The following is a 114,109-nucleotide window of genomic DNA, read 5'->3' as shown; positions in this document are numbered from 1 at the left end:
GCAATGACCGACGAGCCCGCCGCGTCCCTTGACCCGCTCCGCTTGCCCTTAACGGGCGAGCGGCTGATAGAAGCCTCTGCCGGCACCGGGAAAACCTATACCATCGCAGCGCTGTATCTGCGTCTGCTGTTAGGGCTCGGTGGTGAGGCCGCTTACCCGCGTTCGCTAACGGTGGAGGAACTGCTGGTCGTGACCTTCACCGAGGCCGCGACGGAGGAGCTGCGCGGGCGTATTCGCAGCAACATCCATGAGCTGCGCGTGGCCTGCCTGCGCGAGCGTACCGACGATCCGCTCTATCAGCGGCTGCTGGACGATATTGCGGATAAACCGCTTGCTGCCCGCACGCTGTTGCTCGCGGAGCGGCAGATAGACGAAGCGGCAATTTTTACCATTCACGGCTTCTGCCAGCGGATGTTGAGCCTTAACGCGTTCGAATCCGGCATGCCGTTTGAACAGCAGTTGATTGAAGATGAGTCGCTGCTGCGCTATCAGGCCTGCGCCGATTTCTGGCGTCGTCATTGTTACCCGCTCGCTAAACCGCTGGCGCGCGTCGTTTGCGAGCAGTGGGACGGGCCTGAATCGCTACTGCGTGATGTGAACAGCTTCCTGCATGGCGAAGCGCCAAAGATAAAAGCGCCGCCGCCGGATGATGAAACGATTGAAAAGCGCTACGAAAAGGCGATTGCGCGTATTGATGAGGTAAAAGCGCTCTGGCGCGAAAACGCCGCAGAGCTGGCCGCGCTGATACAGAATTCAGGCGTGGATAAACGCAGCTACAGCAGCCGCTATCTGCCCGCCTGGCTCGATCAGGTTTCCGCCTGGGCCCAGGAAGAAACGACCAGTTGGCAATTACCAGGCGCGCTTGAAAAATTCGCCCAGCAAATGCTGCTTGAAAAGACCAAAAAGGGCGAGGCGCCGCGCCATGCGGTGTTTGAGGCGATCGACGCGCTGCTGGCCGAGCCGTTTACTATCCGCGATTTGCTGATTGCCAGAGCGATGGCGGAGATCCGCTACACCGTCGCGCAGGAAAAACGCCGCCGCGGCGAGTTAGGGTTTGACGATATGCTAAGCCGCCTTGACGAGGCGCTGCATAAGCCGGGCGGCGAGGCGCTGGCGGCGGCTATCCGCGCGCGTTACCCGGCCGCGATGATTGATGAATTTCAGGATACCGACCCGCAGCAGTATCGTATTTTCCGTCGCATCTGGCTTGGCCAGGCTGACACCACGTTGCTCCTGATTGGCGACCCCAAACAGGCGATTTACGCGTTTCGCGGCGCGGATATTTTTACTTACATGCGGGCTCGCGGCGAAGTAAACGCTCACTATACGCTTGATACCAACTGGCGTTCGGCACCGGGTATGGTGGAGAGCGTAAACCGCATTTTCAGCCAGATGGATAACGCGTTTATGTTTCGCGATATTCCGTTCCTGGCGGTGAAGCCCGCGCCGCGTAACCAGTCGCTGCGCTTTACTTTTGCGGGAAAAGCGCAGCCTGCCATGAAGCTCTGGCTCATGGAGGGCGATGGCGCAGGAGTAAGTGATTACCAACAAACTATGGCACGCGTCTGCGCCCAGCAGATCCGCGACTGGCTAAGCGCGGGGATGAAGGGCGAGGCGCTGCTGTGGCGCGACGATCGGGCTCGCCCTGTCCAGGCGTCAGATATCACGGTGCTGGTGCGTAACCGCATTGAGGCGAATCTGGTGCGTGAGGCCCTGAACGCGCTCAATATCCCTTCCGTCTATCTCTCTAATCGCGACAGCGTGTTTGCCACCCAGGAGGCGCTGGAGATGCTCTGGCTGCTACAGGCGGTACTGGCGCCGGAGGTCGAAACGCGGCTGCGCAGCGCGCTGGCGGCAAGCATGCTGGGGCTGGATGCGCCTGCGATTGAGGCGCTGAATGAAGATGAAAGCGCCTGGGATGCGCTGGTAGAGGAGTTTGACGGCTACCGGCAGATCTGGCTGCGGCGCGGCGTGATGCCGATGCTGCGCGCGCTGATGACGCACCGCCATGTCGCGGAAAACCTGCTGGCCACGCCGGGCGGCGAACGCCGCCTGACGGATATTCTCCACCTGAGCGAATTACTGCAGGAGGCTTCCGCGCAGGCAGACAGTGAATACGCGCTGGTGCGGTGGCTGGCGCAGCATATCGCCGAGCCGGACGCCAACGCCTCCAGCCAGCAACTGCGGCTGGAAAGCGACAAACACCTGGTGCAGGTGGTGACTATCCATAAATCCAAAGGCCTGGAATATCCACTGGTGTGGCTGCCGTTTATCGCTGACTTTCGCGAACAGCGCCAAGCGTTTTACCACGATCGCGACACGTTCGCGCCCATGCTCGATCTCAGCAATGCCGAAGAGAGCCTGGAGCTCGCCGAGATGGAGCGTCTGGCGGAGGATTTACGCCTGCTCTACGTGGCGCTGACGCGCTCCATTTGGCATTGCAGCCTTGGCGTAGCGCCGCTGTTTCGTCGGCGCGGCGCGAAAGAGGGCGAAACCGACCTTCATCGCAGCGCCCTTGGCAGGCTGATACAACAGGGCGAGGCGCTGGATGCGAATGGCCTGCGCCGCTGTCTGGATGCGCTGTGCGATACCAATATTGTGCTGGAGATCCCCGGCGCGCCTGACAATACGCCCTGGATGCCGCCGGAATCGTCGCCGCCGACGCTTGCCGCGCGCGCGTTGCAGCGGCGTATCGCCGATGAGTGGCGCGTCACCAGTTACTCGGGGCTGCAACAGCATGGCGCGGCGCGCGCGCTGGACTTGCTGCCAAAACTGGATCTCGACGGCGCGGGCGCACGCGAGGTGCCTGACGAACCGGTGATGTCGCCGCATACGTTTCCGCGCGGTGCGTCGCCGGGGACTTTCCTGCACAGCCTCTTTGAGGAAATCGATTTTACCCAGCCGGTGGCACCGGAATGGGTGGCGCAACAGCTACAGCTCGGCGGTTTCGATGAAACCTGGCAGCCGGTGCTGTGCCGCTGGATAGACGATGTGTTGCGCGCGCCGCTGAATGACACCGGCGTGTCGCTCAATCAGCTGGACGCGAAAGATAAGCAGGTGGAGCTGGAGTTTTACGTGCCGATTGATGCCGCGTTGCGCCCGGAGGCGCTGGATGCGCTTATCCGCAAGCACGACTCGCTCTCAGCGCAGTGTCCGCCGCTCGATTTCCGTCAGGTGCGCGGCATGCTTAAAGGCTTTATCGACCTTGTTTTCCGCTGGCAGGGGCGGTATTACCTGCTGGATTATAAATCCAACTGGCTGGGCGACAGCCCGCAAGCCTATACCCGCGAGGCGATGGCGCAGGTGATGCAGACGCACCGCTACGATCTGCAATACCAGCTTTATACGCTGGCGCTGCACCGCTATTTACGCCATCGCCTGCCGGATTACGATTATCAGCGCCACTTCGGTGGCGTGATTTATCTGTTTTTGCGCGGCGTCACGGGAGAGGACGCCAGCCAGGGCATCTTTACCGCACGCCCTGCGCAGGCGCTGGTGACGGCAATGGACGCCCTGTTCGCCGGCGTGGAGGAGAACGCGACATGAAAATGCATCAACTGATCCAGCAGGCCGTTGTGCTGAAACTGCTGCGTCCGCTGGATGCGCAGTTCGCGATGATGGTGGCAAGCGACGACGAACCCGCGGTGATGCTGGCTGCCGCGCTGGTTAGCCGCGACGCAGGGGAAGGGCACGTCTGCCTGCCCGTCTCGCGGTTATGCGCGCACTGCTTTGCCGGACGTCATGATGAGATGGCGCAGCAGCTGTTTGCGGCGGCGGGCAATCCGACGTCGTGGCGCGCTTTGCTGCTCGCCTCGCCCGCGGTGAGCGAGGGCGACGAGCCGACCCCGCTGAAACTCATCGGCGAGCGTTTGTACCTTAACCGTATGTGGCGGCACGAGATGGCGGTCGCGGCGTTTTTCCGCGAGCGCAACCACAGTATTGCGCAGGATGAAGCGCGCCTGAGCGCGGTGCTGGAGGCGCTTTTTGGCGCGTCTGGCGATGAAGTGGACTGGCAGAAAGTGGCGGCTGCCGTAGCGCTGACCCGGCGCATCTCCGTGATTTCCGGCGGGCCGGGCACCGGCAAAACCACGACGGTCGCCAAACTGCTGGCGGCGATGGTACAGCTGTCTGGCGACAAGCTGCCGCGTATTCGTCTCGCAGCGCCGACCGGCAAAGCGGCGGCGCGCCTGACGGAGTCGCTCGGCGCAGCGCTGCGTCGTTTGCCGTTGAGCGACGAGCAAAAGAGCGCGCTGCCGGAAGAGGCCAGCACGCTGCATCGCCTGTTAGGTGCGCAGCCGGGCAGCCAGCGGTTGCGTTACCATGAAGGCAATCCGCTGCATCTGGACGTGCTGGTGGTAGATGAAGCCTCAATGATCGACCTGCCGATGATGGCGCGGCTTATCGCGGCCCTGCCGGAACACGCGCGGGTCATTTTTTTAGGCGATCGCGACCAGCTCGCCTCCGTGGAAGCGGGCGCGGTGCTTGGCGATATCTGTCACTACGTTAATCATGGCTTTACCGCAGAACGCGCAGCCGAGCTTGCCCGCATTACTGGCTGCGACATCCGCGGCGGCGAACCGCATCCGGCGGGCGCGCTACGCGACTGTCTGTGCCTGCTGCAAAAGAGCTATCGCTTCGGCAGCGACTCCGGGATCGGGCAGCTCGCGTTTGCGGTCAACCGCAGCGATCATCGCGCCGCGAGAGAAACGTTTGGCCGCGGCTTTGACGATATCGCCTGCAAAACGCTTGCAGGAAATGACGACTACGCACAGATGATTGACGAGACGCTGGCAGGGTATGCGCGTTTTTTAACGTTGCTGCGTGAGCAGGCCGAGCCGCACGCGATCCTCGCTGCCTTCAGCGAATTCCAGATGTTGTGCGCGTTACGCGAAGGGCCGTTCGGCGTCGCGGGGCTAAATGAGCGCATCGAACACGCGCTGGCGCAGCGGCGCATTATTCGCCGCACGCCGCTGTCACGCTGGTATGAGGGGCGGCCGGTGATGATTTCGCGCAACGACAGCGCGCTGGGGCTGTTTAATGGCGATATTGGTGTGGCGCTGGATCGTGGCGAGGGGTTACGCGTCTGGTTTCCGATGCCGGGCGGCAAACTGAAGCCCGTGGTGCCGAGCCGCCTGCCGGATAACGACACCGCCTGGGCGATGACGGTACATAAATCGCAGGGATCGGAGTTCGACCATGCAGCGCTGATCCTGCCAGGGCAGTTCGCGCCTGTGGTGACGCGGGAGCTGGTCTACACGGCGATAACCCGCGCGCGGCGGCGCTTGTCGCTATATGCCGATGACCGGGTGCTGGAAATGGCTATCGCCACACGAACCGAGCGGCGCAGCGGGCTGATGGCCTGTTTTGCATAGAAAACGCGGCCCGGCAATGGCCCGGCCGCGGGAGCGGCGTCGTCAGGTTAAGTCGGCCATGAGTACTTTCGAGCGGCGCTGGTAGTTGTACATCTGCTTTTTGCTTTCAGGCAGCAGATCGATATCGACCGGCGCGAAACCGCGCTCCTGGAACCAGTGGATGCTGCGGGTCGTCAGCACAAACAGTTTCGATAAACCCATCTGTTTCGCCTGGCTTGCGATGCGTTGCAGGAGCACTTCGCCGCGCGCCGAACTGCGATAGTCGGGATGTACCGCCACGCAGGCCATTTCGCCGATTTTCTCTTCCGGGAACGGATAGAGCGCGGCGCAGGCGATGGTCAGGTTGTCACGCTGGATGATGGTGAACTTATCGATCTCCATCTCCAGTTGCTCGCGCGAGCGGCGCACCAGAATGCCCTGCTGCTCCAGCGGGCGGATAAGCTCCAGAATGCCGCCGATGTCATTAATGGTGGCGCGGCGGATCTGCTCGGCGCTCTCCATGACAATCTGGGTGCCGATGCCGTCGCGGGAAAAGAGCTCCTGCAGCAGCGCGCCATCTTCCTGGTAACTTATCAAGTGGCAGCGGCGCACGCCGCTACGGCAGGCTTTCACCGCGCCGCGCAGGAAGCGCACGGTGCCGGAATGATAGTCACCGCCAGCTTCGAGCGTGTCGAGACGCGTCTGCGCCTCGTTTGGAAAGAGCTCAGAAATAATATCGCCGTCCTCGTTCATCACGCCCTGCGATGAACAGAAGCCGATCATTTTCTCGGCCTTCAGCTTGATGGCGAGCTGGGTCGCGACTTCTTCAGAGGTCAGGTTGAAACTCTCGCCGGTCACCGATACCGCCACCGGGCCCAGCAGCACAATAGCTCCGCTGTCGAGCTGGCGATGGATAGCATCTTCATCAATACGGCGAATGCGCCCGCTGTGGCAGTAATCGACGCCGTCATCCACGCCGAGCGGCTGCGCGATAATAAAGTTGCCGCTCACCACATTTATATGCGCGCCCTGAAGCGGCGTGTTGCCGAGGCTCATCGACAGGCGAGCGGTAATGTCCAGCTGCAACAGCCCGGCGGCCTGTTTGACCAGTTCCAGCGTTTTCGCGTCGGTGACGCGCGTATGCTTGTGGTAGACCGGCTCGTGGTGGTGCTCGGCGAGATTGGCGTCTATTTGCGGACGCGCGCCATAGACCACCACCAGACGGATGCCGAGGCTGTGGAGCAGCCCGATGTCGTTGACGATACTGGAAAAATTTTCGTGCTCAATGGCTTCGCCGCCAAGCATAATGACAAACGTTTTACCCCGATGGGCATTAATATAGGGAACAGAATGGCGGAATCCCTGGACCAGTTCGGTTCGACGTTCCTTCACCACGGCAAAACCTCTCAGTGAATGTTTATTCGTAATTTGTGTATTTTTATTCTTTTATTATCCCATGCGCAAGTGGCAATTTTATGGCGGCATCGCGTCATTAACGCGAAGACCTTTGCCGAAAGGCAATTGTTTACCCTTTTATAGATGACAGTTCCGACACCATTCGCTAAAGTTTTTGGCCATTTTGGTCGTAATTTGATTTATTCGCATTAATGCTCGGGAGTGGCATGTCAGGTTCCAGTCATCTTTTTAGTCGTCGCCAGCTGTTGCAGGGCGCAGGGGCGATGTGGTTATTAAGCGTCAGTCAGGCAGGCCTGGCCGCGTCGGGCCAGGTCATCGCGGTGCGCGTCTGGCCTGCTTCCGCCTATACCCGCGTGACGCTGGAATCTAACCGTGTGCTGAAGTATCGCCAGTTTGCGCTGAGCAACCCGGAGCGCATCGTCGTGGACCTGGAAGGCGTCAACCTGAACGCGGTGCTGAAAGGCATGGGCAATCAGATCCGCGTCGACGATCCTTTTATTAAGTCCGCCCGTGTCGGCCAGTTCGATCCGAAAACCGTGCGCATGGTGTTTGAACTGAAAAAGAACGTCACGCCGCACCTGTTCGCGCTGGCGCCGGTGGCGGAGTTTCGCGAGCGTCTGGTTATCGATCTCTACCCAGCTAACGGCGACAACGAGCAGGATCCACTACTGGCGCTTCTTGAGGATTACAACAAGGGCGAACTGGATAAACAGGTGCCGCCTGCCGCCAGCGGGCCGCAGCCGGGGAAAGCCGGGCGCGATCGCCCGATTGTCATCATGATTGATCCCGGCCACGGCGGGGAAGATCCAGGCGCGATTGGTAAACATAAAACCCGCGAAAAAGACGTGGTGCTGCAAATCGCACGTCGCCTGCGCGCGCTGATTGAAAAAGAAGCCAACATGAAAGCGTTTATGACGCGCAATGAAGATATTTTCATTCCGCTGAAAGTGCGCGTGGCAAAGGCGCAGAAGCAGCGCGCCGACCTGTTTGTCTCCATTCACGCGGACGCCTTTACGAGCCGGGCGGCGCGAGGCTCCTCGGTGTTTGCGCTTTCCACCAAAGGCGCGACCAGTACCGCGGCGAAATACCTGGCGCAAACCCAGAATGCCGCGGACCTGGTGGGCGGCGTGAGTAAAAGCGGCGACGTCTATCTCGATCACACGATGTTCGACATGGTGCAGTCACTGACCATCGCCGACAGCCTCAAGTTCGGTAAGGAAGTGTTGGGTCGCCTCGGGCGGGTCAACTCGCTGCATAAGAATAAAGTGGATCAGGCGGGATTTGCGGTGCTGAAGGCGCCTGATATTCCGTCCATTCTGGTGGAAACGGCGTTTATCAGTAACGAAGAGGAAGAGCGCAAGCTGCGCACAGCAACGTTCCAGCAGGAAGTGGCTGAGTCTATTCTCGCGGGGATTAAAGCCTATTTCGCCGATGGCGGTACGCTGGCAAGGCGCGGATAACGCGCCTTCTGGCTTGACGGGATACGTCAGGGAAGGGGAACGGGCTGAATAGCGGACATAAAAAAACACCCGTCAGGGTGTTCATTTTATTGGTTGCGGGGGCCGGATTTGAACCGACGACCTTCGGGTTATGAGCCCGACGAGCTACCAGGCTGCTCCACCCCGCGTCCGTCTTACTTCTTCACATTGTCGCGCCGTGCGCGTTAATTGGTTGCGGGGGCCGGATTTGAACCGACGACCTTCGGGTTATGAGCCCGACGAGCTACCAGGCTGCTCCACCCCGCGTCCGTGGAAGCGCACTATACTCCGCTGAGCTTTCGTTGCAACCTTTTTTTAAAACAATAAGCTGAATCGGCGTCAGCTTGCTGAAATATCATTCTGATTGATGAATATTTCATCCCGTCCCAGGCCGGGAGCGGCTTATGCGTTTCCTTGCGCTCCCCGGTTTGCTATCTTCGCCTGCGGACAGCGCAATAGCGGAGAGAGTCATGAAAGGACGTTGGGCAAAATATCTGGCGGCAGGGGCGATGATAACGTTGCTGGCTGCCTGTTCTTCCAAACCGACCGATCGCGGTCAGCAATATAAAGACGGCAAGTTTACGCAGCCGTTCTCGCTGGTAAACCAGCCGGACGCCATTGGCGCGCCGATTAACGCTGGCGATTTTTCCGAGCAGGTAGCGGCTATCCGCAGCGCCTCGCCACGTCTTTTCGGCTCTCAGAGCAACGTCTATAACGCGGTGCAGGAGTGGCTGCGCGCGGGCGGCGATACCCGCTCGCTGCGCCAGTTCGGCATCGACGCCTGGCAGATGGAAGGCGCGGATAACTACGGCAACGTTCAGTTTACCGGCTACTATACGCCGGTCGTGCAGGCGCGCTACACCCGCCAGGGCGAATTCCAGTACCCGATTTACCGCATGCCGCCCAAACGCGGACGTCTGCCGTCGCGCGCCCAGATATACGCTGGCGGCCTGAGCGACAGCTATGTGCTGGCGTACAGCAATTCGCTGATGGATAACTTCATTATGGATGTGCAAGGCAGCGGTTATATCGACTTCGGCGATGGCCGCCCGCTGAACTTCTTCGCGTATGCCGGTAAAAACGGCCATCCCTATCGCAGCATCGGCAAAGTGCTTATCGATCGCGGCGAAGTGAAGCGTGAAGAGATGTCGATGCAGGCGATCCGCCACTGGGGCGAAACCCACAGCGAGCAGGAGGTACGCGCGCTGCTGGAAGAAAACCCGTCTTTCGTCTTCTTTAAGCCGCAGAACTACGCGCCGGTAAAAGGCGCAAGCGGCGTACCGCTGATTGGCCGCGCGTCGGTCGCCTCTGATCGCTCGATTATTCCGGCGGGCACCACGCTCCTCGCGGAAGTGCCGCTGCTGGACAATAACGGCAAGTTCAACGGACAATATGAGCTGCGCCTGATGGTGGCGCTGGATGTCGGTGGCGCTATCAAAGGCCAGCACTTCGACATTTATCAGGGTATCGGACCGGACGCCGGTCACCGGGCCGGCTGGTATAATCACTATGGTCGCGTCTGGGTGCTGAAAACCGCGCCGGGCGCGGGCAACGTGTTCAGCGGGTGAATATGATATTCTGAACGTCCTGACGCCGGGCGGCGCTGCGCTGTCCGGGTCTGCGGATTACTGAGCAAGGGTGAGGGAGAACTCTCACCCTTTTTACATCTGAGGTTTTATGGCTGTTGTGATTACAGACGCCTGGCGCAGCCGCTTTGGCGGTACCGCGCGTTTATATGGCGAAGCGGCGTTGCAGCTTTTTGCTGATGCGCATGTATGCGTGGTCGGCATCGGCGGCGTCGGCTCATGGGCGGCGGAAGCGCTGGCGCGTACTGGCATCGGCGCGATAACGCTTATCGATATGGATGACGTTTGCGTCACTAATACCAACCGTCAGATCCATGCGTTGCGCGACACGGTCGGGCAGGCGAAATCAGACGTGATGGCCGGGCGTATTCGCCAGATTAACCCGGAGTGCCGCGTTACCGTTATCGATGATTTCGTCACCGCCGATAACGTGGCGCAATACCTGAGCGCCGGGTTCAGCTATGTCATTGACGCTATCGACAGCGTGCGGCCCAAAGCGGCGCTGATCGCATACTGCCGTCGCAATAAAATCCCGCTGGTGACCACAGGCGGCGCGGGCGGACAAATCGATCCGACGCAGATCCAGGTCAGCGATCTGGCTAAAACCATTCAGGACCCGCTGGCGGCGAAACTGCGCGAGCGCCTGAAAAGCGACTTCGGCGTAGTGAAAAACAGCAAAGGCAAGCTCGGCGTGGACTGCGTGTTCTCCACCGAAGCGCTGGTTTACCCACAGGCGGATGGCTCGGTGTGCGCGATGAAAAGCACGGCGGAAGGGCCGAAACGCATGGACTGCGCCTCCGGCTTTGGCGCGGCGACGATGGTAACCGCCACGTTCGGGTTCGTGGCGGTGTCGCATGCGCTTAAGAAAATGATGGCGAAAGCGGCCCGCAGCGCCGGGTAATCAGACGCTGCGGGCAATGTCCTGAACGGCCTGCGCCAGCGCGGCCAGCCCCTGGCTGCGCGAGGCGCTGAGCTGGGCGCGCAGCCCTAACTCGTCAAACAGCGCCAGCGGATCGTGCGCCTGCAATTGCTGCGCTGTATTGCCTTCCACGGCGGTGAGCAGGACCGCCAGCAGCCCGCGCACGATGCGTCCCTCGCTGTCGCCAAAGAAGTGCAGGCTGCCGTCGGGGCGCTTTTCATAACCGAGCCAGACCCGGTTTTCGCAGCCGGGGATCTCCATCGCCTGCTGCTTTAACGTCTCTGGCAGCGCCGGAAGCTGTTTGCCCAGCAGAATAAGCTGGCGATATTTATCTTCCCACTGCGTTAACGGGCCAAACGTCTGGCGCAGCGTGTCGGGCGTTACTGTGATGCCGAACGGATGTCCGGCAAGAGATGCAGTCGTCATTTAATCCACCAGTATATCCAGCGCGCGGTCGATAGCGGCGATGAGCGCCTCGACGTCGCGTTGCGTGTTGTAAGGCGCGAACGAGGCGCGCAGCGTGCCGCTGACGCCAAGCGCCGCCAGCAGCGGCTGCGCGCAGTGTTGCCCGGCGCGCAGCGCGATACCCGACCCGGCAAGCAGCGTCACCAGATCGCTGTGGTGCACGCCTGCGAAATCAAACGCCAGCACGCTTGAATCCTGACAGCGGAATGAGCGAAAGCCGGGCCGCATTGACAGTTGCGCTTCGGCAAGCGTCGCGAGCCCACGGCTATAGCGCTCGGCTTGTTCCAGATCGATCTCCTCAAGCCAGGCGAGCGCGGCGCTCAGCCCAATCACGCCTGCGACGTTCGGCGTGCCGGCCTCGAAGCGATAAGGCACCGGCTGGGTTTTAAAACCGTCAAACGAGACCTCGGTGACCATTTTCCCGCCGCCGAGCCAGGGAGACATCTGCTCAAGCAGCGCGGTTTTGCCATACAGCACGCCGATGCCGGTCGGGCCATAAAGTTTGTGGCCGGAGAAGGCGTAGAAATCGATGTCCAGCGCCTGCACATCCGGCGGGCAGTGAACCACGCCCTGCGCGCCATCGACCACTACCACCGCATCCGCGGCATGGGCGAGCGCGATGGCGCGGGCGAGATCCGGACAGCCGCCGGTGACGTTGGACATCTGGCCCAGCGCCAGCAGACGCGTGCGCGGGGTAATCAGCGAGGGCAGCGCCGCGATATCGGGCAGGTAATCGGCGCCAAGCGGGAGTTTAACGACCGTCGCGCCGGTCTGCTCGGCCACCATCAGCCACGGCACCAGATTGGCGTGGTGCTCCGCTTCGCTGACGATGATTTCATCGCCGGGCGCAAGGCGAGGGCGAGCGTAGCACTGGGCGATCATGTTGATGGATTCGGTCGTGCCGCGCGTCCAGACGATATCGCGGCTGTCCGGCGCGTTAATGAAACGCGCGACGCTTTCACGGGCGGCTTCATAGCGCGCGGTGAGGCGCTGCGCTTCGGCAAACTGGCTGCGGTGGACATTCCCCGCGCTCAGCGAATAAAACTGCTGGCTGGCTTCAATCACGGCCAGCGGTTTAAGCGCCGTGGCGGCGCTGTCGAGATACACGGCGTCGGTCAGCGAAGGGAACTGCGCACGAAACACGACAGGACTAAATGCTTTCATGATACTCCTCTTTCCAGTCTTGCGATCGTCGCCCATTTAACGCCCGTAAACAAGGTCATTGATAACCATCGGATAAGTCTGTTTATTCTGGCAAACGGATGAAAGCAGGTTATGCTGAATAGTGTTAGGTGAATATTTCAGCCTGTTAGCAGACAAAGTTTACATAGCATTAAACTCTAAAGGAGAAGAACCATGAATAAACTTGCCGCTGTAGTATCAGCATGTATGATGACTTTTGCTCTGAGCGCCTGTTCCGGTCCTAACTATGTGATGCACACCAATGACGGTCGTTCGATTGTGACCGACGGGAAACCGAAAACTGACGATGATACCGGCATGATCAAATATAAAGATGCCAACGGTAACCAGCAGCAGATCAACCGTACTGACGTGAAAGAGATGGTTGCGCTGGAGAAATAATCGCGCAGGCAAAAAAAAGCACCGCAAAGTGCGGTGCTACATTAATCACTATGGACAGACAGGGTAAATGTACAGGAAGTGAAAAGAGTAGCGTAGCTACGATGGTCTGAATCGCAGACCAAATGCAAACACAACAACACAACATCACAACCGTAAGCCAAAAGCCCTCCAGAACTCTCATTCCTAAAGACTTTTCGTTCCGGCTCAGGAAGTGCCGCCACTATAGGTATTTGCTGGTAGTTCCTCAACGGACAAATTATAATGGCTCAGATAAAAAAAACTAATGGGTGACGACTTGTTTCTCGTTTGTTAATACGCATTTACACATAAGCCAAACATCATGTCCAAGCGATTACCGCCGTTAAACGCATTACGTGTTTTTGATGCTGCCGCGCGCCATTTAAGCTTCACGAAAGCTGCCGAAGAGCTCTTTGTCACCCAAGCTGCCGTCAGCCATCAGATAAAATCATTAGAAGATTTTCTTGGGCTGAAACTATTCCGTCGACGCAACCGTTCTCTTCTGTTAACCGAAGAGGGGCAGAGCTATTTTCAGGACATCAAAGAGATATTCTCCCAGCTGACGGAAGCGACGCGCAAGCTGCAGGCCCGCAGCGCGAAAGGCGCGCTCACCGTCAGCCTGTTGCCAAGCTTTGCTATCCACTGGCTGGTGCCGCGGCTGTCGAGCTTTAACAGCAGCTGGCCGGGCATCGACGTGCGTATTCAGGCGGTAGACCGGCAGGAAGATAAGCTTGCCGACGATGTGGACGTGGCGATTTTCTATGGTCGCGGCAACTGGCCGGGGCTGCGGGTGGAGAAACTCTACGCCGAATATCTGCTGCCGGTCTGTTCGCCGCTGCTGCTCACGGGCGATAAGCCATTAAAAGCGCCGGAAGATTTAGCCCGCCACACGCTTCTGCATGACGCGTCACGTCGCGACTGGCAAACTTATACGCGCCAGCTTGGTCTTAATCATATTAATGTCCAGCAGGGGCCGATTTTCAGCCACAGCGCGATGGTGCTGCAGGCGGCCATTCACGGCCAGGGCGTGGCGCTCGCCAACAATGTCATGGCCCAGACGGAAATCGAAGCAGGCCGCCTGGTCTGCCCGTTCAATGATGTGCTGGTGAGTAAAAACGCCTTTTATCTGGTTTGTCATGACAGCCAGGCAGAACTGGGTAAAATAGCGGCCTTTCGGCAATGGATACTGGCGAAAGCGGCGAGCGAGCAAGAAAAATTCCGTTTTCGCTATGAACAATAACGATGATTCGCGCGCGTCTGGCGCGCCTTACTGTAGGGTTACATCATGACCAGCCGTTTTATGCTGATTTTTGCCTCAATCAGTGGCTTTGTTTTCGTTGCGCTGGGCGCTTTTGGCGCGCATGTATTACGCCAGACCCTCGGCGCGGCTGAGATGGGCTGGATACAAACCGGCCTTGAATATCAGGCGTTTCATACGCTCGCGATTTTTGGACTGGCGGTCGCGATGCAGCGGCGCATCAGCATTTGGTTTTACTGGAGCAGCGTGTTCCTGGCGCTCGGCACGGTGCTTTTTAGCGGCAGCCTCTACTGTCTGGCGCTTTCACATCTGCATTTATGGGCCTTCGTTACGCCGGTCGGCGGCGTAAGTTTTCTGGCCGGTTGGGTATTAATGTTAATTGGCGCGGTGCGTCTGAAGCGTAAAGGTTCGGTTCATGAATAAGGTCATTTTGTACTGCCGTCAGGGTTTTGAGAAAGAATGTGCGGCAGAGATAACCGACAAAGCAGCGCAGCAAGGCTTTTTTGGTTTCGCCCGCGTGAAAGAAAACAGCGGCTATGTGATTTTCGAATGCTATCAGGCTGAAGAGGCCGATAAGCTGGCCCGCGAACTGCCGTTCAGCTCGCTGATTTTTGCCCGCCAGATGTTTGTGGCAGGCGAGCTTTTACAGAATCTGCCGCCTGAAGATCGCGTTACGCCGATTGTCGGCATGTTGCAGGGCGTCGTGGAGAAGGGCGGCGAACTGCGGGTTGAAGTGGCGGACACCAACGAAAGCAAAGAGCTGATGAAGTTCTGCCGCAAATTCACCGTTCCGCTGCGCGCCGCGCTTCGCGAAGCATCCATTCTGGCGAATTTCGAAACCCCTAAACGCCCGGTGGTGCATGTGTTTTTCATCGCGCCGGGCTGCTGCTACACGGGCTATTCCTACACTAATAACAATTCACCGTTTTACATGGGCATTCCGCGCCTGAAGTTCCCGGCGGATGCGCCAAGCCGCTCGACGCTAAAGCTTGAAGAGGCGTTTCATGTGTTTATCCCGGCGGATGAGTGGGATGAGCGCCTGGCTAACGGGATGTACGCTGTGGATCTGGGCGCATGCCCTGGCGGCTGGACGTATCAGCTGGTGAAACGCAACATGTGGGTGTCATCTGTCGATAACGGCCCGATGGCGCAGAGCCTGATGGATACCGGCCAGGTGACGTGGCTTCGCGAAGACGGCTTTAAATACCGCCCGACCCGCAGCAATATCACCTGGATGGTGTGCGACATGGTGGAGAAGCCTGCCAAAGTGGCGGCGCTGATGGCGCAGTGGCTGGTGAACGGCTGGTGTCGCGAAACCATTTTCAACCTCAAGCTGCCAATGAAAAAGCGCTATGAAGAGGTGTCGCAGAATATCGCCTCGATTCAGGAGCAGCTCGACGCGCACGGCATTAACGCGCAGATCCAGGCGCGCCAGCTCTATCACGACCGTGAAGAAGTGACCGTTCACGTGCGCCGCTGGTGGGCCGCCGTCGGCGGGCGTCGCGACGAGCGATAAAGGCGCGCGTGGCGGGAGCGCAGCGTTTATCCGGCCTACATTTTTAAATGGCGGGTGCGCTGCGCTTACCCGCCCGAGGATAGTTATCCTGGTTTGTGTAGGGCGGGTAAGCGTGAGCGCACCCGCCTTTTTAATGCCCCTGAACTACCCCTTCAGGCGCAGCTGCTGCAAATTCCCGTCGAGCTGTAAATCGGTCTTCAGCGTCGCCACCTGGCGGCAGATAAACGCGCTTTCGCGATGCGCCTCAAGCTTTTTACGCCACTTCTCCGGCACTTCATCGAGCCGCTGGTAGAGCGATTCCAGTGTACCGAAATCATTAATCAACTGCGTGGCGCTTTTCGGTCCGATCCCCGCGACGCCCGGAATTTTCGAGCTGCTTATCCCGGCAAGCCCCCAGAAATCCGCCAGTCTCTCTGGCGCGACGCCATATTCACTGGCGATAAACGGCGCATCCAGCCAGCGTTTCTGAAAGTAGTCGCGAATGCGAATTTCCGGGCGCAGCAGCTGGCAATAGCCCTTGTCGGTGGACACGATGGTCGCTTCATGGCCTGCGGCGGCCACCTTCACGGCGAGCGTAGCGGCGAGATCGTCGGCCTCGTTGCCTTCGACATGCCAGCAGGGAACGCCGCGGAGGGTAAACGCCTCGCGCAGCGCGGGCATTTCCTGATGGAGATCGTCAGGCATCGGCGGGCGTCCGGCTTTGTAATCGGGCAGGAGCTGATGACGCCAACCCTGCGCGCGGGCTTCATCATCAAACACCGCGACGGCATGCGTCGGCTGGCTGTTGCCCAGCAGTTGCTCCAGCGCATGCAGGCAGGTATCGACACACGGTGTTCCCTGCACCGCGTGTATGCGGCGGATGAGGTTGAGCGCATCGACAATCAGCAAATGAACAGGCATGGCGGCTTACCTTGCGAACGTAAGAAGCCGTTACCGTAACATTTTCGGTTAATGCTCACCAGAAAGGGGAGCGGATTCAGGAAGATAACGCGCAAAAAAACGCCCTGCGAACAGGGCGGAGAGAGTAAGTTAATCGCAGGCGACCACTTTGACCGCAAGCCCCCCGCGAGACGTTTCGCGGTAGCGGGCGTTCATGTCTTTGCCGGTTTCGAACATGGTTTCGATGACTTTATCGAGGCAGACGCGCGGTTCGCTGGTGCGGCGCAGCGCCATACGCGCGGCATTGACGGCTTTCACCGAGGCAATCGCGTTGCGCTCGATGCACGGTACCTGTACCTGGCCCGCGACCGGGTCGCAGGTGAGGCCGAGGTTATGCTCCATGCCGATTTCCGCCGCGATGCAAACCTGCGCCGGGCTGCCGCCAAGCAGCTCCGCGAGACCTGCCGCCGCCATCGAACAGGCGACGCCCACCTCACCCTGGCAGCCTACTTCGGCGCCAGAGATGGACGCGTTCATCTTATAGAGTGAGCCAATCGCGCTCGCCACCAGCAGGTAGCGCGCCAGCGAGTTAGCATTCACTTCGCGGATAAACTTGTCGTAGTACGCGAGCACGGCCGGAACAATCCCGCAGGCCCCGTTGGTGGGTGCGGTAACGACGCGACCGCCTGCGGCGTTCTCTTCGTTAACCGCCAGCGCGAACATGTTAATCCAGTCGACAACGTTCATCGGGTCGGCGTCGGTTTTGTCGTGGCTGACCAGCATACGGCGCAGCGCGGCGGCGCGACGCGGAACGCGCAGCTTACCGGGCAGGACGCCTTCGGTCGTGGTGCCGCGCTCAATGCCGCCGCGCATGACGTCCCACACCTGCGTGAAATGCGCTTCCAGCGCTTCTTTGCTGTGCAGCGCCAGCTCGTTTTTCATCATCAGGCCGGAGAGCGAGAGCCCGGTTTCACGGCAGTGACGCTGAAGATCCGCCGCCGTTTTGTACGGGTACGGGACCGGCGTGGTAGAGGTTTGCGTCTGGCCGAAGTGCGCTTCGTCGACGATAAAACCGCCGCCGATGGAGTAATACGTCTGGCTGTAGATCACCTCGTCGTTCGCGAGCGCCGTGATACGCATACCGTTTTCGTGCAGCGGCAGGTTATCAGCATGGAAATTCATGCATTGATCAACCGGGAACGCGACTTCATGCGCGCCACCGGCAAGCATCAGGCGGCTGTGCGTATTGACGTCCTGAATAAAACCCGGGATAGAGTCGATGTCGACAGTGTCCGGCAGGTTGCCGGCGAGACCCATAATAATGGCGATATCGGTGTGGTGGCCTTTGCCGGTCAGCGACAGGGAGCCGTAAACATCCACCACCACTTTGGTGACCTTCTCCAGCAGGCGCTGCGCGATAAGGTCATCGGTAAACTGTTTGCCCGCTTTCATCGGCCCTACGGTATGGGAACTGGATGGACCAATACCGATTTTGAAAATATCAAAAACGCTGATCATGATGCATTCCGTCGAATAAATAACTGGGAAGGGCTCGCGCCGCCGGGCGGCGGCGCGGATAGAGGATTAGCTGAAGAGCGAGTAGAAGATAGCGGAGATAGCGATAAGACCCATCAACGTTACGAAAACGTTGCTGACGTGGCCGCTGTATTTACGCATGGCCGGGACTCGCGCAATCGCGTACATCGGCATCAGGAACAGGATCATCGCGATAATCGGGCCGCCCAGCGTTTCGATCATGCCGAGGATGCTCGGGTTCAGCGTGGCAACAATCCAGGTGGTGATCAGCATGAACAGCGCGGTGATGCGGTTCAGTTTGTTCACTTCGATGGTTTTGCCACGGCCGCGCAGCGATTTAATCACCATGCCGTTAAAGCCTTCACGCGCGCCCAGGTAGTGGCCGAGGAAGGATTTGGTGATGGCGATGATAGCGATAATCGGGCCCACCCAGGCGATAACCGGCACGTTGAAGTGGTTAGCCAGGTAAGAAAGAATCGTGATGTTCTGTGCTTTCGCTTCCGCCAGGTTTTCCGGGGTCAGGCTCAGTACGCAGCTGAACACGAAGAACATGACGGTCACGACCATCATGATGTGCGCGTAAGCCAGGATGCGGGAGCATTTTTTCTCAGCTTCAACACCGTACTCTTCACGTTTCGCCACGGCGAAAGCGGAGATGATCGGCGAGTGGTTGAAGGAGAACACCATGACCGGGATCGCGAGCCACAGGGTCATCAGCAGACCGTTACCCGTAGAGGCGTGGCTGAAAGAGAGGGTTTCCAGCGCAGCACCGCTCCAGTTCGGGATCAGGAAGCAGGCCATCAGCATCAGCACGGCCACGAACGGGAACACCAGTACGCTCATCGCTTTCACGATCATATGCTCGCCGAAGCGAACGATGGTCATCATGCCGATGATGAGGATCAGCGACAGGATAGCGCGCGGCGGAGACGCCAGACCCAACTGGTGGGTAATAAAGCTGTCAACGGTGTTGGTGATAGCCACGCTGTACATCAGCAGGATCGGATAGATCGCGAAGAAGTAGAGCAGGGTGATGACTTTACCTGCGCCGACGCCGAAGTGTTCTTCCACGACTTCGGTGATATCCTCGCCCGGATTTTTACCGGAGAGAACAAAACGGGTAAGGGCGCGGTGCGCGAAGAAGGTCATCGGGAAGGCGAGGATCGCCATGATAATGAGGGGGATAAGGCCGCCTACGCCTGCGTTGATTGGCAGGAAAAGCACGCCTGCGCCAATCGCCGTGCCATACAGGCCAAGCATCCACATGGTATCGGTTTTGCGCCACGCGCCGCTCTTCGCCGCGGTAGCCATGTTGCCGGTTTGAGTCGTTTCCATCTGTGTATCTCCTGGAGGAAGCAAAAAATCGAACTTAATAGTTACATTCGATAAAATATCGACGAACTGTAAAACTAAATTCTGTTTAGGGCGCTTTTTTTATAATTTTTTCCCGAAACTATGGCGGGGCGAAAGATACATTCATGCACTGAATCCTTCAGTGATCCCGATCTCAAATGCAATAATCCACTTTTTTATCAGGCGATTTTTAGATCATAACACTGGCTTTCAGTGCGAGGTCGGCATTAATGCGCGCAGAGCCTGCCATTGACGGCAGATGAGGTAAATAGACGCGGATCAAATCATTAATAACTTTCTGGAAAAAGAGAGGAAAACAGCACACTGAAATTCTTTTGGAGAAATTTCCAGGATTATGCGCGGTGAAATTTAGAGCGCAAACGATTCGCGCAGGCAGAAGAAGATAAAAAAAGCGGCCCGCAGGCCGCCTGATATCAGGTGCAGATTTCGTAACAGGGAATGTAAGCGGAGCCCGGCAGCTTCATGCGATGCTGGGCGACGAAGCCTTGCAGCAGGTCGTCCATGCGCTTCATCATCTGCGCATCACCATGAATTTTATAACGTCCGTACTGTTCAATCGCTCTGATGCCTACTTCTTTCACGTTACCCGCCACGATGCCCGAGAAGGCGCGACGCAGATCGGCGGCCAGAATTTCCGTCGGTTGATCGGGGTAAAGTTTCAGGTTCGCCATGTTTTCGTGGGTCGGCTCAAAGGGCACCTGGAGATCCGGCGAAATGCGGATAGACCAGTTGAAACTGTAGGCATCGCCGGTTTCACGACGGCACTCTTTCACGAGCGGCATCGCTTTTTTCATTTCGCGCGCCACTTCCGCCGGATCGTCGATGATGACCCGGTAATGGCGGCGGGCCTTCTCACCGAGGGTGTTGACGATAAAATCGTCCAGCACGCGGAAATAGTCGGCGCTCTCTTTCGGACCGGTCAGGATGAGCGGCAGCACCTGTTCCGCGTTGTGCGGGTTCATCAGAATGCCGAGCAAATAGAGCAGCTCTTCCGCCGTGCCGACGCCGCCCGGGAAGATAATGATGCCGTGAGCGATACGCACGAACGCCTCAAGACGTTTTTCGATATCGGGCATGATGACAAGCTCGTTCACCAGCGGGTTCGGCGGCTCGGCGGCGATAATTGACGGCTCGGTCATGCCGATAAAACGCCCTTCTTTATAGCGCTGTTGGGCGTGACCGACAGCCGCGCCTTTCATCGGCGCTTCCATCGCGCCCGGTCCGCAGCCGGTACAGATATTCAGCTCTCGCAGCCCAAGCTGGGTGCCGACGCGACGGGCGTAGAGATATTCAGTTTCGTTAATGGAGTGACCGCCCCAGCAGACCACCATATTCGGCGCTTCGCCCACGTGCAGCGCTTTCGCGTTGCGCAGGATAGAAAAGACCAGATTGGTGATGTGGATGGAATCGGTAAGATTGAGGTGCTGAAAACGCCCGGCGTTATGGATTTGCCCGTTGACGAACAGAATGTCGCGCAGCACCGCGAACAGGTTGGCCTGCAGCGAGCGGATAATTTGCCCGTCCACAAACGCCTCTTCCGGCGGGTTGATAAGCTCAAGCTTTACGCCGCGCTCGCGGCGCAGCACGTTGATATCGAAATTCTCAAAGCGCGACAGCAGCGTTTTGCTGTTGTCGGTCTGGCTGCCGGAATTGAGAACCGCAAGCGAACAGTTGCGAAACAGTTGATACAGGTCGCTGCTGGCCGTGCGCTTGAGCATGTCCACTTCCAGCTGCGACAGCAAGTCCATCGAGCCCAGCGGGCTAATATGTGTAATCAAGTAAGCTCCTTACGGGGCGATAAACGCCGCTCCCTCTGATTACAATAGCCCTGCCATGTGACATTTAACAACCCACCCCGCACCGCTCTTGTGACGGATTTGCGGGATGTTTAGCAATTACTGACGCGCCAGGCGCCCGGTTGCCGGTTGAAAGCTGCCGTTGCTGCGCCACGGATTGATATCCAGCCCGCCGCGACGGGTATAACGCGCATAGACGCTGAGCGCTTCCGGCTGACAGAAACGCTGGATGTCGTTAAAGATGCGCTCCACGCACTGCTCGTGGAATTCGTTGTGATGACGGAAAGAGACCAGATAGCGCAGCAGCTTTTCGCGGCAAATTTTCGGCCCGCGATAGTGGATCTGTACTGAGCCCCAGTCCGGCTGGTGCGTGATGAGGCAGTTGGATTTCAACAGATGGCTGACCAGCGTCTCTTCAACGTGTTCATCGCCTGCGGCACCAGAAAGCAGCGCGGCGTCAAAGTCGTAACTGGAGATAACGAGATCCTGGTTATCGATGCATTCGCCGTCAAAGCGCGCCACCGGCTCGCCTTCGACCTCATCAAGACGACGCAGCGTAACGGACACTTCGCCCTGGGCGCAGGCGCGTAAGTCGCGCTCAAGCGTCTCGCGCACGGCCTCAAGGCTTGCGAAGCGCGTCTGGTTAAAGCTGTTGAGGTAGAGCTTAAAGCTTTTCGATTCCACCAGATTGACGCTGGCGGCATTGATCTCCACCTGGCCTATGGCGACCTGCGGCAGACCATTCTGGTTAAGCCAGGAGAGCTCGTACATCGTCCAGATATCCGCGCCGTGAAAGGGCAGGGCGTCGGCGCGCAGGCCCAGCGGATCGCGGTTTAAGCTGCGCGGAACGGGCTGCAGCAAAGAGGCGTCGTAAATGTCGCGGTAATCCGTGGATTTGCCGAGCGTCAGGCCATCAAGCGCCTGATGATTTTCATAAGAATTCATGTGTCACCGTGATAATACAGGTACAATACAACGTTCAGTGTATCTTACCTGACCTGAAGAGAGAATCTGGTGGAAAACGACGTACAACAGGCGCTGGCAGCATTCAGCGCGCGTTATTGCGAAGCGTGGCGGCAACAGCGGGGCTGTCTGCCCGTCAGTGAAGAATATATCGGTATTTCGTCCCCGTGCATTGTATCTACCCACCCTGACGCGGTAGAGTGGCAACCTCGACCGTTTACGCCTGAGGATTCTCTGGGCGCGGTTGAGAAAGCGCTGGATATTGTGCTCCAGCCGGACGCTCACGCGTTCTACGCCAGTCAGTACGCGGGCGATATGGCCGCCCGCCACGGTGAGCTGACGTTGACGCTGCTACAGGCCTGGAGCCAGGACGATTTCCGCCGCGTGCAGGAAAACCTGATTGGCCACCTTGTCACGCAGAAGCGCCTTAAGCTGTCGCCCACGGTGTTTATCGCTACGCTTGACAGTGAACTGGATGTGGTCTCGCTGTGTAATCTTACCGGCGAAGTGGTGCGCGAAACCCTCGGCACCCGCCAGCGACGCGTGCTGGCGCCAGCGCTTAGCGCCTTTCTGAATCAACTCGACCCGCTGGTGTAATCCTTTTTCGCCTGCCCCCTTGTAAGAGATCTCTCACAAACCCTGTGAGAGATCGCCGTCAGTGTAAGGGGTTTCTTACCACGCCCCAAAATTAATCTTCTTATTATTCAATGTGCTGTGCGTAAAAGCTGCGCTTTTATTTGAAACTTATCTTAAATTGAACCTGTAAGCCGCCTTGTAAGTGCTCGCGTAATGCGAGATTCTATTCCTGCCGACACGGAGTGGCGCTGAAGTGAACATCAGGAAGATGGCGCTTCAAACAGGACACGCCGGAGGGCGATTCAGGGAAGGCTTCAGGATGAAGCGAAAGGACGGCGCAGGAGCGCTAAGGGACACCTCCAGGAAGGAGAACGTGAGCCGGTCAGGATTACCGGTGGGTCAGGATGATCAGGGACACGCATCGGGACGATGCACTATTAACATCAGGATGATGTGAGCAGGATGCGTAAAAGGATGTAAGGTCGCAAGACCACAGGAAAAGTTGTCACGGACGAGCAGGGAGCACCGAAAAGTAGCCGGACTGCTGCGAAACGAACCGGGAGCACTGTGTTATCACAGTGCTCCTTTTTTTATGCTTTTTTTTCTGACGCCCGGAAATGCTATGCTGCGCGCCCGGTTTTTTTGATTCACAGAGGTTGTTATGGAACGCCATCAACGGGTTCGCCAGCAGCTGCAGCGCGTCGAGCAAGTGTTGCGCCATCATCAGCAGTGGCAAAGCGCTGCGCCCCATTCCTCCGCGTTTGAAAGCACGCAGCCTTTTTGCATGGATACGCTTGCGCCATGCGAGTGGCTGCAATGGGTGCTGATCCCGCGCCTGCATGCGTTGCTGGACGCCGGTTCGCCGCTGCCGCAGGCCTTTGCTGTGGCGCCCTATTATGAGGTCGCGCTGGAGGCCAGCCATCCGGCCCGGGACGCCGTGCTCACTGTGCTGGTTGAACTGGATGCGCTGTTCGCAGGTGAAAGCCAGTGAGTCTTGAGATCCTCTGGCAAGATGAATGGCTGGTGGCGGTCAACAAGCCGTCCGGCTGGCTGGTACACCGCAGCTGGCTCGATCGCGACGAAAAAGTGGTCGTTATGCAGACCGTGCGCGATCAGATAGGCCAGCACGTTTTTACCGCTCACCGTCTCGACAGACCCACGTCCGGCGTCCTGCTGATGGGCCTGTCGAGCGAGGTCGGGCGGCTGCTATCGCAGCAGTTTGAACATCATCAGATCCAGAAGCGCTACCACGCTATCGTGCGCGGCTGGCTAACGGATAGCGCGGTGCTCGATTACCCGCTTGTAGAAGAGCTCGATAAAATCGCCGATAAGTTTGCGCGTCAGGATAAAGAAGCGCAGCCAGCGGTAACGCACTATCGGGGGCTTGCGACCACCACGCAGCCGGTGGCGGTCGGACGTTACGATTCGGTGCGCTACTCGTTAGTCGAGATGCTCCCGCAGACCGGGCGCAAGCACCAGCTGCGTCGTCATATGGCGCATCTGCGCCACCCGATTATCGGCGATTCGAAACATGGCGATCTGCGCCAGAACCGCGCTGCGGCGGAGCATTTCGGCTGCAACCGGCTGATGCTCCACGCCAGCGAGCTGGCGCTCACGCACCCTGTGACCGGCGAGCCGCTCGTTATTCGCGCTGGCCTTGACGATGTCTGGCGCCAGGCGCTCGCGCATTTTGACTGGCAGGCGCATCTCCCCGATTCCGTTGGGGTTGAGTTTCCCGGACCGAACCTTCAGGATGAAGGCAGTCTGCATTCACAAGGAGATTAAGCGATGGCGAACGTAGGGATTTTTGTCGGCACCATGTACGGTAATTCACTGCTGGTCGCGGAAGAGGCGCAAACGATCCTGAAAAAACAGGGCCACGAGGCTACGGTGTATGAAGACCCCGTTCTGGCCGACTGGGAGCGCTACAGCGACGGTTATGCGCTTATCGTCACGTCCACGACCGGCCAGGGCGACCTGCCGGACAGCATCGTTCCGCTCTATGAGGCTATCAAAGATAAGCACGGTCATCAGCCGACGCGGCGCTACGGCCTGATTGCGCTCGGCGACAGCAGCTACAGCCATTTTTGCGGCGGTGGCAAGAAATTCGACGCGCTGCTGCAGGAACATGTGGCGCAGCGTGTTGGCGAGGTGTTATACATCGATGCCGCAGACTATCCGGAGCCGGAAACGCTCTCCAGCCCGTGGGTCGAACAGTGGGGCGCGCTCCTCAACTAACCGGCGCGTCGGCGTACTGCATCGCGTTACGCCGACGCGTGGTTATTTGCCTGTAATGCGATGCGCTTCACGCGCCACATTATCCATCTCATCCAGTAATTCCAGCAGCTCCGGCTCCAGCTCGCTCGCATCAACGCCGCTTCGCAACTGATGCTCAATCAGCTGGCAGAGATTTTTAAGGCGCGGTACCCCGCTGTAGCCGCAACTGCCGTGCAGTTTATGGATAAGCTCAGTGAGCCCTTCCGGGTTTTCGCCCACCAGCTGTTCTTCTACGCGGTTGCGCACTTCCGGTAAAAACGCCAGCAGCATCTGGAGCATATCGCGCGCCAGGTCGGGCTTGTTCGCCGCCTGCCGCAGCGCCAGGCTCCAGTCGAGCGTGGCGCTGGTATCTACCACAGGCGGCGTAAGCGCTGGCGTGCTGGTGACCAGCGGCACCGCGTAGCCCGGCTGGTAGCGCAGCAGCAGCGCGCGCAGCTTCTCTTCTTCGATAGGCTTCGCCAGGTAATCGTTCATCCCCGCGCTCAGCAGCTTCTCTTTCTGCCCTGACATCGCATGGGCCGTCACCGCGATAATCGGCGTGTGCTGCTGTTGCGGCAGCTTGCGGATAAGCTCGCAGGCGTGGATGCCGTCCATGTCCGGCATCTGGATATCCATCAGAATTATATCGAACGGCTGCAGCGTGGCGCGCTCCACCGCCTGATGACCGCTGTCGCACAGCACTACATGTTGAACGATATCCTCCAGCAGCGCGCCGATAAGCTTGAGGTTGGCCGGGTTATCATCTACCGCCATGACCGTCATCGCCAGTTTACCCTGACTGCCTTCCGGCAGTTCGCGGGCGTGGATCTGGCGGCAATGCTCCAGCAGCAGCGGCAGCAGGCGAGTGGCGGTCACCGGTTTCAGCAGGCAGGCGCTGGCCCCCTCTTTTTTCAGCATTTCGGCGTTGATCTGGGCATGGCACGGCAGCGCCAGGATCAGGCAGTCGGTGAGCGTCGCCGCGCGTGCCAGCTGGTCGTGGCGCATCGTCAGCGGTTCGCGATCCGTCACCGGGGCGGCGTAGAGCAGAATGTCGTAATGCGCCTGCGGCAGCGTCGCCAGTTCCGGGCTGTAGACCACCGTCAGCGGTGTGTTGTCGAGCAGATCCCGCGTGCTTTTCGCCGCGGCTTCGTTCTTCTCGACATACGCCAGACGCATTCCCGCCAGCATGTCAGTGGCGTGGCGATCCACCAGCGCGTTGGGATTCAGGTCAAGGCTGATATGGAACCAGAACGTCGAACCGCGGTGCGGCTGGCTGTGGAACGAGATATCGCCGCCCATTTCGTTAACCAGTTTCTGGGTAATGACCAGCCCGAGCCCGGTGCCGCCGTGGCGGCGCGAAATGCTGGCGTCGGCCTGGCGAAACGCCTGAAACAGCCGCGACTGATCGCGCTCGGGAATGCCGATGCCGGTATCGCGGATTTGCACTTCAATTTGCACTTTGTTGTTACTGATGGCGCGCTTTTCGACCACGATGTCGATATTGCCGTGGTCGGTAAATTTAATCGCGTTGCCGACCAGATTGGTAATGACCTGCTGAAGACGCAGCGGATCGCCGATGACGTTATCCGGCACGTCGTGACGCACGCTTACCGTCAGTTCCAGCCCTTTATCGTGCGCGGAGTGCGCCAGCAGCGTCACCACCTCATCCAGCGTGTTGCGCAGCGGGAAAGGAATGCTTTCCAGCAGCAGCTTCCCGGCTTCCAGCTTCGAGAAATCAAGCACGTCGTTAATGATGCTGAGCAGATTATTCGCCGAGCGCTCAATGGTGTTGAGGTGATCGCGCTGAGTTGGCGTGAGATCGGTTTTCAGCGTCAGGCGGGTAAAGCCGATCACGCCGTTCAGCGGGGTGCGCAGCTCATGGGACATATTGGCGAGGAACTCAGACTTAATGCGCGCCGCTTCCTGGGCGCGCTTTTTCGCCAGATCCAGCTCGACGTTCTGGATCTCCATCTGCTCCAGCGTTTCGCGCAGATCCGACGTTGCCTGGTCGATATTGTGTTGCATCTCTTCGTGATACGCGGCAAGCGACATCGCCATTGAGTTAATGCCGTTTTTCAGCATATCCAGCTCGCCCAGCATAAAGCCCTCGACGCGGCTGTCGAGCTGGCCGCGGCGGATGCGGTCGACCGTATTGACCATGTTGCGGATAGGCGCTGTGACGTCGCGCATCAGACGCCAGGCGAACAGCACCGCGCAGGCCATACAAATCAGCATCATCAGCAGCGAAATCGCGATCTCCTGATACTGCTGAAGCCGCACCGATTTCAGATCCAGCTCCAGCGCCACATAGCCCAGCGTATTAGCGTTAAGCTTGGCGTCAGAGATTTCAGATTCATCAGGGGAATAGTGCTCGGACACCACCGGCGTGCGCAGGATCAGAATGTCGTCACGGCGCGTTACGCTAAGGCCAGTGGGCATCGCCGCGCCGTCTGCGAGCTGAAGCGCCGAAGGCTTAAGCTGATAATTAGACGTTACAAACAGTTTATTGTGGCGATCGTAAACCGAAATGGCGCGTACAATTTCCGAATGCCGACGATGCAGCACGCTGACTAACTGGCGCACCGACTCTTTATTTTGCAGGCTCATGCCATATTCGCTGGCGACAGCCAGCGGCTCGATAATGCTGGCGCCGGCGTCTTCCAGCTGACGCTGCAAATCATGATAGCGGTGCACAACGAAGAAAACGCTGAGCAGCAGGCCAATGATAAACGTGGGCGCCAGGATAAGAATCATCATCCGTGCCCGCAGGCTGTAGTTGGTCATGGGGTTCCGTTATGGGACAATCAGCGACATTCAGTTTATGTGAGAAATTTCCTGGCAATGGCGCAATTCTACTCTGCAAAGCGGCGCGTGACGACGCGTGAAATCATAACCGTGACGGCTGACGGCCTCGACGCCTTCGGGCAGGGGGTGGCGCGCCACCACGGTAAGGCGTTGTTTATCGCCGGTTTATTGCCGGGCGAGCAGGCGGAAGTCGTGGTGAGCGAAGAGAAAAAACAGTTCTCGCGCGGCGACGTCAAAAAGCGCCTTTCGCAAAGCCCGGAGCGCGTCACGCCGCGGTGCCCGCATTTTGGCGTATGCGGCGGCTGCCAGCAACAGCATGCGAGCGTCGACCTGCAACAGCGCAGCAAAGCCCAGGCGCTGGCGCGCATGATGAAGCATGAGGTCGACGAGATAATCAGCGGACCGGCGTGGGGCTATCGCCGTCGCGCGCGTCTGAGCTTGAATTTCCCGCCGCGCAAACCAGGCTTACAGATGGGGTTTCGCAAGGCCGGGTCGAATGACCTGGTGGATGTGCACCACTGCCCTATACTTGTGCCCCGTCTCGAGGCGTTGCTGCCCGCGCTTCGCGACTGCCTGAGCCGCCTCGACGGCGCGCGCCATCTCGGCCATGTTGAACTGGTCGATGCCGCCAGCGGTCCACTGATGGTGCTGCGGCATATGAAGCCGCTCAGCGCGGACGATCGCGAAAAACTGGAATGCTTTTCGCATTCCGAAGGCGTGGCGCTGTACCTTGCGCCTGAGAGCGATACCCTTGAGCAACTGAACGGCGACACGCCGTGGTATGAATCCAACGGCCTGCGTCTCACCTTCAGTCCGCGTGATTTCATTCAGGTTAACGACGCCGTAAATCAGCAGATGGTGGCCCGTGCGCTGGCGTGGCTCGATATTCAGCCCGGCGATCGCGTGCTGGATCTTTTCTGCGGCATGGGCAACTTTACTTTGCCGCTGGCGCGCCTGGCGGAAAGCGTCGTGGGCGTTGAGGGCGTTGCTGCGCTGGTGGCGAAAGGTGACTATAATGCCGGGATTAACGCCTTGAAAAATGTCACATTTTTTCAGCATAACCTGGAAGAAGACGTCACAAAGCAGCCGTGGGCGCGTCAGGGCTTCGACAAAGTGCTGCTCGACCCGGCGCGCGCGGGCGCTGCGGGCGTTATGCCACATATTGTGAAATTAAAACCGCGTCGGGTGGTCTATGTCTCCTGTAACCCTTCCACGCTTGCGCGTGACAGTGAGGCGCTGCTCGCGGCGGGTTATCGCACCGGAAGGCTGGCGATGCTGGATATGTTTCCACACTCGGGCCATCTGGAATCAATGGCGCTGTTTGAAAGAGATTAAGTAGTCAGGCCACCGCGCGGTGCGGGCAGGCTGGTCCCGAAAGGAGAGGACGATGGTTGCGGTAAGAAGTGCACATCTTAATAAAGCTGGCGAATTTGACCATGAAAAATGGGTGGCGAGCCTTGGTATCGCCAGTCAGCAGTCGTGTGAACGCTTAACCGAAACCTGGCGCTATTGCGAACAGCAGACTCAGGGCCATCCGCAGGCGGAACTCTTGCTCTGGCGCGGTGTGGAGATGGTGGAAATCCTCACCATGCTCAGCATGGATATCGATACGCTGCGCGCCGCGCTGCTCTTCCCGCTGGTGGACAGCGGCGTGGTGAGCGAAGACGTGCTGAAAGAGAGCGTCGGAAAATCAGTTGTCGGCCTTATCCACGGCGTGCGCGATATGGCCGCCATTCGCCAGCTCAAAGCCACGCATCACGACTCCGTCTCCTCCGAGCAGGTGGATAACGTGCGCCGCATGCTGCTGGCGATGGTCGATGATTTCCGCTGTGTAGTCATTAAGCTTGCCGAGCGCATCGCGCATCTGCGCGAGGTGAAAGACGCGCCGGAAGATGAACGCGTCCTGGCGGCGAAAGAGTGCACCAATATCTATGCGCCGCTGGCGAACCGCCTCGGCATCGGCCAACTCAAATGGGAGCTGGAGGATTTCTGCTTTCGCTATTTGCATCCGGACGAATACAAACGCATTGCCAAACTGCTGCACGAGCGGCGCATCGATCGCGAACACTACATCGACGAGTTCGTTACGCATCTGCGCACCGCCATGAAAGAAGAGGGCGTGAAGGCTGAAGTTTACGGGCGTCCTAAGCATATCTACAGCATCTGGCGCAAGATGCAGAAAAAGCATCTGGCCTTTGACGAGCTGTTCGACGTGCGCGCGGTGCGTATCGTCGCCGAGCGTTTGCAGGACTGCTACGCCGCGCTTGGGATCGTTCATACGCACTACCGCCACCTGCCGGATGAATTCGACGATTACGTCGCGAACCCCAAACCGAATGGCTACCAGTCTATTCATACCGTGGTGCTGGGCCCCGGCGGCAAAACGGTCGAGATCCAAATTCGCACCAAACAGATGCATGAAGAGTCTGAGCTCGGGGTTGCGGCGCACTGGAAATACAAAGAAGGCGCGGCAAGCGGCGTACGCAATGGCCACGAAGACCGCATCGCCTGGCTGCGTAAGCTTATCGCCTGGCAGGAAGAGATGGCCGATTCCGGCGAAATGCTCGATGAACTGCGAAGCCAGGTCTTTGATGACCGCGTGTACGTGTTTACCCCGAAAGGCGACGTGGTCGACCTGCCGGCGGGCTCCACGCCGCTCGATTTCGCCTACCACATCCACAGCGATGTCGGGCACCGGTGCATCGGCGCGAAAATCGGCGGCAGAATTGTGCCGTTTACTTATCAGCTGCAGATGGGCGATCAGATTGAAATCATCACCCAGAAGCAGCCGAACCCGAGCCGCGACTGGCTGAACCCGAACCTCGGCTATGTCGGCACGGGGCGCGCGCGCGCGAAAATTCACGCCTGGTTCCGTAAACAGGATCGCGACAAAAACATCATCGCCGGACGTCAGATCCTCGACGACGAACTGGCGCATCTTGGCATCAGCCTGAAAGAGGCAGAAAAGCATCTGCTGCCGCGTTACAACTTTAATGAAGTCGATGAACTGCTGGCGGCGATTGGCGGCGGGGATATTCGCCTCAACCAGATGGTAAATTTCCTTCAGGCGCAGTTCAACAAGCCCAGCGCGGAAGAACAGGACGCCGCCGCGCTGCGTCAGCTGCAGCAAAAAACCTATACGCCGCAGGGGCGCAACAGCCGCGATAACGGGCGTGTCGTGGTGGAGGGCGTTGGTAATTTGATGCACCACATCGCCCGCTGCTGCCAGCCGATCCCCGGCGACGATATCGTCGGCTTTATCACCCAGGGGCGCGGCATCTCCATTCACCGCGCCGACTGCGACCAGCTGACGGAGCTACAGTCGCACGCGCCGGAGCGTATCGTCGATGCGGTGTGGGGCGAAAGTTACTCCGCCGGGTATTCGCTGATAGTGCGAGTGACGGCGAATGACCGCAGCGGCTTGCTGCGCGATATCACCACGATCCTCGCCAATGAAAAGGTTAACGTGCTGGGCGTGACGAGCCGCAGCGATACCCGCCAGCAGCTGGCGACCATCGATATGGAAATCGAAATCTATAACCTCCAGGTGCTCGGCCGCGTGCTCGGTAAGCTTAACCAGGTCTCAGACGTTATCGACGCGCGCCGTCTGCACGGCGGCTGATGCGTCCGGCGGCGCGCGTGACATGCGCTGCGCTGCTTTTTTATTTTGCCTCCAGCGTGAGGCGCGCGGCGAACGCGTTTGTCGTCGCCACGCCTGTTTTTATAAGGATTTTCAATGACTCAGATCGACCGCCTGCTTGGCATCATGCAGCGCCTTCGCGACCCGCAAACCGGCTGTCCGTGGGATAAAGAACAAACCTACGCCACCATCGCCCCTTATACCCTTGAAGAAACCTACGAAGTGCTTGATGCGATTGCCCGTGAGGATTTCGACGATCTGCGCGGTGAGCTGGGCGATCTGCTCTTTCAGGTCGTGTTTTACGCCCAGATGGCGCAGGAAGAGGGGCGCTTTAACTTCGACGACATCTGCGCCGCTATCAGCGATAAGCTGGAGCGTCGCCATCCGCATATCTTCGGTGACGCCGCGTTCAGCGACAGCGCCGAAGTGCTGGCCAACTGGGAGAAAACCAAAAGCGCCGAGCGCGCGGAAAAGGCGCAGCATTCGGCGCTGGACGACATTCCCGAAAGCCTGCCGGCGCTGATGCGCGCCCACAAAATCCAGAAGCGCTGTTCTGCCGTCGGCTTTGACTGGACCTCGCTCGGCCCGGTTGTCGACAAAGTGCATGAAGAGATAGACGAAGTGATGCATGAGGCGCAGCAGGCCGTTATCGACGAGGCGAAGCTCGAAGAGGAAATCGGCGATTTACTGTTTGCGACCGTTAATCTTTCCCGCCATCTGGGCGCGAAAGCCGAAACCGCGCTGCAAAAAGCTAACCGTAAATTTGAACGGCGTTTCCGCCAGGTCGAGGCGATTATTCGCGCGCAGGGCCTGGAAATGACGCAGGCGAGCCTCGATCAGATGGAAGCTGCGTGGCAGATGGTTAAACGCCAGGAAATTGATAGTTAACGCTTTTTCACGGCAAGCGCTTGTTGTGGACAATTATTTCCAACAAGCGCTTGATTTGTGTCAAAAACATTTCTGAGAAAAGGGCTATTTTCTTGCGGCTTGGGTCTGGCGAGGCCAGCGGGAGTTCGTGCAGAATGAAAGTTTGTGACCCCCGACCTGTTCGGGTATACTACTTTCCCGTCCTGGTTATTCCATCGTCTTTAAACCTAACTTCTCAGGTTCAGCATGACAACGAACTATATTTTTGTGACCGGCGGGGTCGTTTCCTCTCTGGGTAAAGGCATTGCCGCAGCCTCCCTCGCAGCCATTCTTGAAGCCCGTGGCCTCAACGTGACCATCATGAAACTGGATCCGTATATCAACGTCGATCCGGGCACCATGAGTCCAATCCAACACGGGGAAGTGTTCGTTACTGAAGACGGCGCCGAAACCGATCTGGACCTGGGCCATTACGAGCGTTTTATCCGCACCCGCATGACGCGCCGCAACAACTTCACGACAGGTCGTATCTACTCTGAAGTTCTGCGCAAAGAGCGTCGCGGCGACTACCTGGGCGCCACCGTTCAGGTTATTCCCCACATCACTAACGCTATCAAAGAACGCATCCTTGCGGGCGGCGAAGGCCATGACGTCGTTCTGGTCGAAATCGGCGGCACCGTGGGCGATATCGAATCCCTGCCGTTCCTTGAAGCGATTCGCCAGATGGCGGTTGAAGTGGGCCGCGAGCACACCATGTTTATGCACCTGACGCTGGTGCCGTACATGGCGGCGGCAGGCGAGGTTAAAACCAAACCGACCCAGCACTCCGTTAAAGAACTGCTTTCTATCGGTATTCAGCCGGACGTGCTGATTTGCCGCTCCGACCGCGCTGTACCGGCCAACGAACGCGCCAAGATTGCGTTGTTCTGTAACGTTCCGGAAAAAGCGGTTATTTCTCTGAAAGATGTCGATTCCATCTATAAAATTCCGGGCCTGTTGAAATCGCAGGGGCTGGACGATTATATTTGTAAACGATTCAGCCTGAACTGTCCGGAAGCTAACCTGTCTGAATGGGAACAGGTTATTTATGAAGAAGCGAATCCGGCGGGTGAAGTCACTATCGGTATGGTCGGCAAGTACATCGAACTGCCGGACGCCTATAAGTCGGTTATCGAGGCGCTGAAACACGGCGGACTGAAGAACCGCGTGACCGTTAACATCAAGCTTATCGATTCGCAGGATGTAGAAACGCGTGGCGAAGAACTGCTGAAAGGGTTGGATGCCATCCTTATCCCTGGCGGCTTCGGTTATCGCGGCGTGGAAGGCAAAATCGCCACCGCGCGCTACGCCCGTGAAAACAATATTCCTTACCTCGGCATCTGCCTCGGTATGCAGGTGGCGATGATTGAATTTGCTCGTCATGTCGCCGGGATGGAGAACGCCAACTCCACGGAATTTGTGCCAGACTGTAAGTACCCGGTCGTGGCGTTAATCACCGAATGGCGTGATGAAAACGGTAATATTGAGACGCGCACTGAAAAGAGCGATCTCGGCGGAACGATGCGTCTGGGCGCGCAGCAGTGCCAGCTGTCAGACGACAGCCTGGTGCGCAAGCTTTATGGCGAACCTACGATTGTTGAACGTCACCGCCACCGTTATGAAGTCAACAATATGTTGTTGAAGCAGATTGAAGCAGCTGGCCTGCGCGTTGCGGGCCGTTCCGGCGACGATCAGTTGGTCGAGATCGTCGAAGTGCCGAATCATCCGTGGTTCGTCGCCTGTCAGTTCCACCCGGAATTTACTTCCACGCCGCGTGACGGGCACCCGCTGTTTGCAGGCTTCGTAAAAGCCGCCAGCGAGTATCAGAAACGCCAGGCGAAGTAAGCAGAGTTAGAACGGCAACGCGCGACTTTTTCGCGCGTTGTTTGTCTGGAGTTTTAGTTTAACTTGTACTGAGGAAAATCTAATGTCCAAAATCGTTAAAGTCATCGGTCGTGAAATCATCGACTCCCGTGGTAACCCGACTGTTGAAGCCGAAGTTCACCTGGAAGGCGGTTTCGTAGGTATGGCTGCTGCCCCGTCAGGTGCTTCCACTGGTTCCCGCGAAGCGCTGGAACTGCGCGATGGCGACAAATCCCGTTTCCTGGGCAAAGGCGTAACCAAAGCGGTTGGCGCGGTTAACGGCCCGATCGCTCAGGCTATCGTTGGCAAAGATGCTAAAGATCAGGCTGGTATCGACAAGATCATGATCGATCTGGACGGTACTGAAAACAAATCTAACTTCGGTGCAAACGCCATTCTGGCCGTTTCTCTGGCTGCTGCCAAAGCTGCTGCTGCTTCCAAAGGCATGCCGCTGTATGAGCACATCGCTGAACTGAACGGCACCCCGGGCAAATTCTCTATGCCGGTTCCGATGATGAACATCATCAACGGCGGCGAGCACGCTGACAACAACGTCGATATCCAGGAATTCATGATCCAGCCGGTTGGCGCTTCCAGCGTTAAAGAAGCTATCCGCATGGGTTCTGAAGTATTCCATCACCTGGCGAAAGTGCTGAAAGGTAAAGGCATGAACACCGCTGTTGGTGACGAAGGCGGCTACGCGCCGAACCTGGGCTCCAACGCCGAAGCCCTGGCTGTTATCGCTGAAGCGGTAAAAGCTGCAGGCTACGAGCTGGGCAAAGACATCACCCTGGCGATGGACTGCGCAGCATCTGAATTCTACAAAGACGGCAAATACGTTCTGGCAGGCGAAGGCAACAAAGCGTTCACCTCTGAAGAATTCACTCACTTCCTGGAAGACCTGACCAAACAGTACCCGATCGTGTCTATCGAAGACGGTCTGGACGAGTCTGACTGGGACGGTTTTGCATACCAGACCAAAGTTCTGGGCGACAAAATCCAGCTGGTGGGCGACGACCTGTTCGTGACCAACACCAAAATCCTGAAAGAAGGCATCGAGAAAGGCATCGCTAACTCCATCCTGATCAAATTCAACCAGATCGGTTCTTTGACCGAAACTCTGGCTGCAATCAAGATGGCGAAAGACGCTGGCTACACCGCGGTCATCTCTCACCGTTCTGGCGAAACTGAAGACGCGACCATTGCCGACCTGGCAGTAGGTACCGCTGCAGGCCAGATCAAAACCGGTTCCATGAGCCGTTCTGACCGCGTTGCTAAATACAACCAGCTGATTCGTATCGAAGAAGCGCTGGGCGAAAAAGCACCGTTCAACGGTCGTAAAGAGATCAAAGGCCAGGCATAATCGCCCGTCTTTGTCGCTGAAAAATGCCAGTCGAAAGACTGGCATTTTTTTTTACTTGAAATCGACTTCCATCTGCTGAGGAATAGTTAAACCCTTCGTGGTCTGTACACAGCGGGCAATATAGTCGGTAAAGCGTGGGGGTTTCGGCATGCCGAGCCTGAGCAGTTTATCGTTACTGAAGCGCACATTCAGCGTGGCGAACGAGCCGTATAACCGCATTGCTTTCAGCATCAGACGCTCGTTACAAGGCCCGAAAATCGTTTTCAGTTCGCGGCGCATTTTGACCAGCGTTTCATAGCTTACCTGCGCGTAATTATCGGCAACAGGCGCTTTTTTCTGTGCCTGCGCCATGGCGATATCAATGTCAGCAAAGCGGACGCTATTCTCTTCGCCGGCGGAAATATGTACGACTTCGCCAGGCGCAATCTCTTTTTCCAGCAGCAGGAGTAACGCCTGCGCGCAATAATCCACCGGGATCACATCCACGCGATCTTCCAGCGAACACATAAATTTCTGCAGCATCAACCCCATGCTGAAGACCCAGAAAATACTGGTGGAGGGCAGGCAGCCGTGATGAGTATGTCCGACAACGATAGATGGGCGGGCGATAATCAGCGGCAGCTGTGGGCAGTGCTGGCGCATCAGCTGTTCAATGGTCGATTTAGAATGGGTGTAAGTCACCAGATGCTCAGCGTTTTCGCGAAACTCCGCGCTTTCCGGCACCAGGGAATTCGGCGCAGGCGTACACGACATCGCCGTGCCCACGTGCAAAAACCGCTGTAAACCTGCCACGTTATTCATACGGCGGGCAAACGCCAGCGTGCCTTCGACATTCACTTTCCAGATAAGCGGATTGTTACCGAATGAAGCCACGGCCGCGCAGTTAATCACATGCGTCACGCTATCAAGACGCGGATCAGCCAGAAAACATTCGGGCTCGCCTAAATCGCCGCACAGAATTTGTGAGGTTGTCAGCCGCGAAAGCTGGTCTTCGTTAAGGTTAAACTTACGCATATTGCTAAGTATGCGTTCCAGCCCGGCTTCGCTATCACCAGCGCGAACCAACAGTAATAAATTCATCTTTTCTGTGCGCTGCAGGATCTTTTCGACTACCGCCCCGCCCAGAAAGCCCGTCGCGCCCGTTATTAATAAAGTTGTCATTCATGTTATTCCACGTGGGTTGATGAGGCGGATTGTAGGAGCAGAAAAGTAAACGACATTTAAATAAAGGCGAGGCGTAAAGAGGGGGAAATTAAGATTGTTTTAAGGAAAGTCGTAAAGGGGATTAAGATAGGACAGTATGGCGAGTAGGAAATTCTGTTACGGTAAATAAATTTTTTATCTATTTGAATGTGTTGGCTTTTTGTTTTTATGGCGGCGTGGTTTATTTCCTGATAAAAAGCACAGAAGGGCCAGTAAAATTACGTTTTGTTACATTATTCCAGGCTTAAGCAGGCGTTGCAGAAAATATCTGTTCTGCAACGCCTGCTTATTACAGTAATAAAGGCAGCGTCGCGCTGGCGGTTTGCTGGCTGATTTCACTGTAGTGGCTGTCTGCGGCTATCAGCGACGCCGTTAACAGCTCGACCAGCAGCATTGCCCCAACTTTCGCATTGAGCGCGCCGGCATTAAGCGGGCCTTCCGGTTTGGCGGCCACCAGTTGCATATCGCTGAGCGACGCCAGCGGGCTGCGCGGCGTGTTACTGAGCGTCAGCACAGGCGCGCCGGCTTTTCGGGCGAGCTTCACGGCATGCAGCAGATCGCGGGTCGAGCCGGAGCTGGAAATGGCAACCACCAGATCGGTCTCGCAAAGCGTCGCCGCATTCATCGACGCCCGGTGCATATCGCTAAAGAGCTGCGCCGGTTTACCGAGCCGCAGGAGCTTGTAATGTAAATACTCACCGATAATAGCGCTCGCCGCGACGCCGTAAATCTGCACCGAGCGGGCCTGATGCAGCGCACGGGCGGCATCTTCAAGCCTTGCGCGATCCAGCAGTTGCGCGGTATCTCGCAGCGCCTGTACCGACTCCTCCACCAGCGTGTCCAGCGCATCGCCGCTTTGCGCGCGGGGCGCCTGACCCCGTTGCACATCCAGTGCCAGCGCCATTTTAAACTCGTTATACCCCTTGCAGCCGAGTGTCCGGCACAGGCGGGTCACGCTAGCCTCGCTGGTATCGCTCTCGCGGGCCAGCTCCGTAATGGTGAGGTAAAGCACGCGAGCCGGGTCGCTCAGCACATAATCCCCGAGTTTGCGCTGCGTGGGGCTAAAGCCTGAAAGCTCCTGGCGCAGCTTAAGCAGTAAATTTTCATTGTCAGACATAAAGGATCCTGAAGCACCGTCGACCAGCGATGAGTGTGCGTGAAAGCCCACTCGCAACGCCAGCCATTTTAAAAAAGTATGATCGCCTCCGCTATTGTTGATGATAATTTTCATTATAAATATTTATTGTGATAAATATTTTCATCATGACAATGACGGGGGTTTACGATGGCATTTTTCAGCGGAACATCTTCAGGGCGCTGGTTTGAGAAAGCGCAGCGTTTTGGCAAATCGTTTATGTTGCCGATTGCCGTCTTACCCGCGGCGGGCCTGTTGCTCGGCGTTGGCGGCGCGCTCTCCAACCCCAACACGCTGACGGCCTATCCGTTTCTCGATGTTGGCTGGCTACAGGCCGTCTTCACCATCATGAGCAGCGCTGGCGCGATCGTTTTCGCGAACCTGTCGGTGCTGTTTGCCGTCGGCGTGGCGGTGGGCCTCGCGCGCACCGATAAAGGCACGGCCGGGCTCGCCGCGTTACTCGCTTTTCTGGTGATGAATGCCACCATCAACGCGCTGCTGACCCTTACCGGAAACCTGGCGCAGAGCAATCCGGGCGCGGTCGGGCAGGGAATGGTCCTCGGAATCCAGACGCTGGAAACCGGCGTATTTGGCGGCGTGGTCATAGGTCTTGTGACGTGTGCGCTGCATCAGCGATTCAATAAAATCGCGCTGCCGCAGTTTCTTGGGTTTTTCGGCGGCTCCCGTTTTGTGCCGATTGTCAGCGCGCTGGCGGCGATCGTTATCGGCGCGCTGATGACCGTCGTCTGGCCGCCTTTTCAGAAAGTGATTTTCGGGCTGGGCGGGCTGGTAGAGGCGACCGGTTATCCCGGTACGCTGTTATATGGTTTTATTCTGCGAATGCTTGGCCCGTTCGGGTTGCATCACATCTTCTATTTACCTTTCTGGACCACAGCGCTCGGCGGCAGCGAGATAGTCAACGGCCAGCTGGTGGAAGGCACGCAGCGTATTTTCTTCGCACAGCTCGCAGACCCTGCCACGCAGCAGTTTTATATTGGCACGTCGCGCTTTATGTCCGGGCGCTTTATCACCATGATGTTTGGCCTGACGGGCGCCTGTCTTGCCATGTACCACACCGCGAAACCGGAGAATAAAAAACGCGTCGCGGGGCTGCTGTTATCCGCCGCGCTGACCTCATTTCTGACCGGCATTACCGAGCCGATTGAGTTCTCCTTCCTGTTTGTCGCCCCCGTGCTGTATGTCATCCATGCGTTTTTCGACGGCCTGGCTTTTATGCTGGCGCATCTGTTGCACATCACCATCGGTCAAACGTTCTCGGGCGGTTTTATCGATTTCATCCTCTTTGGCGTTTTGCAGGGCGAAGCGAAAACCCACTGGCTGCGGGTGCCGCTCGTCGGCGTGCCCTGGTTTTTCCTCTATTACTTCACGTTCCGCTACCTGATAACCCGTTTCGATTTCGCGACGCCGGGGCGCGAGAAAGAGACGCAGGCGGCGGTGCAGATGGACGCCAGCGAGCGGGCGCAGGCCATCGTCGACGGGCTAGGCGGACGGGATAACCTGCAGGATGTGGACTGCTGCGCCACGCGGCTGCGCGTGACGGTCTATGACGGGCGCAAAGTGAATGAAGCGGCGCTCACGGCCACCGGAGCGCGCGGGGTGATCCTGCGCGGTAACGGCGTGCAGGTTATCTACGGCCCCCACGTCACGATTATCAAAAATGAAGTCGAAGAGTTATTAAGCTGAGGTCAACGATGTTAGAGCAAATCAAAGGAAAGCTGGTGGTCTCCTGCCAGGCGCTGGAAAACGAACCGCTGCACAGCTCGTTTATTATGGGGAGAATGGCGCTGGCGGCGGCGCAGGGCGGGGCGGCGGGGATCCGCGCCAACAGCGTGGCGGATATCGCGGCTATTAAACAGCAGGTTACGCTACCGGTGATTGGCATCATCAAGCGGGATTACCCCGGCAGTGAAGTCTTCATTACCGCGACGATGCGTGAAGTCACGGAGCTGATGCGCGCCGCGCCTGAAATGATAGCCCTTGATGCTACCGCGCGAGCGCGTCCTGACGGCGAGACGCTGGAACAGCTCGTCAGGCGCATCCGGCGCAACTTCCCTGAGGTTTTACTGATGGCGGATATTTCAGACGTCGACGAAGCCGTTGCGGCCGAAGCGCTGGGCTTCGACTGCGTCGGCACCACGCTCTACGGCTACACCGCGCCAACACGCGGCCATCGCCTGCCGGAGAACGATTTCGCGTTGTTAAAAGACGTGCTGGCGGCGGTTGCGCTTCCGGTTATCGCCGAAGGCAATGTCGATACGCCCGAGCGCGCGGCGCGCTGCCTGTCGCTCGGCGCGCATGCCGTGGTCGTGGGCGGCGCTATCACGCGCCCGCAGCAGATTACGCGCCGCTTTACCGACGCGCTGGACTCACCAGTTATCTGACGAGCCGCCGCCGTCGCTTGAGCCGCCATCGCCGGAGCTCACGCTGTCGTGGCTGCTGTGATGGCTGCCACTGTCGCCGCCGGATAAGTGATGAAGGTTCTGATTGGCTATCCAGGCTGACGAGTTATCGCCTGATGACGTCCCGTTGCCTGCGCTAAACAGGCGCTGGGGAAACGCGAACGCCATGATAACCACCATGACTAACAACATGAGCGGCGCCGTAAAACTGAGCCACAAAAAAGGCACAACCCACGGGACATAATCGCTGGTGATGGCAAGCGCAGGCGTCAGCAGGCAGGACATGCCGAAAAAGAGCGTTATCAGCGTTTTCTTTTTACGCTTCATCAGCAGGACGGCCAGCGTGATGGCGAGAAACGGCAGCCCTTCCCAGTAAGAAAATCCTAAAAGGAACGGCTTAAGCCATGACCATAACCACGATGGCGAGTCCGCCGGCGGCAGCGGTTTGCCGCTGAGCACCGCGTCGATACCGGTAAGCCCCTGTCGGATGCCTTCGGCCAGTTCGCCCGCCCTGAACCAGGGGAGCATCCGCTCTTTAATGATTTGGCTCGCCAGCGCGTTGGTCAGCGTGGTTTCCAGACCGCGGCCCACCTCGATGCGCACTTTGCGATCCTCCCAGGCCACCAGTATCAGCACGCCATCGTTGCGCTGCGGGCTGCCCAGATGCCAGGTATTGAACACGCGCGTCGCGACGCTTTCCAGGTTATCGCCCTTTAAGGTCGGCACGATCAGTACCGCCGTCTGCGCGTGGGTGCGGGTATAGATTGAGGACACGTCAGTGATTAACGCGGCGTGCTCCTGGCCCGCCAGGAGGTCAGCCGGATCGTTAACAAAGCTTTCCATCGTCGGCACGGGGAAGGTTTGCGCCTGAGCGGCAACACCCGCGAGCGCCAGCGATATCGTCAGAAGAAATAATGTCAGTGTGCGTACCATTGCTTCACTTTTCCTTGTCTTCGCAGGGTCGTCAGCCGCCATAGTAACCGCCGCCCGGCGGGGCTGCCAATGACCTGGAATTAAGGGGCTATGGTCTGTGAAGGCGCGGCGCGCGGCCAGGAAGGCGCAAATGGCACATGATAGTGCGGCGGTTATCTGTAATAATTACTTTTTGGTCATAATCTGAGTGAATCATGCAGTACCCGATTAATGAGATGTTCCAGACCCTGCAGGGCGAGGGTTACTTTACCGGCGTGCCCGCCATTTTTATTCGTTTGCAGGGATGCCCGGTAGGCTGTGCCTGGTGCGATACCAAACACACCTGGGAGACGCTCGCCGATCGGGAAGTGTCGCTTTTCAGCATTATCGCGAAAACCAAAGAGAGCGATAAATGGGGCGCGGCGAGCCCGGAAGATCTGCTGGCGGCCATTGAGCGTCAGGCTTATACCGCGCGCCATGTGGTGATCACCGGCGGCGAGCCCTGTATTCACGACCTGCTGCCGTTAACCGAGCTGCTGGAAGCGCACGGTTTTAGCTGCCAGATTGAAACCAGCGGCACCCATGAAGTGCGCTGCACCACCGGCACCTGGGTGACCGTGTCGCCGAAAGTGAACATGCGCGGCGGTTACGAGGTGTTGGATCAGGCGCTGATGCGCGCTGATGAAATCAAGCACCCGGTAGGGCGCGTGCGTGATATCGAGGCGCTGGATGAACTGCTGGCGCGTCTGCATGACGAGAGACAGCGCGTGATTGCGCTTCAGCCGATAAGCCAGAAAGAAGACGCGACGCGTTTGTGCATTGAGACTTGTATCGCCCGCAACTGGCGATTGTCGATGCAGACGCACAAGTATTTGAATATTGCATAAAAAAAGGAGCCAACGGCTCCTTTTTTTATGCGTGATTGGCGGCGGGTAAGCAAAACGCCACTTGCCAACAGATACTACTAAACCTTATTCGCCGCGATACACGCAACCGGCGGTGCAGGTCTCTTTAATCATCACCGCGCTCAACAGCGGCATACGGGGCTTCATCTGATCCCAAATCCAGCGCGCCAGCACTTCGCTGGTCGGATTTTCAAGGCCGGGGATATCGTTCAGATAATAGTGATCCAGGCTATCGTAAATCGGTTTAAACGCCGCTTTCAGCTCGGCGAAATCGATGATCCAGCCGGTATGCGGGTCTACCTCGCCCGTAATCTCCAGGCGCACCATAAAGGAGTGTCCGTGCAGGCGGCCGCATTTATGGCCTTCGGGAACGTGGGGCAGTCGGTGAGCGGCTTCGAAGATAAAATCTTTAAACAGGGTGGTAGGCATTACGCAGTCTCAGTCTTGCTAAAAAAACCGCCGCATAGTACCGGAATTGACCGTTTTTAGCATTAACTAAAACCGTCGTAAGCGGTAACCGCGTAAAATGCCGCGTCCCTGGTTTTAAACCCTATCATTATCAATGCCTTATTTAACCTGTTTTTGCGTTTACGCTTATAGATAAAAGCGGTTAGTCCGTTTGGTTATTAATTATTTCCATCCCTTCTTTAATTGTTATTCTTGCCGCCGTTACCCTTACTTTCTCTTCTGTTTTTGCACTGAAAAACAGCTTTGCTACTGGAACATAACGACGCATGACGACTCAGGCCCCACCGAACGCGTTGCTCCCGCTCAGCCCGGAGCAGCTGGCTCGCCTTCAGACGGCGACGCATGATTTCACCCCCACGCAGCTGGCCTGGCTTTCGGGCTACTTCTGGGGAATGGTTAACCAACAGCCTGGTGCGGCGGTGGTGCAAACGCCCGCGGCGCCTGCGTCGGTCATTACGCTTATCTCCGCCTCCCAGACCGGCAACGCGCGCCGCGTCGCCGAAGCGCTGCGCGACGATCTGCTGGCTGCGCAACTTAATGTGAACCTGGTGAACGCGGGCGACTATAAATTCAAACAAATCGCCCAGGAAAAACTGCTGGTCATCGTCACCTCTACACAGGGGGAAGGGGATCCGCCGGAAGAAGCGGTCGCGCTGCACAAATTCCTGCTGTCGAAAAAAGCGCCGAAGCTTGAAGGCGCGGCGTTCGCGGTCTTTGGACTTGGCGATACCTCTTATGAGCGCTTCTGCCAGGCCGGGAAAGATTTCGATACCCGTCTTGCGGAGCTTGGCGGCGAGCGCCTGCTGGATCGCGTCGATGCGGATGTCGAATACCAGGCCGCCGCTCAGGCGTGGCGCCAGCGCGTGGTGGATGTCCTGAAAGCGCGCGTGCCGAAAGAAACCCCGTCCCAGGCGGCGTTTACTTCCAGCGGCGCGGTGAATCTTGTCGATTCCACGCCTTACACTAAAGAAGCGCCGCTCACCGCGACGCTCTCGGTGAATCAGAAAATCACGGGGCGCCATTCACAAAAAGATGTGCGCCATATTGAAATCGATCTCGGCGACGCCGGGCTGCGCTATCAGCCGGGCGATGCGCTCGGCGTCTGGTATCAGAACGATCCGGCGCTGGTGCAGGAGCTGCTTGAGCTGTTATGGCTGAAGGGTGACGAGACGGTCACGGTGGACGGCAAAACGCTGACGCTCAGCGAAGCGCTCCAGTGGCACTTTGAACTGACGGTCAACACCGCCGCCATCGTTGAGAATTACGCCACGCTGACCCGCAGCGAAACGCTGCTGCCGTTAGTGGGCGATAAAGCGAAGCTGCAACACTACGCCGCCTCGACGCCCATCGTTGATATGGTCCGTTTCGCGCCGGCGCAGCTTGAGGCCGGGCAGCTTATCGGCCTGCTGCGCCCGCTGACGCCGCGCCTCTATTCCATCGCCTCGTCGCAGGCGGAAGTGGAAAACGAAGTCCACATTACCGTCGGCGTCGTGCGTTTCGAAATTGAAGGCCGCGCCCGCGCGGGCGGGGCGTCAAGCTACCTCGCCGATCGTCTTGAAGAAGAGGGTGAAGTGCGGGTGTTCATTGAGCACAACGACAACTTCCGTCTGCCCGCCGCGCCTGAAACGCCGGTCATCATGATTGGCCCTGGCACCGGCATCGCGCCGTTCCGCGCCTTTATGCAGCAGCGCGAAGCCGACGGCGCCACCGGTAAAAACTGGCTCTTCTTCGGCAACCCGCACTTTACTGAAGATTTCCTGTATCAGGTCGAGTGGCAGCGCTATGTAAAAGAAGGGCTGTTAAACCGCATCGACCTTGCCTGGTCTCGCGATCAGGACCATAAAATTTACGTACAAGATAAAATCCGCGAGCAGGGCGCGGAGCTGTGGCGCTGGATTCAGGAAGGCGCGCACATTTATGTCTGCGGCGACGCCAATCGCATGGCGAAAGATGTCGAGCAGGCGTTACTGGAAGTGATTGCGGCTTACGGCGAGATGGATGCCGAGGCGGCGGATGAATATTTAAGTGAGCTGCGCGTTGAGCGCCGTTACCAGCGAGACGTCTATTAATGAGCGAAAAATACCCAGGACCTCTGGTGGTCGAAGGAAAACTGACTGACGCGGAGCGCATGAAGCGTGAGAGTAACTTCCTGCGCGGCACCATTGCCGAAGATTTACATGACGGGCTGACCGGCGGGTTTAATGGCGACAACTTCCTGCTGATCCGTTTTCACGGCATGTATCAGCAGGACGACCGCGATATCCGCGCCGAGCGCGCCGAACAGAAGCTCGAGCCGCGTCACGCTATGATGCTGCGCTGCCGTCTGCCGGGCGGCATCATGACGCCGCAGCAGTGGCTTTCCGTCGATAAGTTCGCCGAGGAAAACACGATTTACGGCAGCATCCGTCTGACCAACCGCCAGACGTTCCAGTATCACGGCCTGCTGAAGAAAAACGTTAAACCGGCGCACCAGATGCTGCATTCCGTGGGCCTCGACGCGCTGGCGACCGCCAACGACATGAACCGTAACGTGCTCTGCACCTCAAACCCGGTCGAGTCGCAATTACATGCCGAAGCTTACGAGTGGGCGAAGAAACTCTCCGAGCATCTGCTGCCGCGCACCCGCGCCTATGCGGAGATCTGGCTCGATCAGGAAAAAGTCGCGACCACGGACGAGGAGCCGATCCTCGGCGCGACCTACCTGCCGCGTAAGTTTAAAACCACGGTCGTGGTGCCGCCGCAGAACGATGTCGATCTGCATGCCAACGACATGAACTTCATCGCCATTGCCGAAAACGGCAAGCTGGTGGGCTTTAACCTGCTGGTCGGCGGCGGGCTTTCCATCGAGCACGGCAACAAGAAAACCTACGCGCGCACCGCGACCGAGTTCGGCTACATTCCGCTGGAGCACACCCTGGCGGTGGCCGAAGCCGTGGTGACCACCCAGCGCGACTGGGGCAACCGTACCGATCGTAAAAACGCCAAAACCAAATATACGCTGGAGCGCGTCGGGCCGGACGTGTTCAAAGCCGAAGTGGAGCGCCGCGCGGGCGTGACGTTTGAGCCGGTTCGTCCTTACGAATTTACCGGTCGCGGCGATCGCATCGGCTGGGTGAAAGGTATTGATGATAAATGGCATCTGACGCTGTTTATCGAGAATGGCCGCATTCTGGACTTCCCGGACCGCCCGCTGAAAACCGGTCTGAGAGAGATTGCGAAGATCCACAAAGGGGATTTCCGCCTGACCGCCAACCAGAACCTGATCGTGGCGGGCGTGCCGGAAGGCGATAAAGCGAAGATAGAACAGATAGCCCGCGCCCACGGCCTGATGGCAAGCGTAACGCCGCAGCGTGAAAACTCGATGGCGTGCGTGTCGTTCCCGACCTGCCCGCTGGCGATGGCGGAAGCGGAGCGCTTCCTGCCGCAGTTTATCGATAAAGTGGACGGCATTATGGCGAAGCACGGCGTGGCGGACGAGCACATCGTGCTACGCGTGACCGGCTGCCCGAACGGCTGTGGTCGCGCGATGCTGGCGGAGCTGGGTCTGGTCGGCAAAGCGCCGGGGCGTTACAACCTGCATCTGGGCGGTAACCGCATCGGCACGCGTATTCCGCGGATGTATCGCGAAAACATCACCGAGCCGGAAATTCTCGACATCATTGATGAGCTGGTAGGCCGCTGGGCGACCGGGCGCGAGCCGGGCGAAGGGTTTGGCGATTTCACCGTGCGCGCTGGGATTATCCGTCCGGTGCTCGACCCGGCGCGGGATTTCTGGGAATAAGCGGTTAGCGTGGCATTGATAGCGGTGGATGGGCTGCGCTTATCCACCCTGCGAAGGCTGATTGGTTTTTTAGGGCGGGTAAGCGAAGCGCACCCGCCATCGCTAACCCGACATTTCGCCTGGCGCCGTACCGGTATCACACTTATGCAAGCGAGGTTCACATGTCCGTACTCGATCTCCATGCGCTGAACGCGCTGGACAAAGACGCCCGCGCTGACGCGCTCGCCGACACCAACGCGCAGCTTGAGGCATTAAGCGCCGAAGCGCGCGTCGGCTGGGCGCTCGAAAATCTGCCGGGCGAGTTTGTGCTCTCCTCAAGCTTCGGCATCCAGGCGGCGGTCTGCCTGCATCTGGTCACGCAGCAGCGCCCGGATATCCCGGTTATCCTCACCGATACCGGCTATCTCTTCCCGGAAACGTACCGCTTTATCGACGAGCTAACGGAAAAGCTCAACCTGAACCTGCACATCTACCGTGCTGAGCAGAGCCCGGCCTGGCAGGAGGCGCGCTACGGCAAGCTGTGGGAGCAGGGTGTTGAAGGTATTGAGAAATACAACGAGATCAACAAAGTCGAGCCGATGAACCGCGCGCTGAAAACGCTTAACGCGCAGACCTGGTTTGCCGGCCTGCGTCGCGATCAGTCCGGCAGCCGCGCTAACCTGCCGGTGCTCGGCATCCAGCGCGGCGTCTTTAAAATTCTGCCGATCATCGACTGGGACAACCGTACCGTATATCAGTACCTGCAAAAGCACGGGCTCAAATACCACCCGCTGTGGGACGAAGGTTATCTCTCGGTAGGGGATACGCACACGACCCGCAAATGGGAGCCGGGCATGGCGGAAGAAGAGACCCGCTTTTTTGGTCTTAAACGCGAATGCGGCCTGCACGAAGGCTAATGAAAAGCGCGCCCCAGGGCGCGCTTTTTACTTTCCGGCTTTCGCCAGCGTTTTTACCAGCGGCAGCAGGACGCGCATCACGTCGCGACAGCGTTTATCAATGCGTCCCGGCAGGGTCTGCTCCAGATATTGCAGATTATCCTGACGCGCATTATGCGCCACCGGCCCGACGTCGTGGCGGCCGCGATGACGGGCGGGATCGTTCACCGCCATTATCGACAGCACCGGAATGCCCGCGTTATCAAACGCCACGGCGTCGTTATCCGCAGGCGTCACGCTGCTGGCGGAAACGGGAATGCCGAAACGCCGCGCGAGCTTCAGCGCACTGTCGCGCGTGAGCTGACGTACCGCGGCAGGCGTGCTTTTGCCGCTGGTAAACGCCAGTTTATCGCCCGCCACCAGATGACTGAGATTAATCACCAGCAGCGTCTGTTTTTTCTCAAGCGCGCTCATGCGTTTCAGCAGGTTTTCCGCGCCCATGCCGCCTTCCTCTTCGCCGCTGGTGGCGATAAAGCGAACGCCGTAGCGTGTCGGCACATCTTTAAGGCGCTCCGCGAGCTCCAGCATCACGCCTATCCCCGCGGCATTATCGTCCACGCCCTGTAGCGTCAGGCCGCCGAGATTATTATCGACGTCGGCGTCGGTCAGCGGCGCGTAGGTATCAAGATGCGCCATCACAATAATCTGCTGCGGCGCCGTGCCCTCATGGGCGGCGATGACGGTGCTGCCGGTCACGTTCTGCCAGTTGGTGCGATGATTCCCGGCCGTATAGATATAGCGGCTGTGAAACGCACGGATATCGCTCTGATACCCCATGCGCACAAACTGCTGGCGCAGATAATCGGCGGCGAGCATCTCGGCGGGCGAACCGGTCATGCGGCCTGGGAATAACGTCGCTATGTGGCGGGTTTGCTCACTGGCGATATCGCCGGGGTGAATGGGTTGCGAGAAAGCGGGCAGGGTGAAGCATACGCTCAGCGCCAGGCTCAGTGTGCAGCGGCGCACTGCGGAAAACATAGAACGTCCTTACTCAAAAAAGCGCGACCAGTCAGTGGCGCTTAGTATGAAACTGTGACGGCGGTTACACAATTTGATTTGCGGATAAACGCCCGAAATTTCACGGCTTAAGCACTTTTTGATATGAGCATTTCTGACGCCTTATTCTTTTGTGGAACTATAAATACCAATTCGTAATTTCATCTGTTATCAGCTCCCCCCTATAGTCCCCTCTGGTCCCCTGTTGTTAGCGAGTTGTATCGCCGTGGAATATCTCCCGTTATTTGCTCAACTGAAACAGCGCCCCGTGCTGGTCGTCGGCGGCGGCGAAGTGGCGCTGCGTAAAATCGCGCTCCTGCGTCGCGCGGGCGCCTGCGTCTGCGTGGTAGCCAAAAAGCTGCACCCGGAGCTCGCGGCGCTGGAGCAGGAAGGCGCGCTGCGCTGGCTTGCACAGACCTTCGAGCCGTCGCAGCTCGACGCGGTGTTTCTGGTGATTGCGGCGACCAACGACGAGGCGCTCAACCGTCGGGTATTCGACGAAGCGAACGCCCGCCAGCGTCTCGTCAACGTGGTGGACGACCAGCCGCTGTGCTCCTTTATTTTTCCGTCGATTGTCGACCGCTCGCCGCTTATCGTCGCTATCTCCTCCAGCGGCAACGCGCCGGTGCTGGCGCGGCTGCTGCGCGAGAAAATCGAATCTCTGCTGCCGGCAAGCCTCGGGCGGATGGCCGAGGTGGCGGGCGGCTTTCGCGACCGTATTAAAGCGCGCATCCCCACGACTGACGGACGCCGTCGCTTCTGGGAAAAAGCCTTTCGTGGCCGCTTCGCCAGCCTGATGGCGGCGGGGGATACCCGCGCCGCCGAAGCGGTGCTGGAGGCGGAGCTCGACGCGCCGCAACCCGCGCAGGGCGAAATTATTCTGGTCGGCGCGGGGCCAGGCGACGCCGGGCTGCTGACGCTGCGCGGATTACAGGTGATGCAGCAGGCGGATGTCGTGCTGTATGACCATCTGGTCAGTGACGGCGTGCTGGATCTGGTGCGCCGCGACGCCGAACGTATCTGTGTGGGCAAACGCGCGGGCGCACACGCGGTGGCGCAGCATGAAACCAACCAGATGCTGATCGACTTCGCCCGCGAGGGCAAAACCGTGGTGCGCCTGAAAGGCGGCGACCCGTTTATCTTCGGGCGCGGCGGTGAAGAGCTTGAGGCGGCGAAAGCCGCGGGCGTGCCGTTTCAGGTGGTGCCCGGCGTCACGGCCGCCAGCGGCGCGACCGCCTATGCGGGCATTCCGCTGACTCACCGCGATTACGCCCAGAGCGCGGTCTTCGTCACCGGTCACTATAAACCCGACAGCGAACCGTTCGACTGGGCGCTGCTCGCGAAAAGCCGTCAGACGCTCGCTATCTATATGGGCACCATGAAAGCGGCGGAGATAAGCCAGCAGCTGATCGCCCACGGGCGCGACGCCGCAACGCCGGTGGCCGTGATAAGCCGCGGCACGCGCGACGACCAGCGCGTGCTGACCGGCACGCTTGATGCGCTCAGCGTTCTTGCGAAAGACGCGCCGATGCCCGCCCTGCTGGTGGTCGGCGAAGTGGTGCAGCTCCATCAGCAGCTCGCCTGGTTTCAACATTCAACCGACGCGGAAGCCATTCGTTCTTCCGTGGTGAATCTGGCTTAAGGAAAGGTTATGGATCAAAAACGACTCACTCACCTGCGGCAACTGGAGGCGGAAAGCATCCATATCATTCGTGAAGTGGCTGCGGAATTCGCTAACCCGGTAATGATGTACTCCATCGGCAAAGATTCCAGCGTGATGCTGCACCTGGCGCGCAAGGCGTTTTACCCCGGCACGCTGCCGTTCCCGCTGCTGCATGTGGATACCGGCTGGAAGTTTCGCGAAATGTACGAATTCCGCGACCGTACCGCCAAGGCCTATGGCTGCGAGCTGCTGGTGCATAAAAACCCGGAAGGCGTGGCGATGGGCATTAACCCGTTCGTGCACGGCAGCGCCAAACACACCGACATCATGAAAACCGAAGGGCTGAAGCAGGCGCTCAATAAATACGGTTTTGACGCGGCCTTCGGCGGCGCGCGCCGCGATGAGGAGAAATCCCGCGCTAAAGAGCGTATCTACTCTTTCCGCGACCGCTTCCACCGCTGGGACCCAAAAAACCAGCGCCCGGAGCTGTGGCATAACTACAACGGCCAGATCAACAAAGGCGAAAGCATCCGCGTATTCCCGCTCTCCAACTGGACCGAGCTGGATATCTGGCAGTACATCTATCTGGAAAATATCGAGATCGTTCCGCTGTATCTCGCCGCCGAGCGCCCGGTGCTGGAGCGCGACGGCATGCTGATGATGATCGATGACGATCGCATCGATTTGCAGCCGGGCGAAGAGATCAAACCGCGCATGGTGCGCTTCAGAACGCTGGGCTGCTGGCCGCTGACCGGCGCGGTGGAATCCAGCGCGCAGACGCTGCCGGAAATCATCGAAGAGATGCTGGTTTCCACCACCAGCGAGCGCCAGGGGCGCGTTATCGACCGCGACCAGGCAGGCTCAATGGAGCTTAAAAAACGTCAGGGTTATTTCTAAGGAGCCGCCATGAACACCACTATCGCACAACAGATCGCCAAAGAAGGCGGCGTGGAAGCATACCTGCACGCCCAGCAGCATAAAAGCCTGCTGCGCTTTCTGACCTGCGGCAGCGTGGATGACGGGAAAAGCACCCTGATTGGCCGCCTGCTGCATGATACCCGCCAGATTTATGAAGATCAGCTCTCGTCGCTGCACAATGACAGCAAGCGTCACGGCACCCAGGGCGAGAAGCTCGACCTGGCGCTGCTGGTCGATGGCCTCCAGGCCGAGCGCGAGCAGGGCATTACGATTGACGTGGCGTACCGCTATTTCTCCACTGAAAAGCGCAAATTTATCATCGCCGACACCCCAGGGCATGAGCAGTACACCCGCAATATGGCGACCGGCGCGTCGACCTGCGACTTGGCCATTCTGCTGATGGACGCCCGTAAAGGCGTGCTCGACCAGACCCGCCGCCACAGCTTTATCTCCACGCTGCTGGGTATCAAGCATCTGGTCGTGGCGGTCAATAAAATGGACCTGGTGGACTTCAGCGAAGAGACGTTCGAACGCATTCGTCAGGATTACCTGAGTTTTGCCGAACAGCTGCCGGGCTCGCTCGATATCCGTTTTGTGCCGCTCTCGGCGCTGGAAGGCGACAACGTGGCGGTGCAGAGCCTGAATATGGCCTGGTACACCGGGCCGACGCTGCTGGAAGTGCTGGAGACGATTGACATTCAGCGCGTGGTGGACGAACAGCCGCTGCGCTTCCCGGTGCAGTACGTCAACCGCCCGAATCTCGATTTTCGCGGTTATGCAGGCACCGTCGCGGGCGGCGTGGTGAAAGTTGGCCAGCGCGTTAAAGCGCTGCCGTCCGGCGTAGAGTCGAGCGTGGCGCGTATCGTGACCTTTGACGGCGACTTGCAGGAAGCGGGCGCGGGCGAAGCCGTCACGCTGGTACTGAAAGATGAAATCGACATCAGCCGCGGCGACCTGCTGGTGGACGCGTCGCAAAACGTCGCCGCGGTGCAGAGCGCGGCGGTGGATGTGGTCTGGATGGCCGAGCAGCCGCTAGTGCCCGGGCAGAGCTACGACATCAAAATCGCCGGTAAGAAAACCCGCGCGCGCGTGGATAACATTCAGTATCAGGTCGATATCAACAACCTGACCCAGCGCGTGGTGGAAACCCTGCCGCTGAACGGCATCGGCCTTGTGGATCTCACCTTCGACGAGCCGCTGAACCTCGATAAATATCAGGAGAACCCGGTCACCGGCGGCCTGATTTTCATTGATCGCCTCTCCAACGTGACGGTGGGCGCGGGCATGGTGCGCGAACCGCAACAGGATGTGTATCAGGAACCTTCCGCGTACAGCGCTTTTGAGCTGGAGCTGAATCAGCTGATTCGCCGCCACTTCCCGCACTGGGGCGCGCGCGATCTGCTGGGAGGCAAATAATGGCGCAGCATGACGAAAACGTCGTCTGGCACGCCCATCCGGTGACCGCGGCGCAGCGCGAGCAGCTCCACGGTCACCGCGGCGCGGTGCTGTGGTTTACGGGGCTCTCGGGCTCCGGGAAATCCACCGTCGCGGGGGCGCTGGAAGAGGCGCTGCATCAGCTTGGCGTGAGCACGTACCTGCTGGACGGCGACAACGTGCGCCACGGCCTGTGCAGCGATTTAGGCTTTAGCGACGACGATCGCAAAGAGAACATCCGCCGCGTCGGCGAAGTGGCGAAACTGATGGTGGACGCGGGGCTTGTCGTGCTGACCGCGTTTATTTCGCCGCACCGCGCCGAGCGTCAGATGGTGCGCGAGCAGTTAGGGGCGGGGCGGTTTATCGAGGTATTCGTGGATACGCCGCTTGAGGTCTGCGAGGCGCGCGATCCAAAAGGGCTTTATAAAAAAGCTCGCGCGGGCGAGCTGCGCAATTTTACCGGCATCGACGCCGTGTACGAAGCGCCGCAGACCCCGGAAATTCATCTCGACGGCCAACAATTGGTAACAAATTTGATTGCGCAATTGTTAGACCTGCTGCGTCGCGAAGATATCATCAAATCCTGAGACCGCGCCGGGAGTGCTTTTCCCGGCCTGTCACGTCACAGGATAAGCTATGCGTAATACCACGAACATGATTGTCACCCAGGCGGATACCGCGCCTGCCGTCGAAGAAACCACCTGGGCCTGGCCTGGCGCCGTGGTGGGATTTATCTCGTGGCTGCTGGCTCTTGGCGTTCCCTTTCTTCTCTACGGCTCCAACACGCTCTTTTTTCTGCTCTACACCTGGCCGTTTTTTCTGGCGCTGATGCCGGTGGCAGTGGTGGTGGGCGTGGCGGTTTTCTCGCTGCTGGAGCGTAAGCTGGTTTATAGCAGTCTCGCGACGTTGATAAGCGTGGGGCTGATGTTCGGGCTGCTCTTTTTCTGGCTGGTGAGCTAACGCGTCGCGATTTTCACGCTCTCTCAACAGGCGCGTGCGCATCGGCGCGCTTTCTGTGGTACATTCTGCCGCTGTTTAATTTCTTAACCTGCACGTCGTAGCAAGCCGGGTAGAGTCCGGCGGGAAGTTATGGGATGATGAAGCCGTATTTCAGGGGGCAGAATGGGTAAACTAACGCTGCTATTGCTGGCTTTGCTGGTCTGGCTACAGTATTCGCTGTGGTTTGGAAAAAACGGCATCCATGACTATTCCCGCGTAGCCGACGACGTGGCGGTACAGCAGGCCACCAACGCCAAACTCAAAGCGCGTAACGATCAGCTTTTCGCCGAGATAGACGATCTCAACGGCGGTCAGGAAGCTATCGAAGAGCGCGCGCGCAACGAATTAAGCATGACGAAACCTGGCGAAACCTTCTATCGCCTGGTGCCGGACGCGGCCAAACGCGCCGGTGGGTCTGCGCAAAATAATCGATAACCACAAGCGGGTTTTACACATGGCGCCCTCCTTTGCGGACGTGATTGCCGTGGTGCCGGCGGCCGGAATCGGCAGCCGTATGCAGACGGAATGTCCAAAACAATACCTCACCATCGGGAACAAAACGATTCTCGAACACGCGGTCGCGCCGCTGTTGCTGCATCCGCGCATCAGCCGGGTGATTATCGCCATCAGCCCCGCCGACACCGCTTTCGCCCAACTGCCGCTGGCGTCGCACCCTGACGTTCAGATGGTGCGCGGCGGCGCGCAGCGCGCCGATTCCGTGCTGGCAGGCCTTCAGGCGGCAGGCGACGCGCGCTGGGCGCTGGTGCATGACGCCGCGCGCCCGTGCCTTGACGCCCAGGATCTGGCGCGACTGCTGGCGCTCACCGACACCAGCCGGGTGGGCGGCATTCTCGCCGCGCCCGCCTGCGACACCATGAAGCGCGCGGAGCCGGGTAAACCGGCCATCGCACACACGGTCGATCGCGAAAACCTCTGGCACGCGCTCACGCCGCAGCTCTTTCCGCTGGAACTGCTGCGCGACTGCCTGACGCGTGCGCTCGCGGAGGGCGCGACCATCACCGACGAAGCCTCCGCGCTCGAATATTGCGGCTTCCACCCGGAGCTGGTCGCCGGGCGCTCGGACAATATCAAAGTCACCCGCCCGGAGGATCTGGCTCTGGCGGCGTTTTATCTTTCCCGGTTAACCTCAATGGAGACGGCATAATGCGTATCGGACATGGTTTTGATGTACACGCCTTTGGAGGCGCAGGCCCGATTATTCTTGGCGGCGTCCGTATTCCTTATGAGCAAGGCTTGCTGGCGCACTCCGACGGCGACGTGGCGCTGCACGCGCTGACCGACGCGCTGCTCGGCGCCGCCGCGCTTGGCGATATCGGCAAGCTCTTCCCGGACACCGACCCGGCGTTTAAAGGCGCCGACAGCCGTGAGCTGCTGCGCGAGGCCTGGCGCCGTATTCAGGCGAAGGGCTACACGCTCGGCAACGTCGATGTCACCATCATCGCGCAGGCCCCGAAAATGGCCCCGCACATTCCGCAGATGCGGGTGTTTATCGCCGAAGATCTCGGCTGCCATATGGAGCAGGTCAACGTCAAAGCGACCACGACCGAAAAACTCGGCTTCACCGGGCGCGGCGAAGGCATCGCCTGCGAGGCGGTGGCGCTGCTGATAAAGGCCAGCGCATGAGTGATTTCAAAACGCTACGCTGGCTCCACGGCCAGCCGCAAGGGCAGGGGAAACTCAAGGCCAGCCCGACAGACTTTCAGGTCGTTGAGGATTTAGGCTTCGCGCCGGACGGCGAAGGCGAACACCTGCTGGTGCGCATTCGCAAAACCGGCTGCAACACCCGCTTTGTGGCCGATGCGCTGGCAAAGTTTCTCGGGATCGCGGCGCGCGAAGTCAGTTTCGCGGGCCAGAAAGATAAGCATGCGGTGACCGAACAGTGGCTGTGCGCGCGCCTGCCCGGCAAAGAGATGCCCGCGATGCGCGCGTTTACGCCGGAAGGCTGCGAGGTGCTGGAGTTCGCCCGCCATCGCCGCAAACTGCGTTTAGGGGCGCTTAAGGGCAACCGCTTTTTGCTGGTGCTGCGCGACATCACGCACCGCGACGACGTCGAACAGCGGCTGAGCCTGATTGCCGAACAGGGCGTGCCGAACTACTTCGGCCCGCAGCGTTTCGGGATTGGCGGTAGCAACATTTTCCAGGCGCAGCGCTGGGCGCAAACCGGCCAGCCGCCGCGCGAGCGCAATAAACGCAGTTTTGCGCTCTCTGCCGCGCGCAGCCTGATGTTTAACCAGCTGGTCAGCGCACGGCTCGAAAACCTCGATTTTAATCAGGTGATTGACGGCGACGCGCTACAGCTCGCCGGACGCGGCAGCTGGTTTGTCGCAACGCCAGAAGAGCTGCCCGAATTACAGGCGCGTGTGGACAGCGGCGAGCTGCTTATCACCGCCGCGTTGCCCGGTAGCGGCGACTGGGGCCCGCAGCGCGCGGCGCTGGCGTTCGAGCAGGCAACGCTTGCCGACCAGACTGAACTGCTGACGCTGCTGACCCGCGAAAAGGTCGAGGCCGCGCGTCGCGCGATGCTGCTGTTCCCGCGCGACCTGCGCTGGCAGTGGCAGGATGACGCGACGCTTGAGGCCAGCTTCTGGCTGCCGGCAGGCAGCTTCGCCACCAGCGTCATCCGGGAGCTGTTCACCACAGTGGAAGAGCACGCGGATATCGGCGAATAGCCGACCGTTCTGCGCGTTGCCTTCGCGACGCATTAAAAAACCGCCCCGGAGGCGGTTTTTTTACGTCCATACGCCTGCGCTTATTCAAACAGCCAGCGCCCGGCTTTGGCGGATTGCGCAAACATGTGTACGGTCAGCGGTTTCGCCGTCTGCACGACAGGTTTACGGGTGAACCATTTTCGAAAGAACCACGGCTGTTTCCACGGAAAATAGCGATCCCAGTTCATTACTGACATATCGACATGAAAATGTTGATCGTACTGGTTAATGGCTACCAGCAGATCGTCAGGCTCCGCATAGTCCTGCAACGCATCATCCAGTTCGAGCGGGATTTCACGGAACCTGAGATCGGCAAGCGTGGGCAATGCCTTGCGAAAGAAAGCCAGAACGTCGTCAGTGCCTGTCATATTCTTATCCTTCCCTGAGCCTTATCCCGCAAAAGTATAGGAAGCGGCGTATCACGCTGACAACGGCGGGAATGAGACATCGGATAAACACGCGATCGGGCATTCGTCTCTCTTTCCCGTATTGGGTCTGTTTGGCGTTCTGGACCAAAATGAACTAATAACTGATGACGCGAAGCGCGGGAAACGGCATCGAAAGAGGGCGGCGGGAGGGTGAAAAATACGCACCGCCTCGGGCGCGCAAAACGCATTTCAGGCGAACGTCCTGTAATGTAAGGACATGATCTTTCGAAAATCGACCCTACCGGACAGCGGCATCGCGCGCTAGAATGCCTGCGAGCGGCTATCCGGCGGTCTGGCGTAATCATGTTCAGCGAAAGTAAAACAGAAAACACCAGGACGCGTTTTAAGGGATAACATTGCCATGTTTAACATCAGGAAAGGATTACGCGCTTTATGCGGATATTGTTAAGTAACGATGACGGGATCCACGCGCCAGGCATTCAGGCGCTGGCGAAGGCGCTGCGTGAGTTCGCCGACGTCCAGGTGGTGGCCCCCGACCGCAATCGTAGCGGCGCGTCTAACTCGTTAACGCTAGAATCTTCGCTTCGTACGTTTACCTACCCCAACGGCGATATCGCGGTACAGATGGGCACACCCACCGACTGCGTGTTCCTCGGCGTCAACGCGCTGATGCGCCCGCGCCCGGATGTCGTCGTCTCCGGCATTAACGCCGGGCCGAATCTCGGCGATGACGTGATTTATTCCGGCACCGTGGCCGCGGCAATGGAAGGCCGCCATCTCGGGCTGCCTGCGCTGGCGGTTTCGCTGAACGGCCATGAGCATTACGACACCGCCGCCGCCGTCACCTGCACGCTGTTACGCGCGCTGGCGCGTGAGCCGCTGCGCACCGGACGTATTCTCAACGTGAATGTGCCCGACCTGCCGCTTGAGCAGATCAAAGGCATTCGCGTCACCCGCTGCGGCAGCCGCCATCCGGCGGACAAAGTCATTCCCCAGGAAGATCCGCGCGGCAATACGCTCTACTGGATAGGCCCGCCGGGGGACAAGCTCGACGCCGGTCCGGACACTGATTTCGCGGCGGTAGACGAAGGTTACGTCTCCGTGACGCCGCTGCATGTCGATTTAACCGCGTACAACGCGCAGGATGTGGTCACCCGCTGGTTGACCAGCGCCGGAGTAAACGGCCAATGGTAAACAATCGTGTTCAGACCCTTCTCAATCAACTGCGTGCTCAGGGCATCAAAGATGAACGCGTGCTTGAGGCAATCTCTCGCGTGCCGCGCGAAAAGTTTGTCGATGAAGCGTTTGAGCACAAAGCCTGGGAAAATGTCGCGCTGCCGATTGGGTCCGGGCAGACCATTTCTCAGCCTTATATGGTGGCGCGCATGACGGAGCTTCTGACGCTCACGCCCGCCTCCAGGGTGCTGGAAATCGGCACCGGCTCCGGCTACCAGACGGCGATTCTGGCCCATCTGGTGCATCACGTCTGCTCGGTTGAGCGCATCAAAAGCCTGCAATGGCACGCCAGACGGCGTTTGAAGCAGCTCGATCTTCACAACGTTTCAACGCGTCACGGTGACGGCTGGCAGGGGTGGCAGGCGCGCGCCCCGTTTGACGCCATCATCGTGACGGCCGCACCGCCTGAGATCCCGACGGCACTTCTGTCGCAGCTGGACGAGGGCGGCATTCTGGTTCTTCCCGTGGGCGACGAACAGCAGGTGTTAAAGCGCGTTCGTCGGCGGGGGAGCGAATTTATTATCGACACCGTAGAAGCCGTACGCTTTGTGCCCCTGGTGAAAGGGGAGCTGGCGTAAACCAGGAATTTTTCCTGAGTTTTTAGCGCGTTTTTGGCGTATGGTGAGCGAAAATCGCGTTGGCCAGACGCCAAACAGAGCGGTTGTCATCGTATCTATCAGAGAAGTAAACCATTCCAGGGGGATAAATGAGCGCGGGAAGCCCAACCTTCACAGCACGCCGTGTCGCGGCGCTGTCACTGATTTCGCTTTGTCTGGCGGCATGTAATTCAAATAACTCCTCCGCACCGGCGCCTGTCAGTTCCGTCGGCGGCAGCGCGAGCAGCAACAGCGCAGGCGCCAGCGCCGGGACAGGCGGCGGGATGATTATGCCGCCGTCGAACATCTCGACGCAGAGCCGCCCGGCGCCGGTCCAGCCTGCGCCCGTTCAGCCGCAGATAAGCCAGCCGCGTCAGGCGCAGGTCATCCCCGAACAGCCGGTGGAGACGCAAAATGGCCGCATTGTTTACAACCGCAAGTATGGGAATATTCCGAAAGGCAGCTATACCGGCGGCAGCACCTATACCGTGAAACGCGGTGATACGCTGTTTTATATCGCCTGGATAACCGGGAACGATTTCCGTGATTTGGCGCAGCGTAACCATATTGAAGCCCCGTACGGCCTGAATGTCGGGCAGACGCTGCAGGTGGGCAACGCATCCGGTACGCCGATCACAGGTGGCAATGCAATTACACAAGCTGATGCAAGCGCACAAGGAATTGTCTCAAAACCTGCGCAAAATACCAGCACGGTGGTTGCGTCGAAACCGACAATTATTTACTCTGAGGATTCAGGTGAACAGAGTGCTAACAAAATGTTGCCTGGGAATGTGAGCTCTGGGGCAGTCGTAGCTCCTTCCACAGCGCCTGCTGTTAGCACTCCAGAACCGACCGTAAGCAGCACCACCAACAGTGCACCTGTCGCTACCTGGCGCTGGCCGACTGAAGGCAACGTTATCGAGAACTTCTCCGCCGCAGAAGGGGGGAACAAAGGGATCGATATCGCAGGCAGCAAAGGACAGGCTATCGTCGCAACCGCAGAGGGTCGCGTCGTGTATGCCGGTAGTGCGCTTCGCGGTTACGGTAATCTTATTATCATCAAACACAACGATGATTACCTGAGTGCCTACGCCCATAACGACACTATGCTGGTCCGGGAACAACAAGAAGTTAAGGCGGGGCAAAAAATCGCTACCATGGGTAGCTCCGGAACCAGTTCAACACGCTTGCATTTTGAAATTCGTTACAAGGGGAAATCCGTAAACCCGCTGCGCTATTTGCCGCAGCGATAAATTGGCAGAGTGCGCTTCTTCAGGCGCTTTGCTCAGGGATCACGGGTAGGAGCCACCTTATGAATCAGAATACGCTGAAAGTTCATGACTTAAATGAAGACGCGGAATTTGATGAGAACGGAGTAGAGGCTTTTGACGAAAAAGCCTTGGTAGAAGAGGAACCCAGTGATAATGACCTGGCTGAAGAAGAGCTGCTGTCGCAGGGTTCAACACAGCGTGTATTAGATGCTACTCAGCTGTATCTGGGCGAGATCGGTTATTCGCCGCTGTTAACGGCTGAAGAAGAAGTTTACTTTGCGCGCCGCGCTCTGCGTGGTGACGTCGCCTCCCGCCGTCGCATGATCGAAAGTAACCTGCGTCTGGTGGTGAAGATTGCCCGTCGTTACAGCAATCGTGGTCTGGCGCTGCTGGATCTGATTGAAGAGGGCAACCTGGGGCTGATCCGCGCTGTTGAGAAATTTGACCCGGAACGCGGGTTCCGTTTCTCAACCTACGCGACCTGGTGGATTCGTCAGACCATCGAACGGGCAATCATGAACCAAACCCGTACGATTCGCCTGCCGATTCACATCGTGAAAGAGCTGAACGTCTATCTGCGTACTGCGCGTGAACTGTCCCATAAACTGGACCACGAGCCGAGCGCAGAAGAGATTGCTGAACAGCTGGACAAACCGGTTGATGACGTTAGCCGTATGCTGCGCCTGAACGAGCGTATTACCTCTGTTGACACCCCGCTGGGTGGCGATTCAGAGAAAGCGCTGCTGGACATCCTGGCCGATGAGAAAGACAACGGCCCGGAAGACACCACGCAGGACGATGACATGAAACAGAGCATCGTCAAATGGCTGTTCGAACTGAACGCCAAACAGCGTGAAGTCCTGGCGCGTCGTTTCGGTCTGCTCGGTTACGAAGCGGCAACGCTTGAAGATGTTGGTCGTGAAATCGGCCTGACTCGTGAACGCGTTCGCCAGATTCAGGTTGAAGGTCTCCGTCGTCTGCGTGAAATCCTGCAGGCTCAGGGACTGAACATCGAAGCGCTGTTCCGCGAATAATTTTCCATTCCCTCAAAAAAGGCCAGTCGTCTGACTGGCCTTTTTCTTTTGCGCCTCAGGCTTGCCGCGTCTCATGCAGGTGACGCCAGAGCGGCGCGCCTTCATGCAGTTCAAACACCACCGTAGACCAGCGCACCGTGGTCTCCTGCGCTGTCATCTGCGTTTCCCGATACCCGACCACCGCACCCGTCGGCCATTCAGCGATAAGCGACAAACCATCGACCTCAATCGCAAGCCCCGGTCGGCTGCCGCCCGCGGCGCTGAAAAAGGCGCGTAACGCGGCGGCATCAAGCGGCGCGCCGCTTAACGGGATCATCGAATAGTCAGCGCTAAAGCGGGACAGCAGCGACTTAACGTCGCCTTCACCCTGACCGAGCCAGCGTTCAATCGCCACATGGGCGTCCAGGACTTCCGTAAACCAGCGGTTCATCACTTCTCCTTCTCTGATAAAAATGACAGAACGACCGCCGCAGAAGGCAGTCGCCACGCGAAAAAGACCGGCAGCAGCGTCAGCGCCGCCGCAAGCGTAAAGGTGGCGCGCCAGGCGGCGGCGGGCGCGAGCAGATGCATCAGCACGTTCAGGGCGACGCTGATAAGCGTGACGCCAAAGCAGAAGCTGAGCTGGCGGTTAATATTCCACAGCGCGCTGGCGTCAGGCATATCCGCGTTCGCGGTGTGCAAAAACGCGCTGCTCTGCGCCGTGCTGCTGCACAGGCTGCCGCCCGCGCCCATCAAACTAAACGCGGTAACCAGCAGCGCCCACGGGCTGCCAGGCGCGACCTGCGTCAGCAGTACGATACCGGCCGCCTGCAACAGGCAGCCGGTGATAATCAGCGGACGCGGGCCGAGACGGTTAAACAGCCGGGCGGTTGCGGAAATCGCCATAAACGACGCCATCGACCAGGGCACCATCAGGGCGCCACTGGCGGCCGCAGAGAGCCCGGCAACCGTCTGTAGCCAGAACATGCCGACCACGTTCACGCCAATAAACATGCCGGGCACGCACTGATAGACCAGCATGGAGAAACGCATCAGCGGCTCGCCCATGAGATGCACCTTCAGCAGCGGCGCGGCGTGATGGCGGCAACGACGCAGCATCCAGACGATAAGCGCCGCGCCGCCTGTGAGCGATATCGCCGCCCGCAGCGGCTGCGTATTCTCGCTAAGCCCGTTCAGTCCGTATAACAACAGCAACAGCCCCCCCGCGCCGGAAAGCGCGCCCGCGATATCAGGCGGGCGGCGAGCGGCAGGCGTCGCGTCCGGTTTCAGCCAGCGCCAGGCCATCAGCAGCGCCGCCAGCGAGAGCGGAAGACTGGCTAAAAAAACCCAGTGCCAGCTGGCGGCCTGCACCAGCACGCCGCCGAGCGCGGGCGACAGCGCAGGCGCCAGCAGGCCAGTGAGCATCACGGCAGACGACAGCCGCGCGCGCTCATGCTTCGCAAACAGCTGCCACGCCAGCGCCTGGCCTGTCGGGATCAGCAGGCCGCCGCCCGCACCCTGTATGACGCGCCAGAAAATAAGCGACGGCAGCGACGCGGCCATACCGCAGGCGGCAGTGGCGAGGCTGAAGAGCGTCAGCGAGAGTAAAAATACGCGCCGCGCGCCCAGACGCTGCGTGAGCCAGGCGCTGAGCGGAATAACCACCGTCAGGCCGGCGATGTAACCGTTACTAATCCAGGCAAGCTGCGTCACCGTCGCGTTCAGCGCCTCGCCGATAGCGGGAAAAGCCACCGCCGCGATAAACATATTGATCAAGTCCAGAAAAAAGCCCAGCAGGTAAATCAGTGTGACGCGGTTGCGGTAGGTCATGGTATGCCCTCAGTGGAAGAAGGGCACTGTAAACGCCCGGCGCGTCAGGAAAAACCGTGGCCGGGTTGATATACTGTCAAAACTTTTTTGACAATCAGCGTGATGAAAATGCTTAACTTATCGCGGCTGGCGACTTTCGTCGCCGTTGTGGATGCTGGTAGCTTTACCGCCGCCGCCGTCGCGCTCGGCCAGACCAAAGCGGTGGTGAGTTTTAATCTCCGCCAGCTTGAGGCTGAGCTTGGCGTGACGCTGCTGCTGCGCTCGACGCGTCGCCTGACGTTAACCGATGCGGGCGAGCGGCTTTATCAGCGCAGCCTCACGCTTTTGAAAGATGCCGATGCGCTGCGTGAAGAGGTGCAGGCGAGCCATCAGGGCTTTAGCGGCGAGCTGCGCGTCACCACCACGCCGGAATACGCAAACCATGTGGTCGGCCCGGCGCTGGCGGCGTTCAGCCGGGCGCATCCCGCGCTGCGCATCCGCCACTTTTCTTCCTCGCAGCCTGCCGATTTAATTTCGCAGCGCGTGGATGTTGCTATCCGGCTCGGCACCTTGCAGGACTCCGCTTACCGCGCGGCGCTGATTTCGCGCTTTGCCATTTTCCCGGTCGCGTCACCGCAATGGCTTGAGCGCCACCCGGTCTCGTCGCTCGAAGCGCTCAGCAAAGCAGACTGGCTGGTGCATACCCGGCTTTCGTCGCCGCTGCGCTGGGCACTCACCGGCCCGGACAACGCGCCGGCAGAGTTTGACATCACGCGCCCGCCCGCGATTGCCGCCGACAGCGCTGGCGCGTTAATGACCTTTGCGCTGGAAGGCTGCGGCGTGGCGCTGCTGCCGGAATGGCTGGTGGCCGACGCGCTGGCACGGGGGACGCTGGTGCGTCTGCTCCCGGCGTACCGTTTTCCGGCGCAGGGCGTCTATGCGGTCTACCCCGATGCGCGGCATGTTTCCGGCAAGGTGCGGGGGTTTATCGATTTTCTGCGCGCCCGCGCCGCAGGCGAGCCGTAGCGTTATTCGTCAATCATCCTTGCGATAAGCGCGGCGAACTGCGCCCGCTCGTCGGCGCTGAGCTTGCCTAAAAACGCCTCGTCCACCGCATCGCCTTTGGGAATGCTGGCGTGCAGCAGCGCCTCGCCTTCCGGCGTCAGGTAAATAAACCGGCGGCGCTTATCTTCCGGCGCGCTTTCACGGCGCACCAGCCCGCGGCTCTCCATGCGGCTAAGCATCTCCGCGAGCGTCGCTTTGGTGCTGACGGCCGCTTCCATCAACGCGACCTGTTCAATGCCAGGGCTTTCGGCGATGGAACGCAGCACCGCATATTGCGGCTTGGTCAGTTCGGGCAGCGCCAGCTGCCACTGCGCCGTATGACGCTGAAAAAGCTGGCGTAATAAGTGAAACGCCTGTTGTTTAACGGCCATGCGCTCTCCGGGTTCAGGATCTTCTCCCCATCATAACCGCTCCGGCGCGGATTGATCACGCGACGATGTTTTAACAAAAAGTGTGACTGTACACGAACGATCTTGTCAGCCTCCTCAGGCAGGCGTACTTTATTTTATATGTTCGTACACGAACAATAATTGAGGTAACGCATGAGACTGATAGTCGGAATGACGGGCGCGACCGGCGCGCCGCTTGGGGTCGCGCTGTTGCAGGCGCTAAAAGCGATGCCCGACGTGGAAACCCACCTGGTGATGTCGAAATGGGCCAGAACCACGATTGAGCTGGAAACGCCGTACTCCTGGCAGGAGGAGGTGGCGGGGCTGGCCGATGTCGTACACAGTCCGGCGGATCAGGCGGCGGCCATTTCCTCCGGATCGTTTCGCACCGACGGCATGGTAATTATTCCCTGCAGCATGAAAACGCTGGCGGGCATCCGCGCCGGGTATGCCGAAGGGCTGGTGGGCCGCGCCGCCGACGTGGTGCTGAAAGAGGGCCGCAAACTGGTGCTGGTGCCGCGCGAAACACCGCTCAGCACGATCCATCTGGAAAACCTGCTGGCGCTTTCGCGCATGGGCGTGGCCATCGTGCCGCCCATGCCCGCCTGGTACAACCATCCCCAGTCGCTGGACGACATCATCAACCATATCGTCGCCCGCGTGCTCGATCAGTTCGGGCTCGACGCCCGCAACGCCCGCCGCTGGCAGGGGCTGGGCCCCGCGAAAGAACAAGCTGACACCCATTTATCACGATAAGGAGAAACGCATGGCGTTTGACGATCTGCGCAGTTTTTTACAGGCGCTTGATGAGCAGGGACAACTACTGCGGATCCGCGAGGAAGTACAGGCGGAGCCGGACATCGCTGCCGCCGCCAACGCGGCTGGACGCATCGGTGAAGGCGCGCCCGCGCTCTGGTTTGACAATATTCGCGGCTTTACCGATGCGCGGGTCGCGATGAATACCATCGGCTCGTGGCAAAACCACGCGATTTCGCTCGGTCTGCCGCCCAACACGCCGGTGAAGCAGCAAATTGAAGAGTTTATCCGCCGCTGGGATACCTTTCCGGTCGCGCCCGAACGCCGCGACAATCCGCCGTGGGCGGAAAACAGCGTCGAAGGCGATGACATTAACCTGTTCGACATCCTGCCGCTGTTTCGCTTAAACGACGGTGACGGCGGCTTCTATCTTGATAAAGCCTGCGTGGTGTCGCGCGACCCGCTGGATCCGGAACACTTCGGCAAGCAGAACGTCGGCATTTATCGCATGGAAGTTAAAGGCAAGCGTAAGCTCGGCCTGCAACCGGTGCCGATGCACGATATCGCGCTGCACCTGCATAAAGCCGAAGAGCGCGGCGAGGATCTGCCGGTTGCGATTACGCTTGGCAATGATCCCATCATCACGCTGATGGGCGCCACACCGCTGAAATACGATCAGTCGGAGTATGAAATGGCGGGCGCGCTGCGCGAAAGCCCGTACCCGATAGCCACCTCGCCGCTGACGGGTTTTGATGTGCCGTGGGGCTCGGAAGTGATCCTGGAAGGGGTGATTGAAGGGCGCAAACGCGAAATAGAAGGGCCGTTCGGTGAATTCACCGGCCACTATTCCGGCGGGCGCAATATGACGGTAGTGCGTATCGATAAAGTCTCTTACCGCACCAAACCGATTTTCGAATCGCTCTACCTCGGCATGCCGTGGACTGAAATCGACTACCTGATCGGCCCGGCTACCTGCGTGCCGCTTTATCAACAGCTGAAAGCGGAGTTCCCGGAGGTGCAGGCGGTCAACGCGATGTACACCCACGGGCTGCTTGCGATTATCTCCACGAAAAAACGCTACGGCGGTTTTGCTCGCGCGGTGGGCCTGCGTGCGATGACGACGCCGCACGGGCTCGGCTACGTGAAGATGGTGATTATGGTCGATGAAGACGTTGATCCGTTCGATCTGCCGCAGGTGATGTGGGCGCTCTCCTCGAAGGTCAACCCGGCAGGCGATCTGGTGCAGCTGCCGAATATGTCGGTGCTGGAACTTGACCCTGGCTCAAGCCCCGCAGGCATTACCGATAAGCTGATTATCGACGCCACGACGCCGGTTGCGCCGGACAACCGCGGCCACTACAGCCAGCCGGTGAAAGACCTGCCGGAAACCCCGCTGTGGGTGGAAAAACTGACCGCCATGCTGGCGAACCGTAAAAAATAAGGAGACGAGATGATTTGTCCACGTTGTGCCGATGAAACCATCGAAATTATGGCGACGTCGCCGGTAAAAGGCGTCTGGACGGTGTATCAGTGCCAGCATTGTCTGTACACCTGGCGCGACACCGAGCCGCTGCGCCGCACCAGCCGCGAGCATTATCCCGAGGCGTTCCGGATGACGCAGGCGGATATCGATAACGCGCCGGAAGTGCCGACCGTGCCGCCGCTGCTCTCAGAGGATAAGCGGTAATATACGCCTCAGCCTGACCTCTTCCCGCAGGGAAGAGGGTGAAAAGCCGGTATGCGTAATATTACTGGGGAACGGTGGGGGCGCTGCGCTTAACCCGCCCTACAGGTATTAACAGAGGTGATGTAGAAGGCAGGGCGGGGAGCGCAGCGCTACCCGCCGTTGCGTTACACGAGGCTTTTTAACCGATAAATCCACTCCAGCGCCTGACGCGGCGAAAGCGAATCCGGGTCAAGATTTTCCAGTGCCTCAACCGCCGGACTGGTCTCTTCCGCGGCAGATAATAGCGACATCTGGGTGCCGTCCACCTGTGTCGCCGCCGCATTGCCAGAAAGGCTCTCCAGCTCGCGCAGCTTCTGGCGCGCGCGCTTAATCACCTCTTTCGGCACGCCCGCCAGCGCCGCGACCGCGAGGCCATAACTCTTGCTCGCCGCGCCGTCCTGTACGCTGTGCATAAAGGCAATCGTATCGCCATGCTCAATGGCATCCAGATGCACGTTCGCGACGCCTTCCATTTTCTCCGGCAACTGGGTCAGCTCAAAATAGTGCGTGGCGAACAGCGTCAGCGCTTTAATGCGGTTGGCGAGGCTCTCGGCGCACGCCCAGGCGAGCGACAGCCCGTCATAGGTTGACGTCCCGCGCCCGATTTCATCCATCAGCACCAGACTGTGCTCGGTGGCGTTATGCAGAATATTGGCGGTTTCGGTCATCTCCACCATAAACGTCGAGCGACCGGACGCCAGATCGTCCGCCGCGCCCACGCGGGTAAAGATCCTGTCGATCGGGCCGATTTCCGCTTCTTCTGCAGGTACAAAGCTCCCGATATACGCCATCAGCACAATCAGCGCCGTCTGGCGCATATAGGTACTTTTACCACCCATGTTCGGACCGGTGATAATCAACATCCGGCGCTGCGGGCTTAACGAGAGCGGGTTGGCGATAAACGGCTCGTTCAGCACGCGCTCCACCACCGGGTGACGGCCTTCCACCAGGCGAATGCCCGGCTTGTCGGTGAGGGTCGGGCAGTGGTAGTTCAGCGTGTCGGCGCGCTCGGCGAGGTTCGCCAGCACGTCCAGTTCCGCCAGCGCCGCGGCGCTTTTCTGCAGCTCTGCGAGGTGCGGCAGCAACAGGTCGAACAGCTCGTCGTAGAGCTGTTTTTCCAGCGCCAGCGCCTTGCCTTTCGAGGTCAGGACCTTGTCTTCGTACTCTTTCAGCTCAGGAATAATGTAGCGTTCGGCGTTTTTCAGCGTCTGGCGGCGCACGTAGTGGATAGGCACCATGTGACTCTGCCCGCGGCTGACCTGGATGAAATAGCCGTGTACCGCGTTAAAACCCACTTTGAGCGTGTCGATGCCGAGCTTTTCGCGCTCGCGTATTTCCAGCCGGTCGAGGTAATCGGTCGCGCCGTCGGCGAGCGCCCGCCATTCGTCGAGCTCTTCGTGATAGCCAGGCGCAATGACGCCGCCGTCGCGTACCAGTACCGGCGGCGCTTCAATGATCGCGCGCTCCAGCAGGTCTCTGAGTTCGGCGAAGTCGCCCATCTGCCCGCGCAGGGTTTGCACATAATCGGCGTCAATATCGGCAAGCAGCGTACTGAGCGTCGGCAGTTGCTGGAAGGCGTGACGCATACGCGCTAAATCGCGAGGGCGGGCGGTTCGCAGCGCGAGACGCGCCAGAATACGCTCAAGGTCGCCCACCTGGCGCAGCACCGGCTGAATGTCGGCGCTGTATTCCATCAGCGCCGCGATAGCCTGCTGGCGGTTACGCAGCACGTTCGTATCGCGCACCGGCATATGCAGCCAGCGTTTTAACATGCGGCTGCCCATCGGCGTGACGGTGCAGTCCAGCACTGACGCCAGCGTGTTATCCACACCGCCTGCCAGATTCTGGGTAATTTCCAGATTGCGGCGCGTGGCGGCATCCATAATGATGCCGTCCTGCTGGCGCTCCATCGTAATCGAGCGGATATGCGGCAGGCTGGTGCGCTGCGTGTCTTTCACGTACTGCAACAGGCAACCGGCGGCGCACAGGCCGCGCGGCGCGTTTTCGACGCCGAAGCCCACGAGATCGCGCGTGCCGAATTGCAGGTTAAGCTGCTGGCGCGCGGTATCGAGCTCATACTCCCAGAGCGGGCGACGGCGCAGGCCGCGACGGCCCTCAATCAGCGACATCTCAGCGAAATCTTCCGCATACAGCAGCTCCGCCGGGTTGGTGCGCTGCAGCTCCGCGGCCATCGTTTCTCTGTCCTGCGGCTCGGTTAAGCGAAAGCGCCCGGAGCTAATATCAAGCGTCGCGTAGCCGAAGCCTTTGGCGTCCTGCCAGATAGCCGCCAGCAGGTTGTCCTGACGCTCCTGTAACAGCGCTTCGTCGCTGATGGTGCCGGGCGTTACGATGCGCACTACTTTGCGCTCGACCGGGCCTTTTGACGTGGCCGGGTCGCCAATCTGTTCGCAAATCGCGACCGATTCGCCAAGATTCACCAGCTTCGCCAGATAGTTTTCCACGGCGTGATGCGGCACGCCCGCCATCGGGATAGGCTCGCCCGCCGAGGCGCCGCGTTTGGTCAGAGAAATATCCAGCAGCTGGGACGCGCGCTTCGCATCGTCATAAAAGAGTTCGTAAAAATCGCCCATGCGGTAGAACAGCAGAATGTCAGGGTGCTGCGCCTTGAGCTTCAGATACTGCTGCATCATTGGCGTGTGGGCGTCAAAGGTTTCGCTTGTGCTCATCGTTTTGTGATGTCCATTTGCTTAAATTTTAATGAGTTAGTGATGTTAGTTATTATCGTCGAGTGTCACGTCGTCTCATTGCGGCGGATGAAATCCTGCGTAAAACGCAGGTTAACGGATTACTTGTCAGTCAGTTGCCTGTCAGACGGGATAGTTACAGCGCCAACGTCATTTCGTTTTTCGAAAACGCAGGGAGCATGATAACGGACTCTTTTTGGCAGGAAAACAAAAGGGAACGCCCGTGTGGTTGAAAGCGAAAGAAAGGAGGAGACGAGTGAAGAAAAGAACGCCGGAGCCACTCACGGTAAGCCTGGCCGCCTCGGTGATAAGCAGCGCAGTCAGCATCGCTCGCGTTACCGCTAACCGGCTGATAAACGGGTAGAAATCACGGCGATCGCCAGGAATTATCTTAATTTAAGCGCAGCGCTAATCCTCCATTTGCATAACTTTACATTAGAGGCAGAATGGCCCCACTTAACTTTATGGATGGATGTTAATTCATGGCATATATCGCAAGCACGCCGTCAGCGTATGTGGGCAAGTCAGTAGGTAATGGTCAGTGTGTGGCGTTCACGCAAAAAGCGGCGAATATGCCGCGTACCGTTGCATGGAAACGGGGCGCGTTGGTAAAAGGCAATACGGAGATTGCGCCTGGTACGGCAATTGCCACCTTTGATGCGGATGGTCGCTATGGCAACCACACCGACGGGCGCTCCCACGCGGCGATTTATCTTGGCCAGGACGCCTCCGGGATCCAGGTGCTGGACCAGTGGATGACGCACAAAACCTTGCCTACGGGTGAACGTGTCGCGACGCCGCATACGGTCAGCAAACGCACCATCCGTTTTCACAAAGCGCCTCGCGCGGAAAACAACGGAGATAACTACTATGTTGTGGAGTAAAACGCTGCTGCTGAGCGCAGGGCTGTTTTTATCCGTGAGCGGCGCTCAGGCGACGCCAACGATGTGCCCGTCCTACCCGACCGCACAGGATAAAACCCATGCCTTAAACGATGCCAGCCTGTTCGTCGGGCCGCCGAAAGAGTTAGTGGATCTGATGCCGGATAACGACCGGGAGACGGTGTGGACATTGCCTGATTATCAGGATGAGGCCAAAGAGCATAAAACCTCGCTCTATTTTATATGCCGCTATAAGAACACGAAGCAGACCGTTGAGCTGGTAGTTCCGGCAACCGCCAAAAAATGCTCTGTCGCTTATGACAAGCACAGCAAGGTGATTGCGGCCTGCGAATAAAGCGTATTAACAGGCAGTGTTATCCGTGAATAAAAATAACACTGCCGGTTTAATCTGACAGCAATAGCGCAGACGCCTGAGAATTTACTGTTCTCGCCGGTTGACGTTATTTATCTTTAAACTCCTCCAGATGTTTAATCTGTCGCCCGCGCTCATTAAAGTTTTCAGGGCGCAGCCAGGCGCGCAGCGCTCTGGCGTGATGCGGCCATTCGGCTTCGACAATCGAATACCAGTTCACATTACTGTTACGCCCTTTACGTACCTGACATTCGCGGAACGTGCCTTCATAAATAAACCCGAGACGTTGCGCGGCCTGAATCGCCGGCGTATTCAGCTCGTCAGTTTTCCATTCGCAGCGCCGGTATTTTAATTCATCAAAAAGATGCGTCAGTAATAAATAAATCGCCTCGGTGCCATAATTGGTTCTTTTCATCGACGGCGACCAGTTCACGTTACCGATTTCGATAACGCCGTGGGTTTTATCGACGTTCATCAGGCACAGCGTGCCGGTCGGCTGGCCGCTGATATTCTCCAGTACCGTGAAATACCAGGCGTCGGTCGAGGCTTCCAGACGGCGCAAATAGTCTTCGCAGGCTTTTAGCGTCGGGGGCGTTCGTCGGTGAGATACGTCCAGTCGCGCGTGTCGTCGATGCTGTGCCAGGCATGGAACAGCGCCAGCGCGTGACGCACGCTGGCAGGCTCAAGATGGCAGAAGTGGCCGGCGAAAATTTTTTTATGCGGCAGTTCGCGCGGTTTCCAGTCCGCCACGGGCTGGCCGACATACTGACCGAAACTGTTGAGCTCTTTCATATTGCCTCCTTAAAACCCGGTGGGGGACGTTCAGGGGCGCATCGCATGGTGAAAGGGTTACCTTTACTATCGGCCAAAAAACGCCAGCGTTTATCTTTTTGTTTTAAATCATGGCGGCGCTCGCATATTTCGGCGGGGTGGATAAAGTTTGCGCATTTCATTCCGATAACCCTTTCACAATAGCGCTTCGTTTACGGGATGGTTAATGATGATTAAAAATATAAAAGTGGTTAGCGGGATTATTATTATCCTGCTGACCTTTACACTGCTCCAGATGGTTACCGGCAGCCTTTTTTATTCGGCGGTCAATAATGACCGTAATAATTTCCAGAATGCGAATTTACTTAACTTCCAGCAGGAACAGCTCGGCGACAGTTTTCAGACCCTGGTAAAAACCCGCGTCACGGTAAACCGGGTGGCGATCCGCTTTCTGAAAAACCAGCGCGATCCGGCGTCGCTTGCTGCTATCAACAAGCTGCTGGCGACGGCGTCCACCTCGCTTGGCAAAGCGGAAAAGCATTTTGCGCTCTATAACGCCTCGCCGCGTCTGGCAGGTCAGGACGACGCCACGGCCAACCAGATAGCGGATAAATATCAGGCGCTGCACGACATCCTGCAGTCGTCTATCGGCTATCTCGGCGCGAATAATTACGAAGCTTACGGCAATCTCGACGCCCAGAAAGCGCAGGACGAAATGGAAGAGGTTTACACCACGTGGCGTGCGCAGAACACCACGCTGCTGCAGGCCGCCGCGCAGGAAAACCAGCAGAGCTTTACCGGCATGCTCTGGACGCTCGGCGTTATCGCCATCATCGTTGTGCTGGCCATTGCCACCATCTGGCAGGGGTTACGCCATCTGCTGCTGGGGCCGCTGCGTGAGGCGATGGAGCATATCCGCGCGATCGCAGGCGGCGATTTAACGCGCCCGATCGTGGCGGAAGGACGCAACGAAATGGGGCAGCTTGCCGCTTCGCTTCAGGAGATGCAGCAGGCGCTGGCAGGCACCGTGACCGCCGTGCGCGACAGTTCGGAATCGATCTACACCGGCGCGGGCGAAATCTCCGCTGGCAGTAACGATCTCTCCGCACGTACCGAACAGCAGGCCGCTTCGCTGGAAGAAACCGCCGCCAGCATGGAGCAGCTGACCGCAACCGTGAAACAGAACAGCGATAACGCGCGTCAGGCGTCGCAGCTTGCGAAAAACGCGTCGGAAACGGCCGATAAAGGCGGACGCGTGGTGGAGAATGTGGTGCAGACCATGAAGTCCATCGCCGAAAGCTCGCAGCAGATTGCACATATCACCAGCGTTATCGACAGCATCGCCTTCCAGACCAACATCCTGGCGCTGAACGCCGCCGTGGAAGCGGCGCGGGCTGGCGAACAGGGCCGCGGCTTCGCGGTGGTGGCGGGTGAGGTTCGCACGCTCGCCAGCCGCAGCGCCAACGCGGCGAAAGAGATCAAAGCGCTTATCGAAAACTCCGTTAATCGCGTCGATACCGGCTCCGGGCAGGTGCAGGAAGCGGGCGACACGATGAAAGAGATTGTCCAGGCGGTTACGCGTGTGACCGATATCATGGGCGAAATCGCCTCGGCGTCGGATGAACAGAGTCGTGGCATTGAACAGGTGAGCCTTGCGGTATCGCAGATGGACAGCGTCACGCAGCAGAACGCCGCGCTGGTGCAGGAATCGGCGGCGGCGGCGGCGGCGCTCGAAGATCAGGCGGAGCAGCTGCGTCAGGCTGTGGCGGCCTTTAAGGTCTCGCGCGGCCTGGTCAGCGCGCCGAAGACGAGTGGCGCCGCGCCGCTTGCCCGCGTTGAGACAGCGAAACCCGCGCTTGCCGCGCCTGCGGGCGGCGATAACTGGGAAACTTTCTGATTAGCGGCATTGCCGACAATAAAAAAGCGTGGCTCGCCACGCTTTTTTTATGCCTTTATTTTCACATCAACTGATCGAGACTTTAAAAAAACTGCTCTTGATGTTGTTGTTAAACCAGCTCTCTTTCTCGTTGCTCATCAGAAAGGTTTGCCAGGTTTTCGCCGGTACGCCGAGAAACTGCTCCACGCGCCCGTTGGCATACTCAATTTCCATTATTGAACAGGTGGGATCGTAACCTGCGCTTTTGAACGTTCTCGACTGTACTGGATGTCTTTTCATTTCAGCCCCTTGCTTTTAAAGCCATTGAGCTGTTATCGGCGGCTTTACCGCTGCGCTTGACTACCAGAAGTGGCGGGGCGACGCGGCATGCTGAGAATATATTCTTGTTGCGCACTCTGATTGATCTATGTATTTTTATTCATATTGAGTGCATAAAAATGAGGGTTGCAGACGTGATCAAATCTTTGCTTAAAGCCGGTGTGTTAATGGCAGCCCTTGCGGGCAGCGCTTTCGCGGCGCAGGAAACCTACGTTGTCGGCGCGGGCGGCACCTATCGTCCTTTTGAATTTGAAAACAGCCAGAAGCAGCTGGAAGGCTTTGATATCGACATTATCAAGGCCATCGCCAAAGCGGAAAACTTTAACGTGAAGCTGGTGAATACGCCGTGGGAAGGCATTTTCGCCACGCTCGGCTCCGGCGATCGCGACATTATTATCTCCGGTATCACCATCACGGATAAACGCAAGCAGATGGTCGATTTCTCAAAACCGTATTTCCCGGCGGAGCAGTCCATCGTCGTCCCGGCAGATTCGAAAGTGACCTCGCTTGCCGCGCTGAAAGATGAAAAAGTCGGCGTGGTGAACTCCAGCACCGGCGATATCGTGGTCTCTGACACGCTCGGCAAAAATAACACGGCCATCAAGCGCTTCGACAATACGCCGCTGATGTTGCAGGAGCTGTTTGAAGATGGCGTCAGCGCCGCCGTGGGCGACGTGGGCGTGGTGAAGTACTACATCAAACAGCACCCGGAAAAGCAGTTTAAGCTGGTGCCGGACGCGAAATTTGAACGCCAGTATTTCGGCATCGCGGTCGCCAAAGGCAATGACGAACTGCGCGATAAAATCAACGCCGGGCTTGCGAAAATCGTTGCTGACGGCACTTATGCGAAAATCTACAAGGCGTGGTTTGACGACAACGTGCCGACGCTGCCTGCGCAGTAATCACGCCTTTCGGTTTGTTCTTTTAGCGGCTGACCCAGTGCGTCAGCCGCCTCTTTTTCGGAAATGGACATGGCAGGATTTCATTGGGAGATAATCCAGGAGTATGGCCCGCTCTTTATGCAGGGCGCCTGGATGACCATCAAATGCACCATCATCTGCGTGATACTCGGCACGCTGTGGGGCCTGACGCTCGGTCTCGGGCGCATGGCGCACGCGGAACACGGGCCCTGGAAATATGTGCTGCGCTATCTGGTGCAGTTTCCGGTGCGCTTTTATGTGAGCGCGTTTCGCGGTACGCCGCTGTTCGTACAGATAATGGTGGTGCATTTCGCGCTGGTGCCGCTGTTCATCAACCCACGTGACGGCTGGCTGGTGGAGAGCGGACTGATGACCAGCGAGTTCGCCCGGATGCTGCGCTCCGACTACGGCGCGTTTCTCTCGTGCATTGTGGCGATTACGCTTAACGCGGGCGCGTATGTGTCTGAGATTTTCCGCGCGGGCATTCAGTCCATTGACCGTGGACAGATGGAGGCCTCGCGGGCACTCGGCATGCCGTGGTGGAAAACCATGCGCAACGTTATTCTGCCGCAGGCGTTTCGCCGCATTCTGCCGCCGCTTGGCAACAATGCTATCGCCATCGTCAAAGATTCCTCGCTCGCGTCCGCCATCGGGCTTGCCGATCTGGCCTACGCGGCGCGTACCGTATCCGGGGCGTATGCGACTTACTGGGAGCCCTACCTGACCATCTCGCTGGTCTACTGGGTGATTACGTTCCTGCTATCGCAACTGGTGGCGCGGCTGGAAAAGAGGTTCGGTAAAAGTGATTCACGTTAATAATCTGCACAAGCATTTCGGCGCAAGCCACGTTCTGCGCGGCATCAGTTGCGACATAAAACCAGAGGAAGTGGTCTGTGTGATTGGGCCATCCGGCTCCGGGAAAAGCACGTTCCTGCGCTGCCTTAACGCGCTGGAAACCGCAGAAGCGGGCGAGATAACCGTCAACGGTTTCGCCGTCCATGACCGGAACGCCAACGTCAACCTGCTGCGCGCAGGGGTCGGCATGGTGTTCCAGCGCTTTAATCTCTTCCCGCATATGACGGTGCTGGAAAACCTCATTATGGCGCCGATGAGCCTCAAGGGCCTGACGCGCGCGCAGGCGGTGACGCTCGCTGAAGGGCTGCTCGCCAAAGTGGGCCTGAGCGATAAACGCGACGCGTGGCCTGCGAGCCTCTCCGGCGGCCAGCAGCAGCGCGTGGCGATTGCCCGCGCGCTGGCGATGAATCCTTCCGTCATGCTTTTTGATGAGCCAACCTCGGCGCTGGATCCTGAACTGGTCGGCGAAGTGCTGACGGTCATGAAAACGCTCGCCGAAGAGGGCATGACGATGGTTATCGTCACGCATGAGATGGGTTTCGCCCGCGAAGTGGCCGACCGCGTAATTTTTATCGACGGCGGCGTTATCCAGGAAGAAGGCCCGCCCGCACAGCTTTTTACCGCCCCGCAAAACCCGCGCACCGCGGCTTTTCTCAGCAAAGTCCTCTAAGCTCGCGCGCAGGCGACGAGATTTCTCGCCTGCGCCGCTCGGTCGCGCTTCCTCGCCCGGCACAGGATGATCTACCATTACTGCCATTCGTTCTGAACAGCCATATGGATATCTCATGTTAAAGCGTCGCTATGTCGCCGTGTTGCCGCTGATGATGGCGCTTGCCGCCTGCAGCAGCAAGCCCAAGTCTCAACCCACCGCCACCCAGACCGCAGGCGCAAGCCAGGGCGGTTTCCTGCTCCAGCCGCAGCACGACATGCTGCTGCCCGCGGGTGATTTCACCGGTAACCCGGCGGCGGAAAACTTCATCAATATGATGGTCAGCAAGCACGGGTTTAACCGCCAGCAGCTGCAGGAAGTTATCTCGCAGGCAAAACGGCTCGATTACGTGCTGCGCCTGATGGACCGGCAGGCGCCGACCACCCAGCCTGCGCCGGGGCCGAACGGCGCCTGGCTGCGCTATCGCAGTAAATTCATTACCCCGGACAACGTGCAAAACGGCGTGGCGTTCTGGAATCAGTATCAGGACGCGCTAAACCGCGCCTGGCAGGTCTATGGCGTGCCGCCGGAGATTGTGGTTGGGATTATCGGCGTGGAGACCCGCTGGGGCCGCGTGATGGGCAAAACCCGCATCATCGACGCGCTGGCGACGCTCGCCTTTAACTACCCGCGCCGTGCGGAGTACTTCGCCGCCGAACTGGAGACGTTCCTGCTGATGTCGCGCGATGAAGGCGACGATCCGCTGGCGCTGAAAGGCTCGTTTGCAGGGGCGATGGGCTACGGCCAGTTTATGCCGTCCTCCTATAAAGAATATGCGGTGGACTTCAACGGCGACGGGCATATCAACCTGTGGGACCCGGAAGACGCCATCGGCAGCGTCGCGCACTACTTCCAGCAGCATGGCTGGACGAAGGGCGACCTCGTGGCCGTCCCGGCGAACGGCCAGGCGCCGCAACTGGAGAACGGTTTTAAAACCAAATACAGCGTCGGCCAGCTGGCGGCGGCGGGCTTAACGCCGCAGCAGCCGCTGGGCAACCACACCGAAGCGAGCCTGCTGCGGCTCGATATCGGCAGCAGCTACCAGTACTGGTACGGGCTGCCGAACTTCTACGCCATTACGCGCTATAACCACAGCACGCATTACGCGATGGCAGTCTGGCAGCTCGGCCAGGCGGTCGCGCTCGCCAGGGTTCAGTAAACCGTTTCCCCGCCTGCACGGGCGGGGAAATAAACCGTGCCGCAAACCTTGAATTCGCCTCGTATAACCCGATGTAACTGCCTGCAACGCTGAAAAATCGCTGTGGGATGCCTGGGGTTACGTTTACAATCGGAGCCGTCATGACAGATAACGAATTAATGCAGTTAAGTCAGCAGCTTGGCGCTGCGCTGAAGGCGCAGGGCGCGACCGTGACGACGGCGGAGTCCTGCACCGGCGGGTGGGTGGCGAAAGTCATTACCGACATCGCCGGCAGTTCCGCCTGGTTTGAACGCGGCTTCGTGACCTACAGTAATGAGGCCAAAGAACAACTTATCGGCGTCGATGGCGCGACGCTCGCCGCGCACGGAGCGGTCAGCGAACCGGTCGTGAGGCAAATGGCGCAGGGCGCGCTGAACGCAGCAGCGGCGTCTTACGCGGTTTCCGTCAGCGGCATCGCAGGGCCGGACGGCGGCAGCGCAGATAAGCCCGTCGGCACCGTCTGGTTTGGCTTCGCCGACAACCAGGGAAGGGTGGAGGCGCGAGTGCAACGCTTTGATGGTAATCGCGATTCCGTACGCCGCCAGGCAACCGCGTTTGCACTGCAAACCCTGTGGCAACATTTTATACAAAAGACTTGATACTGTATGCTCATACAGTATAATTGCACCAACGAAACATATTCGCAGCGTGGCGCAATTGGGCTCACCCTGCATGACAGGAGTAAAAATGGCTATCGACGAAAACAAGCAGAAGGCGTTGGCGGCAGCACTCGGCCAGATTGAGAAGCAATTCGGCAAAGGCTCCATCATGCGTCTGGGTGAAGATCGCACCATGGATGTGGAAACGATCTCCACCGGCTCTCTCTCCCTGGACATCGCGCTGGGAGCGGGCGGTCTGCCGATGGGGCGTATCGTGGAAATCTACGGCCCGGAATCTTCAGGTAAAACCACGCTGACGCTGCAGGTTATTGCCGCGGCGCAGCGCGCCGGTAAAACCTGTGCGTTTATCGACGCAGAACACGCGCTCGACCCGGTTTACGCCCGTAAGCTTGGCGTAGACATCGACAATCTGCTCTGCTCCCAGCCGGATACCGGCGAGCAGGCGCTGGAAATCTGTGACGCGCTGGCGCGCTCTGGCGCGGTAGACGTGCTGGTTGTCGACTCCGTAGCGGCCCTGACGCCGAAAGCGGAAATCGAAGGCGAAATCGGTGACTCTCACATGGGCCTCGCGGCGCGTATGATGAGCCAGGCGATGCGTAAGCTGGCCGGTAACCTGAAAAACTCCAACACGCTGCTTATCTTCATCAACCAGATCCGTATGAAGATTGGTGTGATGTTTGGTAACCCGGAAACCACCACCGGTGGTAACGCGCTGAAATTCTACGCTTCCGTGCGTCTCGACATCCGCCGTATCGGCGCGGTGAAAGAGGGCGAAGAGGTGGTGGGTAGCGAAACCCGCGTGAAAGTGGTGAAAAACAAAGTCGCTGCGCCGTTTAAACAAGCTGAATTCCAGATCCTCTACGGTGAAGGCATCAACTTCTACGGCGAGCTGGTTGACCTGGGCGTGAAGCACAAGCTGATTGAAAAAGCGGGCGCCTGGTACAGCTACAACGGCGAGAAGATCGGTCAGGGTAAAGCAAACGCGACCAACTTCCTCAAAGAGAACAAGCCGATGGCTGACGAAATTGAGAAGAAGCTGCGCGAAATGCTGCTCAACAATCAGGACTCTACGCCTGACTTCACCGTCGACGACAATGACGACGGCGTTGCAGAAAACAACGAAGAGTTTTAATCTCAAGGGCTGCTGATGCAGCCCTTACTTTTTCTGTCGCCCCCACTGTTCACGCCTATGACTGACGCTACTCCCCGCCGTTCTGCCTATTCCCGACTCCTTGACCGCGCGATGCGAATTCTCGCCATGCGTGACCACAGCGAACAAGAGCTCAGACGCAAGCTTGGCGCCGTACTGCCGGGCAAAAGCGAAGATGAGCAGACGCAAGCCACCCCCGAAGATATCGAAAAAGTCATCGTCTGGTGCCATGAGCAGCGCTATCTGGATGACGATCGTTTTGCCGAACGCTATATCGCGAGCCGGGGCCGCAAAGGTTACGGTCCGCAGCGTATCCGCCAGGAGTTGCAGCAAAAGGGCATTTCGCGACCGTCGTGCGACGCGGCCTTTGCCGCCTGTGACGTTGACTGGGAAACCCAGGCTCGCGAGCAGGCCGAGCGCAAATTTGGCGCGCCGCTGCCGCGCACCTTCCCCGAAAAAGCGAAAGTGCAGCGCTTTTTGCTGTATCGCGGCTATTACATGGAAGATATCCAGGCGATCTACCGAAATTTTGAGTGATGACCCCATGCGGGGTTTTACTTCCCTGTAAAGAAAACTTATCTTATTCCCACTTTTTTCCGTTTAGCCTTGTCTGGCGGCAGCCTGCTGCGCCACCCGGGCGATACATTTCGTTAGCTTGATTTCAGGATAATTATGAGCAAGAGCACCGCTGAGATCCGTCAGGCGTTTCTCGACTTTTTCCATAGCAAGGGACATCAGGTAGTCGCCAGTAGCTCTCTGGTCCCGAACAACGACCCGACTTTGCTGTTTACCAACGCCGGGATGAACCAGTTCAAGGACGTGTTCCTTGGTCTCGACAAGCGTAATTATTCCCGTGCGACGACCGCGCAGCGCTGCGTGCGCGCCGGCGGTAAGCACAACGACCTGGAAAACGTCGGTTACACCGCCCGCCACCACACTTTCTTCGAAATGCTGGGCAACTTCAGCTTCGGTGACTACTTCAAACACGACGCTATCCAGTACGCCTGGGAGCTGTTGACCGGCGCGCAGTGGTTTAACCTGCCGAAAGAGCGCCTGTGGGTGACCGTCTACGAAACCGATGACGAAGCTTACGAAATCTGGGAAAAAGAAGTCGGTATCCCGCGCGAGCGCATTATTCGCATCGGCGATAACAAGGGCGCGCCTTACGCGTCTGATAACTTCTGGCAGATGGGCGATACCGGTCCGTGTGGCCCGTGCACCGAAATTTTCTACGATCATGGCGATCACATCTGGGGCGGCCCTCCGGGCAGCCCGGAAGAAGACGGCGATCGCTATATTGAGATCTGGAATATCGTGTTTATGCAGTTTAACCGTCAGGCTGACGGCACCATGGAACCGCTGCCGAAGCCGTCCGTGGATACCGGTATGGGCCTTGAGCGTATCGCCGCGGTGCTGCAACACGTTAACTCCAACTATGAAATCGATCTGTTCCAGAAACTGATCCACGCGGTCGCGAACGTGACCGGTGCGACCGATCTGAGCAACAAGTCCCTGCGCGTTATCGCGGATCACATTCGTTCCTGCGCCTTCCTGATTGCCGATGGCGTCATCCCGTCTAACGAAAACCGCGGTTATGTGCTGCGCCGCATCATTCGTCGCGCTATCCGCCACGGCAATATGCTGGGCGCCAAAGACACCTTCTTCTACAAGCTGGTAGGACCGCTGGTGGACGTCATGGGCTCTGCGGGTGAAGAACTGAAGCGTCAGCAGGCGCAGGTTGAGCAGGTGCTGAAAACCGAAGAAGAGCAGTTCGCCCGCACGCTGGAGCGTGGCCTGGCGCTGCTCGATGAAGAGCTGGCGAAGCTTCAGGGCGATACGCTCGATGGCGAAACGGCCTTCCGTCTGTACGACACTTACGGCTTCCCGGTCGACCTGACCGCGGATGTCTGCCGCGAGCGCAATATCAAAGTTGACGAAGCGGGCTTCGAAGCGGCGATGGAAGAGCAGCGCCGTCGCGCGCGCGAATCCAGCGGCTTTGGCGCAGATTACAACGCGATGATCCGCGTTGACGGCGCGTCTGAATTTAAAGGCTATGACCAGACCGAACTGACCGCGAAAGTCACCGCGTTGTTTATCGACGGCAAAGCCGTTGACCAGGTCACTGCGGGCCAGCAGGCCGTCGTTGTGCTGGACGAGACGCCGTTTTATGCGGAATCCGGCGGCCAGGTGGGCGATAAAGGCGAGCTGAAGGGTAACGGTTTCACATTCTCTGTGAACGATACCCAAAAATATGGCCAGGCGATTGGGCATATCGGCGAACTTGCAAGCGGCGTGCTGAAAGTGGGCGAGGGCGTTAAAGCGGAAGTGGACCACGCGCGCCGCGACCGTATTCGTCTCAACCACTCGGCGACGCACCTGATGCATGCCGCGCTGCGCCAGGTGCTCGGCACTCACGTTGCGCAGAAAGGCTCGCTGGTGAACGACAAAGGCCTGCGTTTTGACTTCTCCCACTTCGAAGCGATGAAGCCGGAAGAGATCCGCAAGGTGGAAGAACTGGTGAATGCCCAGATCCGTCGCAACCTGCCGATTGAAACGAACGTCATGGACCTGGAAGCGGCGAAAGCGAAAGGCGCGATGGCGCTGTTTGGCGAGAAATATGAAGACCGCGTGCGCGTACTGAGCATGGGCGATTTCTCCACCGAGCTGTGTGGCGGTATCCACGCGTCGCGCACCGGCGATATCGGCCTGTTCCGCATCGTTTCTGAATCCGGCACCGCCGCAGGCGTGCGCCGTATCGAAGCGGTCACCGGCGAAGGCGCGCTGTCTCTGGTTCATGCCCAGAACGACCGCCTGAACGAACTCTCTCATCTGCTGAAGAGCGACAGCCAGACGCTGAACGATAAAGTTCGCGCGATGGTTGAGCGTACCCGTCAGCTGGAGAAAGAGCTGCAACAGCTGAAAGAACAGCAGGCGGCACAGGAGAGCGCGAGCCTTAGCAGTAAAGCCGTTGAGATTAAAGGCGTTAAGCTGCTGGTAAGCGAGCTTGCCGGCGTTGAGCCGAAAATGCTGCGCACCATGGTTGACGATCTGAAGAATCAGCTCGGCTCTGCGGTGATCGTGCTGGCCACCGTGGCGGAGGGTAAAGTCTCTCTGATCGCGGGTGTGTCGAAAGATGTGACGGATCGCGTCAAGGCTGGCGAACTGGTGGGCATGATTGCTCAGCAGGTCGGCGGCAAAGGCGGCGGACGCCCGGATATGGCGCAAGCTGGCGGTACCGATGCCGCGGCGCTGCCTGCAGCGCTTGGCGGCGTTGAAAGCTGGGTAGCCGCGAAGCTGTAATAACCGAAACGGTACAAAAGACGCCATAACGTTTTGATGTTATGGCGTCTTTATCTGTGCCGGAACTATAACGATAAAGTCGGGTTGATTTTTTCTGGATCGGCTAAACTTAGGTTTAACAGAATGTAATGCCGTGACTGCTTACACCTCAGGTGTTTGTCATCGCTTACTTTTTGGCGTTATATGATGGATAATGCCGGGATACAGAGAGACCCGACTCTTTTAATCTTTCAAGGAGCAAAGAATGCTGATTCTGACTCGTCGAGTTGGTGAAACCCTCATGATTGGGGATGAGGTGACCGTGACAGTTCTTGGGGTAAAAGGCAACCAGGTACGTATTGGCGTTAACGCCCCCAAAGAGGTTTCTGTACACCGTGAAGAGATCTACCAGCGTATCCAGGCTGAAAAATCGCAACAGTCCAGTTACTGAGTTGTCGCGTCTCGCTCACTGAGGCGAGGCGCATCCCCTTTTGAATTTTCTTCCCTCCGTACGCTTTTTTCTGCTTTTCCCGACGCGCTTTTCCTCTCTTTGACCATGATCTGTTTATCGTCATGCCTGTGCATTTACGTTGATAAAACAGCCTTTTTGTTGGTAAAGCAGGCTGATTGGGCGGTAAATGTGCAAACGATGCAGAGTCGGGAAAAATTGTTTGACTTATAAGTCCCAGAAAGTAATATGTGCGCCACGCAGCGACGATGAGACGAAACAAGCTCTTCGAAGCACTCGTAAGAGGCGTGTGGTGAGGTGGCCGAGAGGCTGAAGGCGCTCCCCTGCTAAGGGAGTATGCGGTCAAAAGCTGCATCCGGGGTTCGAATCCCCGCCTCACCGCCATTTTGCATCCGTAGCTCAGCTGGATAGAGTACTCGGCTACGAACCGAGCGGTCGGAGGTTCGAATCCTCCCGGATGCACCATCTCTTACTTAGTATGGCTTTCGCAGCGATACTAATATCAGTAGTAAAGCAGTAAATCCCGATGCATCCGTAGCTCAGCTGGATAGAGTACTCGGCTACGAACCGAGCGGTCGGAGGTTCGAATCCTCCCGGATGCACCATCTTCTTCAACGTGATTGCAATTAGCATGACGTTGAATCCGCAGTAAAGCAGTATCCCGATGCATCCGTAGCTCAGCTGGATAGAGTACTCGGCTACGAACCGAGCGGTCGGAGGTTCGAATCCTCCCGGATGCACCATATTTCTCAACGACATCAGCAATGATGACGTGAACCCGCAGTAACGCAGTATCCCCAATGCATCCGTAGCTCAGCTGGATAGAGTACTCGGCTACGAACCGAGCGGTCGGAGGTTCGAATCCTCCCGGATGCACCATATCTCTCAACGACATCAGCAAAGATAACGTCACCTGGTAAGCGATAACTATCGCGAAATCCAGGGAGGATAACGCTGCGGTGCAGCGGCCCGTCAGGGTGAGGCGAAGCCGAATCATCCTCCCGGATGCACCATACTTTCCCTGATAATCCTCCCCAACACACCATCAGCCTCTCTTGACTGCCTTTTCTCCCTGTCTTCACCGTTCGCCTGCGCCAGTGCTTTACACACGATTTCACTCTCCTTTTGCGCTTTATCCCTGCGTCCCTTTGCAGCGCCCGCCACCCTTAACAGCGACAAAATTAACGGTTTAAGCTAAAGTAAGAATCCTTGCGGTCAAGGTAATGAGGGCATGATGTACGAGCGTTATGACGGGCTGATTTTTGACATGGATGGCACTATCCTCGATACCGAGCCCACACACCGGCAAGCCTGGCGCAATGTCCTGGGCCGCTACGGCATGCAGTTTGACGAGCAGGCCATGGTCGCGCTGAACGGATCGCCGACCTGGCGTATCGCCCAGGCGGTGATTGAGCTTAATCAGGCGAACCTTGACCCTCATGCACTCGCGCGCGAAAAAACCGCCGCGGTACAGGCGATGCTGCTGGATACGGTGCGTCCGTTACCGCTGATTGACGTCGTCAAAGCCTGGCACGGCCGCCGTCCTATGGCTGTCGGCACCGGCAGCGAAAGCGCGATGGCGGAGGCGCTGCTCACGCACCTCGGCCTGCGTCATTACTTCGCGGCGGTTGTCGCCGCCGATCATGTACAGCATCATAAACCCGCTCCCGATACGTTTTTGCGCTGTGCGACGCTTATGGGCGTCGCGCCGGAGAAATGCGTGGTGTTTGAAGACGCGGATTTCGGTCTCGAAGCAGCGCGTCTCGCGGGAATGGATGCTGTGGACGTGCGTCTGCTGTGAGCGACGCGCTGTCGCTCTTCTCGCTCTTCACCAGCAGTTTTTTAAGCGCCACGCTGCTGCCGGGCAGTTCCGAAGCGGTCCTGGTGGCGTTGCTGGTGAGCGCGAAAAGTACCCCCTGGCGGTTAGTATTAACCGCAACAATAGGTAATAGCCTTGGGGGGTTAACTAACGTTATTCTTGGGCGGTTGTTTCCCCTGCGCGAGTCGTCGCGCTGGCAGGAACGCGCGCAGGGCTGGCTGCAACGGTTTGGGGCGTCAGCGCTGCTATTAAGCTGGCTGCCTCTGGTCGGCGATCTGTTGTGCCTGCTGGCAGGGTGGTTGCGACTTCCCTGGGGGCGGGTGATCTTTTTTCTGTGCCTTGGCAAGGCGCTGCGCTATATCGTTATCGCGGCGGCGACTTTGCAGGGTATGACGTGGTGGCACTAATTGGATTGTTTGAGCGACCTTTCATCGTCAACCTTTACCATTACAATTATGCTTAATAAAACTATTTTCGACATGACAGGCGGGAGGTCAATTTGATCCCGGACGTATCACAGGCGCTGGCCTGGTTAACCGAGCATCCTGAGGCATTAAAAGGCATTCGCCGTGGGCTGGAGCGCGAAACGCTGCGCGTCACGCCGCAAGGCGAGCTGGCGACCACGGGGCATCCGGAAAGCCTGGGCGCCGCGTTAACCCACAAGTGGATCACGACGGACTTTGCCGAAGCCCTTCTGGAATTTATCACGCCGGTAGACGGCGATATCGACCACATGCTGACCGTTATGCGCGATATTCATCGCCATACCGCCAGGGCGCTCGGCGATGAGCGCATGTGGCCGCTCAGCATGCCTTGCTATATTAAAGAAGGGCAGGATATTGAGCTGGCGCAGTACGGCACCTCAAATATTGGCCGCTTCAAAACGCTCTATCGCTCGGGCCTGAAAAACCGCTACGGCGCGCTGATGCAGACCATTTCGGGCGTTCACTACAACTTTTCGCTGCCGCTCGCATTCTGGCAGGCGAAGTGTCAGGTAGAAGATGCCGACAGCGGTAAAGAGGCGATTTCAGCGGGTTATTTCCGGCTCATCCGTAACTACTACCGTTTCGGCTGGGTGATCCCGTATCTGTTCGGCGCCTCGCCGGCCATCTGTTCGTCTTTCCTGCAGGGCAAGCCGACCCAACTGCCGTTTGAGAAAACCGACTGCGGCATGTACTACCTGCCTTACGCCACCTCATTGCGCTTAAGCGATCTCGGCTATACCAATAAATCGCAAAGCAATCTCGGGATTACGTTTAACGATCTGCACAGTTATGTGGCAGGATTGAAGCGCGCCATCAAAACCCCGTCGGAAGAGTACGCGAAGCTGGGGCTGAAAAAGGATGGGGAGTATCTGCAAATCAATACCAACATCCTGCAGATTGAGAACGAGCTCTACGCGCCGATCCGGCCGAAGCGCGTGACGCGCGATGGCGAATCGCCGTCTGACGCGCTGCTGCGCGGCGGTATCGAGTATATCGAAGTGCGCTCGCTCGATATCAACCCGTTCTCGCCGATTGGCGTGGATGAAAACCAGGTGCGTTTCCTCGATCTCTTTATGGTCTGGTGCGCGCTGGCGGATGCGCCGGAGATGAGCAGCGACGAGCTGCTGTGTACCCGCACCAACTGGAATCGGGTTATCCTGGAAGGCCGCAAGCCGGGTCTGACGCTCGGCATCGGTTGTGAAACGGCGCAGTTCCCGCTGGCGAAAGTGGGCAAAGATCTGTTCAGCGATTTACGCCGTGTGGCGCAAACGCTCGACGGTATCAACGGCGGGCAGGAATACCAGCAGGTCTGCGATCGCCTGGTGGCGTGCTTTGACGATCCGGAACTCACATACTCCGCACGCATTCTGCGCTCGATGATTGAGAACGGGATCGGCGGCACCGGACGCGAGCTTGCGGATCGCTATCGCACCATGCTGCGCGACGAGCCGTTACAGGCGTTGCAGGAAGAGGATTTCCGTCAGGAGCAGGCGGCGTCGCTGGCGCGTCAGCGTGAGATTGAGGCTGCGGATACCGAGCCGTTTGACGAGTGGCTGACGAAGCAGGCGTGACACAAAAGAAAAAGGCCACATCGCTGTGGCCAAATTGTCATCTCTGAACTCAGTGATGATGATAACAAATGCGCGTCTTTCATAGATTCAGACCCGGCCCGCGAACATTAGTTCAGTTTAATTTTAAAAAATCACTACTCGGAGGTGATCAGATGCCATTGCTTGATAGCTTCACTGTCGACCATACCCGTATGGAAGCGCCTGCGGTGCGTGTGGCGAAGACCATGAACACGCCGCATGGCGACACCATCACCGTGTTCGACCTGCGTTTCTGCGCGCCGAACAAAGAAGTGATGCCGGAAAAAGGCATCCATACGCTGGAGCACCTGTTTGCGGGGTTCATGCGCGATCACCTGAACGGCAACGGTGTAGAGATCATCGACATCTCCCCGATGGGCTGTCGCACCGGTTTCTACATGAGCCTTATCGGCCAGCCTGATGAGCAGCGCGTGGCGGACGCCTGGAAAGCGGCGATGCAGGATGTGCTGAAAGTCAAAGAGCAGAACCAGATCCCTGAACTGAACGTCTACCAGTGCGGCACCTACGAGATGCACTCGCTGGAAGAAGCGCAGGAGATTGCTCGTCACATTATCGAGCGCGGCGTGGGCGTCAACAGCAACGATGCGCTGGCGCTGCCGAAAGAAAAATTACAGGAACTGCATCTGTAAAAATCTGCGTTAAATAACGAAAAGGGAGCCTGACAGGCTCCTTTTTTATTATATGATACCCGCTGCGGTTATATTTATTTCCAGAGCAGCGTTTCGCCGACTTAATACAAATTTTTAATGTGGGGCGCTAAATAAACCCGGAAATAAAATAGCGGTTTATTACTATTCACACCCTGAACGATTTACCCGAAACAGTCGCGGGCCGCGTCCTGTCTGTGTGTATCGTCAGCTTTATGGCCTGACAGGCCGTAAAACCGTGAACAAGAATATATGTCGTCACGGCGTACCGCCACGGCGCGCAGGATCTTTTCACGAGCGTCATAATAATTATCAAGGCATTAACAGACTGGGATCGAGAATGAGACGTTTTTTCCGACGCGGCGCGCCTGAGTTATCTGGTCACAGCACCGGTAATACCACCCGTTTTATCCGACGCACGCTAATTTTTATGAGCGGGCTGCTCGGGTTATTTTTCCTGATAGCGATCCTCTCCCTGCTACATATCGCCAACGATATTAACGACCGCGCCGATACGCGCAGCCGTCATCTGTTTTTAAAAGCCCTTGAAAATCGACAGGATGCGCTTAAAACCAATCTTAACGACTACTCCGACTGGGGCGAGGCGTATCTCAAACTGCATAAGACGACGGACGTGCGCTGGGCGTGGGATCGCGGAAACCTCGGGCAGTCGCTGTATGAAATGTTCGGCTACGACGGCGTCTTTGTGACCGATGGCAGCGACGCCACCCGCTACAGCGTCGTCAATGGCCGGCTGCGTAACCAGAAAGTGGAACACTGGATCGGCGCGCCGATGCTGAAAAGCCTGCGTATCGCGCTCGATGGCACCGACGGCGCGGCGATCGTCACGCCGATGGAGTATAACGGCAAGCCCGCGCTGGTGAGTGCGGCGTGGATACGCAGCGGCGGTGACAGCATCGTTGACGCTGAGCCTGGCGTGCCGTCGCTGATGGTGTTTGTCGATGTGCTCACCGAGACGGAGCTCGCGCGCATGGGGCGCGAATACGGCATCGATGAGCTGCACGTGCGTAAACCGGGCGAGGCGCGCCCCGATTACCGGCAGGTCACGCTGGCGCTGCCGCTCGGTAACGGGCAGGTGACGATGGTCTGGCGCAGCGAAGATCCGGGCCACGATTTAAAGGCCGTCATCCTGCCGCTGCTGATTTTCCTGACGCTCTTTACGGCGCTGGTGGCGGGCATGTCGATGCGTAACGCGCTTAACAAAGCGCGGATTAACGATGAAAACGCCTTTTTGCTGGAGCAGAACCGGCTGGCGCTCGCCGCGAGCGAACGGCGCTTTCGCGACGTGGCGGAAGCCACGACCGACTGGATCTGGGAAACCGATGACGAGCTGCGCTTTACCTGGCTTTCCGAGCGCTTTCCGGTCATCACCGGTTATCGAATCGCCGACTGGCTGGGACGGCGGGTGACGGAGTTTATCCAGGAAGACAGGGCGACGCTTGAGGAATGGCTGCATCAGCCAGGGCACGGCGGGCACCTCAACATGACCCACTGCCGCTATCTCTCGGCGCAGGGCCACCAGCGCTACTGCAACCTGGTGGCGAAACCCATTGCCACCGTCGATGGAGTGCTGAGCTTTCGCGGCACCGCGACTGACGTCACGCTGGAGGTCGAGGCCCAGGCGCGCGTGCAATATCTCTCGCTGCATGACGAACTCACCGGCCTGCCCAACCGGGTGCGCATGAAGGAGTTTCTGGAAGGCAAGCTCCAGTCGCGTCCGACCCGCGAGCGTCCGCTGGCGATGATAAGTCTCGATCTTGATAACTTTAAGCCGGTGAACGACCTCTTCGGCCACGGCGTCGGCGATGAACTGCTGCATCAGGTGTCCGAACGCCTGCGCGCCTGCCTGCGCGACTTCGACCTGGTGGCGCGCCAGGGCGGTGACGAATTTATCCTCATCATTCCCGATATCGAGCGTAAAGAGGCGCTGGAGCAGCTCTGCGGGCGTATTCTCGATGAAATAAAACGCCCGTTCAGCGTGCAGGATCATGAGATTTTAATCGGTGCCAGCATGGGCATCGCGCTCGCGCCGCAGGACGCCGTCAACGCCACCGACCTGCTGCGCTTCTCCGATATCGCGCTTTATAAAGCCAAAAGCAGCGGGCGCAACGGCTGGGTGTTTTATAACGCCGATATGGCTGAGCAAATCGTTCAGCGCCGCGAAATGGAAAACAGCCTGCGCGAGGCGCTGCGCGAGCAGCAGTTCCAGCTGGTTTACCAGCCGCGTTACGACGTCAGCGCGGAAAAGATAGTGGCGGTGGAAGCGCTGCTGCGCTGGCATCACCCCGAGCTCGGGCTGCTGATGCCGGATCAGTTTATTTCGCTTGCCGAGGAGACCGGGCTGATTATCGCCATCAGCGACTGGGTGCTGAACGCGGCCTGCCGCGACGCGCAGCGCGAAATGCCGGGGCTTGCGATTTCCGTCAATATTTCGGCGGTCGAGTTTCGCACGCCAGGGCTGGTGGAGCGGGTGAACGCGGCGCTGCAAACGAGCGGGCTTGCGCCTGAACGGCTGGAGCTTGAGGTGACGGAGAACGCTACGCTCTCCAACCCGGAGGTCAGTCTTGAGCTGATGAATGACCTGAAAGCGCTCGGCGTGCGGCTGCTGATTGATGATTTCGGCACCGGCTACTCCTCGCTAAGCTACCTGCGCACCTTCCCGTTTGACGGTATCAAGCTCGATAAATCGTTTGTGGCGGGCATGCCGCACTCGGATAACGCCAACAGCATCGTGGAGAATATTATCGGGCTCGGCAAAGCGTTTTCGCTCAGCATCACCGCCGAAGGGGTGGAGACGCCAGAGCAGCTGGCGCAGCTGAAAATGTACCAGTGCGATGAAACCCAGGGGTATCTGATGTGCAGGCCGCTGCCGCTGGAGCGCCTGAAAGCGCAACTGCGCGAGCAGGGGATTGCGCCGGAGAAAGACGCAACGTCGTGAATAAAAAAGGCCCGCCAGTGCGGGCCTTTTTAACGCGTGGCGTCAGTGGGCGCCGCCGCCGCCGCCGCCCGCTCCGAAGGGCGGTCTGGCAAACCAGATAAGCCCGAGCAGGATCAGGAACACGCCCGCGGAGGCCCAGAAAATCTCATTTGCCGAGATAATCAGCCCCTGGTTGGTTATCTGCTGAGCGATATACCCGGACGCCTGCTGTTGCGTCATTCCCATGCCCTGAAGCTGGTTGTACATCTCCTGCGCGTTGGGGTTAAACGGCGTCACCGACTCGGTCATCTGCGCGTGGTGCATTGATTCCCGGTTGGTCCAGAGCGTCGTGGTAATGGAAGTGCCGATTGAGCCCGCCAGCGTCCTTAAGAAGTTCGACAGGCTCGACGCCGCCGCCAGCCGCTCAGGCGGCAGGCCGGAGAGGGTGATGGTGGTGAGCGGCATAAAGAAGCAGGCCACCGCGAAGCCCTGGATAAACTGCGGCCACGCTGACGCGCCGAAATCCATGCCGGGCTCGAAGGTATACGCGCGCCAGTAGAAGCACACCGCGTACATAATAAAGCTGAACGTCACCAGGCGGCGCATATCCAGCTTATGCGCGAAGCGCCCGATAATCGGCGAGAGAATAACCGGAATGATCCCGACCGGCGCCGAGGCGAGCCCCGCCCAGGTAGCGGTATAGCCGTAGACCTCCTGCAACAGCTGCGGCAGCAGCACAATCGAGCCGAAGTAGAGCATGTAGGCAAGACTGATGCTCAGGCAGCCGATAGTGAAGTTACGCGACTTAAACAGCGAGAGGTCGACAATCGGATGCTCGTCGGTCAGCTCCCAGACGATCAGGAAGCAGAGCGCCACCACGGCCACCACCGTCAGCACCACGATTTCAGTGGAGTTAAACCAGTCGAGCTCTTTGCCCTGATCGAGCATCACCTGCAGGCTGCCGATACCGATAACCAGCAGCGCCAGCCCCACGGCGTCGATGCGCCGCTGCTCGGTGCGGGTTTCGCGTCCGCGCAGCGATTGCAGCGTCATCAGCACGACCGCGATGCCGATAGGCACGTTGATAAAGAAAATCCAGCCCCAGTGGTAGTTATCGCTGATCCAGCCGCCGAGGATCGGGCCGCAGATAGGCGCGACGATCACCGTCATCGACCACAGCGCCAGCGCGATGGAACGTTTGGCGGGCGGGTAGTTGCTCAGCAGCAGACTCTGGGAGAGCGGGATCAGCGGCCCGGCCACAATCCCCTGAATCACGCGGAAGAAAATCAGCATGTTCAGGCTGTTGGAGACGCCGCATGCCCAGGAGGCGATGGCGAACGCGATAGTGGACCAGACGAACAGCCGCACCTCGCCGACGCGTCTGGCGAGCCAGCCGGTAATCGGGATAGAGATGGCGTTCGCCACCCCGAACGAGGTGATAACCCAAGTGCCCTGACTCAGCGAGGCGCCCAGGTTACCGGCGATCGTCGGGATAGCCACGTTCGCGATGGTGGAGTCCAGCACCTGCATGAACGTGGCAAGCGAAAGGGCGATGGTCATAATGACCAGTTGCGCCCCTTCCAGCGGTTTACGTTGCTGCATACAACCTCCGCCTGTTAACCCGCGTTCGCCTGCACGATGTCGTTAATCAGCTTATTCACCGGCTCCAGGCTGATTTCGCGCGCGTTACTTTCATACGCGGGCTGCGAGCGGGTCTGCGTCGCGAGGACGCCGCCATCGAGATCGCTGGTGTTCACTTTAACCAGCGTAGAGAGACCGATGCGCAGCGGATGCTGTTCCAGCTGTTTCGGATCCAGCTCGATACGCACTGGCAGACGCTGAACCACTTTGATCCAGTTGCCGGTCGCGTTCTGCGCGGGCAGCAGCGAGAAGGCGCTGCCGGTGCCCATATCCAGGCCGACCACTTTGCCGGTGTACTCGACGTCATCGCCGTAGATATCGCTGATGACCGTCGCCTGCTGGCCGATGCGCATATGCGCCAGCTGCGTTTCTTTAAAGTTCGCGTCCACCCACAAGCCGCTCGCCGGCACAATCGCCATCAGCGGCGTGCTGGAGCTGATCTGCGCGCCCACCTGCACCGAGCGGCGTGACACATAGCCAGTCATCGGGCTAACAATTTTCGTACGCTGCAAGGCAAGCCAGGCGTTGCGCACTTCGGTGGCGGCCTGTTTCACGGCAGGCTGATCTTCAAGGGTCGTGCCGAGGATCATCGCCTGGTTGGCGTTGTACTGCTGAATGGCGACATCGAGCTGCGCCTGGGCGCTGGCGACGGCGTCACGGGCGTGCTGGAGCTCTTCACGGCCAATCAGGTTGGCGCTGCCGAGCGGCACGCGACGGTTTAAATCGCTCTGGGCCTGGGCCAGCGCGGTTTTTTGCACGTCGATATTCGCGGCATACTGCTTGCTGTTGATCATCAGCTGGCGGGTCTGGCGCACGCTTGAGGCGAGCTGCGTCTGCGCTTTTTCAAAGGCCTGCTGGGCATCGGTCGGGTCGAGGGTGACCAGCACGTCGCCTTTTTTCACAAAATCGGTGTTCTCAACCCACACTTTCGTGACGCTGCCGGAGACCTGCGCCATGATTTGAACCTGATTCCCTGCCACGTAGGCGTCATCGGTTTCCTCGAAATGACGCGCCACTAAAAACCAGTAAACGCCATACGCCACGGCAATAACAACAAAGAGCAAGGTTAATAACAGCAGGGCACCTTTGCGCTTACCCTTCTTCTTATTAACCGGTTGCTGCGGGGTGGTGTTCTCCGCATTTGCGCTCATGTTTATCTCCACGTTCTTATTGTTGTCGTCGGCGTTCGCCGACCTCTGTTGTCAAAAAGGCCAGCTCGATGCTGGCCTGTCAGTGTAGCGTTTTCCTTGCAACAGCACGTTTGCGAAACGAGCGCTTATTGGCCCGTTAGCGAACGGCCTCAAGCATCGTATTGTCCTCTTCCATCTGGTCGAGACGGTCAAGTAACTTACGGGTAATGTGCTCCAGCTGTTCTTTCTCCTGGCCGCTTAAGGAAGACCACAGCTGGTGCAGGCAGTTATGCTGCGGCGGCAGCACCTGACGTAAAAATTCCTGACCCTTTTCGGTCAGCTGAAGATGCAGACAGCGGCGATCGTTATCGCTTTCGCGACGCTCGATCCAGCCGCGTTTTTCCAGCTCATCGGCAATGCGGGTGGCGTTCGTGCGCGACGATCCCAGTGCGCAGCTCAGCTCGCTCGGCTGAATACTGTGATTCTCCTGAGACTCCAGGGTCAGCAGCGCCATAAACAACGTCTCGTTAATCCCCTGAGCCTTCAGCATTTTATTGCGGTTTTCCAGCAGCTTGCCCTGCATGTGCATGCACAGGCGAGTCAGCAGGATTTCCTGATACGGAAAATCCTCGTAGCGACTGGCGCGAAATTTAAGCATCTGTTCAATGGGCGTAAACGAACTATCCATTTGGGTATAACCTCATTAATTGCAGCCGATATAATAACGACGGTAACAAATCATGTAAATCTATTATTTAGGTGAATCACTAATGGCTACGTTACCGTCATGAGCTTCCGGACTATTCCATAACCCGGAGCGCCCGCCGCCTTGCCAGATGGCGCTGCGGCCAGGCGGGCATGAGAAAATAACGACGCGCTGACACGACGCGTATCGGCGGAAAACGGGGCGAGCCGGCCGTCATTTATATAAGTAGTGGAAATGTAAGATGTCGATTCTGGTGATAGCAAACCAGGCGATACAGCACACAAACGCGGGACGAGCGCCACGGACAAGCCGCTGAAAAGTGATGGCAAAATTTCGCTTATGCTCCCTGCCAGTATGAGGATGCGACGGGGCAGGGAGGGGCTTAAGGGTGTGGGTATATCCATATACGTTTTTGATATATTGCCGAAGTTAAAATCACTCGAATAAATAACTCAGCACAACCTTAACAGAGTGTTACCGCCCTTAACACCCTTCACGGGCATTCAGGACGGCAAAGGTGCGACGCAGACCTCACTCTGCCCCGCTGTGGCGGTGATAGCCGCGCCACCACACTACCAGATTTAGTAGCGCGATAAATGCGCCCGCCGCACAGACGCCGTTCCATCCGGCGTGCTGCCACGCGGAGGCGGAAATGAGCGACCCGGCCGCGCCGCCGATAAAATAGCTGGTCATATAACCTGCGGTCAGGCGGTTACGCGCGTCCGGGTGAATGCGGTAGATAACGCTCTGGTTGGTGATATGCACGCCCTGCACCGTGAGGTCGAGAACAAGAATGCCGATAATCAGCGCGATAACCGAGAACTGGCCGAGCGCGACGGCAATCCATGACAGCAACAGCAGCACCAGCCCCCAGGTCGTGGTGAGATGCGCTTTGCCTTTATCGACAAAACCGCCCGCCGGACGCGCGGCCAGCGCGCCTGCGGCACCCGCAAGACCAAACAGCCCAATCACGCCGTCCGAGAAGTGAAACGGCGCGCCCGCCAGTAAAAATGCCATCGAGGTCCAGAGAATGCTGAAGTTGGCGAAGGTCAGGCAGCCCAGCAGCGCGCGGGTGCGCAGCAGCTTATCGCGGGTAAAGAGGCTGAAGATGGAGCCGAGCAGCTGCGGATAGTTAAGCGTGCTGGTCTGCTTCACCGCAGGCAGGCCGCGCCAGAGCGCCAGCGCCATGATGACCATCAGCACTGTCGCCACCCAGTAGACGGTGCGCCAGCCGCCGAGACTCGCGAGCGCGCCGGATACCGTACGCGCCAGCAGAATGCCGAGCAGCAGGCCGCTCATAATGGTGCCGACCACCTTGCCGCGTTTTTCCGGCGCGGCGAGCGTGGCGGCGAGCGGTACCAGGATTTGCGCGACCACCGAGAACAGGCCCGTCAGCGCGGTGCCCAAAATCATCATCGTGAGCGTGTGGCTGCTGGCGGTGATCAGCATCCCGGCGGCGGCCAGCAGCGTCATCACCACAATCATGCTGCGGCGCTCGAACATATCACCCAGCGGCACCAGGAACAGCAGCCCGAAGGCGTAGCCGAGCTGGGCGGCGGTGACGATAAAGCCCGCCTGATTGGCGGTAATGGCGAAGGCTCTGGCGATGGTGTCGAGCAGCGGCTGAGCATAGTAGTTGCTCGCCACCACAAGGCCGGTCGCGACGGACATCAATACCGTCAGCGAAGGGCTAAGTCCTTGAGAGTGTTTAGTCATGGCTTCTTTTATGTCATTAAGAGGGCGGGAAAACGCGTGCCGAAAGCCATTATGATAACGGAACCGCTCCGCAGCGCCAGATTGTTGAGGAATTGTTAAGTGTCAGATTGTGCGTTTTGGAGGGGTAAGGCAATGGCAGCGGTTCAGGGCGACGGTGGGTGCAATGACAGACTCCAGGGCGGGTAAGCCAGGCGCACCCGCCATATCAAAGCCATATAAAAAAACACCCGCCGGGCGGCGGGTGTTGTCTGCGCGTGTTAACGCGCCTGTTTCTGCGCGGCCAGCGCGTCGTTGATCCATCCGTCGAACTGCTGCTGGTGGGCCTTGATCCACCCATCAACGTGACCCTGAATATCCGCCTCTGACGCTTTGCCGCTGTGCATCATCGCGTTCTGGGCATTGATATCGGTAATCGGCAGTTTCATCACCGAGAACAGCTTCGCCGCCGCCGGGTTTTTCTGCGCCCAGGCTTTATTCGCCACGATATGCATCGTATTCACCGGGAAGCCAAAGTTGTTGCCATTCGCAAGCTTGGTGTCGATGTTTTTCTGCTCGCCCGGCAGGGAAGAGAACGGCACCTGTAGCCACACCACATCTTTACCCGGCTTCAGCACGTCGCTTACCCAGTACGGCGTCCAGGTGTAATAGAGCACCGGCTTGCCTTCTTTATAACGCGCAATTGTATCAGCCATCATCGCGGCATAATTGCCGTGGTTCACGGTCACGGTGTCCTGCAGGTGATACGCCGTGTTCTGATGATTAATCACCGCTTCGCAACCCCAGCCCGGCGTGCAGCCCATCATGTCCGCTTTGCCGTCGCCGTTGCTGTCGAACAGCTTCGCGAGTTTGGGATCTTTCAGCTGGGCGATATTGGTAATGTGATATTTCTCGGCGGTTTTACGGTCTATCAGATAACCCTGCGCCGCGCCGGTCACGTAGGTGCCTTCGCGGTAAAACTTCTTGTCGCCGCCCGCCGCCGCGTACATGTCGTCATGCAGCGGTTGCCAGTTCACGGCGGTAAAGGTAGCGTCGCCGGAGGCAATCGAGGTGTAACCGACGTTGTAATCCACTTCGCTGGTTTTATTCACGGTGTAGCCGAGCTTTTCCAGCGCGCGGCTCACCAGCAGCGTCTGAAAGCTCTCTTCCGCGATAGTGCTCTGCACCGGCTGGACGGTAATGCCTTTGCCCGGAAGATCGGCGGCAAAAGTGCTGGTGGTAACGAGTGTGGCAAAGGCTGTGGCGAAAAGAACAGAATGTCGCATCGTTATTCCTTTTATAAAGGGGGAGGGAACGGGGCGGCTTGCGCCGCCCGCACGTTATTTCATGAATGGACGAGTGATAAGGCCGAGCGGGCCGCTGGCATACCAGCGACGGTTGCCACGGCTGCGGGCGTCGCGCCCGACCGCCTGCGTCAGCCTGTCGAGAATAATGGCGAGGATAACAATGCCCACGCCGCCCACGGTGGCAAGCCCCATGTCGAGGCGGCCAATGCCGCGCAGCACCATCTGGCCGAGGCCGCCGACGGCGATCATCGAGGCAATCACCACCATCGAGAGCGCCAGCATCAGGGTCTGGTTGATCCCGGCCATAATGGTCGGCATGGCGAGCGGCAGCTGCACTTTAAACAGCATCTGCCGCGGGCTTGAGCCAAATGAGCGCGCCGCCTCGATGAGATCTTCCGGCACCTGGTTTATCCCGAGGACAGTCAGGCGCACCACTGGCGGCAGGGCGAAGATAATCGTCACCACCACGCCTGGGACGTTGCCAATGCCAAACAGCATAACGATCGGCACCAGATAGACGAACGCGGGCGTGGTCTGCATCGCATCCAGCAGGGGGCGAATGATCTTCGCGGCCCTCGGACTTCTGGCAAGCCAGATCCCAAGCGGCAGGCCAATCAGCACGCAGAACAGCAGGGCGGTCAGCACCAGCGCCAGCGTCACCATCGCCTGCGACCAGGCGCCGATCGCGCCGATGGCGATCAGCGATACCAGCGTCGCGACCCCCATCCCGACGCCGGAGATCTGCCAGGCGATCAGCGCGAAAAGCGCAATCGCCACCGGCGCAGGCATCCCCAGCAGCAGCTGCTGGAAGGCGTTCAGGATGTAATCCACCGGCACGCGAATGCCCTGGAACAGCGGGCGGAAGTGCGTTACCACCCAGTCGATGCCTTCCGTGACCCAGCGGTCAAGCGGGATCAGCGTCTTATGGAACGGATCCATGATACTGAAATGTTCTGGCGCGGGCGCCGGCGCGCTGGTGAGCCAGTCGGTTGAGCCGCTTTCCGGCGTGGGCGTTGGGCTGCCCCAGGCGTCGGCGCTGCCGGCGTTGTTAGCCGCGGCGTCAGCGGTGCCGGTGTCCCACGGATTTTGTGTCTGATCAGTCATTGGTGGCCCCCTCGCGATCCAGCGCTTTCAGCAATACCCCTTTCGAGATAACGCCCACATACTGTTGCTCCTCGCCCACGACCGGGACGGCGCATGGCGCGACCCCGACCGGCGAGAGCAGTTCGCTTAACGGCGTGTCGGCGTTGACCGCCGCGGGCACGTCCAGCAAGGCGCTGTCCAGCCCCTGGCCTGCCGCCAGCGCCGCTTTCAGAGAATCCACCGAGACGGTGCCGACAAAGCGGTTGCCGCGCTCGACCACGTAACCAAACTCGCGATCTTCATCCTGCAACAGCTTGATAGCCGAGCGCGGGCCGAAGCCTGGCGTTTTACGCAGCAAACCCGCCGGGCTGCGGCGCGCGATATCTTTCGCGCTGAAAACCTGGCTGATATCGACGCCGCGGAAAAACGTGCGCACATAATCGTTGGCCGGATTATTGAGAATTTCATCCGGCGTGCCGACCTGCACTACTTCACCGTTTTGCATAATGGCGATGCGGTCGCCAATTCGCATGGCTTCGTCGAGGTCATGGGAAATAAACACAATGGTGCGCTGATGGCGCGATTGCAGCTTAATTAATTCATCCTGCATTTCGCTGCGAATTAACGGGTCGAGCGCCGAGAATGCCTCGTCCATTAACAGAATATCCGGGTTAATGGCCAGCGCGCGCGCAAGACCCACGCGCTGACGCATTCCGCCGGAAAGTTCATCCGGGTACGCGTGCGCATAATTCTCAAGCCCGACCTGACGCAGGGCATCAAGCGCTTTTTCGTGACGCTCTTTCAGCGGTACGCCGGCTAATTCCATGCCGAAGGCGGTATTATTTAATACCGTCATGTGCGGCATGAGCGCGAATGACTGGAATACCATCGCTATCTTTTTCTTGCGCACCTCGCGCAGCGCAGCGTCCGATATTCTGGCGATATCCTCGCCATCAATCAGTACCTGACCGCGGGTGGGTTCAATCAGGCGATTGAGAAGGCGAACCATAGTGGATTTACCCGAGCCGGATAATCCCATGATGACAAATATCTCGCCTTCTTCAATGGCCAGAGTGGCGTCTTTAACGCCGACAGACAGCCCAGTCTTTTCCAGTATTTCCGCTTTTGAAAGCCCTTTTTCAATATATTTAAAGGCCCGCTGTGGGTGCTCTCCAAATATCTTGTATAGATTTTTGATCTCTAATTTAATTGCCATGCAATAGCGTGAGTCCTATTATATTTTGCCGTTAAGATGATTCCTGCAGGAAATAGTTACCGGGCATACCCTAGCATACTGAGATTCTGAGACAACCCTCAATTTCCGGCGCGTCCGGTGAAATGACGCCGTGAAACGGCGATATTTCCCGGTATCACTGGGCTCGTCGGTAGTGGAAAGAGCGTGATATTTTTGCTGTTGTAGAGTGAAAGGGCGGGCGAATCAGCGAGATTCGCCCGCCAGAGAAAGGAAATAGCGCGTCGGAATGTTACAGAGATATTTGCGTGGATTTTACAATTTTGCAGCAAATAATTCTGACAGATATTCTGTGATTATTTACGCCTGAAAAGCCATCAAAAATCCCAGTCTTCGTCTTCGGTTTCCACCGCTTTGCCCATGACATACGATGAGCCGGAGCCGGAGAAAAAGTCGTGATTTTCATCCGCGCCAGGAGAGAGGGCGGCGAGGATCGCGGGGTTCACCTGCGCCATTTCCGGCGGGAACAGCGCCTCGTAGCCCAGGTTCATCAGCGCTTTATTGGCGTTGTAACAGAGGAAGGCGCTCACATCCTCCACCCAGCCGACATCCTGATACAGCGCCTCGGTGTAGGCGAGCTCGTTATCATAAAGCTCCATCATCAGATCCAGCGCGAACCCTTTCAGCGATTCACGACGCTGCGCGTCAACCTTCGCAAGCCCTTGCTGGTATTTGTAGCCGATGTAATACCCGTGCACCGCTTCGTCGCGAATGATCAGACGAATGAGATCGGCCGTATTGGTGAGCTTGCCGCGGCTCGACCAGTACATGGGCAGATAAAAGCCGGAATAGAACAGAAACGACTCCAGAAAGACGCTCGCGATTTTCTTCTTCAGCGGATCGTGCTCGCGATAATGCGCAAGAATAATCTGCGCTTTGCGCTGAAGCGGCGCGTTCTCTTCGCTCCAGGCGTAGGCGGCGTCCACGTCTTTGGTCTGGCAGAGCGTCGAGAAAATCGAGCTGTACGAGCGGGCGTGAACCGCCTCCATAAAGCTGACGTTCGAGAGCACCGCTTCTTCATGCGGCGTGATGGCGTCGGCCATCAGCGCAGGCGCGCCAACCGTATTCTGGATGGTATCGAGCAGCGTTAGCCCGGTGAACACGCGGATGGTCAGTTGTTGCTCGCCCGGCGTTAACGTCTGCCAGGCCGGAATATCGTTGGAGAGCGGCACCTTTTCCGGTAGCCAGAAGTTACTGGTGAGCCGGTTCCACACCTCAAGATCTTTCTCGTCCTGAAGATGGTTCCAGTTGATGGCGCTAATACGGCTTAAACGGGTCATGGTGATTCCTCACAGGGCGCAGGAGACGCAGCCCTCAATTTCGGTGCCTTCCAGCGCCAGCTGGCGCAGTCGAATGTAATAGAGCGTCTTGATGCCTTTTTTCCAGGCGTAAATCTGCGCCCGGTTGATATCGCGCGTGGTGGCGGTATCCGGGAAGAACAGCGTCAGCGACAGCCCCTGATCCACATGGCGCGTGGCCTCGGCATAGGTGTCGATGATTTTTTCCGGCCCGATTTCATAGGCATCCTGATACAGCGCCAGGTTCTCGTTCGTCATAAACGGCGCGGGGTAATAGACGCGGCCGATTTTGCCTTCCTTGCGGATTTCGATTTTCGAGACGATCGGATGAATGCTCGACGTCGCATGGTTGATATAAGAGATAGAGCCGGTCGGCGGCACCGCCTGCAGGTTGCGGTTATAGAGCCCGTGACGCATCACGTCGTCGCGAAGGGCGCGCCACATCTCAGGCGTCGGCAGCGTAATGCCTGCGCGGGCGAAGAGTTCCGCAACCCGCGCGGTTTTCGGCGTCCACGTCTGCGTCAGGTACTTCTCGAAATACTCGCCGCTGGCGTAGCGCGACTGCGCAAAGCCGTCGAAGCGCTCGCCGCGCTCGCGTGCCAGCCTCATTGACGTGTGCAGCGCGTGCCAGGTGACGGTGTAAAAGTAGAGATTGGTGAAATCGAGCCCTTCCGGCGAGCCGTAAGCGATGCCTTCGCGCGCCAGATAGCCATGCAGGTTCATCTGCCCGAGCCCGATGGCGTGCGAGGCGGCGTTGCCTGCTTCAATGGACGGCACGCTGCGGATATGGCTCATGTCAGAGACCGCCGTCAGCGCGCGCACCGCCACTTCTACCGTGCGGCCAAAGTCTGGCGAATCCATCGTATGGGCAATATTCAGCGAACCGAGGTTACAGGAGATATCCTGGCCGACCGTCGCGTAATCCAGGTTTTCATCAAACGTGGAGGCGCTGTTGACCTGCAAAATCTCCGAGCAAAGATTGCTCATATTGATGCGCCCGGCAATCGGGTTGGCGCGGTTCACCGTGTCCTCGAACATGATGTACGGGTAGCCGGACTCAAACTGGATCTCCGCCAGGCGCTGGAACAGCTCGCGGGCGCTGATGTACCGCTTGCGAACGCGGTCATCTTCCACCAGCTGCGAATACATGTCGCTGACGCTGATATCGCCGAACGGCTTGCCGTAAAGGCGCTCCACATCATAGGGCGAGAACAGCGCCATCTGCGCGTTGGCTTTGGCGAGTTCAAAGGTGATATCGGGGATCACCACGCCGAGCGACAGCGTTTTGATACGGATTTTCTCATCGGCGTTTTCGCGTTTGGTGTCGAGGAACCGCAGGATATCCGGGTGATGCGCGTTGAGGTAGACCGCGCCAGCGCCCTGGCGCGCGCCGAGCTGGTTGGCGTATGAAAAGGCGTCCTCCAGCATTTTCATCACCGGGATAACGCCGGAAGACTGATTCTCGATGCGCTTAATCGGCGCGCCCGCTTCCCGCAAATTCGATAGCGAAAACGCCACGCCGCCGCCGCGTTTGGAGAGCTGGAGCGCAGCGTTCACCGCCCGCCCGATGGACTCCATATTATCCTCGATGCGCAGCAGGAAGCAGGAGACCAGCTCGCCGCGCTGCTGTTTCCCGCAGTTGAGGAAAGTGGGCGTCGCGGGCTGAAAACGACCGCTTAAGATCTCAATGAGGATCTGGCGTGCGAGGGCTTCATCGCCGCAGGCGAGCGTCAGCGCCACCATGCAGGCGCGGTCCGGGAAGTGCTCCAGATAGCGTTTACCGTCGAAGGTTTTCAGCGTGTAGCTGGTGTAAAATTTCCACGCGCCGAGAAACGTTTTAAACGTGAAGCCGTAGCGGTGCGCTTCGTCAAACAGCCCGGCGACAAAGGCCGCGTCGTAGCGCTTAAGCACGTTGTCATCGTAATAGCCTTCGCTCACCAGATACGCGAGCCGCGCGTGGGTATCCGGGAAGGCGACCGTGCGCGGCTGCACGTGAGCGGCCATAAACGCCTCCACCGCCTCGCGGTCTTTGGCAAACTGGATGCGCCCCGACGCATCGTAGAGATTGAGCATCGCGTTCAGCGCGTGATAGTCCGGCGGCGTATGCAGTGCGGCTTCGCCGGTTAGTGATGTCGTTGCCAAAATTCGTTAACTCCCTTACGCACGTTGTCGATATCCAGCCCGGTGCCCATCAGCTCGAAGCGATAGAGAAAAGGCACCTGACATTTGCGGGCGATGATGTCGCCAGCGCGGCAAAACCCCTCGCCGAAGTTACGGTTGCCTGCGGCAATGACGCCGCGCAGCAGCGCGCGATTGTGCTCATCGTTCAGAAACCGGATAACCTGGCGCGGCACGGCGTCTGCCGTTCCGCCGCCGCCGTAGGTCGGCACAATCAAAATGTAAGGCTCGCTCGCCCGCAGCCGCGCGTCGTCCTCCAGCGGAATACGCTGCGCTGGCAGGCCCAGCCGCGCGATAAAACGATGCGTGTTTTCCGAGCGGCTGGAGAAGTAAATCAGCGTGCTCATGCGTTTGCCGCAAGCGAGTCCGCGCGCAGACGATTGATCATGTCCGGGCGAAAACCGCTCCAGCTCAGGTCGTCAGCCATGACCACCGGCAGCTGGCGAAACCCCTGTTCGCGCAGCGTATCGATGGCCTCGGGGTGCTCGTCGAGATTGATGGTGTCAAAGGCAATCCCACGGCTTTCCAGCGCGCGTTTGGTAGCGTGACACTGGACGCAATCATTTCTTGTGTAAATAGTTATGCGCATGATTCGTATTCTCATAAATAGATTAAAATCCCCACCGCAACGCAGGGTTGATGGGGGCTATCTGATAAGAGAGATACTAGATGTAGTTATCTTAACTTTCAACTACGCAATATATAGGGTTTCTGGCCGTTCGGCGGTACAGGCGCGAAAAGGCAGGCATACCAGTGGCCGGACGCGAAAAAGGCGTAATGAGGATTTTTAAAGGAGAGTTCAGGGGAGGGGAGCTTAAAAGCCGTTCCCCGGCAGCGCCGGGGAAAAGGCATTGAACCGTGCTTCAGAGTCGCGGTTTAGCGACGAGTGATCAGCAGCGCGCCGAGGAAAATGCCCACCGCCGCGCCGATGCCGAGACTGCTCAGCGGACGCTCGCGCACAAATGTGCTGGCGCAGCTCACCGCATCGCGGGCAGCCTGGTTGACCTGACTTCTGCCGTGCATACGGGCGCGGGTTTCGCGCAGCAGCGATTCTGCTTTGCGGCGCGCCACATCGGCTTCGCCTTTGGCATCGCTGCCCCAGGATTTCAGCACGCCTTCCAGCGTATCGGCCAGACGGTTAATATCGTGGTTAATTTCGCTTACGCCATCGTTCACATCGTTACGGGTGTTTCTGTTAAACATAACGTTCTCCCTTTGTGTTTACTTGAGCAAAGTATAGAACAAAATGTGAGCCGCTTCGGCGTGCGGGGCCGTGAGGGGGCGTTTCTGGACTTTTCCGAAAGCCCTGGTAATCCTCCTAATGTAAGGTTTCCCCGCAGTCTGAAGCAGATGAGGAAAATTTATGTATTTACGACCCGATGAGGTGGCGCGCGTCCTGGAGAAAGCAGGGTTTACCATGGATGTGGTGACGCCAAAAACTTATGGTTATCGTCGCGGCGAGAATTATGTCTATGTGAATCGCGAAGCGCGCATGGGGCGTACGGCGCTGGTCATTCACCCGACGCTCAGGGAGCGCAGCCAGTCGCTGGCGGACCCGGCTTCAGAAATGAAAACCTGCGATCATTATCAGCAGTTTCCGCTGTGGCTCGGCGGCGACGCGCAGGAGCACTACGGCATCCCGCTGGGATTTAGCTCCCGCATGGCGCTGGAGCGTTACCTGAACGGATTATTTGGCGAACCGCAGTAATACACCCTTCTCAGGCCTGCGCGCTCACCGGCGCGGCGGCGCTTACCCGGAACAGACGGCGGCAATAATCGAGGAAATACCCGTAGGCCGCCCCCATCATCATCGACACCACAATATTGGAGCTCACCGCGGCGATAATCTGCGGGATATCCGCGCCCACGAACAGCAGAATGGCGGCATAGACCGGCGACTGGAAGGTGATATAGGCAAGCACGTCCGCGATGTTTTTAACGAGGCGGCCTTTACCGAGGCGCGCCGCCATGCGCATGAACGCATCGCGATAAAGCCCGTAAGGCCAGGCGATCACCATATTGACCGGTATCGCGACGAGGCGTGACGAGAGGGATTGTTCGAAGCTCATTCCGGAGACAAATATTTCAATCATCATCCCCACGACGGAGCAATACACTACCATGGCAAAGGTGTCCGCAACGGCGTGACGCAGGCGAGAATGTGGCGAAAACATGGAATCAGGCTCCTGAACCCTCAACAGGGAAAACGGGAAAGGCAAGGGAGATGCTGGCGATATGCCTGGCATTTTGCGCTGATGGTAGAGTATATGGCTGGTTTGTTGCTTTCAATTAGTGATTAATTTTTATTTATCGCCGCTTTGTCAATAAAATCCTCTGGAAATTCAAAAACGTGCGTCGGCTCGCTATTTTTAGCGGAGTCTGTTTATTTTTTGTTTTATTTCAATGGGTTATTTTCAAGGCAAAATTGAGGTGGTTCTACGGCGGCACGGAATGTTTCGCCGCGAATGTTTTAGCGCTGTGTGGAGTTTCAGATAGCGCGTTAAGCAAAAAAGCAGTGGTTTATGCTGTTTTCAGCCGTCAGGGAGTTTCAGCCCGCCTGCGTCCGGCGGCCAAATGTATCCGTTAGATGAATATGATTAGCCCGCCGCAAGACGGCTTTAACCAGAATTCAGCCCACGCAGGCGGCGTTAACGGATAATGACCGCCTGTTTTTTCACGCGTTTTAACAGGAAACATGACTGCAATTACCGACATTTTACATCAGTTTGAACGGGGCGTGCTGGCGCTCACCCGCGCAGAGACGCTGCGTAAAAAACTTCTGCGCTTCTGGTTTGAGTGCCTGATCGATATTCCGCCCGCCGCGCTGTCGGAGGCGCTCCAACCCGAATTGCAGGCGTTACACGCGCATTTTTGTGGCCCGCACGCCCGCCCGCTGCAAGCCTGGCGCGAGGAAGATATGCAGGCGTTGCTCCGGCAGATCCTCGCGTTTTACCACCGGCTCAGCGAACAGGCGTTTACAGACAGTCAGAGCGGCAGAAGCTGATATGACAGGCGGGTAAGCGCAAGCGCACCCGCCATCTCACATAAACGCACCCGCCACCTCATCCCGGAAAAACTCAACACACCCCGAAATCACCGTCTTCTTTATACAGCGCCACATCAGCGGCTTTGAGAGTCACTTTCTCGCCCTGTTCGTCATCCGGGCGCACCGCGACAATCTGGTCGCCATGCACTTCAATGACTTTTAGTTTCGGGCCGCCGAGACGCGGTTGTACGATATCGCCTGCTTCAAACATCATGACCTCCTGATTATTCACATCGTTTCATTAACAGTAGTCACCCGCGCGCACCTTCACAACAGATCGCGGGCGCATTATCGGGAAAGCGGCAAACAAACCGGCTCTGTATAGCCACGTTAGGCCAGGTAAAGTCCTGTATGAAGGGTGGCGTTTTGCGGTTCAGCGACTAAACTCAATAAAATAAGCAACTTACAATGACCTGCAAAAACCACTACAGGAGTAACTATGGGATTCTGGAGAATCGTTTTTACCATTATTCTGCCGCCGCTTGGCGTACTGCTGGGGAAAGGTTTCGGCTGGGCGTTCATCCTCAACATCCTGCTGACGCTGCTGGGTTATATCCCTGGCCTCATCCACGCCTTCTGGGTACAGTCCAAAAACTGACCCCGCGCTCCGTTTTAAGAAAACCCGCTTCGGCGGGTTTTTTGCTTTATGGCGTTCCGCTTTTTACCTGCTCAGGCCAGACTGCGAACCCGCTCACTCTTTCGCCGTTTTGTTGCAATTATTTGCTTATGAAGTGTGCGGGTTTACTCACGCTTAACAATATTTTAGTAAATAGGCTCTTTTAATCGAAATTTTTGCCGATAACAGAGGCGCAGGGAGGAGTATTTCTCTGAATAATTTGAATTATATAGATAAAAAGAGGCCACCATGGGGATCCTGTCAACATTAATAACGGGTCCAGGACGGACATTTTCGGCATCAAGCCCCCGTAGCGGTGTGTATCGCTGTCAGAAATTACCTACATCGTTACGTGACGCGGGCGTGCCGGATAAGCCGGGCATCTTGATGGTATTTGTACCGCCCAATGCGAATTTTCAGGCTGTCAGCCAGGTCTGGCAGCGTTTCGCTACGCCTGAACGCACCGTACTGGTGCTCTCCTCGACCGGCACGCTGTGCCAGCAGGATAAAGCGACGGTTTACTGCGATATGGAGAGCGACCTGGGGAGCTGGCTGCTGCTGCCGAAATCGCTTATCGGCCGCCACGAAGTTCACTCCGTCGACCTGCACACCCGCATTCCTGGCGCGGCGCAGCGCGTTGAGGCGATTTCGCGCGATCTTAGCGCGCTCGACGTGCGTCTGCCGCTCAGTGCCGAGCGCACGTTTGCGCTTATTTACTGTGACGGCCTCGCCGCCTCGGAAGGGTTCCTGATGCAGGCCTGGTATAAATCCGGGCGCTTCCCGTGTCTCGCCGTCGGCGGTGCGGCGGGCGGCAAGCTCGATTTCAGCGGCACCTGGATGAGCGTCAACGGACGCATGATGGATGGCCGCGCGATCGTCATACTGTGTGAAATGGCGCCGGGGAAATCCTTCGCGCCGTTTAAAAGCCAGAACTTCCAGCCGACCGATAAAAGCTGGCTGGTGGCGCAGGCCGATCCGGTCGCCCGTACCGTTACGTCGCTGTTCGACGCGAAGGATCATCAGCAGCCCATTACGTCGTATCTGGCAAGCCAGCTTAACTGCAAACCCGATCAGCTCGGGCAGGCGCTGGAAGGTTATACCTTCGCGGTAAAAGTGGGTGATGATTTCTTTATTCGTTCGGTGGCGCAGATTGAGGCCTCACAGATCCGCTTCTTCTGCGATCTGGAGTTCGGCGATCGGTTATACCTGATGAAAGCGACCGATTTTGTCGCGCATACCGTCCATGACTGGCAGAACTTCACGCGCCGCTACGGCAAACCGGCGGGCATGCTGCTCAACGACTGCGTATTGCGCCGCATGAACAACCTGGCGACGCTGCCGCGCGCGGATTTCTTCCGCCAGATCCCGGCGGCGGGTTTCTCCAGTTTCGGCGAGATCCTTGGTGTGCCTATCAACCAGACGCTCTCCGCGCTGGTGTTTTTCGATAAGCCCAACCAGGCGATGAGCCAGTTCCCGGTGGAATACGCCGCCTATGCCGCGCACTACGCCCAGCGCACGCTGCGCCGTTGGGAGGCGATGCATCGCATGCAGTCGCAGGTGATTGAGCAGGTCATCAGCTACCAGCAGGAGCTGTCGCCGCTGCTCTCCACGCTGCCGCTGCTGGAGCACGCCACGTCGCAGCAGACCGAAACGCTGGATATCGCGCAGGGCAATATCCGCTCTATGAGCAACGCCGCGCGCGACACCCGCGACGCGCAGGACAGGCTGGAACAGGGGCTGAACGATCTGGAGACCATCTCTGAAGGGATAACCAAGATCACCAGCGGTATTCGATCGATAGCCGACCAGACCAACCTGCTGGCGCTCAACGCCGCGGTGGAAGCTGCCCGCGCCGGGGAGTCCGGACGTGGTTTCGCCGTGGTGGCGGGCGAAGTGCGCCGCCTGGCGCATCTTTCCCGCGAGCAGGCGGAGGCGACGGCGCACAGCATCAACGAGTCTGTTGAGACGATCGCGCGCATTCGTCAGGTCACTACGGAAACGGTCAGCGCGACCCAGACCATGGCGGACCGCAGTATCGAAGCCGCGGACCGTATCGCCTCAATGAGCGAGCAGACCAGTGAAGAGCGTGAAAACGTCGCCCAGAGCCTGGGCCGCCTGAAAGTGGTGGCGAAAGGGATGGACGCGATGCAGGAGGCGGTCGCCCAGCTGCGTACGTTGCAGGAGCTGGCGAAGTAATCTTTCCTGCGTCCTGCAAAGGGCAGCGTGTATTTAAAGGCGAGATGGGGTCATTCCCTCTCGCCTTTTTTATTCGCCGGTACCGGAAGCTTTACGCTGCCGTGCGGGTTATTCTTATGGCACACAAGAATCTGCGCTCAACGCCAGTACGGCGGCGCAATCAGGAGATCCCAGGATGGAATATCTCTTTTTCGATGCGTTATATCTTATTGCGGCCATCGCGATGGGGTTTGTGGTCTGCCGCGCAGGCTTATGGATCCGCCAGTGCGTTATCGAGGCCGATATTATGAAAAACGGCATCGCCGCCAATGCCGATATCCTCTCGATCCACCGCGATAATCACCTGCACCGGTATAACGTAAAATGCGTCATGGTCGTGAGATTTAACACCCAGGACGGGCAGGAAGTGCAGTCGCGCCTGGTTCAGGTCATGTCTGTCAGAGAATATAAACGCTTCGCCTCCGGCACTGGCGTGACCATTAAATATGCCGCCCGTCGCCCGGAGCGCATTGTGTTATACGATCGCCCGCTGGTGCTGGGAGAACATTAAAACGGTTGGGGCATTATTTACCATTTACGCGGGGCTTCCCGGGACGAAATATTGCAGGGCATCTCTTGGAGCACCTACGCTGGCGTTAGTTATCAGTTACAGATAATGTCCGCTCGTCAGCGCATCCAGTTCCGCGCAAAGCCTGTCGACCTCATGCTGAATATATTTCCGACGCCGCTTTAACAGAACGCGTGCCGGGACAATGCGCTCAACCAGCGTCGGCTTTCTCGCGACATATTCCATCACCATGAGTTTTACATTTTCCTCTGACCAGCCTTGCATGACGGGCGCTGGGCTATACAGAAGGTTGATCTGCAGGGCTGGCGCGACTTCTTCATCGAGAATAGTCAGAATCTCTTCACGGCTTTTACCGGTTTCTTTTAATACCTGCGCCATCCACCGGTAATCGTAGTCCTGTAATTCTCGTCCGGTAAAAATCTCCGACAGGGCATACCAGACAGGAACCCGGCTCGCGATTTCAGCGTCTGTAAGGTGCATAGGGTTACTCGGCGTGAGAATGGTGTGTGGGTATGGTGGGGGATTTGGTGTGAGGGGGCAAGCGGTAACAGCGACTACGCTGCGCCTGTGTGCCCTGGTTTATTTTTTAAAGGTGATTTATGCAGAGGTGGCGAGAGCTTTACTGATCAAACCGGAGGCATGCGATCTGTGGCATGGAGAGCGCGTAACAACCCGGTCTGGTTATCGTCGTATTCAGTGGGGATTACCTTATCTCGCAATTTATTTAATTCTTGTAAGATCTGGTTCTGAAAATGCTATGAAGCGTATTTTGCAAATTTGCTTGGTGTCACTTGCTGGCCTTGTCTTTGGGCGGGTGTTTTTATCGTAGTACTTGCAGCGCTGGCACGCTTTTTTATTGGGCCAGTATAGAGTGAAGATCAGTAATAAGGCTGACGCGACGGCCAGCGGTACTAGAAAGTGAGGGCTGCAGAGTGATGTTTTCAGCCAGAGTGTGGCGCACAGGCTCGCTGATGGCTCCCGTTCTGCTTTGGTTCACTGACAATCAGCCGAATGCTATTAATATCCCTGAGTTGCGCGAAAAGCTGTTTACCTTTGACGTGGATATTCTGCGAAATGATGTGTGCGATATCAGCCTGAACCTGCAGCTGACGGAGCGCGTGCTGGTCAGCATCGGCGGGGACGTGTCGAGCGTTAAAGCTGTGCCGGAACCTGACGTACCGGAAGAAATGCGGACTGTGAAGCATTGGTGATCTGCAGAGGGGGATGACTGGCTGGCTGTGTTGCTGGCGAGTCTGGAGCCTGCCGCGCAGCCGCAGATGCGGGAACTGGCGCGGAAGCTGCGCCGCAGTCAGTAGCTGAATATCAGGCTGCAGCGAAACTCGGACGGGAGCGGCTACAAGCCGCGCCGGGTAACAGCCCGAGCTAAAAAGGGGCGTATCAAGCGGCAGATGTGTGCATAACTTTGCACCACCAAATGCCTGAAAACCGGCGCTACCGCAGACCCTGCCACTGTGCATTTTGATGGAAAAGTCCAGCGTATTGCCCGGGTACACCATTACGGCCTGCATAATAGCGTCAGCCCTAAAGGGCCAGAGGTCCACTACTCCCAGCGCCGCCTGATGGGCGTGAATGATGAATTAATGGACGCTACAATGAATACATTATTACGCTGGTTAACATAACTAATTTTATGCATATCAGGGTATTATTAGTCCATGAAGGGTTCCAATATCTCACAAAGCTCTGCATCGTCGAGGACAATCCATCTGCAAAATGCAGAAAACTTAGCATCACGTCTAATCATAACTTTAATTTTTTCGATGAGATATAGTTTGCGATCGTTTGGAGTATCATCCTCGTAATATTCAATGATATTTCTGATAAGTTTTTGCGTTGTTTTTGTTATTTGTGAGCGTAGTGCGGCCGATGTTAGCCTTTTATTTATTGTATGATCGCTGTTATACACTTTTTCAAGTAGATCGGCAGTAGTTATAGTTTTATTATCATGAAATAGTGGTTCTACTGTTACTTTCTTAGTTTTTGCTGAAAATCCAGGTAGGAGCTTTATACGATTCCATACAGCTTCGTTGCAGCAATCAAGTAGTTCATCATGCTTTGCTAGTTTTATATTATTGCACCTACCGCAGGATAGATATAAATTATCCCAGTCATAAGATTTTTCGTCATCAATTTTTCTTGAGACGAAATGCTCGATGTTTATATCTAGAGGATCTTTGTTTTCGCAAATGTAACATTTCCCAAAAAAACATTCCTGTAAGGCTTCATGTACGTCAGGGCCGTCATAACGTAATTTACGAGACAGTGAAACTGGAGCAGGGTATGTTCTGTTAACTCTAAACATTATTTCTCCTGGGCATTCTCTTTTTTAAACTTGATGATTTTAAGCTTTGCATAATCTACAAAGGCGCTGGCTTCAGTGTCCATTGATTCTTCCGACGAAGCGAGCGAGTGTATTATATTTAAGGCTGTTTCAATATTATTATTATCTAAGCGCGTTATGATATTTTCTATTTTTTCTAACTTATCAGATAATACAATTGATATTGGGTTGACGCCAAATAACTCTTGTAGGATGACATTATTTGAATAAGACGATACATCAACAATTTGTTGATTGCTGGATAAATCATAGATTACGGCATCAGTCACAGAAGAGACAACAAAGGGTGAATGAGTCGTAACAATAAATTGAATGTTGGGGAAAGAATTGCTAAAAAAACGTAGTATCTGTTTTTGTAAGGAAACATGCAAATGTGCATCTATCTCGTCAATGAAAACAATACCTTCAATACTCTCAGGGGTCAGTTCCCACATTTCTATGCGCATAATCAAATCCGCGTATATTCTTAAAATTGAAGAATATCCAGACGAGAGCGTCTGAAAGGTAAATTTATCTTTCATGTTTTGATGAAGATAAAACTTCCCTTCAGTACTATCAAACCTTAGTTTAAGTTCTGTATCCTCAAATAGACCTTGTAGATCATTTTCTATTTTATTAAACCAATTTTGAATTTTTGTTGCCTTTTCTTCATCTTTATCGAAAGAAATTGCGTAGCTTTGTGATGTTTTCAAACTAATTAAATAGTTTTCAAAAATGTTGTCCCCATCCTTTTCATTAGAAAAATGAGCATTCTCTTCGACTAGAGCAGAAAGTCTTGGCACAAACTGCGGGGCGGTAATTGCTGCTTCTCTAAGAGCTTTGTGGAAACGAAGGAGCGAGCGAGTGTTAGCACTATCTTTTGTAGATGTTGTTATATGGAAGTCATCTAGGGCATGCAGTCTTTTTTTTATTTTTATAACTTCTTGCTCATACCATGAGTAATGAGTACTATCACGGCCTCCCTGTTTTAGATTGTCTTCATAATTTCTAAGCTGTTGCTCAAGATGCTTTTTATTATTATTGTTTGGTTGATCTAGTCCATCTTTTAAAAATTCGTAGATAGAACTTATAAAGCTGGTTTTGCCACTCCCATTACCTCCTGTAATTATAAGATTTTTTCCATTAAGGCTAAGTTCGGCCTTTTTGGCTGTGTATGGGATAGGGATTGAAATTTCGTTTATTGCTGTAAGCATATTTCCTCTTGTGTGGTAGTTGATACAAATCATTCGATGATGAATGTAAACCGAATTGAAATATAGATCATCAAAAAGAGGAGCTTATGAACGCACAACTTACCGAAATCATGCGCCTTATCACTAACTTGATCCGCACCAGCACAGTGTGACCGCGGTGGACCGGGAAACCTGGCTGTGCCGGGTAAGGATTGGCGAGCTTGAAACCAACTGGATTAACTGGCTGACACTGCGGACCGGAGGTGGCCGCACCTGGTGGTGTCCATCACCGGATGAACAGGTGGTCGTGCTGAGCATGGGCGAGAACCTCGAAACCGCCTTTGCGCTGCCTGCCATTTATTCCAATCAATTGTCGCAGCCGTCGGATTCCCTGGACGGCTGCGTAACGGAATACCCGGACGGGGCTGGTTTGAGTATGAGCCTGGCACCGGGCCTGGCACGTCAAAGGCATTAAGTCCATGGTGATCTAGGCGGCAGACAATATCACTCTCAAACCAGTGAGTTTGTGGTGGGCGCTGATAATACACGCATTACAGCGAAGTCTTCATTAATGGCGGAGTCAACGCGAAGCGGCTAATAGTTACGCAGGTCAATAATGACGCGGTGCCGCCGGGCACAGCTGTGGTGGAAGGTCACAAGGCACTGCACCTGCGTGTCCTACTGCATTTAGGCCCAGCAGCGTCCTGTGAGTTTCATGGTAAAAACGCGAACGGGCGCATGGCCTGCCCCAGCGGAGGTATTGCTCACGGTGCTGAACCGGGAAGGTGACGGCATGACAGATGCTGAAATCGCCGCCACAACCAAAACGCTGTCGCCATTTTGCCGCCAAAGCCAAAGAAAAAGGGGCTACGCTTGCGCGTAACCCCTTGTTTTATTTGGTGGAGCTGGCGGGAGTTGAACCCGCGTCTGGTGCTGGTTATTTTATTGATTATAAAGGATAAAAGTATTTTGTGGTTTAATGCGTGTCCTTTGCGTATCCTTTTCAGGCCCAACTAAGATAAGAGGTTCATTTCCATGGAAACATATGAAATAGATGCTGTAGTTAAGAGTCTGAAGAATCAAGCCCGAATTGCAAAATATACAAGTATAGGTCTTATATATACTTTAATCGTGGTTATAAGTTTTCTTTTCTACAATGCATATAAGATAACTGAAAAAGATACACCTGCTGGATTGTTGGGGGGATACATTACTGACATCTTAATCGGTAAAAATACTCCTCCTCAAAGGACTTCCAAAACAGGTGAGGAAAAAACCAGGGATGAAGCAATGAAAGAATTAGATAGTGCTATTAACAATGCTGCTTCCGCTTTAGAAGCTTTTAAAGGTAGTGTAATTACTAACCAGATAGCAAGGGCTATTACCTCTGGAGTTCTTACTTTAACAATTATTTTCATGGGATTATATACAATAAAAATCACTCTTATGTTTATAAGGTATTACGCGCAGTTATCAGCAAGATATGATACTCAGGCTACAGCATTTATGGCTGCAAATGGCGATATAGATAAAACTATAAAATTAATTGAGGTTTTGTCTGCTAATGAAATTAGGATGGGTTCAGCACCAGAATCAATTTATGAAAAGGCTCTTGATACAGTAACAAAAGCCTTGGCAGTGAAAAAAGACTAGGTTTTTTTATTTACTACTTGCTCATTCATTATGTCGTATTCTTTTAAGTACGATCCATAATGTCTAAAGAGCATTTCTGGCCCCTTATGACCCATCTGGCCAGCAAGCCAGAAAAGATTAGCTCCTTGGCTGATGTGCCGAGTAGCAAAGGTGTGCCGCGTTTGATAAGGGTTGCGGTAACGAATCCCCGCTTTTCTTAATGTTGGAACCCAAGCTTTTTTACGTATCGCGTCTGCGCTGGCCCATGGTTTGTTTGTTTTCGGATCCTC

General features: G+C 57.6%; 105 protein-coding genes, 7 tRNA genes and 4 pseudogenes (2 of these 116 cut by a window edge). 74 read left to right on the top strand and 42 right to left on the bottom strand.

The window, feature by feature from the left end; all coding sequences use genetic code 11:
* The 3 genes in view from ptrA to recD are tightly spaced (each overlapping or abutting the next) and all read left to right on the top strand, a layout consistent with a single transcriptional unit that may run on beyond the window.
* Positions 1–7, top strand: the 3' portion of a protein-coding gene (gene ptrA / locus AFK67_RS16645) for a pitrilysin (RefSeq protein ID WP_032967356.1). Its footprint begins 2,882 nt before the window's first position; 7 of the gene's 2,889 nt are visible here — the last part of the coding sequence; its start codon lies beyond the left edge, outside the window; its stop codon occupies positions 5–7.
* Positions 4–3,546, top strand: coding sequence for an exodeoxyribonuclease V subunit beta (gene recB / locus AFK67_RS16640; protein ID WP_038884445.1), 3,543 nt, complete (start codon positions 4–6; stop codon positions 3,544–3,546). The genes ptrA and recB overlap by 4 nt, the downstream gene beginning before the upstream one ends.
* On the top strand, positions 3,543–5,372 hold the full coding sequence (gene recD / locus AFK67_RS16635) for an exodeoxyribonuclease V subunit alpha (protein WP_038884443.1): 1,830 nt from the start codon (positions 3,543–3,545) through the stop codon (positions 5,370–5,372). The genes recB and recD overlap by 4 nt, the downstream gene beginning before the upstream one ends.
* Before the next feature lie 42 nt (positions 5,373–5,414).
* On the opposite strand, the gene argA is transcribed toward recD, so the two are convergent.
* Positions 5,415–6,746, bottom strand: a complete 1,332-nt coding sequence (gene argA / locus AFK67_RS16630; RefSeq protein ID WP_032967219.1) for an amino-acid N-acetyltransferase — start codon at positions 6,744–6,746, stop codon at positions 5,415–5,417.
* Positions 6,747–6,973: 227 nt separating this feature from the next.
* On the opposite strand from argA, the gene amiC reads away from it, so the two are divergent.
* Positions 6,974–8,227 (top strand): N-acetylmuramoyl-L-alanine amidase AmiC, encoded by a 1,254-nt coding sequence (amiC, locus tag AFK67_RS16625; RefSeq protein ID WP_007722313.1) that lies wholly within the window; start codon positions 6,974–6,976, stop codon positions 8,225–8,227.
* 90 nt (positions 8,228–8,317) lie between these two features.
* On the opposite strand, the gene AFK67_RS16620 is transcribed toward amiC, so the two are convergent.
* Positions 8,318–8,394, bottom strand: a tRNA-Met gene (locus AFK67_RS16620).
* Positions 8,395–8,435: 41 nt separating this feature from the next.
* Positions 8,436–8,512: transfer RNA gene (locus AFK67_RS16615), tRNA-Met, on the bottom strand.
* A gap of 203 nt (positions 8,513–8,715) precedes the next feature.
* On the opposite strand from AFK67_RS16615, the gene mltA reads away from it, so the two are divergent.
* Positions 8,716–9,813 (top strand): murein transglycosylase A, encoded by a 1,098-nt coding sequence (mltA, locus tag AFK67_RS16610; protein WP_007734991.1) that lies wholly within the window; start codon positions 8,716–8,718, stop codon positions 9,811–9,813.
* Positions 9,814–9,922: 109 nt separating this feature from the next.
* Complete coding sequence (tcdA, locus tag AFK67_RS16605; protein ID WP_032991181.1) at positions 9,923–10,732, top strand: tRNA cyclic N6-threonylcarbamoyladenosine(37) synthase TcdA; 810 nt, start codon at positions 9,923–9,925, stop codon at positions 10,730–10,732.
* On the opposite strand, the gene csdE is transcribed toward tcdA, so the two are convergent.
* Together csdE and csdA are read right to left on the bottom strand one after the other, a co-directional pair.
* Positions 10,733–11,176 (bottom strand): cysteine desulfurase sulfur acceptor subunit CsdE, encoded by a 444-nt coding sequence (gene csdE, locus AFK67_RS16600; RefSeq protein ID WP_007734984.1) that lies wholly within the window; start codon positions 11,174–11,176, stop codon positions 10,733–10,735.
* Positions 11,177–12,379 (bottom strand): cysteine desulfurase CsdA, encoded by a 1,203-nt coding sequence (csdA, locus tag AFK67_RS16595; protein WP_007734981.1) that lies wholly within the window; start codon positions 12,377–12,379, stop codon positions 11,177–11,179.
* A 192-nt stretch (positions 12,380–12,571) separates the two neighbouring features.
* Here csdA and AFK67_RS16590 point away from each other — a divergent pair, with 192 nt between their 5' ends.
* The 4 genes from AFK67_RS16590 to rlmM all read left to right on the top strand — a co-directional run bounded on the left by AFK67_RS16590 (position 12,572) and on the right by rlmM (position 15,591).
* The gene (locus tag AFK67_RS16590; protein WP_004385389.1) at positions 12,572–12,799 is read left to right on the top strand and encodes a YgdI/YgdR family lipoprotein; all 228 of its coding nucleotides are present in this window, start codon (positions 12,572–12,574) and stop codon (positions 12,797–12,799) included.
* A 340-nt stretch (positions 12,800–13,139) separates the two neighbouring features.
* Entirely contained in the window at positions 13,140–14,057 is a 918-nt protein-coding gene (gcvA, locus tag AFK67_RS16585; protein WP_007734978.1) for a glycine cleavage system transcriptional regulator GcvA, read from the top strand.
* Between the two features lie 45 nt (positions 14,058–14,102).
* Complete coding sequence (locus AFK67_RS16580) at positions 14,103–14,498, top strand: DUF423 domain-containing protein (protein WP_007734975.1); 396 nt, start codon at positions 14,103–14,105, stop codon at positions 14,496–14,498.
* Complete coding sequence (gene rlmM, locus AFK67_RS16575; RefSeq protein WP_007734973.1) at positions 14,491–15,591, top strand: 23S rRNA (cytidine(2498)-2'-O)-methyltransferase RlmM; 1,101 nt, start codon at positions 14,491–14,493, stop codon at positions 15,589–15,591. Before AFK67_RS16580 ends, rlmM begins: the two co-directional genes overlap by 8 nt.
* A 144-nt stretch (positions 15,592–15,735) precedes the next feature.
* Here rlmM and xni read toward each other — a convergent pair whose 3' ends face one another.
* The 5 genes from xni to queF form a co-directional block, all read right to left on the bottom strand.
* A complete protein-coding gene (gene xni, locus AFK67_RS16570; protein ID WP_007734971.1) occupies positions 15,736–16,491 on the bottom strand; it encodes a flap endonuclease Xni in 756 nt (251 codons plus the stop codon).
* 129 nt (positions 16,492–16,620) lie between these two features.
* Complete coding sequence (locus tag AFK67_RS16565) at positions 16,621–17,988, bottom strand: L-serine ammonia-lyase (protein ID WP_007734969.1); 1,368 nt, start codon at positions 17,986–17,988, stop codon at positions 16,621–16,623.
* 66 nt (positions 17,989–18,054) lie between these two features.
* The gene (locus AFK67_RS16560) at positions 18,055–19,341 is read right to left on the bottom strand and encodes an HAAAP family serine/threonine permease (protein ID WP_007734967.1); all 1,287 of its coding nucleotides are present in this window, start codon (positions 19,339–19,341) and stop codon (positions 18,055–18,057) included.
* Positions 19,342–19,793: 452 nt separating this feature from the next.
* On the bottom strand, positions 19,794–21,158 hold the full coding sequence (gene ppnN, locus AFK67_RS16555) for a nucleotide 5'-monophosphate nucleosidase PpnN (protein WP_007734960.1): 1,365 nt from the start codon (positions 21,156–21,158) through the stop codon (positions 19,794–19,796).
* Positions 21,159–21,275: 117 nt separating this feature from the next.
* Entirely contained in the window at positions 21,276–22,121 is an 846-nt protein-coding gene (queF, locus tag AFK67_RS16550) for an NADPH-dependent 7-cyano-7-deazaguanine reductase QueF (protein ID WP_007734956.1), read from the bottom strand.
* A gap of 69 nt (positions 22,122–22,190) precedes the next feature.
* Between queF and syd the strand changes: the two genes are divergently transcribed.
* The 4 genes from syd (at position 22,191) to AFK67_RS16525 (ending at position 24,953) form a co-directional block, all read left to right on the top strand.
* The gene (gene syd, locus AFK67_RS16545; RefSeq protein ID WP_007734953.1) at positions 22,191–22,736 is read left to right on the top strand and encodes a SecY-interacting protein; all 546 of its coding nucleotides are present in this window, start codon (positions 22,191–22,193) and stop codon (positions 22,734–22,736) included.
* 640 nt (positions 22,737–23,376) lie between these two features.
* Entirely contained in the window at positions 23,377–23,706 is a 330-nt protein-coding gene (locus AFK67_RS16535; protein ID WP_032967724.1) for a YqcC family protein, read from the top strand.
* Positions 23,703–24,500: a tRNA pseudouridine(65) synthase TruC gene (truC, locus tag AFK67_RS16530; protein WP_007734946.1), complete on the top strand. Its 798-nt coding sequence runs from the start codon at positions 23,703–23,705 to the stop codon at positions 24,498–24,500. Before AFK67_RS16535 ends, truC begins: the two co-directional genes overlap by 4 nt.
* A gap of 3 nt (positions 24,501–24,503) precedes the next feature.
* Positions 24,504–24,953 (top strand): flavodoxin, encoded by a 450-nt coding sequence (locus AFK67_RS16525; RefSeq protein ID WP_007734944.1) that lies wholly within the window; start codon positions 24,504–24,506, stop codon positions 24,951–24,953.
* A 42-nt stretch (positions 24,954–24,995) separates the two neighbouring features.
* Here the strand turns inward: AFK67_RS16525 and barA are convergent, their stop codons facing one another.
* Positions 24,996–27,755 (bottom strand): two-component sensor histidine kinase BarA, encoded by a 2,760-nt coding sequence (gene barA / locus AFK67_RS16520; protein ID WP_007734941.1) that lies wholly within the window; start codon positions 27,753–27,755, stop codon positions 24,996–24,998.
* A 57-nt stretch (positions 27,756–27,812) separates the two neighbouring features.
* On the opposite strand from barA, the gene rlmD reads away from it, so the two are divergent.
* The 5 genes from rlmD (at position 27,813) to eno (ending at position 35,548) form a co-directional block, all read left to right on the top strand.
* Positions 27,813–29,111: a 23S rRNA (uracil(1939)-C(5))-methyltransferase RlmD gene (rlmD, locus tag AFK67_RS16515; protein ID WP_032967722.1), complete on the top strand. Its 1,299-nt coding sequence runs from the start codon at positions 27,813–27,815 to the stop codon at positions 29,109–29,111.
* Between the two features lie 52 nt (positions 29,112–29,163).
* Entirely contained in the window at positions 29,164–31,398 is a 2,235-nt protein-coding gene (gene relA / locus AFK67_RS16510; protein ID WP_007734932.1) for a GTP diphosphokinase, read from the top strand.
* A gap of 114 nt (positions 31,399–31,512) precedes the next feature.
* Positions 31,513–32,304: a nucleoside triphosphate pyrophosphohydrolase gene (gene mazG, locus AFK67_RS16505; protein ID WP_007734930.1), complete on the top strand. Its 792-nt coding sequence runs from the start codon at positions 31,513–31,515 to the stop codon at positions 32,302–32,304.
* Positions 32,305–32,529: 225 nt separating this feature from the next.
* A complete protein-coding gene (gene pyrG, locus AFK67_RS16500) occupies positions 32,530–34,167 on the top strand; it encodes a glutamine hydrolyzing CTP synthase (protein WP_007734928.1) in 1,638 nt (545 codons plus the stop codon).
* A gap of 82 nt (positions 34,168–34,249) precedes the next feature.
* The gene (eno, locus tag AFK67_RS16495; RefSeq protein WP_007734927.1) at positions 34,250–35,548 is read left to right on the top strand and encodes a phosphopyruvate hydratase; all 1,299 of its coding nucleotides are present in this window, start codon (positions 34,250–34,252) and stop codon (positions 35,546–35,548) included.
* 51 nt (positions 35,549–35,599) lie between these two features.
* On the opposite strand, the gene AFK67_RS16490 is transcribed toward eno, so the two are convergent.
* Both AFK67_RS16490 and AFK67_RS16485 read right to left on the bottom strand, forming a co-directional pair.
* Complete coding sequence (locus tag AFK67_RS16490) at positions 35,600–36,709, bottom strand: SDR family oxidoreductase (protein WP_007734924.1); 1,110 nt, start codon at positions 36,707–36,709, stop codon at positions 35,600–35,602.
* A gap of 331 nt (positions 36,710–37,040) precedes the next feature.
* The gene (locus AFK67_RS16485) at positions 37,041–37,868 is read right to left on the bottom strand and encodes a MurR/RpiR family transcriptional regulator (RefSeq protein ID WP_007734921.1); all 828 of its coding nucleotides are present in this window, start codon (positions 37,866–37,868) and stop codon (positions 37,041–37,043) included.
* 168 nt (positions 37,869–38,036) lie between these two features.
* Here AFK67_RS16485 and AFK67_RS16480 point away from each other — a divergent pair, with 168 nt between their 5' ends.
* Both AFK67_RS16480 and AFK67_RS16475 read left to right on the top strand, forming a co-directional pair.
* On the top strand, positions 38,037–39,590 hold the full coding sequence (locus AFK67_RS16480; RefSeq protein ID WP_007734917.1) for a PTS transporter subunit EIIC: 1,554 nt from the start codon (positions 38,037–38,039) through the stop codon (positions 39,588–39,590).
* Between the two features lie 8 nt (positions 39,591–39,598).
* Positions 39,599–40,288, top strand: coding sequence for an N-acetylmannosamine-6-phosphate 2-epimerase (locus tag AFK67_RS16475; protein ID WP_007734914.1), 690 nt, complete (start codon positions 39,599–39,601; stop codon positions 40,286–40,288).
* Here AFK67_RS16475 and AFK67_RS16470 read toward each other — a convergent pair.
* Positions 40,274–41,239: a TPM domain-containing protein gene (locus AFK67_RS16470; protein ID WP_007734912.1), complete on the bottom strand. Its 966-nt coding sequence runs from the start codon at positions 41,237–41,239 to the stop codon at positions 40,274–40,276. The two genes, AFK67_RS16475 and AFK67_RS16470, sit on opposite strands and share 15 nt — an antisense overlap.
* A 194-nt stretch (positions 41,240–41,433) precedes the next feature.
* On the opposite strand from AFK67_RS16470, the gene queE reads away from it, so the two are divergent.
* On the top strand, positions 41,434–42,105 hold the full coding sequence (queE, locus tag AFK67_RS16465) for a 7-carboxy-7-deazaguanine synthase QueE (protein ID WP_007734910.1): 672 nt from the start codon (positions 41,434–41,436) through the stop codon (positions 42,103–42,105).
* 84 nt (positions 42,106–42,189) lie between these two features.
* Here queE and queD read toward each other — a convergent pair whose 3' ends face one another.
* The gene (gene queD, locus AFK67_RS16460) at positions 42,190–42,552 is read right to left on the bottom strand and encodes a 6-carboxytetrahydropterin synthase QueD (RefSeq protein WP_038869466.1); all 363 of its coding nucleotides are present in this window, start codon (positions 42,550–42,552) and stop codon (positions 42,190–42,192) included.
* A 181-nt stretch (positions 42,553–42,733) separates the two neighbouring features.
* Positions 42,734–42,859 (bottom strand): hypothetical protein, encoded by a 126-nt coding sequence (locus AFK67_RS23540; protein WP_007730511.1) that lies wholly within the window; start codon positions 42,857–42,859, stop codon positions 42,734–42,736.
* Between AFK67_RS23540 and cysJ the strand changes: the two genes are divergently transcribed.
* The 3 genes from cysJ (at position 42,858) to cysH (ending at position 47,268) form a co-directional block, all read left to right on the top strand.
* Positions 42,858–44,660 carry an NADPH-dependent assimilatory sulfite reductase flavoprotein subunit gene (gene cysJ, locus AFK67_RS16455; protein ID WP_038869465.1) on the top strand — a complete coding sequence of 601 codons (1,803 nt, stop codon included), beginning with the start codon at positions 42,858–42,860 and terminating at the stop codon, positions 44,658–44,660. The genes AFK67_RS23540 and cysJ overlap by 2 nt on opposite strands.
* Positions 44,660–46,372: an assimilatory sulfite reductase (NADPH) hemoprotein subunit gene (gene cysI, locus AFK67_RS16450; RefSeq protein ID WP_038884436.1), complete on the top strand. Its 1,713-nt coding sequence runs from the start codon at positions 44,660–44,662 to the stop codon at positions 46,370–46,372. The genes cysJ and cysI overlap by 1 nt, the downstream gene beginning before the upstream one ends.
* Positions 46,373–46,533: 161 nt before the next feature.
* A complete protein-coding gene (cysH, locus tag AFK67_RS16445; protein ID WP_007730503.1) occupies positions 46,534–47,268 on the top strand; it encodes a phosphoadenosine phosphosulfate reductase in 735 nt (244 codons plus the stop codon).
* Between the two features lie 27 nt (positions 47,269–47,295).
* Here cysH and AFK67_RS16440 read toward each other — a convergent pair whose 3' ends face one another.
* Positions 47,296–48,285, bottom strand: coding sequence for an aminopeptidase (locus AFK67_RS16440; RefSeq protein ID WP_007730500.1), 990 nt, complete (start codon positions 48,283–48,285; stop codon positions 47,296–47,298).
* Positions 48,286–48,529: 244 nt separating this feature from the next.
* Between AFK67_RS16440 and cysG the strand changes: the two genes are divergently transcribed.
* The 9 genes from cysG to truD all read left to right on the top strand — a co-directional run bounded on the left by cysG (position 48,530) and on the right by truD (position 56,007).
* On the top strand, positions 48,530–49,945 hold the full coding sequence (gene cysG / locus AFK67_RS16435; protein WP_038884433.1) for a siroheme synthase CysG: 1,416 nt from the start codon (positions 48,530–48,532) through the stop codon (positions 49,943–49,945).
* Positions 49,946–49,954: 9 nt separating this feature from the next.
* Positions 49,955–50,863, top strand: coding sequence for a sulfate adenylyltransferase subunit CysD (gene cysD / locus AFK67_RS16430; protein ID WP_038868170.1), 909 nt, complete (start codon positions 49,955–49,957; stop codon positions 50,861–50,863).
* A 9-nt stretch (positions 50,864–50,872) separates the two neighbouring features.
* A complete protein-coding gene (cysN, locus tag AFK67_RS16425) occupies positions 50,873–52,300 on the top strand; it encodes a sulfate adenylyltransferase subunit CysN (RefSeq protein ID WP_007730494.1) in 1,428 nt (475 codons plus the stop codon).
* Positions 52,300–52,905 (top strand): adenylyl-sulfate kinase, encoded by a 606-nt coding sequence (cysC, locus tag AFK67_RS16420; protein WP_007730492.1) that lies wholly within the window; start codon positions 52,300–52,302, stop codon positions 52,903–52,905. Before cysN ends, cysC begins: the two co-directional genes overlap by 1 nt.
* A gap of 49 nt (positions 52,906–52,954) precedes the next feature.
* On the top strand, positions 52,955–53,278 hold the full coding sequence (locus tag AFK67_RS16415) for a DUF3561 family protein (protein WP_007751878.1): 324 nt from the start codon (positions 52,955–52,957) through the stop codon (positions 53,276–53,278).
* A gap of 162 nt (positions 53,279–53,440) precedes the next feature.
* Positions 53,441–53,752 (top strand): cell division protein FtsB, encoded by a 312-nt coding sequence (gene ftsB, locus AFK67_RS16410; RefSeq protein WP_007730488.1) that lies wholly within the window; start codon positions 53,441–53,443, stop codon positions 53,750–53,752.
* 19 nt (positions 53,753–53,771) lie between these two features.
* Positions 53,772–54,482 carry a 2-C-methyl-D-erythritol 4-phosphate cytidylyltransferase gene (gene ispD / locus AFK67_RS16405; RefSeq protein WP_007730486.1) on the top strand — a complete coding sequence of 237 codons (711 nt, stop codon included), beginning with the start codon at positions 53,772–53,774 and terminating at the stop codon, positions 54,480–54,482.
* Positions 54,482–54,961 (top strand): 2-C-methyl-D-erythritol 2,4-cyclodiphosphate synthase, encoded by a 480-nt coding sequence (ispF, locus tag AFK67_RS16400; RefSeq protein ID WP_007730483.1) that lies wholly within the window; start codon positions 54,482–54,484, stop codon positions 54,959–54,961. The genes ispD and ispF overlap by 1 nt, the downstream gene beginning before the upstream one ends.
* Entirely contained in the window at positions 54,958–56,007 is a 1,050-nt protein-coding gene (truD, locus tag AFK67_RS16395) for a tRNA pseudouridine(13) synthase TruD (protein ID WP_007730480.1), read from the top strand. The genes ispF and truD overlap by 4 nt, the downstream gene beginning before the upstream one ends.
* Before the next feature lie 80 nt (positions 56,008–56,087).
* Here the strand turns inward: truD and AFK67_RS16390 are convergent, their stop codons facing one another.
* Positions 56,088–56,414: a DUF1493 family protein gene (locus AFK67_RS16390; protein WP_007730479.1), complete on the bottom strand. Its 327-nt coding sequence runs from the start codon at positions 56,412–56,414 to the stop codon at positions 56,088–56,090.
* Positions 56,415–56,867: 453 nt separating this feature from the next.
* Between AFK67_RS16390 and surE the strand changes: the two genes are divergently transcribed.
* The 4 genes from surE (at position 56,868) to rpoS (ending at position 60,572) form a co-directional block, all read left to right on the top strand.
* A complete protein-coding gene (gene surE, locus AFK67_RS16385) occupies positions 56,868–57,629 on the top strand; it encodes a 5'/3'-nucleotidase SurE (protein ID WP_007730467.1) in 762 nt (253 codons plus the stop codon).
* A complete protein-coding gene (locus tag AFK67_RS16380; RefSeq protein ID WP_007730464.1) occupies positions 57,623–58,249 on the top strand; it encodes a protein-L-isoaspartate(D-aspartate) O-methyltransferase in 627 nt (208 codons plus the stop codon). The genes surE and AFK67_RS16380 overlap by 7 nt, the downstream gene beginning before the upstream one ends.
* A gap of 128 nt (positions 58,250–58,377) precedes the next feature.
* The gene (gene nlpD, locus AFK67_RS16375) at positions 58,378–59,520 is read left to right on the top strand and encodes a murein hydrolase activator NlpD (RefSeq protein ID WP_007730461.1); all 1,143 of its coding nucleotides are present in this window, start codon (positions 58,378–58,380) and stop codon (positions 59,518–59,520) included.
* Between the two features lie 59 nt (positions 59,521–59,579).
* Positions 59,580–60,572 carry an RNA polymerase sigma factor RpoS gene (rpoS, locus tag AFK67_RS16370; RefSeq protein WP_007730458.1) on the top strand — a complete coding sequence of 331 codons (993 nt, stop codon included), beginning with the start codon at positions 59,580–59,582 and terminating at the stop codon, positions 60,570–60,572.
* Between the two features lie 55 nt (positions 60,573–60,627).
* Here the strand turns inward: rpoS and AFK67_RS16365 are convergent, their stop codons facing one another.
* Both AFK67_RS16365 and AFK67_RS16360 read right to left on the bottom strand, forming a co-directional pair.
* Positions 60,628–61,002 carry a hypothetical protein gene (locus AFK67_RS16365; RefSeq protein WP_007730455.1) on the bottom strand — a complete coding sequence of 125 codons (375 nt, stop codon included), beginning with the start codon at positions 61,000–61,002 and terminating at the stop codon, positions 60,628–60,630.
* Positions 61,002–62,381, bottom strand: coding sequence for an MFS transporter (locus tag AFK67_RS16360; protein WP_038884430.1), 1,380 nt, complete (start codon positions 62,379–62,381; stop codon positions 61,002–61,004). The genes AFK67_RS16365 and AFK67_RS16360 overlap by 1 nt, the downstream gene beginning before the upstream one ends.
* A 108-nt stretch (positions 62,382–62,489) precedes the next feature.
* Here AFK67_RS16360 and AFK67_RS16355 point away from each other — a divergent pair, with 108 nt between their 5' ends.
* The gene (locus tag AFK67_RS16355; RefSeq protein WP_032967598.1) at positions 62,490–63,386 is read left to right on the top strand and encodes a LysR family transcriptional regulator; all 897 of its coding nucleotides are present in this window, start codon (positions 62,490–62,492) and stop codon (positions 63,384–63,386) included.
* Between the two features lie 2 nt (positions 63,387–63,388).
* Here the strand turns inward: AFK67_RS16355 and AFK67_RS16350 are convergent, their stop codons facing one another.
* Positions 63,389–63,796, bottom strand: coding sequence for a MarR family winged helix-turn-helix transcriptional regulator (locus AFK67_RS16350; RefSeq protein WP_038884423.1), 408 nt, complete (start codon positions 63,794–63,796; stop codon positions 63,389–63,391).
* 171 nt (positions 63,797–63,967) lie between these two features.
* On the opposite strand from AFK67_RS16350, the gene AFK67_RS16345 reads away from it, so the two are divergent.
* The 3 genes from AFK67_RS16345 to AFK67_RS16335 are packed head-to-tail and all read left to right on the top strand — an operon-like array spanning position 63,968 to position 66,257.
* Entirely contained in the window at positions 63,968–64,570 is a 603-nt protein-coding gene (locus AFK67_RS16345; RefSeq protein WP_007730436.1) for a non-oxidative hydroxyarylic acid decarboxylases subunit B, read from the top strand.
* Positions 64,571–64,580: 10 nt separating this feature from the next.
* Positions 64,581–66,011, top strand: a complete 1,431-nt coding sequence (locus AFK67_RS16340; protein WP_007730433.1) for a non-oxidative hydroxyarylic acid decarboxylases subunit C — start codon at positions 64,581–64,583, stop codon at positions 66,009–66,011.
* 9 nt (positions 66,012–66,020) lie between these two features.
* On the top strand, positions 66,021–66,257 hold the full coding sequence (locus AFK67_RS16335) for a non-oxidative hydroxyarylic acid decarboxylases subunit D (RefSeq protein ID WP_007730430.1): 237 nt from the start codon (positions 66,021–66,023) through the stop codon (positions 66,255–66,257).
* A gap of 164 nt (positions 66,258–66,421) precedes the next feature.
* On the opposite strand, the gene mutS is transcribed toward AFK67_RS16335, so the two are convergent.
* The gene (mutS, locus tag AFK67_RS16330) at positions 66,422–68,983 is read right to left on the bottom strand and encodes a DNA mismatch repair protein MutS (protein WP_007730428.1); all 2,562 of its coding nucleotides are present in this window, start codon (positions 68,981–68,983) and stop codon (positions 66,422–66,424) included.
* A gap of 500 nt (positions 68,984–69,483) precedes the next feature.
* Here mutS and AFK67_RS16325 point away from each other — a divergent pair, with 500 nt between their 5' ends.
* Positions 69,484–69,885: a BPSL0067 family protein gene (locus AFK67_RS16325; RefSeq protein ID WP_007730425.1), complete on the top strand. Its 402-nt coding sequence runs from the start codon at positions 69,484–69,486 to the stop codon at positions 69,883–69,885.
* Positions 69,872–70,237 (top strand): STY0301 family protein, encoded by a 366-nt coding sequence (locus AFK67_RS16320; RefSeq protein WP_007730423.1) that lies wholly within the window; start codon positions 69,872–69,874, stop codon positions 70,235–70,237. The genes AFK67_RS16325 and AFK67_RS16320 overlap by 14 nt, the downstream gene beginning before the upstream one ends.
* A 106-nt stretch (positions 70,238–70,343) precedes the next feature.
* Here AFK67_RS16320 and AFK67_RS16315 read toward each other — a convergent pair.
* Positions 70,344–71,047: pseudogene (locus AFK67_RS16315) on the bottom strand (GNAT family N-acetyltransferase).
* Between the two features lie 208 nt (positions 71,048–71,255).
* Here AFK67_RS16315 and tcp point away from each other — a divergent pair.
* Positions 71,256–72,923 (top strand): methyl-accepting chemotaxis citrate transducer, encoded by a 1,668-nt coding sequence (tcp, locus tag AFK67_RS16310; protein ID WP_032967597.1) that lies wholly within the window; start codon positions 71,256–71,258, stop codon positions 72,921–72,923.
* 66 nt (positions 72,924–72,989) lie between these two features.
* On the opposite strand, the gene AFK67_RS16305 is transcribed toward tcp, so the two are convergent.
* The gene (locus tag AFK67_RS16305; protein WP_032967592.1) at positions 72,990–73,202 is read right to left on the bottom strand and encodes a KTSC domain-containing protein; all 213 of its coding nucleotides are present in this window, start codon (positions 73,200–73,202) and stop codon (positions 72,990–72,992) included.
* Between the two features lie 173 nt (positions 73,203–73,375).
* Between AFK67_RS16305 and AFK67_RS16300 the strand changes: the two genes are divergently transcribed.
* From AFK67_RS16300 to AFK67_RS16210, 19 genes are all read left to right on the top strand, one after another.
* Positions 73,376–74,143, top strand: a complete 768-nt coding sequence (locus AFK67_RS16300) for a basic amino acid ABC transporter substrate-binding protein (protein ID WP_007730411.1) — start codon at positions 73,376–73,378, stop codon at positions 74,141–74,143.
* Positions 74,144–74,212: 69 nt separating this feature from the next.
* Positions 74,213–74,977 carry an amino acid ABC transporter permease gene (locus tag AFK67_RS16295; protein ID WP_032967591.1) on the top strand — a complete coding sequence of 255 codons (765 nt, stop codon included), beginning with the start codon at positions 74,213–74,215 and terminating at the stop codon, positions 74,975–74,977.
* Positions 74,964–75,686: an amino acid ABC transporter ATP-binding protein gene (locus tag AFK67_RS16290; protein WP_007730409.1), complete on the top strand. Its 723-nt coding sequence runs from the start codon at positions 74,964–74,966 to the stop codon at positions 75,684–75,686. Before AFK67_RS16295 ends, AFK67_RS16290 begins: the two co-directional genes overlap by 14 nt.
* A gap of 115 nt (positions 75,687–75,801) precedes the next feature.
* A complete protein-coding gene (gene mltB, locus AFK67_RS16285; RefSeq protein WP_007730403.1) occupies positions 75,802–76,884 on the top strand; it encodes a lytic murein transglycosylase B in 1,083 nt (360 codons plus the stop codon).
* Between the two features lie 140 nt (positions 76,885–77,024).
* Positions 77,025–77,522, top strand: a complete 498-nt coding sequence (gene pncC, locus AFK67_RS16280; RefSeq protein WP_007730400.1) for a nicotinamide-nucleotide amidase — start codon at positions 77,025–77,027, stop codon at positions 77,520–77,522.
* A gap of 88 nt (positions 77,523–77,610) precedes the next feature.
* Positions 77,611–78,675: a recombinase RecA gene (recA, locus tag AFK67_RS16275; protein ID WP_007730397.1), complete on the top strand. Its 1,065-nt coding sequence runs from the start codon at positions 77,611–77,613 to the stop codon at positions 78,673–78,675.
* A 57-nt stretch (positions 78,676–78,732) separates the two neighbouring features.
* The gene (recX, locus tag AFK67_RS16270; protein ID WP_032967596.1) at positions 78,733–79,230 is read left to right on the top strand and encodes a recombination regulator RecX; all 498 of its coding nucleotides are present in this window, start codon (positions 78,733–78,735) and stop codon (positions 79,228–79,230) included.
* A 135-nt stretch (positions 79,231–79,365) separates the two neighbouring features.
* Positions 79,366–81,993 carry an alanine--tRNA ligase gene (gene alaS, locus AFK67_RS16265; protein ID WP_032967590.1) on the top strand — a complete coding sequence of 876 codons (2,628 nt, stop codon included), beginning with the start codon at positions 79,366–79,368 and terminating at the stop codon, positions 81,991–81,993.
* 244 nt (positions 81,994–82,237) lie between these two features.
* Entirely contained in the window at positions 82,238–82,423 is a 186-nt protein-coding gene (csrA, locus tag AFK67_RS16260) for a carbon storage regulator CsrA (RefSeq protein ID WP_000906486.1), read from the top strand.
* A 309-nt stretch (positions 82,424–82,732) separates the two neighbouring features.
* Positions 82,733–82,825 (top strand) — tRNA-Ser (locus AFK67_RS16255).
* A gap of 4 nt (positions 82,826–82,829) precedes the next feature.
* Positions 82,830–82,906, top strand: a tRNA-Arg gene (locus AFK67_RS16250).
* 63 nt (positions 82,907–82,969) lie between these two features.
* A tRNA-Arg gene (locus tag AFK67_RS16245) sits at positions 82,970–83,046 on the top strand.
* A 61-nt stretch (positions 83,047–83,107) separates the two neighbouring features.
* Positions 83,108–83,184, top strand: a tRNA-Arg gene (locus AFK67_RS16240).
* 59 nt (positions 83,185–83,243) lie between these two features.
* Positions 83,244–83,320: transfer RNA gene (locus AFK67_RS16235), tRNA-Arg, on the top strand.
* Between the two features lie 355 nt (positions 83,321–83,675).
* Entirely contained in the window at positions 83,676–84,242 is a 567-nt protein-coding gene (gene yqaB, locus AFK67_RS16230) for a fructose-1-phosphate/6-phosphogluconate phosphatase (RefSeq protein ID WP_007730387.1), read from the top strand.
* Positions 84,239–84,667: a YqaA family protein gene (locus AFK67_RS16225; RefSeq protein WP_007730385.1), complete on the top strand. Its 429-nt coding sequence runs from the start codon at positions 84,239–84,241 to the stop codon at positions 84,665–84,667. The genes yqaB and AFK67_RS16225 overlap by 4 nt, the downstream gene beginning before the upstream one ends.
* A gap of 92 nt (positions 84,668–84,759) precedes the next feature.
* On the top strand, positions 84,760–86,316 hold the full coding sequence (gshA, locus tag AFK67_RS16220; RefSeq protein ID WP_007730383.1) for a glutamate--cysteine ligase: 1,557 nt from the start codon (positions 84,760–84,762) through the stop codon (positions 86,314–86,316).
* Positions 86,317–86,468: 152 nt separating this feature from the next.
* The gene (luxS, locus tag AFK67_RS16215; RefSeq protein WP_007730381.1) at positions 86,469–86,984 is read left to right on the top strand and encodes an S-ribosylhomocysteine lyase; all 516 of its coding nucleotides are present in this window, start codon (positions 86,469–86,471) and stop codon (positions 86,982–86,984) included.
* A 358-nt stretch (positions 86,985–87,342) separates the two neighbouring features.
* The gene (locus AFK67_RS16210) at positions 87,343–89,961 is read left to right on the top strand and encodes a bifunctional diguanylate cyclase/phosphodiesterase (protein ID WP_050569291.1); all 2,619 of its coding nucleotides are present in this window, start codon (positions 87,343–87,345) and stop codon (positions 89,959–89,961) included.
* Positions 89,962–90,003: 42 nt separating this feature from the next.
* On the opposite strand, the gene emrB is transcribed toward AFK67_RS16210, so the two are convergent.
* The 12 genes from emrB to AFK67_RS16150 all read right to left on the bottom strand — a co-directional run bounded on the left by emrB (position 90,004) and on the right by AFK67_RS16150 (position 103,430).
* Entirely contained in the window at positions 90,004–91,542 is a 1,539-nt protein-coding gene (gene emrB, locus AFK67_RS16205; RefSeq protein WP_038884419.1) for a multidrug efflux MFS transporter permease subunit EmrB, read from the bottom strand.
* A gap of 14 nt (positions 91,543–91,556) precedes the next feature.
* Positions 91,557–92,732, bottom strand: coding sequence for a multidrug efflux MFS transporter periplasmic adaptor subunit EmrA (emrA, locus tag AFK67_RS16200; RefSeq protein WP_007730371.1), 1,176 nt, complete (start codon positions 92,730–92,732; stop codon positions 91,557–91,559).
* Between the two features lie 136 nt (positions 92,733–92,868).
* Positions 92,869–93,399, bottom strand: coding sequence for a transcriptional repressor MprA (gene mprA / locus AFK67_RS16195; RefSeq protein ID WP_007730368.1), 531 nt, complete (start codon positions 93,397–93,399; stop codon positions 92,869–92,871).
* 549 nt (positions 93,400–93,948) lie between these two features.
* On the bottom strand, positions 93,949–95,133 hold the full coding sequence (locus AFK67_RS16190) for an MFS transporter (RefSeq protein ID WP_007730365.1): 1,185 nt from the start codon (positions 95,131–95,133) through the stop codon (positions 93,949–93,951).
* A gap of 257 nt (positions 95,134–95,390) precedes the next feature.
* Complete coding sequence (proX, locus tag AFK67_RS16185) at positions 95,391–96,395, bottom strand: glycine betaine/L-proline ABC transporter substrate-binding protein ProX (protein ID WP_007730360.1); 1,005 nt, start codon at positions 96,393–96,395, stop codon at positions 95,391–95,393.
* Between the two features lie 54 nt (positions 96,396–96,449).
* Complete coding sequence (gene proW, locus AFK67_RS16180) at positions 96,450–97,520, bottom strand: glycine betaine/L-proline ABC transporter permease ProW (protein WP_038884415.1); 1,071 nt, start codon at positions 97,518–97,520, stop codon at positions 96,450–96,452.
* Positions 97,513–98,715 (bottom strand): glycine betaine/L-proline ABC transporter ATP-binding protein ProV, encoded by a 1,203-nt coding sequence (proV, locus tag AFK67_RS16175; protein WP_007730355.1) that lies wholly within the window; start codon positions 98,713–98,715, stop codon positions 97,513–97,515. The genes proW and proV overlap by 8 nt, the downstream gene beginning before the upstream one ends.
* Positions 98,716–99,068: 353 nt before the next feature.
* A complete protein-coding gene (gene nrdF / locus AFK67_RS16170; protein ID WP_007730353.1) occupies positions 99,069–100,031 on the bottom strand; it encodes a class 1b ribonucleoside-diphosphate reductase subunit beta in 963 nt (320 codons plus the stop codon).
* Between the two features lie 9 nt (positions 100,032–100,040).
* Complete coding sequence (gene nrdE / locus AFK67_RS16165; protein WP_007730350.1) at positions 100,041–102,191, bottom strand: class 1b ribonucleoside-diphosphate reductase subunit alpha; 2,151 nt, start codon at positions 102,189–102,191, stop codon at positions 100,041–100,043.
* Entirely contained in the window at positions 102,173–102,574 is a 402-nt protein-coding gene (gene nrdI, locus AFK67_RS16160; protein WP_007730348.1) for a class Ib ribonucleoside-diphosphate reductase assembly flavoprotein NrdI, read from the bottom strand. The genes nrdE and nrdI overlap by 19 nt, the downstream gene beginning before the upstream one ends.
* Positions 102,571–102,816: a glutaredoxin-like protein NrdH gene (gene nrdH, locus AFK67_RS16155; RefSeq protein WP_007730345.1), complete on the bottom strand. Its 246-nt coding sequence runs from the start codon at positions 102,814–102,816 to the stop codon at positions 102,571–102,573. Before nrdH ends, nrdI begins: the two co-directional genes overlap by 4 nt.
* 287 nt (positions 102,817–103,103) lie before the next feature.
* Entirely contained in the window at positions 103,104–103,430 is a 327-nt protein-coding gene (locus AFK67_RS16150; RefSeq protein WP_007730343.1) for an ElaB/YgaM/YqjD family protein, read from the bottom strand.
* A 160-nt stretch (positions 103,431–103,590) separates the two neighbouring features.
* On the opposite strand from AFK67_RS16150, the gene AFK67_RS16145 reads away from it, so the two are divergent.
* Positions 103,591–103,935 carry a DUF2002 family protein gene (locus tag AFK67_RS16145; protein WP_004386457.1) on the top strand — a complete coding sequence of 115 codons (345 nt, stop codon included), beginning with the start codon at positions 103,591–103,593 and terminating at the stop codon, positions 103,933–103,935.
* Between the two features lie 10 nt (positions 103,936–103,945).
* Here the strand turns inward: AFK67_RS16145 and AFK67_RS16140 are convergent, their stop codons facing one another.
* Positions 103,946–104,401, bottom strand: coding sequence for an L-alanine exporter AlaE (locus AFK67_RS16140; RefSeq protein WP_007730339.1), 456 nt, complete (start codon positions 104,399–104,401; stop codon positions 103,946–103,948).
* Positions 104,402–104,922: 521 nt separating this feature from the next.
* Between AFK67_RS16140 and AFK67_RS16135 the strand changes: the two genes are divergently transcribed.
* A complete protein-coding gene (locus tag AFK67_RS16135) occupies positions 104,923–105,231 on the top strand; it encodes a hypothetical protein (protein WP_007730334.1) in 309 nt (102 codons plus the stop codon).
* Between the two features lie 73 nt (positions 105,232–105,304).
* Here the strand turns inward: AFK67_RS16135 and AFK67_RS16130 are convergent, their stop codons facing one another.
* Entirely contained in the window at positions 105,305–105,484 is a 180-nt protein-coding gene (locus tag AFK67_RS16130; protein ID WP_032967589.1) for a GDFGVC terminal motif YodC-like protein, read from the bottom strand.
* A 228-nt stretch (positions 105,485–105,712) separates the two neighbouring features.
* On the opposite strand from AFK67_RS16130, the gene AFK67_RS22225 reads away from it, so the two are divergent.
* The 3 genes from AFK67_RS22225 to AFK67_RS16120 all read left to right on the top strand — a co-directional run bounded on the left by AFK67_RS22225 (position 105,713) and on the right by AFK67_RS16120 (position 108,635).
* Positions 105,713–105,871, top strand: coding sequence for a YqaE/Pmp3 family membrane protein (locus AFK67_RS22225; RefSeq protein WP_007730328.1), 159 nt, complete (start codon positions 105,713–105,715; stop codon positions 105,869–105,871).
* Positions 105,872–106,207: 336 nt separating this feature from the next.
* The gene (locus AFK67_RS16125; RefSeq protein WP_007730325.1) at positions 106,208–108,085 is read left to right on the top strand and encodes a methyl-accepting chemotaxis protein; all 1,878 of its coding nucleotides are present in this window, start codon (positions 106,208–106,210) and stop codon (positions 108,083–108,085) included.
* Positions 108,086–108,260: 175 nt separating this feature from the next.
* Positions 108,261–108,635 carry a DUF3592 domain-containing protein gene (locus tag AFK67_RS16120; RefSeq protein ID WP_007730322.1) on the top strand — a complete coding sequence of 125 codons (375 nt, stop codon included), beginning with the start codon at positions 108,261–108,263 and terminating at the stop codon, positions 108,633–108,635.
* Between the two features lie 96 nt (positions 108,636–108,731).
* Here AFK67_RS16120 and AFK67_RS16115 read toward each other — a convergent pair whose 3' ends face one another.
* A complete protein-coding gene (locus AFK67_RS16115; protein ID WP_007730319.1) occupies positions 108,732–109,133 on the bottom strand; it encodes a DUF7079 family protein in 402 nt (133 codons plus the stop codon).
* 488 nt (positions 109,134–109,621) lie between these two features.
* Between AFK67_RS16115 and AFK67_RS16110 the strand changes: the two are divergent.
* A pseudogene (locus AFK67_RS16110) lies at positions 109,622–109,864 on the top strand (phage tail protein); the annotation flags it as partial.
* Positions 109,865–109,885: 21 nt separating this feature from the next.
* A pseudogene (locus AFK67_RS22220) lies at positions 109,886–110,296 on the top strand (phage virion morphogenesis protein).
* A 26-nt stretch (positions 110,297–110,322) separates the two neighbouring features.
* On the opposite strand, the gene AFK67_RS16105 reads toward AFK67_RS22220, so the two are convergent.
* Positions 110,323–110,976 carry an HNH endonuclease gene (locus AFK67_RS16105; protein WP_032967588.1) on the bottom strand — a complete coding sequence of 218 codons (654 nt, stop codon included), beginning with the start codon at positions 110,974–110,976 and terminating at the stop codon, positions 110,323–110,325.
* Positions 110,976–112,208: an AAA family ATPase gene (locus AFK67_RS16100; protein WP_007730310.1), complete on the bottom strand. Its 1,233-nt coding sequence runs from the start codon at positions 112,206–112,208 to the stop codon at positions 110,976–110,978. Before AFK67_RS16100 ends, AFK67_RS16105 begins: the two co-directional genes overlap by 1 nt.
* Before the next feature lie 86 nt (positions 112,209–112,294).
* On the opposite strand from AFK67_RS16100, the pseudogene AFK67_RS16095 reads away from it, so the two are divergent.
* The 3 genes and pseudogenes from AFK67_RS16095 to AFK67_RS16090 all read left to right on the top strand — a co-directional run.
* Positions 112,295–112,769: pseudogene (locus AFK67_RS16095) on the top strand (phage baseplate assembly protein V); the annotation flags it as partial.
* 218 nt (positions 112,770–112,987) lie between these two features.
* The gene (locus tag AFK67_RS23090; protein WP_007730306.1) at positions 112,988–113,149 is read left to right on the top strand and encodes a hypothetical protein; all 162 of its coding nucleotides are present in this window, start codon (positions 112,988–112,990) and stop codon (positions 113,147–113,149) included.
* A gap of 73 nt (positions 113,150–113,222) precedes the next feature.
* On the top strand, positions 113,223–113,840 hold the full coding sequence (locus AFK67_RS16090) for a hypothetical protein (RefSeq protein ID WP_032967587.1): 618 nt from the start codon (positions 113,223–113,225) through the stop codon (positions 113,838–113,840).
* On the opposite strand, the gene AFK67_RS16085 is transcribed toward AFK67_RS16090, so the two are convergent.
* Positions 113,837–114,109: the end of a site-specific integrase gene (locus AFK67_RS16085; protein WP_007730305.1), read on the bottom strand. It continues 897 nt past the right edge of the window; 273 of the gene's 1,170 nt are visible here — the last part of the coding sequence; its start codon lies off the right edge, out of view; the stop codon is at positions 113,837–113,839. The two genes, AFK67_RS16090 and AFK67_RS16085, sit on opposite strands and share 4 nt — an antisense overlap.

It is taken from the genome of Cronobacter dublinensis subsp. dublinensis LMG 23823 (assembly GCF_001277235.1).
Classification (GTDB): Bacteria; Pseudomonadota; Gammaproteobacteria; order Enterobacterales; family Enterobacteriaceae; genus Cronobacter; species Cronobacter dublinensis.
This window is presented reverse-complemented; position numbering and strand designations above follow the sequence as displayed.

Excerpts from the sequence above, each read along its gene's own strand:
- csrA (WP_000906486.1), top strand. The coding sequence starts at position 82,238 with ATGCTGATTCTGACTCGTCGAGTTGGTGAAACCCTCATGATTGGGGAT.
- AFK67_RS22225 (WP_007730328.1), top strand. The coding sequence starts at position 105,713 with ATGGGATTCTGGAGAATCGTTTTTACCATTATTCTGCCGCCGCTTGGC.
- AFK67_RS16115 (WP_007730319.1), bottom strand. The coding sequence starts at position 109,133 with ATGCACCTTACAGACGCTGAAATCGCGAGCCGGGTTCCTGTCTGGTAT.
- proX (WP_007730360.1), bottom strand. The coding sequence starts at position 96,395 with ATGCGACATTCTGTTCTTTTCGCCACAGCCTTTGCCACACTCGTTACC.
- emrB (WP_038884419.1), bottom strand. The coding sequence starts at position 91,542 with ATGCAGCAACGTAAACCGCTGGAAGGGGCGCAACTGGTCATTATGACC.
- xni (WP_007734971.1), bottom strand. The coding sequence starts at position 16,491 with ATGCCTGTTCATTTGCTGATTGTCGATGCGCTCAACCTCATCCGCCGC.
- AFK67_RS16565 (WP_007734969.1), bottom strand. The coding sequence starts at position 17,988 with ATGATCAGCGTTTTTGATATTTTCAAAATCGGTATTGGTCCATCCAGT.
- nrdI (WP_007730348.1), bottom strand. The coding sequence starts at position 102,574 with ATGAGCACGCTGATTTACTTCTCCAGCCGCTCGGAAAACACGCATCGT.
- pncC (WP_007730400.1), top strand. The coding sequence starts at position 77,025 with ATGACAGATAACGAATTAATGCAGTTAAGTCAGCAGCTTGGCGCTGCG.
- proV (WP_007730355.1), bottom strand. The coding sequence starts at position 98,715 with ATGGCAATTAAATTAGAGATCAAAAATCTATACAAGATATTTGGAGAG.
- AFK67_RS16150 (WP_007730343.1), bottom strand. The coding sequence starts at position 103,430 with ATGTTTAACAGAAACACCCGTAACGATGTGAACGATGGCGTAAGCGAA.
- emrA (WP_007730371.1), bottom strand. The coding sequence starts at position 92,732 with ATGAGCGCAAATGCGGAGAACACCACCCCGCAGCAACCGGTTAATAAG.
- barA (WP_007734941.1), bottom strand. The coding sequence starts at position 27,755 with ATGACCAACTACAGCCTGCGGGCACGGATGATGATTCTTATCCTGGCG.
- csdA (WP_007734981.1), bottom strand. The coding sequence starts at position 12,379 with ATGAAAGCATTTAGTCCTGTCGTGTTTCGTGCGCAGTTCCCTTCGCTG.
- AFK67_RS16365 (WP_007730455.1), bottom strand. The coding sequence starts at position 61,002 with ATGAACCGCTGGTTTACGGAAGTCCTGGACGCCCATGTGGCGATTGAA.
- cysC (WP_007730492.1), top strand. The coding sequence starts at position 52,300 with ATGGCGCAGCATGACGAAAACGTCGTCTGGCACGCCCATCCGGTGACC.
- AFK67_RS16305 (WP_032967592.1), bottom strand. The coding sequence starts at position 73,202 with ATGAAAAGACATCCAGTACAGTCGAGAACGTTCAAAAGCGCAGGTTAC.
- rpoS (WP_007730458.1), top strand. The coding sequence starts at position 59,580 with ATGAATCAGAATACGCTGAAAGTTCATGACTTAAATGAAGACGCGGAA.
- gcvA (WP_007734978.1), top strand. The coding sequence starts at position 13,140 with ATGTCCAAGCGATTACCGCCGTTAAACGCATTACGTGTTTTTGATGCT.
- AFK67_RS16190 (WP_007730365.1), bottom strand. The coding sequence starts at position 95,133 with ATGACTAAACACTCTCAAGGACTTAGCCCTTCGCTGACGGTATTGATG.
- ispF (WP_007730483.1), top strand. The coding sequence starts at position 54,482 with ATGCGTATCGGACATGGTTTTGATGTACACGCCTTTGGAGGCGCAGGC.
- mutS (WP_007730428.1), bottom strand. The coding sequence starts at position 68,983 with ATGAGCACAAGCGAAACCTTTGACGCCCACACGCCAATGATGCAGCAG.
- AFK67_RS16525 (WP_007734944.1), top strand. The coding sequence starts at position 24,504 with ATGGCGAACGTAGGGATTTTTGTCGGCACCATGTACGGTAATTCACTG.
- cysD (WP_038868170.1), top strand. The coding sequence starts at position 49,955 with ATGGATCAAAAACGACTCACTCACCTGCGGCAACTGGAGGCGGAAAGC.
- tcp (WP_032967597.1), top strand. The coding sequence starts at position 71,256 with ATGATTAAAAATATAAAAGTGGTTAGCGGGATTATTATTATCCTGCTG.
- AFK67_RS16480 (WP_007734917.1), top strand. The coding sequence starts at position 38,037 with ATGGCATTTTTCAGCGGAACATCTTCAGGGCGCTGGTTTGAGAAAGCG.
- AFK67_RS16485 (WP_007734921.1), bottom strand. The coding sequence starts at position 37,868 with ATGTCTGACAATGAAAATTTACTGCTTAAGCTGCGCCAGGAGCTTTCA.
- nrdF (WP_007730353.1), bottom strand. The coding sequence starts at position 100,031 with ATGACCCGTTTAAGCCGTATTAGCGCCATCAACTGGAACCATCTTCAG.
- AFK67_RS23090 (WP_007730306.1), top strand. The coding sequence starts at position 112,988 with ATGCTGAAATCGCCGCCACAACCAAAACGCTGTCGCCATTTTGCCGCC.
- alaS (WP_032967590.1), top strand. The coding sequence starts at position 79,366 with ATGAGCAAGAGCACCGCTGAGATCCGTCAGGCGTTTCTCGACTTTTTC.
- surE (WP_007730467.1), top strand. The coding sequence starts at position 56,868 with ATGCGGATATTGTTAAGTAACGATGACGGGATCCACGCGCCAGGCATT.
- AFK67_RS16325 (WP_007730425.1), top strand. The coding sequence starts at position 69,484 with ATGGCATATATCGCAAGCACGCCGTCAGCGTATGTGGGCAAGTCAGTA.
- AFK67_RS23540 (WP_007730511.1), bottom strand. The coding sequence starts at position 42,859 with ATGCGTCGTTATGTTCCAGTAGCAAAGCTGTTTTTCAGTGCAAAAACA.
- recA (WP_007730397.1), top strand. The coding sequence starts at position 77,611 with ATGGCTATCGACGAAAACAAGCAGAAGGCGTTGGCGGCAGCACTCGGC.
- AFK67_RS16590 (WP_004385389.1), top strand. The coding sequence starts at position 12,572 with ATGAATAAACTTGCCGCTGTAGTATCAGCATGTATGATGACTTTTGCT.
- truD (WP_007730480.1), top strand. The coding sequence starts at position 54,958 with ATGAGTGATTTCAAAACGCTACGCTGGCTCCACGGCCAGCCGCAAGGG.
- AFK67_RS16360 (WP_038884430.1), bottom strand. The coding sequence starts at position 62,381 with ATGACCTACCGCAACCGCGTCACACTGATTTACCTGCTGGGCTTTTTT.
- AFK67_RS16145 (WP_004386457.1), top strand. The coding sequence starts at position 103,591 with ATGTATTTACGACCCGATGAGGTGGCGCGCGTCCTGGAGAAAGCAGGG.
- AFK67_RS16335 (WP_007730430.1), top strand. The coding sequence starts at position 66,021 with ATGATTTGTCCACGTTGTGCCGATGAAACCATCGAAATTATGGCGACG.
- cysH (WP_007730503.1), top strand. The coding sequence starts at position 46,534 with ATGTCCGTACTCGATCTCCATGCGCTGAACGCGCTGGACAAAGACGCC.
- AFK67_RS16295 (WP_032967591.1), top strand. The coding sequence starts at position 74,213 with ATGGCAGGATTTCATTGGGAGATAATCCAGGAGTATGGCCCGCTCTTT.
- ftsB (WP_007730488.1), top strand. The coding sequence starts at position 53,441 with ATGGGTAAACTAACGCTGCTATTGCTGGCTTTGCTGGTCTGGCTACAG.
- AFK67_RS16580 (WP_007734975.1), top strand. The coding sequence starts at position 14,103 with ATGACCAGCCGTTTTATGCTGATTTTTGCCTCAATCAGTGGCTTTGTT.
- relA (WP_007734932.1), top strand. The coding sequence starts at position 29,164 with ATGGTTGCGGTAAGAAGTGCACATCTTAATAAAGCTGGCGAATTTGAC.
- AFK67_RS16090 (WP_032967587.1), top strand. The coding sequence starts at position 113,223 with ATGGAAACATATGAAATAGATGCTGTAGTTAAGAGTCTGAAGAATCAA.
- proW (WP_038884415.1), bottom strand. The coding sequence starts at position 97,520 with ATGACTGATCAGACACAAAATCCGTGGGACACCGGCACCGCTGACGCC.
- tcdA (WP_032991181.1), top strand. The coding sequence starts at position 9,923 with ATGGCTGTTGTGATTACAGACGCCTGGCGCAGCCGCTTTGGCGGTACC.
- yqaB (WP_007730387.1), top strand. The coding sequence starts at position 83,676 with ATGTACGAGCGTTATGACGGGCTGATTTTTGACATGGATGGCACTATC.
- AFK67_RS16560 (WP_007734967.1), bottom strand. The coding sequence starts at position 19,341 with ATGGAAACGACTCAAACCGGCAACATGGCTACCGCGGCGAAGAGCGGC.
- amiC (WP_007722313.1), top strand. The coding sequence starts at position 6,974 with ATGTCAGGTTCCAGTCATCTTTTTAGTCGTCGCCAGCTGTTGCAGGGC.
- AFK67_RS16100 (WP_007730310.1), bottom strand. The coding sequence starts at position 112,208 with ATGCTTACAGCAATAAACGAAATTTCAATCCCTATCCCATACACAGCC.
- AFK67_RS16380 (WP_007730464.1), top strand. The coding sequence starts at position 57,623 with ATGGTAAACAATCGTGTTCAGACCCTTCTCAATCAACTGCGTGCTCAG.
- rlmM (WP_007734973.1), top strand. The coding sequence starts at position 14,491 with ATGAATAAGGTCATTTTGTACTGCCGTCAGGGTTTTGAGAAAGAATGT.
- AFK67_RS16470 (WP_007734912.1), bottom strand. The coding sequence starts at position 41,239 with ATGGTACGCACACTGACATTATTTCTTCTGACGATATCGCTGGCGCTC.
- AFK67_RS16140 (WP_007730339.1), bottom strand. The coding sequence starts at position 104,401 with ATGTTTTCGCCACATTCTCGCCTGCGTCACGCCGTTGCGGACACCTTT.
- AFK67_RS16475 (WP_007734914.1), top strand. The coding sequence starts at position 39,599 with ATGTTAGAGCAAATCAAAGGAAAGCTGGTGGTCTCCTGCCAGGCGCTG.
- AFK67_RS16130 (WP_032967589.1), bottom strand. The coding sequence starts at position 105,484 with ATGTTTGAAGCAGGCGATATCGTACAACCGCGTCTCGGCGGCCCGAAA.
- mazG (WP_007734930.1), top strand. The coding sequence starts at position 31,513 with ATGACTCAGATCGACCGCCTGCTTGGCATCATGCAGCGCCTTCGCGAC.
- rlmD (WP_032967722.1), top strand. The coding sequence starts at position 27,813 with ATGGCGCAATTCTACTCTGCAAAGCGGCGCGTGACGACGCGTGAAATC.
- cysJ (WP_038869465.1), top strand. The coding sequence starts at position 42,858 with ATGACGACTCAGGCCCCACCGAACGCGTTGCTCCCGCTCAGCCCGGAG.
- AFK67_RS16440 (WP_007730500.1), bottom strand. The coding sequence starts at position 48,285 with ATGTTTTCCGCAGTGCGCCGCTGCACACTGAGCCTGGCGCTGAGCGTA.
- AFK67_RS16535 (WP_032967724.1), top strand. The coding sequence starts at position 23,377 with ATGGAACGCCATCAACGGGTTCGCCAGCAGCTGCAGCGCGTCGAGCAA.
- recD (WP_038884443.1), top strand. The coding sequence starts at position 3,543 with ATGAAAATGCATCAACTGATCCAGCAGGCCGTTGTGCTGAAACTGCTG.
- AFK67_RS16135 (WP_007730334.1), top strand. The coding sequence starts at position 104,923 with ATGACTGCAATTACCGACATTTTACATCAGTTTGAACGGGGCGTGCTG.
- cysN (WP_007730494.1), top strand. The coding sequence starts at position 50,873 with ATGAACACCACTATCGCACAACAGATCGCCAAAGAAGGCGGCGTGGAA.
- AFK67_RS16120 (WP_007730322.1), top strand. The coding sequence starts at position 108,261 with ATGGAATATCTCTTTTTCGATGCGTTATATCTTATTGCGGCCATCGCG.
- eno (WP_007734927.1), top strand. The coding sequence starts at position 34,250 with ATGTCCAAAATCGTTAAAGTCATCGGTCGTGAAATCATCGACTCCCGT.
- recB (WP_038884445.1), top strand. The coding sequence starts at position 4 with ATGACCGACGAGCCCGCCGCGTCCCTTGACCCGCTCCGCTTGCCCTTA.
- queD (WP_038869466.1), bottom strand. The coding sequence starts at position 42,552 with ATGCCTACCACCCTGTTTAAAGATTTTATCTTCGAAGCCGCTCACCGA.
- cysI (WP_038884436.1), top strand. The coding sequence starts at position 44,660 with ATGAGCGAAAAATACCCAGGACCTCTGGTGGTCGAAGGAAAACTGACT.
- mltA (WP_007734991.1), top strand. The coding sequence starts at position 8,716 with ATGAAAGGACGTTGGGCAAAATATCTGGCGGCAGGGGCGATGATAACG.
- ispD (WP_007730486.1), top strand. The coding sequence starts at position 53,772 with ATGGCGCCCTCCTTTGCGGACGTGATTGCCGTGGTGCCGGCGGCCGGA.
- AFK67_RS16345 (WP_007730436.1), top strand. The coding sequence starts at position 63,968 with ATGAGACTGATAGTCGGAATGACGGGCGCGACCGGCGCGCCGCTTGGG.
- AFK67_RS16490 (WP_007734924.1), bottom strand. The coding sequence starts at position 36,709 with ATGACAACTTTATTAATAACGGGCGCGACGGGCTTTCTGGGCGGGGCG.
- nlpD (WP_007730461.1), top strand. The coding sequence starts at position 58,378 with ATGAGCGCGGGAAGCCCAACCTTCACAGCACGCCGTGTCGCGGCGCTG.
- AFK67_RS16390 (WP_007730479.1), bottom strand. The coding sequence starts at position 56,414 with ATGACAGGCACTGACGACGTTCTGGCTTTCTTTCGCAAGGCATTGCCC.
- AFK67_RS16340 (WP_007730433.1), top strand. The coding sequence starts at position 64,581 with ATGGCGTTTGACGATCTGCGCAGTTTTTTACAGGCGCTTGATGAGCAG.
- nrdH (WP_007730345.1), bottom strand. The coding sequence starts at position 102,816 with ATGCGCATAACTATTTACACAAGAAATGATTGCGTCCAGTGTCACGCT.
- AFK67_RS16320 (WP_007730423.1), top strand. The coding sequence starts at position 69,872 with ATGTTGTGGAGTAAAACGCTGCTGCTGAGCGCAGGGCTGTTTTTATCC.
- luxS (WP_007730381.1), top strand. The coding sequence starts at position 86,469 with ATGCCATTGCTTGATAGCTTCACTGTCGACCATACCCGTATGGAAGCG.
- csdE (WP_007734984.1), bottom strand. The coding sequence starts at position 11,176 with ATGACGACTGCATCTCTTGCCGGACATCCGTTCGGCATCACAGTAACG.
- queF (WP_007734956.1), bottom strand. The coding sequence starts at position 22,121 with ATGAATTCTTATGAAAATCATCAGGCGCTTGATGGCCTGACGCTCGGC.
- AFK67_RS16105 (WP_032967588.1), bottom strand. The coding sequence starts at position 110,976 with ATGTTTAGAGTTAACAGAACATACCCTGCTCCAGTTTCACTGTCTCGT.
- queE (WP_007734910.1), top strand. The coding sequence starts at position 41,434 with ATGCAGTACCCGATTAATGAGATGTTCCAGACCCTGCAGGGCGAGGGT.
- AFK67_RS16210 (WP_050569291.1), top strand. The coding sequence starts at position 87,343 with ATGAGACGTTTTTTCCGACGCGGCGCGCCTGAGTTATCTGGTCACAGC.
- mltB (WP_007730403.1), top strand. The coding sequence starts at position 75,802 with ATGTTAAAGCGTCGCTATGTCGCCGTGTTGCCGCTGATGATGGCGCTT.
- recX (WP_032967596.1), top strand. The coding sequence starts at position 78,733 with ATGACTGACGCTACTCCCCGCCGTTCTGCCTATTCCCGACTCCTTGAC.
- pyrG (WP_007734928.1), top strand. The coding sequence starts at position 32,530 with ATGACAACGAACTATATTTTTGTGACCGGCGGGGTCGTTTCCTCTCTG.
- AFK67_RS16415 (WP_007751878.1), top strand. The coding sequence starts at position 52,955 with ATGCGTAATACCACGAACATGATTGTCACCCAGGCGGATACCGCGCCT.
- mprA (WP_007730368.1), bottom strand. The coding sequence starts at position 93,399 with ATGGATAGTTCGTTTACGCCCATTGAACAGATGCTTAAATTTCGCGCC.
- AFK67_RS16350 (WP_038884423.1), bottom strand. The coding sequence starts at position 63,796 with ATGGCCGTTAAACAACAGGCGTTTCACTTATTACGCCAGCTTTTTCAG.
- AFK67_RS16355 (WP_032967598.1), top strand. The coding sequence starts at position 62,490 with ATGCTTAACTTATCGCGGCTGGCGACTTTCGTCGCCGTTGTGGATGCT.